The sequence below is a fragment of the Chromobacterium sp. Ag138 genome (genome assembly GCF_055181315.1).
The window spans coordinates 2,401,921-2,500,925 of sequence record NZ_JBUPWA010000001.1 but is presented as its reverse complement, the minus strand read 5'-3'; the positions used below and the strand labels follow the sequence as shown (position 1 = coordinate 2,500,925).

Genomic DNA, 99,005 nt, shown 5'->3' with positions numbered 1-99,005 from the left:
TTCGGCCAGCACCTTGACGTTGGCCTGGGTGACGGCGTCGGTGATCTGGTCGTTGACGGTGGTCGGGAAGGACATGCTTGGCTCCTTGAATGCGGTGTGTTTGACAGGGGCACCGTCGGACATGGCGACCGGCGCGGACGCCATGTCCGGGTGCTACTGCTTGGACGGCGCGGCATCGTCGCTGTGAACGCCGTTTTCCGCCGCGGCCGCCTCGGTGGAGCTTTGCGCGGCCTCCATCTGGGCGGCGGCCTCCTGGGCTTGCAGCTTCCGCACCACCTCCTGCAGTTGCGCGGATAGTGGACCGAAGTACTGGTTGAAGCACTTCTCCACTTCCTGGCGAGCCAGGTTGGACAGATGCTCTGCGATCTGGCCGAGCGCCAGCTGGCTGCCCGGCTGCAGGCTTGCCATCGCCGGCTGCAGCGCGGCTGGGCGCAGCTCGGCCAGGTCCTGCGTGCCTTCCAGCAGCTTGAGAATCGCCTGCTCTTCGGCCTCCTGAACCTGCAGCGCCTGGCTGGAACTGGCCTGGATGGAGGCCAGGATGTCCCGCACGCTGGCGCCGGCGCGGCTCTGGCCCTGGGCGATGGCCTGCTGTGTCTGCTGGCGGGCTTGCTGAATCGCGTTTTGCGGAGGTTGTGGGGTGTTTTGCAGCTTTTGCTGGAAGGTTGCCAGCGTCTGCTCTTCCTCAGGTTGCAGGGAACGGCCCAGGTATTGTTCCGCCACCTGGCGCAGGGCGGGATTCAGCGGCGTCTCAGCCATGACTGGCATCCTGCTGTTCGCCGCCCAGCAGCGGCGCCAGCGCATCGCGGGTGGCCAGCAGCGCTCGCAGCTTGGTAAGGCGGCGGCTGTCGTCCTGTCCCGCCGCGCCGTTCATCAGTTCGCCGGCCCAGTCGCTCAGGTGCTGGCTCAGCAGTTGGGAAACATGGGCGTGCAGATTGCTCAGTTCGTCTTGCATGGCGTATCTCCGGAGATTGAATGCGAAAACAGCCCGCGGCAGAGCCGGGGGGCTGTTGTCAGGACGGGGGGAGAGGCGGCTTGTGAAGCTCAGCAGGGGGCGGGCGTCAGAAACAGCGCCTGTTCGGCTTGGCGGCGGCGCAGCAGGCCCGCCACGACCTGGCCGCCGGCCCGATCCCAGCGCGGAAACTGCGCGGCGGTGCCCGCGTAGTCGCCCTTGTTCAGCAGGCGCAGCAGCGTGGAACTGCGCAGATTTCCCAGCCCCAGGTTGTAGCTGAAGCTGACCAGCGCGGAAAACTGGTTTTCGTTCAGCGGCACGGTCACGGCTTTGCCGACGCCGGTTTCGAATGTTTGCAGATCCGCGGCCAGCAACTGGTCTGCCTGTTGCTGGGTGATGGTCATGCCGGCTCTCACGTCCGGACCGGTGTGGCCGTAGCCTATGGTCCAGACTCCAACCATGTCCTGGTAGGCGATGAGGCGGACGCCCTCGAACTGTTTGATCAGGCTGATGCCGGCTGGGTTGGTTTTCATGGCGGTTTCTCCATTTCGGTTGAGGAATTCAGGCGGCGGGCGCGTCCTCGGGCGGCGCCAGCCATTGCTGCAGGTTTTGCGCCAGCGCCGGCGTCAGCTCGCTCAGCGTCTGCTGCAACATCTCCAGTTTTTCGTCCCAGTCCTTCCGTCCGCTCTGGACGGCGGCGTTGAGCGCCAGCAGCGCGTCGCCCTCGCCCCGCGTCTGCAGCAGAGAGCCCGCCAGCTCGCCTGCCTGGCGCCGCAGTCCAGCGCTCCACTCCAGCTGCCAGAGCAGGTTTTGCCGGACGAACTCGGTGCAGACTTCGTCGCATTGGCGGTAGAAGGCCAGCAACGAGTCCGCGCCCGCGCGCGCGCGCCAGTCTTCAGTCCATTGCCGCTGCGCTTCCTGCTGCCATTCCGACAACCTCTGGCCGCTGTCCAGCCAAGCCTTGAGCGCGCCTTTCCACTCCCGCTCATCGGGCAGGCCGGTTTGAGCCAGCCGCTGCCAGCCGTCGTTCACGTTCCGCATCCAGGCGGACAGGAATTGGGGATCCATGGCTTTCTCCTTCATTTGCGGGGGCTGTTCAGGCGGTCCACCATCGCGCGGACCGCGGACATCTGCGGCGCGCTCTTGGCGTAGTAGTCGGGGTTGCTTGGGTCCTTGCTGCTGTAGCCCCAGAAATCCCAGCAGCCCTGCGGGTTGCGTTTGGGATCGGTGAGGATCTGCGGGTACAGCACTACGATGCGGTTGCTGTCGGCGATCTCGTTGTAACCGGTGGTGGCGTAGAAGCGGTTGCCGATGCGGCTGTCTTCCTGGGTGCAGCCGTGGAAGGCCACGTGCACGCGGCAGCTGTCCTTGGCGCAGGCGGCCGGGATGTAGACGTGGCCGATGTCGGACAGCCCTGTATACCCTTTCTTGGAGAACTCGGTCTGGTCGAAATCCTTCAGTTGGCCGGACAGTTTGGCGGCGGGCGGCTTCAGCTTGCCGTACAGCTGGCGCAGGATGTCCTGCGACTGGACGAAGCCGCAGTTGTTGAGATTGGGCGCGGCGTTGGCCGGGCATTTCAGGTCTGTGGCGTTGGCGGTGATCAGCGCATGGCCGGCGTTGACGTTGTCCACGTAGCGCATCTGGGCGTCGGGCACGCCGGCGCTCTGGTAGAAGGCGCGTGTTTGGGCCACCACCTTGGGCAGCACGATGCTGTCCGACGTGCCGGTGAAGATGTACAGCCGCTGGCGCTTGATGTTGTCCACCGGGTCGATCAGGCCCTGGCCGGCGAATTTCTGCGCGGCCTGGCAGGCCGCCGCGCCGGACGGGGCGGCGCCCAGCGGGCGCATGCACTGGGTGGTGGCGGTGGTCAGGAAGCGTTCCGGCCCGTTCAGGACGCCGAGGCCGGCGCAGTAGAACGGCCCGCCGGCGACGATGCCGGCGCCGGCCACGCTGGCCGAGTGGGCCACGCTGAACTGAGCCGCCATGAAGGCGCCGGACGACAGGCCGGAGACGGTGTTCTGCTTGGCGTCCGCGCCCAGCGCGGGCAGCGGCGGGGCGGCGGCCGACGCTTGGCCGCAGACGGCGGCGAGGAGCAGGGCGGCCAAATGGCCGCGGGAGGTGAGGGTGACGCGCATCGCGGGTTCTCCTTCGGTGAGTGAACGGTTTATTTCTCCAGCTTCTGCAGCTCGTTGATGCCGGACCAGCCGATGAACAGCAGCCCCAGCTCGGTTGACCCGAACGAGTACGGCAGTCCGGCCAGAATCCCCATCGCCAGCCCCTTGGCCAGCGCCATGCCCGGATCGTCCTTGTCCACCCAGAGCTGGGTCATCGAGGCGCTGAGGGTGGTGAAGCCCAGCAGCAGCAGACCGGCGCACAGCAAGAAGCGGGTTTTTTCCTGCAGCGGCATCGTCTTCGCCATATCCAGCAGCATCACGTCCCACAGCTTGTCCGCGGCCAGCGTGACGATGGCCGACAGCAGGTGCACCGGGCTCTTGCTCAGTTCCGGGATGCTGCCGCGCAGCATGCCGCCGCGCGGCGCGGCGTCGTTGGCGTCTTGGTCGGGTGTGTCCATGAAGTGGGGCGTTTGGGTGGCGTGGGCACTGTCTTGCTGGGGACGGTGGTGTGGCGTGGTCGTGAAATCAGAAACTGGGTGTTTATGCTGTAATGAAGAGTTTGGGAGGGGGGCTTGAAAACGGCTCACAAAAACGGATGCATGCATTGCATGGAATCGCGGTGCGTGTGCTTTCCATCAGAGAAAGCGGAATTTTTTTGACTGGCTTGGCGGAACAGACTGGCCTTGTCGGGCCAGCCTGTTCTTGGAGATTTACTTATATTCCGTTTTGATCTGCCCATAGTTTGAGATCTTCCGAGCCGAGGATGGATAATCGGCGCTCTTCTTTTAGAAGCTCTTCAAATTGATGTTTTATGGTTGTGCAATAGTCTTCAATGGAAGCAGATATTTTAGGGTTGTTAATGTTTTCTTCATTGTACTCTAGCGTTAAGCTAATGGGATGGATGGGTTGTTTTGCTGCGTAGTATATTTTGTAATTCTCGGCTTTGAATAATTTCCCATTTTTTGATTCAGTGGCGATGATTTCTGATTGAATGATTTTCTTCTTTTTGATTGAGAATGATGAGTTCGACTTGGGGATGATTATTCTATTTCCGAATGATGAGCGGATTGAAATGGCTCGGAGAATGTGTTTGGGGATGAAGGTCAACGTTTCTCCGATCTCGTCCGTAGAATTGAGTCCAATTGCAAGTGCAATAGTCTCGTCTTTGGAGTTGTTAACTTCCCCAATGTGAAGGATGGCTTCGGCAGGAAGATTGCTTAAGCATCCTCCATCGGTGTAGATGATTGAACGGTCGTGGATGTTTGCTGAGATGGAGCAAGGCGAGAATAGCAGTGGATAGGATCCACTGGCCACTGCTGCGGAAAGCAGGCAGGTTGTTCTGTCTTGGTTGAATGCCGTGGTGCTTCTTAGCTTTGCAGATTCGCTTACTTTTGACGAAATGTAATTTAGCGAGCCAAAGTTGCTTTCTAATGATTGAATGTAGTCTTGATTTATCCGGTCGCCAAATAAACGGGTGCATGTGACGGTTAATTCCTTCCAACCGCTATTGATGCCCAGTGCGGTAAAGATGGCGAGAAGATATCTGTGTGTTGAGACCAGGTAGCACCCCGATATGTCGAGATCTTTCCATGCGGAAGCGAGCGCTAGATAGAGTTCTTTTAATTCCAGCTCCCCAAGGTCGCCTGGGATTTCATATGGTAGAAAAAGCCGGCTGTCGTAAGCTTCATAGCTCCACTCTTCACCTCGAATGAATGAATTTGTATTGGGCTTTGTGATGTTTTTCTTATTGAACTCAGTGTTGACCTTGGTCAGGGCATTCGCAAGCGCGGCACGAGTAATAATGTTCAGAATGGACGGTATGCTTGATCCATCAAGTTCGCTTTCGGTGTAGTTGTGGCCTAATGCGCCTCCAACTAATATCCTAAATAGGCTTGCACCTTCAGTCCCCTTCTTGGCAAAGGGTAAGGCTTCCGACATGGATGGGGATAGATATTTCAAGGCGGTCGTAGTGCCGCCCATGCACAGAATGTAGCCAGTGAGCGCGCCGGCGCTGGAGCCGATGATGTGTTTTATTTTATATAGGTCGATCAGCTTATTGCTTGGGTCGGAAAGTACTTCGATTGCCTGAGGGTAGACAATCCCTTTCGATCCTCCTCCCCCAAGAACTAAAGTATTAATTTCGCTCATGATGTCCTCCTGGTTTTGATGGCCTGTTCATCCGATAGGCCTTGGTGGTGAATGCGAAGAGTCTCAATGGGAGATCAGTGATGCTGCTGGTCGAGTAAGGCTTGGTACTTGGTCAAACTTTGATCAATCTTGTCCAAGGCGAAGTGCGCCGCCTCGCCCTCCATCGCGCCGGCGGCCGCCGCCACCGCCGCCGCGGTGCCGACCAGCAGGTCGGTGATCAGCACGCCCAACGCGTCCTCGGCGGCGCCCTTGAGGTCCTCCTTGGCGAATTTCTCGGTCATGTTCTTCAGCAGCACGCTCTTGCTGGCCAGCGCCAGCTTGCTCGCGCTGTCGAAGTAGTTGGCGCCCGCTTGCGCCACCAGGCCGCCGGCCTGGCTGATCATCATGTTGGGCGCGACGGCGATCTGGCTGCCGGCGTAGGCGGCGGTTTCGCTGTTGGAAAGCTGCACCGCCTGCACGATCTGGCTGTTGAGCGCGCTGGTGTCCGGGTTGCCGTCCGGCGCGGTTTTCAGCTGGCCGGTGAAGCCGCGCATCGGGCTGGGCGGCGGCGGCGCGGGCGGCGGTCCGGGGGGCTGGGCCGGGCCGCCCTTGGCGGCTGGCGCCGTCGACTGGTCCGGTTTGGGCTGGGCGCTGTCCTGCCCGGCGGGCGGTTTGGCGCCGAACAGGTTCTTGAAGTTGGGGAAGGGCATGGTCTAGCTCTCCGTGAAGGATGGCGGCTCAACTGCTTTTCTCGCCGATCGACAGGATCATCGACACCGCTTTGGAAATCACCGCGCTGGAAATCTGGTTCAGCGCTTGCTGGCTGTGGACCGAGTTCTGCAGCGCCAGGCCGGCGGAATGGCTGGCCAGCTGGTACAGCGAGGCCATCGCCTGGGCCGGCGCTTCCGCCACCACCTTGACGTTGGTTTGGGTGACGGCGTCGGTGATCTGTCCGTTGACTGCGGTGTTGTCTGCCATGATTTCTCCTGGGTCGCGAATGGGGATGAAGAGGACGCTGCTGCGCGCTTGCCCTATGGACGCGGCGGATGCCGGCGTGTGAACGGGGCTGGCGGTTTATCGAGGCTCAGCCGTCCAGGCTGTCGGCGCGGATGGCGCGCAGCGCCTTGCGGTACGGCTCCGGCGACACGCTGATGTCGCCGTAGAACGGGGTGTCGTAGATCAGGATGATGGCCAGCACGATGGAGATGGAGGCGGCCATCGCGCAGGTGAGGAAGAAGTGCACGCCCTTGCTCGGCACGTGCATCAGCCAGGCGAAGAAAATCAGCAGCACTTCGCCGATCAGGCTGACCGACCAGATGTCCCAGGGAATGGTCATCGCCTGGTCGGACAGCCGCGCGTGGCGGCTGGCGTAGAGGCCGTTCAGCTGGTTCTGCGCCAGGTTCAGATATTCAGCCTCCCGCCGGTCGGCCGGGCGGACGGCGGCCAGCGCGCGGCTCAGCCGGCCCAGTTCGGGCGAGCCGGCTGGCACTTCTTCCCCGCCTTGTTGGCGCGGCCACTCACGGGCGACGACGGCGTCCAGATAGGCCAGCAGATTGTCCTTCACCGGCTGGCGCGCCGAAGGCAGGCCCTGGGCGCTCATCCGGTAGAGAGAGCCGGCCAGCTCGGCTTCGCGCTCGACGATGTCGGCCGAGGCGTCGAAGTGGTTGATCGCCCGCACCAGCAGCGCGGCGATGATCAGGCCGTAGAAGATGCCGACCACGGCGATGATGACGCCCACCTCGTCGCTCTGTTTCTGGGTGACGTGGTCCGGCGCCAGCTTGCGCAGCAGCAGGTGGACGAGCGTGGCGCAGGCGCAGCCGGACGCCGCCCACAAGGCGATTTGCGCCGACGAGGGCAGGGAGATGAAATGGAGCAGCATGGGGTTCATCCTGTGACGGCCTCCGGAAGGGGCGCGGCGGCGAATCGTCTGCCGCCGCGCCGCGGGGTCAGCTCTTGGCGCCGGCCGGCGGCGGGACGGCCGGCGCGTCGGGCGGCGCCTGCGCCATGTCCATGTTTTTGCCGAAGGCCTGCAGCAGCAGCCTCAGGCCTTCCGGCACCGGTTGCTGCTCGGCCTTCACCTCCACGTGGTAGCGCGCGTCGTTGCTCTTGCTGACGCCCTGCTTGTCGTCGCGGGAGTGGGAGGAGTCGTAAGACACCGAACCCTTGAGCTCGACGCCGAAGGCGCCCCAGCCGGCGCGGGCATCCCAGGCGGCGCCGGCTTCCAGCTTGGACGCCGACTGCTCGTCGGTTTCCCGGGTGAAGCTGGACTTCACCTCCATGTCGAAGGCGATGTTCACCGAGCTGATGGCCAGCGACGGGATGTGCATCAGGGTGAGCACCGGCAGATTGAGCGTCAGCGCCGACGAGGCCTGGCCGGCGGGGCCGGGGCGGCTGGACGCCATCTCGATGGCGGCAGTCAGCGGCTTGTAGCCGGTCAGCTTGCCATTGCGGTCGGCGAGGCGGATGAAGCCGGTTTCCAGAATGGCCTGGGTCTGCGTCATCGCCAGGCTCTGCTGCGCCTGGGCGGCTGCCTGCAACGGCCCGCCGATCAGCGATTTCATCGGCAGGCCGGAAAACTGCTGGGCCATGCTCAACAGGTTGTTGTCCGAGGTATCGGCCATGGTGTTTCCTTTCTTTTAAGAGGGGGGCTGCGGCGCTTAGGTGGGCAGCTGCGCGTTCAACAGCTTCTCGTAGGCCGCCACCACGCGTTGATAGCCGGCTGGCGGTTCCAGACCCTGGATGACGATCTTGATTTCGGCGGTCTGTTCGTCCTGCCTGCGCATGGAAACCAGCACGTCGGCGGCCTCGTCATCCGCGTCCGGCTGGCCGTCGGGCGGCTCGGCCAGCGACAGGCTGAGCGTGGTCAGCACCTCCACTTTTTCAATGGCGAAGCTTTTCAGCGGCAGCAGCGTGATCAGCGGCACCTGAACCTCGTGGTGCTCCATCGTGACCACGCCGTTGCGGCTCACTTCGCGCGGCACGTTCATGCCTACCATGCGGGCGGTCCAGGCGCCCTCGGGGAAGCTTTGCGCCGGGTCCTGCTCCTGGTCCGGAACGAAGAATTGCTGCAATTCCTCGATGTGCTGGTGGCAGACGCTGCGTTGCGCCTCGATCACGGCGCGTTTCAGGCCGCTGATCAGGCTGCCCAGTTTGGCGGTCATGTCCGGCCCTCCTCGTCGGGAGAGGTCAGGGTGAGGCGGGACAGGCGGTCCAGCCGGCTTCGGCGTTCATCGCGCGCTGCAGGCGGCGGGGGCGTTGTCTCGGGCCGTCGAGGGAGGACATGCCGGAGGCGAAGCCACCGGCGCAGCCGGAGCGGCATGGCGTGGAGAAGGGATTTCATGCTGCTTTGTCCTTGTCGTCGGCGCCGGGGGCGCAGAGCGGGCCATTGGCGGCGGACTGCCGCTGGCGCTTCTGCTGATATGGACGGCTGCTATCGGAGAGCGTGAAACCCGCGTTCAGCTGCTTGCGCAACGCCTTGCGCAGCAGTTCCACCCGCTTGCGGGCCAGCGCTTCGTTGATGCCGAGCCGCGCGGCGATCTGGCAATAGGACAGGTCCTCTTCGAATTTCAGCTGGAACAGCTGCTGCTGGTCCGGGTTCAGCGCGGCGAATGCGCATTCCAGTTCGGCCAGCTGTTGCCGCAGGGACAATTGCTGCTCGGGGGTGGGGCCATGGCCGGTGCAGGACAGCGCCTGATCGCCGTCGGGATCGGAGTCGGGATCGATGACCTTGATTTCCCGGCGCTGGCGCCGCTTCAAGTCCAGAAAGGCGTGGTTGAGCGCCAGGAACATGAAACCGGCCAGGTTTTGCACCCGGGCGGAAGAGTGCTGCAGGTAGAGATGCACCTTGAACGCGGTGTCGGACAGCAACTCGTCGGCGCGGTGGATATCGCCCTTGCACAGATGCCGCGCGCGACGCTGCAGTTTGGCGTGGATTTCCCGCCATACCATGGAGAAGCTGGAGTCAGTGGATTCCGATGCTGCCTGGGGAAAGCTTTGCATGATGGCCATCCTTTATGACGGTTGGGATTGCAGGATGGCGGAACAGGCATAACGGAACTGTCTCTTGCGTGACAAATGAATGCTATTTTTGTTAAAAATATTCCTTTATCTTCATGGCTGAAGCTGGCGAGCGATGCGGGACAGCTTATCGGGATCGAGTATCCGCAGCGTTTGGCGGGAGAGCTGGATCAGGCCGTCGCGCTGCCATTGCTTGAGCTGGGCGTTCAGCCGCGGGCGGCTGGCGTTGAGCATGGCGGCCAGCGTGCCCTGGTTGGCCGGCATCGGCAGTGTCACGCCATCGTGGCCGGGGCGGCCGCTCTGCTCCATTTCCGCCAGCAGGTGGCGGGCCAGCCGGGCTTCCAGCCGGTACAGGCACACGGTTTCAACGAAGCTGCTGATGCGCTGCAGCCGCGCGCACAATTGCTGCTGCACTCGGTTCATCAGCTGCGAGCAGTCCTGCAACGGCGCGAAGTGCTGCTGATGCAGCAGCAGCAGCTGGCTGTTGCTGCCTAGCAGCGCGTTGCTGCTGCGGCGTCCGGATTGCAGCAAGGCGCTTTCGCCCACCATTTCCCCGGGCTGAGTGCGGTCCATGATCACCTCGTGCCCATCCGGCTCCTGCAGCGAGTGATAGACGCCGCCCCGCAGCACCAGGCCGATGAAATTCTCCGGGTCGCCGCGCAGGAACAGCAGTTTGCGCTGTTTGCCGTCAACCGGAGTGGCGTGCCGCGCCAGATGGGTGATCAGCGCCTCGGGCGCGTCCCGCAGCAGCGGCAGGGCGGCGAGGTCGGTATGGGCGCGGGAGGAGATCAGACTGCAAACCGGGCGATGGGTGGAGAGAGGCATCGTTTTTCCGTAAGCAGGTTGAGTGGTGGCGCGGGCGCGCCTGCAAGAGGAAAACGGCTGCGGGAAGGGCTTGTGAATCGGGATGGGGCGAGCAAAAAACGGCGCCGGCAAGGTTGACAGCCCGGGGGCGAGCCGATAAGATGCGCGGCTCTGGAGGGGTTACCCCAGCGGTCAACGGGTCCGGACTGTAAATCCGGCGGCTAAGCCTTCGAAGGTTCGAATCCTTCTCCCTCCACCAGACTCAAACAAAAAAGCCAGGCTCTCGAGCCTGGCTTTTTTGCGTCCTGGGTCGGCCTCAGGCCAGCAGGTGGCGGGCGTGGAAACGCAGGTGCTCGTCGACGAAGCTGGCGACGAAATAGTAGCTGTGGTCGTAGCCGGCGTGGCGGTGCAGCTCCAGCCGCGCGTCGCCGCGGCGCGCCGCCTGTTGCAGCGCGTCCGGCCGCAGCTGCTCGGCCAGGAAGGCGTCGGCCAGGCCGATGTCCACCCTGAGCGGCAGCGGGCAGCCGCGCTCGGCCAGCAGCAGGCTCGCGTCCCACTCGGCCCAGGCGGCCTCGTCGTCGCCCAGGTAGGCGGCGAAGGCCTTGCGGCCCCACGGCGCCTGGGTGGGCTGGCAGATCGGGCTGAAGGCGGATGCCGACACGTAGTCCTGCGGCCGCCGGATCGCGCAGACCAGCGCGCCGTGGCCGCCCATCGAATGGCCGGCGATGGCGCAGCGGCCGTTCAGCGGGAAATGGCGGCGCAGCAGCGCCGGCAGCTCCTGGCTGACGTAGTCGTACATCCGGTAGTGGCGGCTCCACGGCTCTTGGGTGGCGTTGAGGTAGAAGCCGGCGCCCTGGCCCAGGTCGTAGGCCGGATCATCGGCCACGCCTTCGCCGCGCGGGCTGGTGTCCGGCATCACCAGCGCGATGCCGAGCTCGGCCGCCAAGCGCTGCGCGCCGGCCTTATGGCTGAAGTTCTCGTCGCTGCAGGTGAGGCCGGACAGCCACAGCAGCCACGGCAGCTTGCCGTGCTCGGCCGCCGGCGGCAGGTACACGCTGAAGCGCATTCGGCAGGACAGCGTTTCCGAGTCGTGCAGCCATTGCTGCTGGCGGCCGCCGAAGGCCAGGTTGTCGGCTATCTTCTCCAGCCCGGTCATGCCGGCTCCGGCGCGTAATGGATCACCGAACGGATGCTCTTGCCCTCGTGCATCAGCTCGAAAGCCTCGTTGACGCGCTGCAGCGGCATGGTGTGGGTGATGAAGTCGTCCAGGCGGAATTCGCCCTTCAGATAGCGCTCCACGTATTCCGGCAGCTCGGTGCGGCCGCGCACGCCGCCGAAGGCGGAGCCGCGCCATACCCGGCCGGTAACCAGCTGGAACGGGCGGGTGGAGATTTCCTGGCCGGCGCCGGCCACGCCTATGATCACCGATTCGCCCCAACCCTTGTGGCAGCATTCCAGCGCCGCGCGCATCACCTTGACGTTGCCGATGCACTCGAAGGAGAAGTCGACGCCGCCGTCGGTCATTTCCACGACCACGTCCTGGATCGGCTTGTCGAAATGGCTGGGATTGACGCAGTCGGTGGCGCCCAGCTTCTTCGCCAGTTCGAATTTGCCTTCGTTGATGTCGATGCCGATGATGCGGCCGGCGCCGGCCATGCGCGCGCCGATGATGGCGGACAGGCCGATGCCGCCCAGGCCGAAGACGGCCACGCTGTCGCCGGCCTTGACCTTGGCGGTGTTGACCACCGCGCCCATGCCGGTGGTGACGCCGCAGCCCAGCAGGCACACTTCTTCCAGCGGCGCGGCCTTGTTCACCTTGGCCAGCGAGATTTCCGGCAGCACCGTGTATTCGCTGAAAGTGGAGGTGCCCATGTAGTGGTAGATGGGCTTGCCGTCCTTGGAGAAGCGGCTGGTGCCGTCCGGCATCAGGCCCTTGCCCTGGGTGGCGCGGATCTTCTGGCACAGATTGGTCTTGCCGGACAGACAGAACTTGCACTCGCGGCATTCCGGCGTGTACAGCGGGATCACGTGGTCGCCCACCGCCACGCTGGTCACGCCGGGGCCGATCGATTCGACGATGCCGCCGCCTTCGTGGCCGAGAATGCAGGGGAACACGCCTTCCGGATCTTCGCCGGACAGGGTGAAGGCGTCGGTGTGGCAAACGCCGGTGGCCACCATTTTCACGCGCACTTCGCCGGCCTTGGGCGGATGCACTTCAATCTCTTCGATGCTCAACGGCTGGCCGGCGGCCCAGGCCACGGCGGCCTTGCAGCGGATGATGTCCTGGCTCATCAGCGGTTCCTTTTCCACATTGACGGATTTCTGGGTAATCGACCATTGTATTTTTTTGCCGGTTGTCGATAATCGGCCCAATTGGTAAATGATTTTTTCCATGGAGAAAAAATGGCCAGTTGGGAAGGGATGCAGGAATTCGCCGCCGTGGCCGACAGCGGCAGCTTTACCCGGGCGGCCCGGCGGCTGGGCATTTCCATCGCCCAGGTCAGCCGCCAGGTGGGGCAGCTGGAGGAGAGGCTGGGCGCGCGGCTGCTGTACCGTACCACCCGCCAGCTCAGCCTGACCGAGGCCGGCGAGTTGTATTTGACGCACTGCCGCCAGCTGCTGGAGTCGCTGGCGGACGCCGAGCAGGCGGTGTCGCAGTTGCAGGCCGAGCCGCAAGGCCAGTTGAAGCTGACCGCGCCGCTGGCCTATGGCCACAGCCACATCGCGCCGCTGGTGCTGGAGTTCATGCAGCGCTATCCGCTGCTGGAGGTGAGCCTGGATCTGTCCAACCAGGTGCAAGACCTGGTGCACGACGGCTACGATCTGGCGATACGGATAGGCCGCCTGACCGATTCCTCGCTGATGGCGCGCAAGCTGGGGCAGCGGCGCCACCACGTCTGCGCGTCGCCGGACTACCTGGCCCGCCACGGCGCGCCGCGGCGGCCGCAGGAGCTGTTGCAGCACCAGTGCCTGCAGATCGGCAACGATGGCTGGCATTTGCAGGTGAACGGCCGCCGGCAGACCTTCCGGGTGCAGGGCCGGATGCGCTGCAGCACCGCCGCGCCGCTGGCCGAAGCCGCGGTGCGCGGCATGGGCCTGGCGCAGCTGCCCGATTACTACGTGGCGGCCTACCTGGAGAGCGGCGCGCTGCTGGAGGTGCTGGCCGACTACGCCGAGCCGGAGGAAGGCATCTGGGCGCTGTACCCGCATAATCGCCAGCTCAGCCCCAAGGTGAGGCTGCTAGTGGATTTTCTCGCCGACAGTCTGGCCGGCGGCGCTTGCCAAGCCGGCGGGGCGCGACAATAATCGCGCATTCTTTTGCGGGAGCGCGGCGATGGTGATAGCGGAATCTAGAGTGGAGTGCATGGTGGTGCACCGGGTGGGCAACCCGACGCGCGGCGAGCCGCTGCAGCTGTCCGAGCGCACCACGATGGTGGACGAGGCCGTTTCCGGCCTGCTGCTGGACGGCTATCTGAAGGGCATCGTCTCCGATCGCAAGAAGCACCAGTTCGTCCACGAGACCGATCTCAACCTGAACGAGATCTACCATTACACCCGCCAGTTCTTCCGCGGCGAGGTGGATTTCCTCGAGGTGTCGCAGCGCATCGCCAAGCACTTGTACGGCCGCTCGCAGCACCCCAACATCAGCGCCGGCGACCTGCTGGTGATCCAGTTCGCCGGGCTGTCCGACGGCGACCGCGACATGCGCGCGCTGGGCGTGTTCAAGTCCGAGATCCGCGACGACTTCCTCACCATCATCGACGGCGCCGGCGTGTTCGACATCAGCCACGCCTCCGGCATCAATCCGCGTTTGATCGACAAGGGCGCGCTGATCCTGGAGCACGGCCCGACGGTGTACGCGGTGGACCGCCTGAGCCGCGAGGCCAAGTTCTGGCTGGACGATTTCCTGAAGGCGCTGCGGGTGCCGGACAAGGCGTCCAGCAGCAAGATGCTGGCCAGCGTGGTGGAGCAGCTGTCGGGCGAGATTGAAGATCCTGTCGAGCAGGCGCGCTTCAAGGACGAGCTGCTGTCGCTGGTGGAAAGCCAGCCGGAAGAGGTGCAGGCCAAGGCGCTGACCGCCGCCGCCGAGCGCTTCGTGCCGCGCGAGCAGGTGGAAGTGGCGCTGGGCAGCGCGGCGGAGTCATACGGCTTCGAGCTGGACGACGAAGCCAGGCTGCCGGCCAAGGGCGTGGCCAAGCAGCTGGAGAAGACGCTGTCGCGCTACGGCGTCGGCCACGGGATCAGCGTGCTGCTGCCGTCCGGCATCACTTTGAAGAACATCCAGTCGCAGAACGACGGCGAGGGCGGGCTCAGCCTGACGCTGTTCCTGAACAAGCGCGAGCTGTAAGCCGGTTCCGGCGGCAACGCAAACGGCGGCGGTCGCGAGACCGTCGCCGTTTGCGTTGGTTCGGCTGCGCGCCTCAACGCATGGTGAACTCGACCGACCACTCCAGCGTGGCCATGTTGTAGTAGGTGATCTCGGCATTGCAGAACGCGCCGCCGTTGCCGGTGGCGGTCTTGTTCCACTGCGGCACTTTGGGAATCACGCCATTGTTCAACAGGCCGCCGGGCTTGGGCACGTTGACGAAGGTGGTGCGGAATTCGCACTGGCGCGCGCTGTCGGTGTAGCGAACGAAGGCGTAGTTGACGTCGGGGTTGAGCGGGCTGGCGATATAGTAAGTGTCGCTGCGGCCTGCCGGCACGACGGAGACGGGTTTCGGCGAGGCGTTCGCCTGGGTTTCGATTTCATTTTTGCCGATCACCTGGTATCGGACATCGGTTTTGCCCTGGTTTTTGAAGGTGACGGTAACGGTCGGGCCGGCAAGGGCGATGCTGGAGCTTAATCCAAGCAGTACAGCGGCAAGCGTGATCTTGTGCATATCGTCTGTTTGTCAGTGGCTTAGGTGGGGGTCTTGCCGTCGGCGGCGAGGGGGAATTTTTGGTACCAGTCGAAATTGTTGTCTTCGACTGCCGGCTCTTTCTGGATATGGGCCTGCAATTTCTGGCTGTAGCTTGCCGGATAGAGGGATTGTTCCAGCGGGGGCAAGGCCTGGTAATGATTCAATATTTCTTCGTAGAAATGACGACGGGATCCGGTGGCCTCGCGCTCAGCCTGGCCAGCGGCCATGACTTGCCGGCGCCAGGCCTGTTCCATGTCATAAGCCTCCAAATAAGCGGCGCGTCGTTCATTCACGGTGTAGCGGCCGCTATCGTCTGACGCCACCGCATCCAGCTCCTCGCGGTTGAGCCCGGCAAACGGGTTCAGCGCGTGTTGGCTGTTTTTTCCATCCGCCTCGAGAAATGCGTTGGCGTCGGCCGCCAGTTTTTGTCTGGCCGGATCGGGATCGGATGGTTTTTGCTGGTAATGGACCGACTTGAGCGCGTCGTAGCCCGGGCCGCAAATCGCATTCAGCGCGGAGTCGGCGATGCCGGCCATTTCGCCGCGGCTCAGCGCGCTTTCACGCTGTTTCATCAGGGACATGCTCTCGCCGAGCAAGCGGGCGAGCGGAGAGATCTGCGTCTCCACGCTGCTTGGACTTGAGGCGTTCGCCGGATTGGCGGCGGCGGGCTTGGCCGCTTCGCTGCGCGAGCTTGTCGTTATCGGGGAAGACGATGGGCTGATCGCATTAAGCATGTGCATGCTCCATCAAGAGTGGCAAGCTAAAAGAATATTTTATTTTTTAGAATTAACCCATGTAAATATTTGGATGGCCCGGAACCGCGATGGGTATGACATGGAAGTCCATGAATGTGGGAGCTGGCCAGCCTGGCTGGGGGGGAGAACGGGTTGGCGGGACATGGCCCGGTATCGGCAGCAGGAGAGCCAAGAAAGCGGCGAGGCCTGGAGCCGCTAGTCAAACCCGGAATTGGTGCAGCATCGCCATGGCGTGCTGAAGCTACAGCCTATGTCGGCGCGTATTGATCCTGATGTCTGTGAGATGACGTATTTCCGACTCCGCCATCGAGCGGCAGGCAAGCGTCGGGGATGATGGAGTTTATCGGATGGCGGCGGGCTTCAGCGCGCCGTCAGCCACAGCGCCAGCAGCGGCGCCAGGTTGAACACGAACACCAGGATCTTGTACAGGCCTATGCCGCCGTAGTTGAGCAGGTCGAACGCCGGCTCGGATAGGTTGAACCAGCGGCTGTGCAACCGGTACAGCCAGCCGCGGCGGAAGAAAAACAGGCAGAACCAGAGAGTCAACACGGCGTAGTGGAAGGCCAGACTGGCCAGCAGCAGCCGTTCGGCGTAGAGGATGTCCATGGCGGCTGTTCCGACAGGAGTAGGCTTTCAGCATAGCCCTTCCATGCAAAACGCCCCGCGCGGGCGGGGCGTTCGGGAAGGCGGCTCAGGCCTGCAGCGCCAGCGTGCCGCTGCGGCCGGGTATCTCCCCCATCACCACCCGGCCGGACGGCAGATTGGCGAGATCCTGGCTGTCGAACAGATCGACGCAGCTGACCAGCTGGTAGCCTTGTTGCTTCCAGCCTGCGAGCAGGCGCTCGAACACTTCCATCAGCCGCATGCCTTCCAGCTCTGCGTGCAGCGTGTAGACGTGGCCGGTGGCGGCCTCGGCCTCGGTCAGTTTCAGCAGATGCTCGTGGACGTTGTCGTTGCTCAGGCCATCCAGGCCGATCAACTCGTCCAGCGTCGGCAGCGTCGTTGGCAGCTGCGGCACGCCCAGCGGGCGGCCGGCGGCGTCCAGCGGCTGGAACGGGTGGCTGCCGCGGCCGTCGGACGCGTAACGCATGCCCAGCTCCTGCTGGTAGGCCAGCGCCGCGTCGTTGATCTGCCAGCCGGCGGCGCCGTGGGTGCGGGCCTCCTCGCCGAAGATCTCGCGGAAGCGCCGGGCGGCCTTGTGCATCTCGGCGCGGGTCCAGGCCGCGTCCTTGCCGGCGACGTAGTCCTGCCACTTGATGTGGTCCCAGCAATGGATGCCCACCTCGAAGCCGGCGTCGCGCACGCCGCGGAGCAGGGCCGCCTCGCGGCGGCCGATGTCCGGGCCCGGCAGCACGGTGCCGTACAGCAGGGTGCGGATGCCGTAGTGCTCGACGACGGAGGTGCGCGACACCTTGGACAGGAAGCCGGGGCGGAACACGCGCTTGATCGCGCGGCCGGTGTGGTCCGGGCCCAGGCTGAACAAAAAGGTGGCGCCGGCGTCGTGCCGCCGCAGCGCCTCCATCAGCCGCGGCACGCCTTCGCGGGTGCCGCGCCAGGTGTCGACGTCTATCTTCAGGGCGAGTTTTTTCATTGTTATGGCAGGTTCAAGTATTCGGAATCGCTGGCGAGTTTACCGCGCGGCGGGCTTGCCGTGCGGTTTTCCGGACGTCGTGGCCAACACGGAGGCGATAAAAGCGCTCTTCGCGCTGGTATAGGCGGCGCGGTCATCGCCGTGGTTTTGCGCCAGTTTCCGCTTCAAATCGGCATAGCGTTCGGCGAGATGGCTGTCGGCGCGCAGCGCGTCGCGGAAGGCCAGCTTGTCGCGCCAGAAGCCGCTGCCCAGCGCCACCGCGTGCAGATGGACTTCGCGCGGATGGGCGGCAGGTTTGGCGAAGTAATGCCGATTGGGCATGGCTGCCGCCGCTTGTTGCTGAAGATGGAAGCCTGCTGATTGAAGCGCTGGAAGGCATGGTTCCAGGTCGCTGAGTGCGGGCAGTCCCAGCATGATGTCGATGATGGGTTTGGCGGCGAGGCCGGGCACGGCGGTGCTGCCGATGTGCTCGATCGCGCAGGCGTCGGCCAACGGGCCGAGGGCGGACAGGATCGACTGACGCTCGGCTTGGAAGCGTTGCGGCCAGGTTGGGGTGTAGGGGACGATCTTGATGTGGCGGTGCATGAAGGAAAGATTCGGTTGGCGCGGAGAGAACGCTTTTCTTCAGGCGCGGTTCGATAGCGGAAAGAAATGGAGTCCGCTGCGCGGACGATGATTTCGATGGCGGTTCCGCCCGCCGGACGGGCAAGGGGCTGTCTCGCCAGCCCCTTAGCAATCCCAGGCGACCCCTGCGGCCCGAGAAACCCCGATGAAACAATCTTGAGCCAGGCGCCGCCGATCAAAAAAACGGCGGCTCCAAGGCCCCTGGCCCAAGAGTGTTTCACCGGCTCGGGCCAAAGGGGCTTAAGGCGGCTGCCGATCAACCATCCGCTATATATCGTTGATCGGCCTACCGGGTAGTGCTTTACTCCGACAGGTCGCGGCTGGCCGCCACCTGGTCGCGGTAGTAGTCGTAGATGCCGCGCAAGGCGTCGGCCATCGTCACCGTCGGCTTCCAGTCCAGATCGGCCATGGTGTTGGCGATCTTCGGCACGCGGTTCTGCACGTCCTGGTAGCCGTTGCCGTAGTACTGGCCGGAGGTGGTTTCCACCACTTGCACCTTGTCGGCGTTCAACTGGTATTCCGGATAAACGCGGGCCAGATCCAGCATCATTTGCGCCAGTTCGCGGATCGAGTAGTTGTTGACCGGGTTGCCGATGTTGTAGATCTGGCCGGAGGCCTTGCCGTCCTTGTTCTCGATGATCTTCATCAGCGCGCTGATGCCGTCGTCGACATAGGTGAACGCGCGCTTCTGGTGGCCGCCGTCGACCAGCTTGATGGTCTCGCCGCGGACGATGTGGCCCAGAAACTGGGTGATCACGCGGCTGGAGCCTTCCTTCGGCGTGTTGATGTTGTCCAGGCCGCCGCCGATCCAGTTGAACGGGCGGAACAGCGTGTAGTTCAGGCCTTCTTCCATCGCGTAGGCGTGGATCACGCGGTCCATCAGCTGCTTGGAGCAGGCGTAGATCCAGCGCGGCTTGTTGATCGGGCCGTAGATCAGCTGGGAGTTTTCCGGGTCGAACTCGGCGTCCTGGCTCATGCCGTAGACTTCCGAGGTGGACGGGAACACCAGATGCTTCTTGTACTGCACGCACTGGCGGACGATGGGCAGGTTGGCCTCGAAGTCCAGCTCGAACACGCGCAGCGGGTTGTTGACGTAGGTGGACGGGGTGGCGATGGCCACCAGCGGCAGCACCACGTCGCATTTCTTGACGTGGTACTCGATCCATTCCTTGTTGATGGTGATGTCGCCTTCGAAGAAGTGGAAGCGCGGGTGGTCCTTCCACTCGGCCACGCGGTCATCGTGCATGTCCATGCCGTAGATGTGCCAGTCGGTGGTCTCGATGATGCGCTTGGTCAGGTGGTGGCCGATGAAGCCGTTCACGCCCAGGATCAGTACTTTTTTCATTGGATGTCCTCAACCGCCCGCGGGCGGAAAATCGAATTCGGTAATCGGTTCACAACGCCAGCGCGTCGGCAGCGACGCGGGCGGCGAAGTTGTCGGCGGTCAGCGGCTGGCCGGCCAGCTCGGCCTCCAGCACCGCCAGGCGGCCGCCGTCGGCGCAATGCAGCCACAAGCGGCCGTCGGCGCAGCGCAGCTCGGCGCGTTCCGTCGGCGCCGCGCGGCCGGCGCGCAGCGTTTTCCACAATAGCAGGCGGCCGGCGGCAGTGTCGGCGAAGGCGCCGGGGAACGGCCGGGTCAGCGCGCGCACGAAGTTGTGCAGCTGCGCGGCCCCGGCCTGCGCGTCGATGCGGCCGTCTTCCGGCTTGCGCCCGCCAAAATACGCGCCCAGGCTTAAATCCTGCTGGATATGCGGCGCGTCGCCGGCGATCAGGCCGGGCAGGCTGCGCCACAGCACCATTTCGGCGGCGACGGTCACCTTGGCGAACACCTCGTCGGCGGAGTCGTCCGGCAGGATGGGCACCGCCATCTGGTCGACGACCGGGCCGTTGTCCGGCTTGACGTTCATCTGGTGCAGCGTGGCGCCGGTTTCGGTTTCTCCGTGGATGACGGCCCAGTTGATCGGCACTCGGCCGCGGTACTTGGGCAGCAGCGAGCCGTGCATATTGTACGCGCCGCGCCGGGCGGCTTCCAAGAGCGGCGCCTTCAGCATGTGGCGGTAGTAGAAGGAGAACAGGAAATCAGCCTGGCAGGATTGGACCTGCTCCACCACTTCCGGCGCGTTGGGATCATCCGGCGTGATGACCGGGATGCCGTAATCGCGGGCGGTCTGGGCCACGCTGTGGAACCAGATGTTCTCGTTCGGGTTATCCTGATGGGTGACCACCAGCGCGACCTCGACGCCGCGGCCGATCAGCGCCTTCAGGCAGCGCACGCCGACGTTGTGGTAGGCGAAGACGACGGCGCGGCTCATGCCTGGCCCTCTTTCCGCTCCAGCACCGCCTGGATCACATAGCGCGGGCGCGAGCGCACTTCCTGGTAGATGCGGCCGATGTATTCGCCCAACAGGCCGATGCCGAACAGCGCGAGGCCGATCAGGAAGAAGGCGATGGCGAACAGCGTGAACACGCCGCCCACTTCCGGCCCCAGGATCAGCCGGCGCAGCAGCAGGTAGACCACCAGCAGGCCGGAGCCGGCCGACACCGCCATGCCCATCAGCGAGAACCATTGCAGCGGGACGATGGAGAAGCCGGTCATCAGGTCGAAGTTCAGCCGGATCAGGCTGTACAGCGAGTACTTGGATTCGCCGGCGAAGCGCTCCTCATGGCCGACGACGACCTCGGTCGGATGCTGGGAGAACTGGTAGGCCAGCGCCGGAATGAAGGTGTGCAGCTCGTTGCACTGGTTGATGGTGTCGATGATGCGGCGGCTGTAGGCGCGCATCATGCAGCCCTGGTCGGTCATCTTGATGCGGGTCAGCTTCTCGCGCAGGCGGTTCATCGCCCGGCTGGCCAGGTGGCGCCACATGCTGTCGTTGCGCTGGCGGCGGATGGAGCCGACGTAGTCGTGGCCCTTGTCCATCTCGGCCAGCAGCAGCTGGATGTCTTCCGGCGGGTTCTGCAGATCGGCGTCCAGCGTCACCACGCGCTCGCCGCGGCTGTGTTCGAAGCCGGCGAGGATGGCGCGGTGCTGGCCGAAGTTGCCGTTGAACAGCACCACGCGGGTGACGTCGGGCCGCAGGCCGAACTGGTCGGCCAGCATCGCCGCGCTCTTGTCGCGGCTGCCGTCGTTGACGAATACGATCTCGTAGCGCAGGTTCAGCGCGTCCAGCGCCGGGTACAGGCGGTCGAACAGCGCCTGCAGCACGTCCTGTTCGTTGTAGACCGGGATGACGACGGAAAGGTTGATGGCGGTATTCATGTCTCTCAGTGTAAAACGGCGCGCAGCGCGGCGCTGAAGGTTTGGCAGACGCGGAGCACGTCTTCGTCTTTCATCGCCGGGAACAGCGGCAGGGTGACGGTTCGGGCGCCGATGTCTTCGGCTACCGGATATTGCCCTTCGGCGTAGCCTTGGCTGCGGAACAGCGCGAATAGGTGCATCGCCGGGTAGTGGACGCCGACGCCGATGTTCTCCGCCTTCATCCGCGCGATGAACTCGCCGCGGCCTATGCTCATCCGCTCCAGCGGCAGCAGCGGCTGGAACATGTGCCAGTTGCTGTTCGCAAAGTCTTCCGGCGGCAGTCCGCAGCCGAGCGAGCGGTCGAAATGCTGGAAATACAGGCGGGCCAGCTCGCGGCGGCGGGCGTTGAAGCGGTCCAGCTGTTTCAGCTGGCCGAGGCCGATCGCCGCGGCGATGTCGGTCATATTGGCCTTGCCGCCCAGCACGTCCACGTCCATGGTGCCGTCCGGCAGCCGGGTGACGCCCTGCAGCCGCAGCTTCTCGAACAGCCGCGCTTCTTCCGCGTTGTTCAGCACCAGGCAGCCGCCTTCGCCGCTGGTCATGTTCTTGTTGGCGTGGAAGCTGAACGATACCAGGTCGCCGCCGCGGCCGATGGCCTGGCCGTTCCAGCCGGCGCCCATGGATTGGGCGGCGTCTTCCACCACGCGCAGCTTGTGGCGGCCGGCGATGTCGTACAGCCGGTCGCGGTCCACCGGCAGGCCGGCCAGGTCCACCGGGATGATGGCGCGGGTGCGCGGCGTGATCGCGGCTTCGATCTTGGCCAGGTCGATGTTGCGGGTGGCCGGGTCGGCGTCGACGAACACCGGCGTCGCGCCCACTTTCAGGATGACGTTGGCGGTGGCGATCCAGCTCAACGGGCAAGTGATGACTTCATCGCCGGGGCCGATGCCGGCGATTTGCAGCGCCATCTCCAGCGCGGCGGTGGCCGATGCCGCCAGCCGCACCGGGCGGCCGCCGCAGAAGGCTGACAGCTCGGCCTCCAGTTGCTGGCAGCGCGGGCCGGTGGTGATCCAGCCGGAGCGCAGCACTTCGCCGACGGCGGCGATGGTGTCCTCGTCTATCGCGGGACGGGTGAAAGGCAGGAATTCCATGTCGGACCTTTGCGAAAATCAGCTGCGGGCGACCAGCACCACGCCGACGATGATGACGGCGATGCCGACGAGCTTCTGCGCGGCCAGCGCCTCGCCGAACATCCAGTAAGCCAGCAGCGCGTTGACCACGTAGCCGATGGACAGCATCGGGTAGGCGACGCTGACCTCGACCCGCGACAGCGCCATGATCCACACCACCACGCTGATCGCGTAGCAGGACAGGCCGCCGATGATGGGCAGGTTGGTGGCCAGCGACCAGGCCGTCGGCCAGGCGTTGGCCAACGAGAAGTCGAAGTGGCCGATCTGGCGCACGCCGGCTTTCAAACACAGCTGCGCGGCGGCGTTAAGCAGCACGCCGAACAGTATCAATCCGAATTCAATCAGTTTCATTCATTCCTATCCAAAGCTTGCTTCCCGGTCTCTGCCAGGGAGGGGTTACGGTTTCGCCACCACCATCCGCCGCGGGTCCTGGTAGATCACCTTCATCGGCAGGCCCTGCTTTTGCAATTCCCGGTAAGTATCGTCGCCCAGCATCGCCGCTGCCTTGGGCGCGGCGCGCCAGCGTTCGGCGAATTGTTCTAGGCGCGGCATCCAGCGCTGGGGCTCCTGCCCCTCGCCGAACTCGAACTCGTCGACGAAATCCACCAGCGTCACCGGCCGGCCGACATAGTAGGGGAAGGTCTGATCGTAGTAGCGGACCGAGTAGATTTCGCTGTCCGGCGTCAGGTAAGGCTGGATCTGCGCGACGATGTCCTTGCTGCCCTTCAGGCGGCCGTAGCTGTCGTGGCCGCTGGCGGCCAGCGTCACCGCGATCAGGCTGCCGAAGGACAGCGCGGCGACGGCGGCCAGCATCCGTTCCTTCCCCAGCGCGCGCCAGGAGAACACGGCCGCGGTCAGGAACGCGGCGGCGCCGGCGGCGATGAAATGGGCGAAGGGCCGGATCACCTCCGGCGGCGAGTCGACGCTGGCGAAGCGGCCGGCGAACGGCCAGGCGGCCAGCAGCGCCAGCCACAGCAGCGCGGGCAGCAGAATGTGTTTCTTCAGTTGGCCCGGCGCCATTTTGCCCAGGCTGTGCGCCAGCATCAGCGCCAGCGCCGGGAACATCGGCAGGATGTAGGACGGCAGCTTGGAGCTGGACTTGCTGAAGAAGGCGAAGATGAACACGCACCAGATCAGCAGCAGGCGGCCGACGCGCAGGCCGGCGGCGCGATCGGCCCAGGCATCCTTGACCACGCGTGGCAGCAGCGTGGTCCACGGCAGCAGGCCCAGGATCAGATAGGGCACGAAGTACCACGGCGCGCCGGTGCGCTTGTGCTCGGTAGTGAGGAAGCGCTCGAAGTGCTCGCGGATGAAGAAGAAGTGGGCGAAGTCCGGATTGCGTTCTGAAACCAGCGCGAACCACGGCGCGGTGAGCGCGAAGAACAGCGTGAGGCCGCTGAGCCAGTGCATCCGTTTCCAGAACGACCATTGCCAGTTGACCAGGCTGTACAGCACCAGCGTGGCGCCGGGGATCAGCAGGCCGATCAGGCCCTTGCTCAGCGTGGCGCCGGCCATCGCCGCCCAGGTCAACCACATCGCCCAGCGGGTTTCCTCGCGGCCGGCCTCTTCGCGTTGCGCCAGCAGGAAGCCGCACAGCGCCACGGTCAGGAAGAAGCTGACGCCCATGTCCAGCGACAGGAAATGGCTGTTGGCGACGATCCAGGCCATGCCGCCGGCGGCCAGCGCCGCGAGGCGCCCGGCGTCGATGCCCCACAGCCGCCGCGCGGTCAGCGACACAGCGGCCACGCTGAGGAAGCCGGTCAGTCCCGGCCAGAAGCGGGCGGCGAATTCATTGACGCCGAAGGCGGCGAAGCTCAGCGCGCCCATCCAGTATTGCAGGATGGGCTTTTCGAAATAGAGCAGGCCGTTGAGGCGGGGCGTGACCCAGTCGTCGCTGTGCAGCATGAACAGCGAGATCGTCGCGTAGCGGCCCTCGTCGGCATGGATCAGGCCGCGGTAGCCCAGGCTGCCGAACCAGATCAGCGCGAACAGCAGCCATAGCGCGATCTCCTGCGCGCGCGGCACGACGGTGGCCTTGGTGGTGTGCATCGGTATCCCGGAATCGTCGATCGAAATCGGTCAAAAAAGCGAACTGGCTAGGATAACCGATCCGCCAGCCGCTGTGCGTTGCCCGTTTGTAACCGGCGGCGGCTCATACCCAGTCGCGCGGCGGCAAAAAGTCGGTGTACAGCCGGGCTTCCGGGCTGCCCGGCTCCGGCTGGTAGCCGTATTCCCAGCGCACCAGCGGCGGCATCGACATCAGGATGGACTCGGTGCGGCCGCCCGACTGCAGGCCGAACAGCGTGCCGCGGTCCCAGACCAGGTTGAATTCGACGTAGCGGCCGCGGCGGTACAGCTGGAACTGGCGTTCGCGGTCGCCCCAGGCCTGCTCCTTGCGCCGCTCGACGATGGGCAGGTAGGCGTCCAGATAGCCGTCGCCGACCGCGCGGGTGAAGGCGAAGCTCTTGTCGAAGCCCCATTCGTTGAGGTCGTCGAAGAACAGGCCGCCGATGCCGCGCGCCTCGTTGCGGTGCTTCAGGTGGAAGTATTCGTCGCACCATTTCTTGTAGCGCGGGTAGACCTCGCCGCCGAACGGCGCGCACAGGTCGCGCGCCACCGTATGCCAGTGCACGGCGTCTTCTTGTTGCGGGTAATACGGGGTGAGGTCGAAGCCGCCGCCGAACCACCACACCGGGGCCTCGCCGTCCTTTTCCGCGATGAAGAAGCGCACGTTGGCGTGGCTGGTGGGCACGTGCGGATTGGACGGATGGATCACCAGCGACACGCCCATCGCCTCGAAGCGGCGGCCGGCCAGCTCGGGCCGGTGCGCGGTGGCGGAGGCCGGCAACGCGTCGCCGTGGACATGGGAAAAATTGACGCCGGCCTGCTCGAACACCTCGCCATCCTTCAGCACCCGGCTGCGCCCGCCGCCGCCGGCTTCGCGGCTCCAGGCGTCCTCGGCGAACTGGGCCCTGCCGTCGGCCAGCTCCAGCGCCGCGCAGATGCGGTCTTGCAGGTCCAGCAGGAAGGATTTGACGGCGTCGCTGTGCGGATGGCTCATGGTGGGATCTGTCTCGCAGGGAAATTGAGGCAGATTGTAGCAGAGGCGACCTCGCTGAGATGAGGCGGAGGGGCAATGAAAATTGCCCGCCGGGCGGCGGGCAATCGGCACGGCTTAGAACTGGTAGCTCAGGCCGGCTTTGAACAGATTGATGCCATTGGTTTTCAGGCCGGCGTTGCCAGCTGTCTGATAGCGGGCGGCGATGTATTCGTATTCGCCGCGCACGGACACGTTCTTGTTGAAGGCGTAGCTGGCGCCGAAGCCGATGCCGGCTTTGACGTTGCTTTTCTTTTCGGAAACCGACCCTTCGGAGTCCTGGAACTTGGCGTCGGCATGAACATTGTTCAGGCTGAGCTTGCCAAACACTTCCAGATTGTCCGCCACCGGCAGAATGCCGAGGACAGCCACGCGCTCGGCGCGCAGAGCCATCGACGCAGTGGTTTTGTCGCCGTTGCCGGAGATATCGCCTTGCATCTTGCCGAAATCGGCGTAGGACAGTTCAGTCGCCAGATAGGGGTTGATGCGGTAGCCGGCGCCGATTTCCCAACTGGCGCCGCCAGTTTTGTTGTTCTGCAACTGCATGCCTCTGGTATTGCCGAATGTTTTCATTTCGCTGGCGTTGTATCCCAGGTTGCCGAACACATAGGCGCCGTTGTCGGCGGCGTGGGCGGTCAGGGCGGACAGGCTCAATACGGATGCGATAACGATGTGTTTCATATAAATCATTAAGTTTTATTAATAGAGTAAACATTCTCCAACAAGCGCGCGGCGGATTTGTCTGGCTTGTGATGAAGGTGAGAGCAGGTTCTGTAACGAAATGTAAAACAGGACTTACATGAACGATTTGTCATGAAGAGGTTGGCCGGGACTTGTTTCTAGGGTCCGGGCGCAAACAAAACCGCCCGCGGGCGGCGGGCGGTTTGATTGACGGGGAGGGGAGGCCTCAGGCCGCCGCGAACGCGGTCCAGCCGCAGGCCTGCTCGACCGGTTGCGTCGGCTTGGGCTGGCTGTTGAAGAACTTCAGGCTGCGCTGCAGCACTTCGGCGCGCTCGTTGTCCACCATCACCATGTGATAGCTGTTGGACAGCGGCATGAAGTCCACCGGACCGCCCAGGTATTGCATCAGGTGGTGGGCGGAGCGCGGGCTGGTGATGTCGTCCTCGTCGGCGTGGACGATCAGCGTCGGACAGGTGATCTCGGCCAGGCGCGGCAGCAACTGGCGGCGCAGGCGGTCCACTTCGCGGATGCACATCAGCGGGATGTAGGCGTAGTGGAAGCGATCGCCGCGCTCGAAGCGCTGCTGGATCGCCTTGCGGATGCGGGCGTTCTTGATGCCGAACGGCGACACCTCCGGCACGCGCATTTTCTTGGCCAGCCCAGGGATGTGATACACCGCGTGGCGCAGCCAGGTCAGCTTGGGCAGGCTCCAGCCGTCCAGAAACACCGGCGGCGCGTACAGCGCCAGCTTGTCCTGATGCTTCTCGCGGCGGGCCACTTCCAGCGCCACCAGGCCGCCCAGGCAGACCCCGGCCAGATGCACCACCTTGTGCTTGGCCTTCAGCGCGCGGTATTCGGCGCGAATGCTTTCCACCCAATCCTCCCAGCCTACGCCGAGCAGGTCTTCCGGCGAGCCGCCGTGACCGGGCAGCACCGGGGAGTGGGTAACGATGTCGGCGTCTTCCAGGGTGCGGCCCAGCGCGCCCAGATCATAGGCCGTGCCGCCGAGTCCATGCACCAGCAACGCCGCCGGTCGTGAGGAAACCATTCTGAATATTCCTGATTTTCGATAATCTGAATTATCCGAAATCAGGCGCAAGCGGTCTGTGGGCTTCCTGTCGATGCTTTGTGACAATGAGTGACTTATTGCCCGCAAGGTGCCGGCTGCGCAATGATCATGCGAAAACGCGCGCCGCCCAGCTCGCTGGAGCCGGCGCTGGCGTGGCCGTGGTGGTGTTCGGCGATCAAGCGCACGAAGGACAGGCCCAGGCCGTGGCCGCCGGTGGCGCGGTCGCGGCTGCGGTCCAGCCGCAGGAAGGGCTCGAACACCTTGTCGCGGTCCTCCTCCGGGATGCCGCAACCGTCGTCGTCCACTTCCATGATCAACTGCGAGCCCTGGTGATAGACCCGCATTCTCACTTGCGAGTGGGCGTACTTGAACGCGTTCAGCAGCAGGTTGCGGGTGGCGATGTACATCAGCTTGCGGTCGAAGGCGCCGTCTTCGCGCGGACATTCCAGCGACAGCGACAAATGCGGCGGCTTCAGCGGCGTGACCAGGTCGATCAGGTCGTCGAACCAGTCGAACAGGTCCACGGTTTCCAGATGCAGCGGCACCTCGCTGCGGCGCAGCTTGGCGAATTCCATGCTGGTGCTGATCAGCTCTTCCAGCTCCAGCATGTCGCGCTCCATGCCGTCGCGGTAGCGCTTCCACTCGGTCGGGTCTTCTTCCTCTTCCAGCATGGTCAGGCCGAAGCGCAGCCGGGCGATGGGCGTGCGGATTTCATGGGCGATGGCGTGCGACAGCGCCTGGCGGGTTTCCAGCTGGCGCTCCAGCCGCGAGGCCATGCTGTTGAAGGCCAGCGGCAGCGGCGCGAACAGCCGGCTTTTGGCGGAGCGGGCGCGGGCGCTGAAATCGCCCTCGGCGAATACTTCTGCGGTGCGCCGCACCTCAAGCAAGTCGGTCCACAGCGGGCGCAGTATGAAGTACAGCAGGGTGCCCAGCGTGGCGCCGGACAGCAACATCCAGATCAGCAGCACTTCGATGTCTTCGCTGATCCAGTTGCTGTCGCTGGACTGCATGTCCAGCGGACCCAGCGCCAGCAGCCTGGAGCGGAACGGCGCCGAGGCGTACAGGATTTGACTGTCTGCGTCGAGGTAGGACTGACCGTGGCCCAGCACCGCCAGCGCCTTGTCGTCCAGCTCGGCGGGCGGCTGGTCCAGCAGCCGGACCGGATAGCTGAAGCGGCTGGCGATGGCGGCCAGCTCAGCGTTCCAGCGCTGCGGCGGCAGGTCCCGCAGCCTGTCCTGGATCAGCGCCACCGTGCCGCGCATGAACAGGGTCTTGCCGGCCTGGTCGCTTTTCTCGTACAGCTTGGTCACCAGGAAGCCGAAGCCGATGATGATCAACAGCTGTATCAGCATGGTGATCAGGAAGTAGCGGGCGAACAGCGTGCCCAGCGATGGGCGCAGCCAGCCGCGCAGGTTCTTGGACGGCATAGCCTATTCCCAGTCGCTGCGCGAGAACAAATAGCCCTTGCCGCGCACGGTCTTGATCCGCGCCGGCGCGTCCGGATTGTCGCCCAGCTTGCGGCGCAGCCGCGAGATGCGGGCGTCGATCGAGCGGTCCAGGCCGTCGAAGCCTATGCCGCGCAGCTCGCTCATGATGTCGTCGCGCGACAGCACCTGGCCGGCGTGGGTGGCCAGCAGCCACAACAGGTCGAACTCGGCGGTGGTCAGCTCGATCTGCTCGTCGCCCAGCAGCGCTTCGCGGGTGGCCTGGCTGATGCTGAACTGGCCGAAGGTGATGCCGTCGTTTTCGATGGCGACGCCGCCATTCTCCTGGCGGGCGCCGCCGCTGCGGCGCAGCAGCGCGCGGATGCGGGCCAGCAGCCGGCGCGGCTCCACTGGTTTGGCCAGATAGTCGTCGGCGCCCAGCTCCAGGCCCAGAATCTCGTCCACGTCCTCGTCGCGCGCGGTCATCATCAGGATGCGGCCGCCGTAGTGGGGGCGGACATCGCGGCAGACGTCGAAGCCTTCCTTGCCCGGCAGCATCACGTCCAGCACCACCAGGTCAGGACGGCTTTCCAGTATGAAGGCGGGCGCGGTGTCGCCGCGTCCGTGCAGGCTGACCTGATAGCCGTGCTTGGTCAGGTAGGCGGCGATCAGTTCGGCCAGTCTGGCGTCGTCTTCGACGATCAGAATGTGTTGTGGCATTGCGAGGTATCCCGATTTCCCAGCAAAAATAGTAACACGGGCCGTTCGGGCTGGCAGGCTTGTGTTTCGGCTGCTATGCCGACAGAATCAATGCAGCAGTACCCAAGCCGGATCGCGGCGGACAGATGGGCTGCCGCCGCAAGCGCCGGGAGAAAATAGAGAGAACAGGGACTTCCTTATGCAACAGGTCAAACAGTGCGTGGTCTGGCTGCTGGTGGCGCTGGCGGGGGCGACGGCCTTCGCCATGGTGGCGCTCAACCGCGGCGAGACGATCAACGCGGTGTGGCTGGTGGTGGCCGCCTTGTCGGTCTACGCGATCGCCTACCGCTTCTACGGCCGCTTCATCGCCGACAAGGTGCTGGAGCTCGACGCGCGCCGGCTGACGCCGGCCGAGAAATTCAACGACGGGCTCGATTACGTGCCCACCAACAAGTGGGTGGTGTTCGGCCACCACTTCGCCGCCATCGCCGGCGCCGGCCCATTGGTGGGCCCAGTGCTGGCCGCGCAGATGGGTTATCTGCCGGGCACCTTGTGGATACTGGTCGGGGTGATGCTGGCCGGGGCGGTGCAGGACTTCCTGACCCTGTTCCTGTCGATGCGGCGCGACGGCAAGTCGCTGGGCGAGATGATACGGCAGGAGATGGGCGACATCGCCGGCGTGATCGCCTCCATCGGCGTGCTGATGATCATGGTGATCCTGCTGGCGGTGCTGGCGCTGGTGGTGGTCAAGGCGCTGGCGGACAGCCCGTGGGGCACCTTCACCATCGCCTGCACCATACCGATCGCGCTGTTCATGGGCGTCTATACCCGCTTCATCCGTCCGGGCAAGATCGGCGAGGTGTCGGTGCTGGGCTTCATCCTGTTGATGCTGGCCATTGTCTACGGCGGCGACGTCGCCAAGAGCGCGACGCTGGCGCCGCTGTTCACGCTGAAGGGCACCACGCTGGCCTGGACGCTGATCGGCTACGGTTTCATCGCCTCGGTGCTGCCGGTATGGCTGCTGCTGGCGCCGCGCGACTACCTGTCCACCTTCCTCAAGATCGGCACCATCGTCGGCCTGGCCATCGGCATCCTGGTGGTGGCGCCGCCGCTGCACATGCCGTCGGTCACCCGCTTCATCGACGGCAGCGGCCCGGTGTTCGCCGGCAACCTGTTCCCCTTCCTGTTCATCACCATCGCCTGCGGCGCGGTGTCCGGCTTCCACTCGCTGGTGGCTTCCGGCACCACGCCCAAGCTGATCGAGAACGAATCCCACGCCCGCATGATCGGCTACGGCGCGATGCTGGTGGAAAGCTTCGTCGCCATCATGGCGCTGATCGCAGCCTGCGTGCTGGACCCGGGCGTCTATTTCGCGATGAACAGTCCGGCGGCGCTGATCGGCAAGACCGCCGCGGACGCCGCCCAGGTGATCTCCGGCTGGGGCTTCGTCATCACGCCGGACGCGCTGACTCAGCTGGCGGCCGACGTCGGCGAGCACACCGTGCTGTCGCGCGCCGGCGGCGCGCCGACGCTGGCGGTGGGCATGGCCCACATCCTGTCCGGCGTGATCGGCGGCAAGACCATGATGGCGTTCTGGTACCACTTCGCCATCCTGTTCGAAGCCTTGTTCATCCTCACCACCGTCGATGCCGGCACCCGCGTGCTGCGCTTCATGATCCAGGACCTGCTGGGCGTGTTCATCAAGCCGATGGCGAACACCGAGTCGTGGGCGGCCAACTTCGTCGCCACCGGCCTGGCGGTCGCCGCCTGGGGCTATTTCCTGTATCAGGGCGTGGTGGACCCGCTGGGCGGCATCAACACGCTGTGGCCGCTGTTCGGCATCGCCAACCAGATGCTGGCCGGCATCGCGCTGACGCTGGCGACCGTGGTGCTGGTGAAGATGCAGAAGACGCGCTACGTGTGGGTGACCGCGCTGCCCACCGTCTGGCTGCTGCTGGCCACGCTGACCGCCGGTTGGCAAAAACTGTTCCATTCCAGCCCCAAGATCAGCTTCCTGGCCCACGCCGACAAGTTCTCCGCCGCCGCGGCCAAGGGCGAGGTGCTGGCGCCGGCCAAGAACATGGCGCAAATGCAGCAGATCATCTTCAATGATTATGTGGACGCCACGCTGACTGCGCTGTTCATGGCGGTGGTGCTGGCGATGCTGGTGTTCGGCATCCAGATGATCCGCAAGTCGCTGGCGGTGAAGTGGGTGACGGCCAAGGAAGTGCCGGCGGTATACCGGCAGGAGGGCGCCAATGGCTGAGTTATGGCGGGCGGCGGTGGCCACCCCCCGGCTGATGGTGGGGCAGCGCGACTATGATCTGTACGTCAGCCGCCGCCGCCGTTTCGATCCCGAGGCACAGGTGATGAGCCGCGAGGAATTTTTCCGCTACTGCCAGGAGCAGCGCTACGGCGGCAAGAGCGTGAAAAAGTGCCCATGTTGAGCCCTGGCGGCTCGGCATAGAAAACGCCCGGCTTAGCCGGGCGTTTCTTATTGGCGGTCGGATCAGGCCAGAGGCTTGATTGTGGTTGATAGCAGGAGCGCCCCTAAGAGCCGCTGACAAAATTTCGCAGAGAACTTGAGTTAAGGCGCGCCGACGCAAGCCGCACAGGTCTTACGACAAGGAGGCGCTACGCAGGATCGGGGGGGTGGGTAGCGGGTCTAAACAGGGACGCGGAGTGGGACCAGGATTGACTAGTTGTACCGCTTCCGATCATCACGGCGAAATGCCCCATCTTGGATATCGCATGCCTGCGACAGGCATGATGCCGGTGCCTTGTGAGGGGAAATATCAGGATTTTCTGGTGAATAAGCTATGCTTTATGCTTTTAATCATCTTAAGCGTATTCATTATGAATTTAATCAGCAGGCGCCATGACTGACTCTACATTTTCAACTCCGATTCTTACCCGCCTGTTGGAGGGCGGGGTGATTGAGCAGGCTGTTTACGAAGCCGCGCGGAATAAACTGCGCGAACAGGGAAACGAGCCGTTTACCAGTTTGGGCGAGGGTTTGCACTGGCTGGTTGAGCAGGAAGTGCTGAGTTTGAGCGAGTTGGGGGCAATCGAGGATAAGGCGGATGCGGATGAAGGATTCGCCTCCAACCAAGTGCGTCGTCAAGCGCTGAACGAGTGCGGCGAGGTTCTAGCGCAGCGCATAGCCTTGCGTCGTCAGCAGGAGACGGTTTCGTTGAGCGATTTGCTGCCTGGACCATGGTGGAGCTGGGCTCTGGGCGGCGTTGCCATCATCGGGGCGGCGTGTTGGTACTTCCTGACACCGGCTGCTGTGCCAAAGTGCGATGCATCCGAGGTGACAAAAACCATACGCGCCAGCCTGTTCACACAACAGATCCGCCAACAGGCGAGCCAGCTTGGCGCGCGCGCGTCTGAGCAACCTAATATGTTTTTGTCCTCGCTGGAGCAGATCAAGGAGGTCGGCTATATCCAGTCGGAACGTGCCCGCGCATGCGTGGCGATGTTGACTGTGGACAAAGCGCAAGTGCCCATCGCATACGAGGTGAAAGCGAAAGACGATGACTTCTATGTGACCGGCGAAAATGAGCGTCTGTTGCGCGCCCGATATGCGCAAGTGGATCGCGAAGGCCGCTTGCCCGAGCTGGGCAAACCCTTGGGCAGAGAGGGGGTGAGGCTGGCGTTTCAGCAGGGTGCGGAAGAATATGGAAAGCAGGGTGGTCCGATCGCTGCCATTCTGGCCCAAATGCAGAATGGGAATCGCAAGCCGGCATCTCCCTTGGGCGATGTGCTGCCAATGAATGATTGTGCGCAAGTCGAGGGAGGCGTCTGGCGTTGCAAGTTGATGGCGGAATACCGCGATCCATTGATGGCGGCTTTGGGTAAGAGCGGAGGGGTGGTGTTAGAGGGCGAGTTTGGTTTTGTCCGGGAAGGGAAGAGCTGGCGTTCCGCGGACAACTTTAACGAACAATTCGCCAAGGTACTGGTGCAAAGCCGCCTAGCCAGTATCAAGGGACAGCAACCGGATTAAGCGGAGAAGGCATTCCAAATGCTGTTTTAGAAAGGAAAAACCAAGCCCAGACTAATGTCTGGGCTTGGTCATCGGCAGGGCATCAATGCAGCAGCGCCGCGACGCCGGCGTTGATCAGGCCGCCGCCGACGATCAGCCAGCCGAACAACGCGCTGGCCAACAGCAGCGGCTTGGCGCCGGCCTGGCGGATGGCCGAGATATGGGTGGTCAGGCCCAGCGCGCCCATCGCGGCCGCCAGCAGCAGGTTGTCCAGCGAGATGATCTGTTGCAGCAGCGCGCGCGGCAGCAGGTCGAAGGAGTTGAAGCCGGCCACTACGAGGAAGGCGACGGCGAACCAAGGGATGGAGATCGGCTGCTTCTGCGTTTTGCCGCCGCTGTGCTTGGCCGCCAGCCAGGCGGACAGGCCGATCAGGAACGGCGCCAGCATCATCACGCGGATCATCTTGGTGATCACCGCGGTGTTCATCGCCGCGTCGCTGACCGATTTGCCGGCGGCCACCGCCTGCGCCACTTCGTGGATGGTGGAGCCGGCGAACAGGCCGTAGCTGAATTCGGAGATGCCCAGATGGCGCACCGCGTCGTACATCAGCGGCCACAGGAACATCGCGGCGGTGCCGAACACCACCACGGTGGCCACCGCGACGGCCACTTTCTCCGCGTGGGCCTTGATCACCGGCTCGGTGGCCAGCACCGCGGCCGCGCCGCAGATCGAGCTGCCGGCGCCGATCAGGATCACGCTCTGCTCATCCAGGCCCAGTTTCTTGCGGCCCAGCCAGAAGGCCAGCAGGAAGGTGGAGGTCAGCACCAGCGCGTCGATCAGCACGCCGGAGAAGCCGACGGCGGCGATGTCCTGGAAAGTCAGCTTGAAGCCGAACAGGATGATGCCGGCGCGCAGCAGCTTCTGCTTGGAGAAGGTGACGCCGTGGTGGCTGGGCTCGGCGACGAAACGGTAGATAGTGTTGCCGACGATCATGCCGCCGACGATGGCGAGGGTGAGGGCGGACAGGCCCAGGCTTTTCATCGCCGGCAACTCCGCGGCCCAGATGGCCGCGGCGGCCAGGCCCAGCGACAACGCCAGGCCGGGAATCAGATTGCGATAATTGGTCATATGCTAATGCCTCTTTGGTATATGTCCAAGATACGCTACTGTTGATAAGTAAAAAAACGGATAAAATTAATAGATATCATTAATAAAACTGCTTAGGAGTCGGCATGAGCCTGCGCATCAGCCTGCGGGAGCTGGAGGTGTTCGTGGCGGTGGCGGAGCTGGACACGGTGACGCGCGCAGCGGAGCGGGTGGCGCTGACGCAGTCGGCCGCCAGCCAGGCGCTGGACAAGCTGGAGCAGGGGCTGGGCGCCAAGCTGTTCGACCGCGTCGGGCGGCGGCTGCTGATCAACGAGCACGGCCGCCTGCTGTTGCCGCGCGCCCGCGCCTTGCTGGATGCCGCCGGCGACGTTCAGGGCCTGTTCGACGGCGGCGGACTGGCCTTGCGCATCGGCGCCAGCACCACCATCGCCAATTACCTGCTGCCGCCGCTGCTGGCCGCTTTCCGCCGGGATTGGCCGCAGGCGCGGCTGGAGCTGGAGGTGGCCAATACCCGCGACATCGTCGAGGCGGTGGCGGCGTTCCGCGTCGATTTCGGCCTGATCGAGGGGCCGTGCCACCATCCGGAACTGCTGGCCAGCCCCTGGCGCCAGGACGAGTTGCTGGTGTTCGCCGCCGTGTCGCATCCGCTGGCCGGGCGCAAGGTGGCGGCGGCGGAGCTGGCCGAGGCGGAGTGGATATTGCGCGAGGCCGGCTCCGGCACCCGGGAGGAAGTGGAGCGAGTGCTGCTGCCGCACCTGATGCGGCTATCGATCAGCATGGAGCTGGGCCACTCGGAGGCGATCAAGCACGCGGTGGCGGCGGGGCTGGGCGTCAGCTGTCTGTCGCGGCACGTGGTGGCCGATCTGCTGGCCGTCGGCAGCGTGGCGGAGGTGGATGCCGACCTGCCCTTGCTGACCCGGACGCTGTACCGCGTTCAGCATCGCGACAAGGCGATCGGCCGCGGGATGGCGGCCTTCGACCGCCACCTGAAATGAAAACGGGCAAGACCTCATGGTCTTGCCCGTTCTCATCGGCGCCTGGGGCTGGATAGGCCAAGAAAGCCACGCGGCATAGAGGCTTCTCTTGGCCTGTCCTAGTGCGCGCCGCTGTCGCCGCCGGAGGCGGTGAATGGCGGCTTGGCGAACCAGACCAGCGCGATCAGCAGCACGAACAGGATGCCGGAAACCCAGAAGATCTCGTTGGCGGCCATGATGTAGCCCTGCTTGGTGATCTGCAGCTGGGTCAGCGCGTGCTGCTGGCTGGGGCCCAGGCCCATCTTGCCCATGGTGTCGAACCACGACACCGAGGCCGGATCGTACTGCGTCACGTGCTCGGTCAGCTTGGAGTGGTGCTGCGCCTCGCGGCGATCCCACATCGTCGTCGTGATCGAGGTGCCGATGCTGCCGGCCAGGATGCGCAGGAAGTTCGACAGGCTGGACGCGCTGGCGATCCGCGACGGGTGCAGGCCGGACAGCGTGATCGTCGTCAGCGGCATGAAGAAGCACGCCACGCCTATGCCCTGCACCACCTGCGGCCACACCACGTAGGAGAAGTCCATGTCGGTGTTGAAGGTGCTGCGCCAGAAGAAGCAGATGGCGTAGACGCTGAAGCTGACGGTGACGATCCAGCGCATGTCCCAGCGGTGCGCGTTCTTGCCGATGATGGGCGACAGCACCACCGGGATCAGGCCGATCGGGGCGGCGGCGAGGCCGGCCCAGGTGGCGGTGTAGCCCAGCTGGGTCTGCAGCATCAAGGGCAGCAGCACCACGGCGCCGAAGTACAGCATGAAGCCCAGGCTGATGGCGACGGTGCCGACGGTGAAGTTGCGCTGGCTGAACAGCGACAGGTCGACGATGGGGTGTTCCTCGCCCAGCTCCCAGATCACCAGATAGGTCAGCGCCAGGAAGGCGATCACCGCCAGGGTGACGACCTCGGCGGAGTTGAACCAGTCCAGCTCCTTGCCGCGGTCCAGCACCATCTGCAGCGAGCCGACGCCGATCACCAGCAAGGCCAGGCCGAGCTTGTCGATGGGCAGCTCGAAGGTATCGGTCTCGCGGCTCTTCAGGATGCGCCAGGAGATGAAGGCGGCCGCGAGGCCCACCGGCACGTTGATGAAGAAGATCCAGCCCCAGTGCCAGTTGTCGCTGATCACGCCGCCCAGGATGGGCCCGAATACCGGCGCGACGATCACCGTCATCGCCCATAGCGCCAGCGCCATGCTCTTCTTGGCCGGCGGGTAGCACGACAGCAGCAGGCTTTGCGACAGCGGAATCATCGGACCGGCCACCGCGCCCTGCAGCACGCGGAAGAAGATCAGCATTTCCAGGCTGCCCGACATGCCGCACAGCCAGGAGGTCAGCACGAACAGCAGCGTGGACGCGGTGAACAGCTTCACTTCGCCGAAGCGCTTGGCCAGCCAGCCGGTCAGCGGCACGGCGATGGCGTTGGCGACGCCGAACGAGGTGATCACCCAGGTGCCTTGGCTGGTGGCGGCGCCGAGGTTGCCCGAAATGGTGGGCAGCGCCACGTTGGCGATGGTGGTGTCCAGCACTTGCATGAACACCGACATCGACAACGCCAGCGTGATCCAGACCAGTTTCGAGCCGCTCAGTGGCGGATGGTTCATGGGTGGGCGTCCTTACTTGCCGGCGTTGGCGGCCAGGATTTCGGCGACCAGCTTGTCGGCCTGCTTCAGGTCGGGCAGGGTGCCGTTGTGTTCGCTGACCACGGTCGCCGGAGCGGCTTCGGCCAGCGATTTGCCGTCCTGGTTGCTGGTGTCCACCACCGCGTCGATCGACAGACCGACGCGCAGCGGGTGTTCCTGCAGATCCTTGGGGTCGAGCGCGATGCGAACCGGCACGCGCTGCACCACCTTGATCCAGTTACCGGTGGCGTTCTGCGCCGGCAGCAGCGAGAAGGCGCTGCCTGTGCCGGCAGACAGGCCCTGCACCTTGCCGTGGTAGACCACCTTGCCGCCGTACAGATCGGACTTCAGCTCCACCGGCTGGCCGATGCGGATCTTGGCCAGCTGGCCTTCCTTGAAGTTGGCGTCTACCCACAGGTGCTCCAGCGGCACCACAGCCATCAGCGGCGTGCCGGCGGCGACGCGCTGGCCGACCTGCACGTTGCGGCGGGCGACGGTGCCGTTGACCGGCGACTTGATCTCGGTGCGCTGCAGCGCGAGCCAGGCTTCCTTCAGGCGGCTGGCGGCGGCCTTCACCGCCGGCTGGTGCGCGAGCTCGTCCTTGCCCACCAGCGCCAGGCCGGCCTTGGCCTGTTCCTGCGCGGCGGCCAGCGCGGCCTGGGCGGCGGCGACGGCGTCGCTCGCGTGGCCCAGCTCCTCGGCGGACATCGCCTCGCTGCCGGCCAGCTGCTTGCGGCGCTTAAGGTCGGATTCGGCGCGGGACAGCTCGGCCTGGCGCAGCGCCACCTGGGCGTCCAGCTGCTGGCTGTTGGCCATCAACTGGCGGGTCTGGCGCACGGTCTGGGCGAATTCATTGCGGGCGCGCTCGAAGGCCAGCTGGGCGTCGCTGTTGTCGTAGCTGACCAGCACCTGGCCGGCCTTCACCGCCACGGTGTCGTCGACCAGTATCTTGGCGACGGTGCCGCCCACTTCCGGGGTGACTTGCACCAGGTGGCCGCCGACATAGGCGTCGTCGGTGTCTTCCTGGTGGCTCAGCACCAGCGACCAGTAGGCGCCGTAGCCGATGGCGATGGCGGCGAACAGGCTGGTGGCCACCAGCAGGTTGCGTTTGCGGCTCTTCGCGGTTTCCAGTTTCTGATCCATTTGATGAGTGTCCTTAGCGGGTGGCGGTCTGGTTGTCGAAACCGCCGCCCAATGCGGTGTTCAGGGTGGCCCAGGCCAGGCGGTTGGCGGCCTTGGCGTCGATGTTGGACGATTGCTGGCTCAGCAGCGCGTCCTGGGAGTCCAGCAGCGACAGTTTGTTGATCAGGCCGGCGCGCAGGCGGGCGGCCATCGCGTCATTGGCTTTGCGGCTGCTTTGCAGCGCGCGTTCGGTCTGCAGCAGCTGGCGCCGGCTGTTCTGCCAGCCGGACACCGCGTCGGCGGCGTCGCGCAGCGCGTCGAACACCGCCTGGTTGTACTGCTGCACCGCCATGTCGTAGCCGGCCTGCTGCTTGGACAGGTTGGACTGCAGCTGGCCGGAGTGGAAGATCGGCAGGCTGATGGCCGGCATGAAGCCCCACAGCGACGATTCGCTCTTCCACAGCTGGTCCATTTTCAGCGAGCTCTGGCCTGCGAATACGGTCAGCTTGACGTTGGGATAGAATTCGGCGCGCGCCTCCTTGACCGAGGCGGACATCGATTCGACGCGGGCGCGCTGGGCGGCGATGTCGGGACGGCGGCCCAGCAGATTGGCGTCCAGCTTGTCCAGCGCCGGCTCCGGCGCGGCGTCCAGCAGGCCTGGGCTCAGGCCATCCTGCTGCTGGGGCGCCTGGCCGGTCAGCGCGGCCAGCGCGTGGCGGCTGCGGGCGATGTCGTTGTCCAGCGCGCTTTGCTGTTGTTGCAGCCGTTCGATCGACACTTCGTTGCCGCGCTGGTTGTCGCCCGGCAGCAGGCCGGCGTTGATGCGGGCTTGGGTCAGCTTCTGGCGGCTCTGGGCGATGGCCAGGCGCTGGGACAGCAGCTTGGACTGGGCCAGGCCGCGCTGCAGCTGGGTGTACTGGGCGACCACGGCCTGGGTCAGCAGCAGGCGGGTCTGCTGGCCTTCGTAGGCGATCGCCTGCTGCTGGCCGAGCGCGGCGCTGACGGCGGCGTGGTTCTTGCCCCAGAAGTCGAATTCCCAGCTGCCCATCAGCGCCGCGGTGTAGGCGTTGATGTAGTCCTTGTCGTTGTGCGGGATGGCTTTGAGCGGGTCGGCGTGGATCTGCACGGCGTTGGCCAGCGCGTCCAGCTGCGGGCCGTCCTTGCTTTCCACGATGCCGACGGCGGCGCGCGCCTGGCGCAGGCGGGCGTCGGCCAGCTTCAGCGACGGCGAGTCTTTCAGCGTCGCTTCCACCAGGCGGTCGAGCTCGGGGTCGTTCAATTGGCGCCACCAGTCGGCGCGGATGTTCTGCTGGCCGGCGACGGCCAGCTTGAGCTGGTCGGCGCCCGCCATCTGGTCGGGGGCGGCGTCTGGGCCGAAGCTGGCGCAGCCGCTCAGCACGGCGCTGATCAGCAACACCCCGGCGGCTTGTGGCCAGGATTTTTTGTTCACCTTGTCGGTCTCCATCAATGATGCGTGTCGGCCTGGGATGATTAATCCAGTAGATAATCACACAGGCTATTATTTGAGCGAAAAAGCGCGGGCTCAGCCGCCGAGCTTGCTCAGCAGCTTGCGCATCAGCCGTTCCAGTTCGGCTTTTTCATCGGCGTCGAAGTCCGTCCACAGCGAGCGATGGATTTCGCGCGTATAGGGCAGCAAGTTTTCCACCAGCGCCACGCCGGCGGGGGTCAGTTCCAGCACGATCTTGCGCCTGTCCTCGGCGCTGGCCGAGCGGGCGGCCCAGCCGTTTTTCACCAACTCGTCCGCGATGCGGGTGGCATTGGTGCGCGAAGAATCCAGCGTTTCGCTGATATCCGATGGATTCAGCATCTGGTTCGGACAGGCGTACAAGGCCAGCAGCGCCATCCACACCGTCTCGTTCAGGCCATGTTGCTTCAGGCACTCGCACAGATGGGAGGTCAGCCGCGGCACGATGTGGAAGATCAGGCGGGTCAGGATCACTTCCTGGCGGGGCACGCCGGGAAAGCGGGCCTCGACGCGGCTGATCGCTTGCTCCAACTGGGAAAAGGACTTGTTTGGACTCATGCCGCTATTTTAGTAACGCACGGTATTATTTTTCAAGTAATAATAATCCTGCTAATGAAGTGCGCGGAGGAAGTGTGGCGAAATGACAATCGATTTGATGGAAATGCGGGGGCGGGGGGCTCGGAGACAGGGCGCGCGGCGGCCATCAGAAACGCCGCCGCGGCTGGGACTGCGGATTTATTCGCTTAGCAGCTTGAGGACTTGTTCTGGCGGGCGGCCGATCACGGCGCGGCTGCCGGCGATGGCGATAGGGCGTTCGATCAGGCTGGGGTTGTCCACCATCGCGGCGATCAGGTGCTTGCGCTCCAGCGTGATGTCGTCCAGGTAGAGGTCGGCGTATTCTTCCTCTTTCTGGCGCATCAGCTCGCGAGGCTCCAGGCCCAGCATGCCCAGCAACTGGTCCAATTCTTCATAGCTGGGGGGGTGCTTCAGGTATTCGATGACTTCGACTTCGGCGCCGGCTTCCTCCAGCAGGCTGAGGGCGGCGCGGGATTTCGAGCACTTGGGATTGTGATAGAGACGGATCATGTGGCTTCTCCCTTGTCGTTGATCCGGGCTGCTGCGGCATGATGGGCAGCATAACCCGCGGCTTGTGGGTTGGGAAGGGGCGCGCATCGTTGCATGAAAGCGCCGGGCTGCCAAGTTTTCCGGCCGGGTTTGGCAAGCGCGGCATCAACCGTTAACATTCGAACATTATCCGAGATTCTTACGTCATGTCCCGTACTTCCCGCACACACTTCGGCTTGGCCGCGCTGCTGGCCGGCTTGTCCACCCTGGGGCCGTTTTCCATCGACACCTTTTTGCCGGCGATGCGGGCCATCGGTTCCACGCTGTCCGCGTCGCCGCTGGAAATGCAGCAGGCGCTGACGGTCTATCTGTTCTGCTACGCGTTGATGATGCTGTGGCATGGCTCGATTTCCGACGCGGTGGGCCGCCGACCGGTGATATTGGCGACCACGCTGCTGTTCGGCCTGGCTTCGGTCGGCTGCGCGCTGTCCAATACCCTGGGTCAGCTATTGTTGTTCCGCGCGTTGCAGGGGCTGTGCGGCGGCGCCGGCCTGGTGGTCGGACGGGCCATCATCCGCGATCGGCTGGAAGGAGCGGCGGCGCAGCGACTGATGTCGCAGGTGACCATGCTATTTTCGCTGTCTCCGGCGATCGCGCCGGTGGTGGGCGGCTGGCTGTTCGGCGCTTTCGGCTGGCATTCCATCTTCGCGTTCATGGCGCTGATCGGCTTCGCGCTGTTCGCGCTGTGCTGGTTCAGCCTGCCGGAAACTCATCCCAAGGCGGCGCGGCAGCCTTTGCATCCTCGTCCTCTGTTGGCCAGCTATTGGAGGGTGGGGCGCACCGTCAATTTCCAGTTGCTGACCGCGGCGGTGTCGTTCAATTTCGCCGGCTTTTTTCTGTATGTGCCGTCTGCGCCGGTGTTCCTGATGCAGCATTTGCATCTGGGGCCGACCGAGTTCCTGTGGCTGTTCGGCCCGGCGGTATCGGGCATCATGTTCGGCGCTTACCTGTCGGGGCGCATGGCCGGGCATTTCTCGCCGCGGGATGTGGTGTCGCGCGCTTATTGGCTGATGTTCGCTGCCGCGCTGGCCAACCTCGCCTACAACCTGCTGGCCGCCGAGCAGGCGTTGCCTTGGGCGGTGTTGCCGCTGGCGCTCTACACCACGGGCATGTCGTTGGCGGCGCCGTCTATCACCTTGAACCTGATGGACCAGTTTCCGGAGTTGCGCGGGACCGCGTCGTCGCTGCAGGGCTTCTGCCAGACCATGGTGTCCAGCCTGGTGGCCGGCGTGGTCGCTCCCCTGGCCTGGGCCAGCCCCTTGAGGCTGGCCCTGGTGATGAATCTGCTGCTGGTATTGGGTTTCATCTGCCGGATGGGATACCGGCGGCGGATTCAGGCGGCGGAGAGAGTGTGAGCCGACGGGGATGGTCGGCCGCGTTTTTCAATGCTCGTTGCGCAGCGCGAGGGCGGGGGCTGGCTCCAGTTGTTTGGCGATTTGCCTGCTGCCGAACAACTTGGCGTGTACCAAAGACCCCAGGGCACCGAACAGAAAACCCAGCACCAGCCCTGATACTATGATCTGGCTGCGGCGAGGCTTGCTTTTCAGTTCTGGAGGCACCGCGTTGTCCAGTACCTGGATCAGCGACGAGTCCTTGGCTTCGTCTATCTTGGCTAGCTCGTATTGCTTGGCCAGCAGCTCGAAAATGGTTTCTTGATATTTGACCTCTCTCAGGCGGCGCAGGTACTCCAGGCCGCTTTGCGCGACTTTGCCTGTGGGGACCAGAAGGTCGCCGCGGCCTTCTTTTCCGGTTTCCATTTTCCCCAGTTGTTCGCGTAGCCCAATCAGCTCCTGCTCCGTGCGGATATAGAGCGGATTCTGCTGCGTGGCGTAGCTGCGCATCGCCTCCAGTTGGACTTCCTTGGCGGCGATGCTGGCGCGCAGCTGGGTCACTGAGCTGACAATGGCGGGCAACTGGCCTTCCGGTTGGATCAGGCCTGTTTTTTCCTGAGTTTGGCGCAGGGCGGTTTCCGCGTTGGTCAATTGCTCTTTGGCCTGTTTCAGCTGCTGTTCGAAGAATAGTCGCCGTTTAGCGGCGTCCGTCATGGCGAGCACCTGATTCAACTGTTTCAGCTCATCGACATAGGCGTTGGCCAGTTGCGCCGCGAATCGCGGATCCGTGTCGTCGACACTGATGTTGATCAATCCATCTTTGCCATTGACGATGACCGTTTGGGTTTTCAGCGCTTGACGGGCCCCGTCCAGCGTTTTCTGCTGATAACGCTCCTTCAGCCGGAGGCGTTTGATCAGGTTGTCGGCAACGGTGCGGCTTTGCAACATGCCGATATAGAGATCATTGGGGTTTTTCAAGCCGCTGATCCCTCCCGCCATGCCCGCCAGCCCCCCCAGTTGCCCCAACAGGGCGTTCATGCCACTGTTTTGCTGAAGGGGAGGCATGATGGAACTGGTGGCGGTGAAGACGGGTTTGGTCAGCAGGCAGTAAGCTAATGCCGCGCTGCTGAATAGCAAGGTGCTGATGGTGATCCAGAGTTTGTATTTCTGCAGCGTGGACAGCAGTGCCAGCAGATCAAGTTCGTCGCTGACCGGCGTGTTTGTCGGATTCGTCATTTTCCTCCCCTCATGCTGGATATGGAAACTTATTTCAATACCTTCAGGCCGGCAGCACCGAGACCGAACTGGTACAGAATGCTGGTCCACTCCTTCAGGGATTGGGTCCAACTGCCACTATTGAGCTCTTCCGGAACCACGATTGTGTCGCCCGGATTGATCCGCTTGCCGCTGACGCCGGAGAACCAGTTTCCACTGTCGTTGCTGAAGACAGTGCCGTCGGCGCGCAATACATAGGTGGACGACTTGTCGCCGGAGCTGGTCACGCCTCCTGCTAGCGAGAGATAATCGCCGACCGAACGCTGGGGGCGGTAGATGAAGGCATTGTTCTGGTAGACGGCGCCTAGAACATAGACAGTGCCCGGGCGGCGGGGAATCTCGATTTGGTCGCCATCCTGCAGCTCCAGATCTGGCAAGTCCTTGGCTTGAGCGTCCGCGTCTTTCAGTTCCAGCACCACGCGTCCTTCCGATTTGACCGCGCGCATTTTCTTCGCGATCTGGCGTTGCCCCTCGACTTCTGCATTGACGGCGGCGATGGTGTCCTTGTCCGTGAGTTTCGCCAGTCTTAAGGCCGCGGTTTGCTCCAATTCCTTTTCAAAACGATTGGCTACCTCATCCAGTTTTTGCTGTTGCATCTGGCGTATGCTTTCCCGTTTGAGCGTGGTTGCGAAGGCATAGCCGTCTTCGTCCAGGCCGCCGAGGCGCATGATCAGCTGACGCAATGTTTCGCCGCGGCGAATCTGGAAGGTGCCGGTCTGCTTGACCTCTCCTCCTACGGTGACGAACTCATCTCCCCGCTGCACGCTGACTGCCTGCGCGCCTGGGACATGCAGGCGGAAGATGTCACCCGCGTTCAGCGCGACCGCGCTCAGGCCCTGGGTAGAGCTCTGGTTGCGAATGAGGTTGACGAAGCGGTTGTCCACGCTTTTTTCCAGCAGCAACGCTTTGCCTTCGGCGGCGGATTCCAGGCCGCCGGCCCAGTGCAGCAGGTCGCTGGCGGTTTCTCCGGGGCGGAATTCGTAGATAGCCGGCGTCTTGACGTCGCCCAGCAGGGCGACGCGCGGGCCGGCTGCGGGAATCTGGACCACGTCGCCGTCGCGCAAGGTCTGATCGGCGGATTTGTCGCCGTTAACCAAAATACCGTACAAGTCGACCTTGGAGATGGCGCGGCCATCCCGCATCAGGGTCACGTTGCGCAGGCTGCCGCTGTCATCCGGCCCCCCAGCCTTCAGCACGGCGTTGAACAGCGTGCTCATCGCGTTCAGCGTATAGCTGCCGGGTTGGCGCGCGTGGCCTACGACATAGATCTGGACCGCCCGGCTTTGCAGCAGGCTGACGCTGAGATCGAAATTGTTGAAGACGCGGCTGACGCTCTTCTTAAGCGTCGCCTGAAGATCCCGGTAGCGCACGCCCGCCACGGCGACGCTGCCTACCCGCGGCAAGTAAATCGCGCCGTTGCGATCGACTGTCAGCGTCAGGTCGATATCCACCATGCCCCAGCCCTTGACCTGCAATTGGTCGCCGCTGCCGATCACATAGTCCGGATTGACTTGCACGCCGTCCGGCGCCTCGAAGGCATTGCCCGGATTGCGGAACAGGCGGCTGTCGAACAGCGGCAGCGTCTGTTCCGTGGCTTTGCGCACGTAGTCGGTGAACGGGGGGAGTTTGGGTTTGCCATCAAGCGGATTGATCGCATAACCGTTGTCATCCAACAGGTAGCCTGATTGTTGTGGATATCCAGTCAAGGGATAGCCCGACATGTATGACGACCGGCTGTCGCCGGGTTTCTTGTCCTGCACTTGGGCGGATGCGGGCATGCTGTTTATCGATGGCAGGCCGTTGAGGCTGTCGGTCTCGTAGCTGGGCATGCTGGGGTTCGGATAATTGACGATTCCAGATCCCGCCGCATGCAGATGGATGCTGCTGCCCAGAAGGCAGAGCGCCAGAAGGGATTTTCCAGTCGATTTCAGGATACGCGCAGTCATGGTCAGGGTTCCTATTGTTCAGACTTATCGGAGAGGGACTTCTATTTGCATGCCTAGCTGTTTCGGCGTGGCGATCAGGCTGCTGTGGTACCGGCTGTCATTGCGCTGGGCTTGCCACAGCCAATTGCCCATTGCGTAGCCGAGCAGGCCGCCCGCCGCGACGTCGGACAGCCAGTGGTCGCGGCTGGCCGCGCGTCCCGCCGCTCCTAGCGCGGCGACGCCGTATAGCCAAGGTTGATCGTATTCCTTGGCGAAAGGTGTGACGGATGCGAACAGCACGGCGGAGTGATTGGAGGTGAAGCTGCTTTGCAGCCGCGACTCTCCAGGCCCCTGAGAGCGCCATGTGCTGTCGCCGGTGCTGGGGCGAGCGCGATTGACGGCCAGTTTCAGTACTGAGTTGCCGGCAACGGCGGCGACACTGGATTCCAGCGCGATCAGCCCGGTATTGCTCAGCCTGTCGTCGCCCAGCGCGAACGCGGCGCCGGACAGGGCGACCGTAGCGAGAGGAAGGCTCTTGCCCAGCTTGCCCCAATCCCGAATTAGGCGGTTGTCCTGACGCTTGCTGAAGAACCGGTCTACCGGACGATCCAGGCCCGCCGCGGCGAAAGTGGCGACGCTTGCTGCGGCAAGCGCTGCGCCTTTGTCGTCCAACTCCAGCCAGCGATTGCCGCTGTCTTCCAGGCGCAGTCGTATCGCAGGCCAGGGATGGTAGCTGGGCAGAGGGGGGGTGACTTGCGGCAGGTTTTGCTCGTCGGGTCGCTCGGCGAAGTTGCCAAGACCGTCGTAGCTGTCAATGTCTCGTTTGGGATCGCTTAGGATTTCGTAGAGATCTCCCGGCGTCATGACCATTTGACCGACATCGCGAGTCCATGGGGATAGCGAAAAATCCCCTACGGTTCGGGCATCGAAGGTCAGCAAGCTATTGAGCGGGATTGACAGGAACATGCCTTTGTCGTTGTAAGGCTTAGTCGGCGATCCGGGGTTGGTGATGTCATTGCCGTTGGTTTTTGTGTACCAGAATCCGGCTTCAATGCCCGAGCGGAAGCGGCGTTTGAGTTCCAAGCGCACGCCGTTGTCCTTGGCCAGGAAGCGACCGGCGCGCATGGTGGCGGTAACGCCCATCGGCAATTTGTAATGCAATGATGCCAGCGCCGTAACGGTTTGATAGTCGCGTCTGCCGAACCAGCCGTTCACATCGCGTTGTTGTAGTCCATCAATCGATAGATCCACTGCCCAGTTTTTGTTGAAGCCTGGGTAGTACAGGATCTGGCCGCCGGCACCGCGGAACATCTCCTCGTACAAGCCGGCCGACAGCCGAGCATAAGTGCTAGGCGAAAGCGTTATGTATTGGTTCAGTAGCAGACGGTTGAGCTTGGGAGTTTTGATGCGCTTGTAATCGGCAATGTCGGACCGGACATGGGGCAGCAGACTGTTGGAAGGCTGCTTCACCGCGGTAATGGTGTTATAAAGATCGGCGCTCAAGGCGCTGTCCAGATACAAGCCTTTGGCTAGGCGGCGCTTGTAGGTAGCCTCTGCCATGATGTCGTAATGGAATGCGCCGCTGGGGTCGTTGAAATAGACCCCCATCTTGGGGGCGAGATGGAAGCGGTTGTCTTCAGTGTCGTCGCTGGTGACCTGTATCAAATCGCCTTCCTGGTTGGTCAGCAGGTTGACGTCTATGCCTTCACGCAACGTCAGCGCCAGCGTCCTGCTATCCAGCGGCATGACCTCCTCGTCGCGCCCCGATTTGATGTTTACCGTCTGCAGGAAGCGATCGCGCCCTACCTTGCCTAGCAGGTAGTCGTTCAGCGTCGGCAGGTCGTAGAAGCTGTAGGTGGCAACCGGCTGTTCTAACTCGGTGTAGACTACCTTGATTTCCCGCGTTTCCAGCGGAGCGAAATACAGCGCGGTGCGCATCGCGCGGCCAACGGCCCTGCCGACATTGGAAATGCGGCTGTTGCCCAGCTCCATGACCAGGCTGTCGCGCTGCATCGCGATCCGGATGTTCTTGAAGTCCTGTTTGCCGAGTGAGGTGGCCAGCGCCTTGGCCCTGTCGGGGTTGCTTTGCCATTGAGCGAGGGTTGGCCGGGGCGGCAGGTCCGGCGCGCCGGTGTAATAGGCTGGCTCCTGTATCTTGGGAACGAACTCTTTCAGATTGAGCGGAATATCGATTTTGGCATTGATGCTGGAATGCGTTTTCTGGCGCGCGACCTGCAAACCTAGCCAGCCCCATTGATATTCCAATCCGACGGCAGGCCCTTTGTTCCGCTCCGCTGCGAATGTTTGGTTGAAGAAGGGATCGGAACGGTAGTCGTTGGCATCGTATTCCGCGACCAGCGACCAGTTTGGCAGGAAACTGGGCGTGAAGCGCATGCCGCCGAAAACGCCATTGATGCGTTGCTGGCCGTAGCCTAGCGAAACTTCCAGATTGGGCCACAGATTCTTGCTGGCGACCAGATAATTGCCTTTCCAGAGCCGGTTGCCCTGGATGTCAGTGGTGCCGAAGGCTATGGCAGGCATCCATGCGGACTCATCCCATAGCTTGAGCTTCAAATCTATGGCTTTGTCCTTGTAACGGCCATAGCCGCCCCCGTATTGCTGATCGCTAAAGCCGGGAACGCCTGAAATGGATGTATAACGCCCGGATACTTCCAGCCATGGGAATACCGTGGTGGACGTCCACAATATGCCATATGGCTTGTCGTAGCCATAGCCAAAGCTGAAGGTGCCGTCTTCCCCCACTCGGGCCGACGGCATGTTGATATAGCCTATTTGCCCAGTCAGTGATGGCTGGGCAAACGCGTTGCAGGCGAGGAATAACGGCAGTCCTCTCCACAAAGCCCCCGTGACCAGATAAGACCTGGATTTATTATGCATGTACCGCGGTCCGAGCTTTAGATGTAGCTGGTGCTACTTATACGCGCGCCGATAGGCGGCCCCTAATGCAATAAAGCTAACTACCAAGGTTTTAGGCTTTTATTATAATGACTAACTTTATTTTTATGACAAAGTCATTTATTTTTCGTAAAGAAGACTCTAACTTGAGAAAGCTATGGGAAAAACTAAGCCAAGCGATTCGACTTTCTCAAGTCGGCTCGCCTGGCCTGCGCTGGCGTGAAGCCAATCAGTGGTGGGTCGCCGCGGAGTGGCTCGATGAAGAGTTGCTATTGCTAGAGACAGCAACAGCGGCGGCGACGGCTGCGCCGATGGCGGCGATGGTGCCTACGCTGAGACCGGCGATGCCGGCGGTAGTGCCGGCGACACCAGCGGTGCCGGCAGTTGCGGTGCCAGCCGTGCCGGCGGAGCCGGCTGTACCGGCAGCACCAGCTTCTTCAGCGGCAAAAGCCGAGGTGGCAAGCATGGAGGCTAAGGCGAGGATGACGATTTTTTTCAGCAGCATGGCGAATCCTTTGCTCAAAAGTTGACCCACAGAAATTCAGTTATCAGGCTACTACTCGTCTTTGATGATATGTGAATCTTCACATTTTTCAAGGCAGATCTGATGACGTTATCGTGAACCCCATGCTCGCCCCGCGCAACACTGCGTTTGGACAGTGTCACGCCAGCCAGAAATCCTGCCGCTGGCGGTGAGCCAGCAGCAAGCGTTGAAATACCGCCGGATCTTTGGTGTAGGTGAGTTCCCCGCTTGCCGGCTGGTACAGGTCCTGCAGCCGCGATACCCAGAAGCGAAGCGCGGCGGCCCTTAGCATGACAGGCCAGCAGGCGCGTTCGGCGGCCTCCAGCGTCCGTTCGGACTGGTAGCCTTCCAGGAAGGATTTCGCCAGCTCATCGTCCAGTTCGCCGTCGTCGCGCCGGGCCCAGTCGTTGACGGCGATGGCCACGTCGTACAGCAGGATGTCGTTGCAGGCGTAATAAAAGTCGATGAAGCCGCTGATGTGGTTTCCATCCAACAAAACATTGTCGCGGAACAGGTCGGCGTGGATCACGCCGCTGGGCAGATGGTCAAAGCGGTGGCCGTCTTGAAACTGGATTTCCTCGCCCAGCAACGCGGCCTGGTCGGCTGGCAGCTGCGGGTACAGCTGGCGGCCGGTCCGGCTCCACCAGCGGGGACCGCGCGGATTTTCCATCCGCAGCGGGAAGGTGGCGCCGGCCTTGTGCATCTGGGCCAGCATCTCGCCGACCGCGCGGCATTGATCGGAGTTGGGGTGGCTGACGTCTCTTCCCGACAGGCAACTGACCAGGCAAGCAGGCTTGCCGGCCAGCATCGAGGCGAAGTTGTCGGCGTGGTCTGCGATTGGCGCCGGACAGGCGACGCCGTGTCTGGCCAGGTGGCTCATCAGCGTCAGATAGTAGGGCAGTTCGTCGAGCCGCAGCGTTTCGAACAGCGTCAGCACGTAGCGGCCGTGCGTGGTGGTGACGAAGTAATTGGTGTTGGTGATGCCGGCAGCGATGCCTTGCAGCTCCTGCAATTGCCCCAGCGCGTAGCCTTGAAGCCAGTGTTGCAGCGATTCCCGGCTGACCGTGGTGTAAACCGACATGCCGCCTCCGTCAGAATCGCACCAGGACCCAGCGCGGGATCACGATGCGGGTGGCGGGGTCGATCTGTCGCATGTTGCCGGAACCGTTGTCGTCTATCAGGTAATAGGGCACGCCGTGGGCCGGCGTGACCTTGACCATGTACAACTGGCCGTTCAGGCGGTACTCCTCGATCTTTTCATCGCCCTTCTGGATCAGGCGCACTTCCGGTTCCGCCTCGGCGGCATTGGAGGGGCTGATCGTCGGCGGCGGAGGCACCACGGCCTTGGGCGGAGTGGTGGGCGCTTCGGCGGCCAGGGCGGGGGCCAATGGCAGGAGAAGAAGCAGGGCGGTGAGGCGGCGCATGGTTTGTCCTTTTCGTATGCGATTCTTGTCGTCTGTTTACGGTTTTGTTGCCAGCACGCAGCCCAGCCGCCTGGTTTGGATGGCTGGGCTGTCATTTGAGGCGGTTGTCCGCCGGCGCATGGTTGCGTCAGGCGCCCATGATACTGCGGACGGGCGCTCTCGCGCCCCGTGTCTGGCGGAAAACGGCTGCCGCCGGAAAAAGACCGCAAGCAGACAGTTACAGGTTGAGCAGCTGTTCGCGCTCTTCGGGCAGCGCGTCGAAGCCGCGGGTTTCGTAGTGTTTGAAAATGGTGTCGACGATTTGCTGCGGGTCGTCGATCAGTTGGATCAGGTTGAGATCGTTCGGGTTGATCATGCCTTCGCTGACCAGGCGCTCTTTCACCCAGTCCAGCAGGCCGCTCCAGAACTCGCTGCAGCACAGGATGATGGGAATCTTGCGGCTCTTGCCGGTCTGGATCAGCGTCAGCGCCTCGAACATCTCGTCCAGCGTGCCGAAGCCGCCGGGCATCACCACATAGGCGATGGCGTGCTTGACGAACATCACCTTGCGGCTGAAGAAGTGGTTGAACTTGACCGACAGATCCTGGTAATCGTTGGGTTTTTGTTCGTGCGGCAGCACGATGTTGAGCGCCACCGACGGACTTCTGCCGTAAAATGCCCCCTTGTTGGCGGCTTCCATGATGCCGGGGCCGCCGCCGGATATCACCGAGAAACCGGAGTCGGACAGGCGGCGCGCCACGTCTTCGGTCAATTTGTAGTATTTATGATCGCGCGGCGTGCGCGCGCTGCCGAATATGCTCACCGCCGGGGTAATGCCTTGCAGTTCCTCGGCCGACTCGACAAACTCCGACAATATCTTCATCACGTGCCAAGCCTCGCGGGAACGGAAGCGCTGCATCATGGCGTGACGGTCACTGGTTTGCGGCAACTTATCGGACAAGCTCATACTTCTGCCTCTTTATGAAAACATTGTTATTGATCGACGGCTCTTCTTACTTGTACCGCGCCTTTCACGCGATGCCCGATTTGCGTTCCCCGGATGGCCGCCCGGTGGGGGCTGTCTATGGCATGGTGAACATGCTCAGGCGGCTGGAGAAAGAGGTTGACTTCGATTATAGCGCCTGCGTCTTCGACGCGAAGGGCAAGACCTTCCGCGACGACCTGTACCCCGAATACAAGGCCAATCGCCCGTCCATGCCCGAGGAGCTTGCTTCCCAGATTACGGCGGTCCATGACGTGGTGCAAGCCTCCGGCTGGCCGATGCTGGTGGTGCCGGGCGTGGAGGCGGACGACGTGATCGGCACGCTGGCGCGGCTGGGCGCGGCGGCCGGCATGAAGGTAATCGTCTCCACCGGCGACAAGGACATGGCGCAGCTGGTGACGCCGGACGTCACCCTGGTCAACACCATGACCAACGAGCTGCTGGACGCGACCGGGGTGAAGGAGAAGTTCGGCGTGCCGCCGAACCGGATCATCGACTACCTGACCCTGATCGGCGACAAGGTGGACAACGTGCCCGGCGTCGACAAATGCGGTCCGAAGACCGCGGTGAAGTGGCTGGAGGAATACGGCAGCCTGGACGCCATCGTCGCCCAGGCGGGCAGCGTCGGCGGCAAGGTGGGCGAGAACCTGCGCGCGGCGCTGGACTGGCTGCCGATGGGCAGGCGGCTGATCACCATCGATTGCGCGGTCGATCTGACTGCTGACCTGCCGCACGGCCTGCCGGGCCTGCAGCATGGCCAGAAGGACAAGCCGCGGTTGGCCGAGCTGTTCCAGGACCTGGGCTTCCGCACCTTTTACCGCGAGGTGACCGAGGGGGCGGAGATGCCGGCTGTCGCCCAACGCGGCGAGGACGCGCCTGCCGCGCCGCGCGGCGATCAGGCCCAGGGCGACATGTTCGCCGAACCGGCCGCGCATGCGGCACCGGAAGCCCCGTCCGCAGGCGCGCTGGCGCGCCATTACGAAACCATCCTCACCGAAGCTCAGCTGGACGCCTGGCTGGCCAAGCTGGCGGCTGCCAAGGTGGTGTCGTTCGATACCGAGACCACCAGCCTCGATCCGATGCAGGCTCGCATCGTCGGCGTCAGCTTCTCGGTGGAGGCCGGCCATGCCGCCTATCTGCCGCTGGAACACCATTACGCTGGCGCGCCGGAGCAATTGCCGCTGGACGCGACCCTGGCCAAGCTCAAGCCGTGGCTGGAGGACGCCGGCCGGAAGAAGTGCGGCCAGAACCTGAAGTACGACTGCCACGTGCTGGCCAACCACGGCATCGCGCTGCGCGGCATCGCCGATGATTCGATGCTGGCCTCCTACGTGCTGGAAAGCCACCAGCGCCACAATATGGACGACCTGGCGCGCCGGCACCTGGGCGAGAACACCGTCAGCTACGAGGACATCTGCGGCAAGGGCGCCAAGCAGATCGGCTTCGGCGAGGTGGATGTCGACATCGCCGCCAACTACTCGGCCGAGGACGCCGACATCACGCTCAGGCTCAACCAGCATTTCGCCGGCGAGCTGTCCGGAGATCTGGAAAAGGTCTACCGCGACATCGAGCTGCCGGTGGCGGAAGTGCTGTTCAAGATGGAGCGCCATGGCGTGCTGATCGACCGCGACAAGCTGGTCGCGCAGAGCCACCAGCTGGGCAGCCAGATGCTGGAACTGGAGCAGCGGGCTTACGAACTGGCCGGCCAGCCGTTCAACCTGAACTCTCCGAAGCAGTTGCAGGAGATTCTGTTCGGCAAGCTGGCGATCCCGACCAAGGGCGTCAAGAAAACGCCGAGCGGCGGCTATTCCACCGACGAGTCGGTGCTGGAGCAGCTGGCGCTGGACCACCCGCTGCCGAAGTGCATCCTGGAGTACCGCGGGCTGGCCAAGCTGAAGTCCACGTATACCGATAAGTTGCCGACGCTGATTTATCCACAGACCGGCCGCGTGCACACGACTTATGCACAGGCGGTGGCGATCACCGGCCGCCTGGCCAGCAACGACCCGAACCTGCAGAACATTCCGGTGCGCACCGCCGAGGGCCGCCGCGTGCGCGAAGCCTTCATCGCGCCGGCCGGCTGGCAGATCGTGTCGGCCGACTATTCGCAGATCGAGCTGCGCATCATGGCCCACCTGTCCGACGACGAGGGCATGCTGAAGGCCTTCGCCAGCGGCGAGGACATCCACCGCGCCACCGCGGCCGAGGTATTCGGCGTGGATCTGGTCGCGGTGACGTCCGACCAGCGCCGCGCCGCCAAGGCGATCAACTTCGGCCTGATCTACGGCATGAGCGCGTTTGGCCTCGCCGCCCAGCTGGACATCGAGCGCAGCGCCGCCCAGCAATACATCGACCGCTACTTCATGCGCTATCCGGGCGTGGCCGAGTACATGCAGACCACGCGCGAGAAGGCGCGCGAGCAGGGGTATGTGGAAACCGTGTTCGGCCGCCGGCTGTACCTGCCGGACATCAAGCTGTCCAACCCGGGCCGGCGCGCCGGCGCCGAGCGAGCGGCGATCAACGCGCCGATGCAGGGCACGGCGGCGGATCTGATCAAGCTGGCGATGATCGCGGTGCAGGGCTGGCTGGAGCGCGACGGCTTGCAGAGCAAGCTGATCATGCAGGTGCACGACGAACTGGTGCTGGAAGTGCCGCAGGCCGAACTGGAGCTGGTCAAGCGCCGTCTGCCGGAAATCATGGCCGGCGCGGCGGAGTTGAAGGTGCCGCTGCTGGCCGAGGTCGGCACCGGCGACAGCTGGGAAGCCGCGCACTGACGCATCCATCGCATCCGTCCGGAACGGCGCCATTCGGCGCCGTTTTGTTTTTGCGTCAGCGCCGACCTGCACTTTCGGATATGGGCGCCGCGCGGCGGCTCCGGCTTTGGTACAGGGAGCGCCGAGCGCCGGCGTCGGCGCTTTCAGACTGGCGGCTCCCCATACCCGAATGGAGCATGCGATGGACAAGCCGCGCCAGTCTGGCCTGAGCCTGCTGGAGATGATGGCCGCGCTGGCGATCGCCGCCATCGGCGCCTGCCTGGCGCTGCCCGCGCTGGGGCAGGCGGTGGAGCGGCAACGGCTGCGCGGCCAGGCGATGGCGCTGATGGGCTGCCTGGAGCACGCGCGCGCCGAGGCCTTGCGGCTCAACCGGCCGGTGTACCTGTGCGCGGCCAATCTGAAAGTGAACCGCGAGTTGCAGGGCTGCCTGCCGCAGCAAGGCGGCGGCGGGCAATCCTGGCCCGAGGGCGCGCTGGTGTATGCCGATCAGGGCGCGGCCAATGGCTATTACGACAGCGGCGAGCGCTTGCGGCTGGCGATGTTCGACGGCGAGCGGGTGGCGGTGCGCGCGGACGCCAGGCAACTGGCGCTGACGGCCGAGGGACGGCTGCAGGCATCGAAGGCGATGCATTTCTATCTGAACGGCCGCAGCCAATGCCTGACGCTGACCGTGGCGGCCAATGGCCGCGCCCGGCTGGGGGAGGTGGGCGATGCCTGCGCCTGAGCGGGGATTCAGCCTGGTCGAGGCGCTGGCCGCATTGTTGATCTGGATGGTGGCGGTGCTGGCATTGAGCGGCGTCCAGGCGCGCGCCTTGCTGCATGCGCGGGAAACCGAGCTGGGCAGCCGCATCGGCGACGCGGCCGCCAATCTCTCCAGCGCCATCCTGGCCAGTCCGGAAAACCTGTGGCCGCTCTATCTGGAGCAGGGTTACGACGACCATCGCGCCGGCGGCGCGTGCGTCGCTGGCTGCTCGGCGCAGCAGCTGGCCGACGCCAATCTTGTCCGCTTCAAGCGCGAACTGCGCCTGGCGGGCCGGAGCGAGCAGGCGCGCGGCGTCGTGTGCCGCGGCGACAGCCGGGTGCGGCCGACGCTGGACAAGCCGGGCTGCGACGGCAAAGGAGAACTGGCGATACGGGTGGCATGGCGCACCCGGCTGGACGGCGGCTGGCGGGAGCATGCGGGTGTCTGGCCGCTGCGGCCCTGAGCGGCAGCGCGGCGCCCTGCTGCTGAGCGTGTTGCTGGCGGCGGCGCTGACGTCGCTGGTGCTGGTGTTGTCGCTGACCGCGCTGGCCGCGGTGCAGCGCGGGGTGAACGTGGCCGAGCAAAGGCTGGGCCGTAGCCAGGACGCGCGTTGGGCATTGCGGCAACTGGCGCGCGATCTCGCCGGCCATGGGCGCTCGGGCTGCCGCTCGCTGCCATGGCGGGCCGGCGATTTCGCCACCGGAGAATGGCGGCTGCAATTGCCGGGGCGAGAGCTGGAGATCGTCGGCGTTAGCCGGTCCGGAGACGATCTGGCCGGCGTGAGGCTGGCGCCGCAGTCGCCAGAGGGCTGGCGGCCGTGGTCCAGCGTCTGGCTGGGCAGCTGCGGCGGCGGTTATGCGCTGCAGGGGAGCCGCGCCCACTGGAAGGGCGGTGCCGGCGCGCCGGAGCTGGCGCTGACGCCGCCGTTGCCGGTGTCGCCGCGGGCGGAGGGCGTGCATCTGTCCTCGCTGCAGCTGTGGCTGCCGCGCGAGCGGCGCTACCGTCTGGAGGCGGCCGCGCGCGGCCATCGGCTGCTGGCGCGGGATGTCGAGGGCGGATTGGCCGACGGCGAGGAGAGGGTGCTGTTGGACGGGGTGCAGCGCCTGGATTTGCAGCTGTTGGCGCGGAACGGTTGCGGCGAGTCCGCCCGCTGGAGCTGGCGGGAGGCGTCGCAGTGGCCTTCCGGGCTATCGCCGCAGGCTGCCCGCGTGAGTTTGGCATGGTATCCCGACGACAAGGAGGGCGAGGTGAGTCTGTTGAGTCTGGATCTGGCGCTGGAGCCGGTGCCGCCCTGCGGGGTGTCGCCGTGAACGCGCGGCGCCTGGGGGGCGGCGCGCTGCCGCTGGTGATGTCGCTGCTGGCGGTGCTGGGCTTGCTGGTGCTGACCTCGTCGCGCCAGTTGACCGGCGCGGGCCGGCTGGCGGCCAACGCCCAGGACAGGCAGCGGGCCGAGATGCAGGCCCGCCAGGCCCTGTCGGGCGCCGAGCAGTGGGTGTGGCGGATGGACCGCCGCCTGGGGCTGGACGCCGCGGATCCGTCGCGGCTGTATGGGGAGGGGCGGTTGTTCCCGCCCAGCTGCGAGGGGCCAGAAGGCAAGGGCCTGTGCGAACCGATGGCTCCGCCTCACCGGCGCTGGGTTGGCGGCCAGCCGCTGCTGCATCCCTGCGGCAACAGCCGCGAGTACGCGCTGGAGCCGGGATTGCCGCAGACCGGCTGCCCGCAGCGGGTGCGCGGCGGCGGGCTCAGCTGGGCCAATCCGCGCTACGTGGTGGAGCTGGTCGACCCGCGCTTCGGCGACGCGGCCAAGGACAGGCTGTACCGGATCACGGTGCGCGCCTGGGGCCATCATCCGCTCAGCGTGGTGACGCTGCAAAGCTGGTACCGGGTGGGCGAGGACGCGGACGAAGGGCGGCGGCTGGATTGGCGCGAGGTAGCGGAATGAAGCGGGGTCTGGGGCAGGGGTTCAGCCTGATGGAGCTGGCCGGCTGCATGGCCGTTCTGGCCATCCTGCTGGCGCTGGCGGTGCCGAGCTACCGGCAGTATCTGCAGCGGGCGCGGATGGAGGAGGCCAGGGCGGCCTTGATGGAAAACGGCCACTTCATGCAGCGCTGGTACCAATTGCGCGGCGTGTACCACCAGGAAGGGCCGCTGTCCTGGCCGCCGCTGCCGGTGCTGGAAACCGGCGCCTTCGTGATCGGCTTCAGCAGCGCCGGGCCGTCGTCGGACAATATCGATCAGGCCAGCTTCATCATCGAGGCCAGGGCCAAAACCGGGTCGGGCCTGGAGGAGTGGCTGCTGAAGCTGGACCAGGACGGCAACATCCGCCAATGCCGGCAGGAGGATGGCGTCGAGAACTGCCGGCTATAGCCCCGCGCCTCAGGCTTTTCCCGGCGCGGGGTCGTCGCCCCACGGCGCCACCCGCACCAGCAGCATCATTCCGGGCAGCGCCAGCGCCGTGCACAGGAAGAAGAACGAGGTCCAGCCCACCGAGTCGACGATGTAGCCGGTGGCGGCGTTGGCCAGCGTGCGCGGCACCGCCGCCAGGCTGGTGAACAGCGCGAACTGGGTGGCGGTGTAGGCCGGATGGGTGCTGCGGGCGATGAAGGCGACGAAGGCCGCGGTGCCGAGGCCGACGCCAAGCGCTTCAAAAGCGATCACCACCGCCAGCATGGACAGTTCCGTCGCGCCGACGCTGCCGAAGCGGCCGTAGCTGGACAGCCAGGCGAAGCCCAGAATCGACACCACCTGCACCACGCCGAAGGCCCACAGCGCGCGGTTGATGCCCAGCTTGATCATCCACAGGCCGCCCAGCAGGCCGCCTATCACCGCCGGCCACAGCGCGGCGTGCTTGGCCACCAGGCCGATCTGCGACTTGGCGTAACCCATGTCGAGGTAAAACGGCGTCGCCAGCGAGGTGGCCATGCTGTCGCCCAGCTTGTACAGGAAGATGAAGCCCAGTATCCACAGCGCGCCCTGCCAGCCCTGGCGGGTGAGGAATTCGTGGAAGGGCTCCACCACCGCTTCGCGCAGCGTTTTCGGGCTGCCGGGCGCTTGGGCGGGCTCTTTCACCATCAGCGTCATCAGCGCGCCGGGCAGCATGAACAGCGCGGTGACCACGAACACGCTGCCCCAGTCCAGGTGGTCGGCCAGGATCAGCGACAGCGAGCCCGGCACCAGGCCGGCCAGCCGGTAGGCGTTGATGTGCACGGTGTTGCCCAGGCCCAGCTGGACGTCGCTGAGGATCTCGCGGCGGAAGGCGTCCAGCACGATGTCCTGGCTGGCGGAGAAGAAAGCCACCGCCAGCGCCAGGCCGGCGATGCTCCAGATGTCCTGCCGCGGATCGAACAGGCCCAGCAGCGCGAGGCTGCCCAGCAGCGCCAGCTGGGTGGCCAGCATCCAGCCGCGGCGGCGGCCCAAGAGCGGCAGCGCGTAGCGGTCCAGCAGCGGCGACCACAGGAATTTCCAGGTGTAGGGCAGGCCGATCAGCGCGAACAGGCCGATGGATTTGAGATCGACGCCCTCGCTGCGCAGCCAGGCCGGCAGCAGGTTGATCAGGGTGTACAGCGGCAGGCCGGAGGCGAAGCCGGTGAACACGCAGACGAGCATGGTGCGCGAGAACACGTCGCGCCGCCAGTTGATGGTGGCCAGGGTCATGTGCTTGTTGTCGTGGTGGTGGACGGGCCGCCCGCGCTTGCGGGCGGGCGGAGGTCGGCGGAGGCGGGCGCGGAGCCCGTCGGGGGCGGTTTCAGCGCCGCAGCGCCTGCTCTATCTTCTGGTCGGTCTTGTACTGGCTGAGCGCGTACACCGACCACAGCGCGGCCGGCAGCCAGCCGATCAGTGTCAGTTGCAGGATCAGGCAGATCACGCCGGCGAACGGCCGGCCTATGGTGAAAAACTGCAGCCAGGGCAGGAAAATGGCCAGCAACAGGCGCATGCGTCTCTCCTTGTGCGAGGCGGAATCAGTCGCGGGCCACCCGGTAAAACGCCAGGCTGCCGCGCAGGTTAGGCAGCAAGGATACCCGCTTGCCCTTGTCCATGACCACCCTCTGCACCACTCGGATGCCGTTCTTGGCGCAGAGTTCCTCGAAGTCGCCCAGCATGCACCAGTGGATGTTGGGGGTGTCGTACCACTGGTAGGGAATGGTGTCGGACACCGGCATGTGGCCCTTCAGGATCTGCAGCCGGTTCTGCCAGTAGCCGAAATTGGGGAAGGTGACGATGGCCTCGCGGCCGACGCGCAGCATCTCGTTGAGGATGGCCTCGGTGTGGCGCATCGCCTGTATCGTCTGCGACAGCACCACGTGGTCGAAGCGCTGGTCGCCGAATTCGCACAGGCCGGTTTCCAGGTCGCCCTGCACCGCGTTGACGCCGGCGGCGACGCAGCGCACCACGTTGGCGACGTCGAAATCGACGCCGTAGCCCAGCACCTGCTTGTCCCGCTGCAGCGCGGCCAGCAGCCGGCCGTCGCCGCAGCCCAGATCCAGCACCCGGCTGTGCGGGGCGATCCAGCCGGCGATCAGCCGAAGGTCGGGGCGGAGAGTCTGGATGGCGCTCATGCGTTCACCTCCTTGGCCACGCGGTCCAGGTAGGCGCGCATCAGGTCCACATAGGGTTGGTCGGTCATCAGGAAGGCGTCGTGGCCGTGCGCCGATTCGATCTCGGCGTAGCTGACGCGCTTGCCGGCGGCGATCAGCGCCTTCACCGTCTCGCGCGAGCGCTCCGGCGAGAAGCGCCAGTCGCTGGTGAAACTGGCCACCAGAAATTGCGCCTGGGCCGGCTTCAATGCCGCGGCCAGGTCGCCGCCGCAGTCCTTGGCCGGGTCGAAGTAGTCGAGCGCCTTGGTCATCAGCAGATAGGTGTTGGCGTCGAAGTAGTCGGAGAACTTGTCGCCCTGGTAGCGCAGATAGCTCTCGATTTCGAATTCCACGTCGTAGCCGAAGCGGTATTCGCCCGAGCGCAGCATGCGGCCGAATTTCTCACCCATGCCGTCGTCGGACAGATAGGTGATGTGGCCCAGCATCCGCGCCAGCCTGAGGCCGCTGCGGGGGATGGCGCTTTGCCGGTAGAAGTCGCCGCCGTGGAATTCCGGATCGGTGAGGATGGCCTGGCGCGCCACGTCGTTGAAGGCGATGTTCTGGGCCGACAGCTTGGGGGCGGAGGCGATCACCAGCGCGTGGGCGACGCGTTCCGGGTAGGCGATGCTCCAGTGCAGCGCCTGCATGCCGCCCAGCGAGCCGCCGATCACCGCGGCCCAGCGGTCTATGCCCAGGCGGTCGGCCAGCCGCGCCTGCGACGTCACCCAGTCCGGCACCGTCACCACCGGGAAGGCCGAGCCCCACGGCTGGCCGGTGGCCGGATTGACGCTGGAGGGGCCGGTGCTGCCGTGGCAGCCGCCCAGATTGTTGACGCCGACGACGAAGAAGCGGCGGGTGTCGATCGGCTTGCCGGGGCCGATCATATTGTCCCACCAGCCTGTGGCCTTGTCGTCGTCGCGGTAGCGGCCGGCGACGTGGTGGTGGCCGGACAGCGCGTGGCAGATCAGGACGGCGTTGCTCTTGTCGGCGTTGAGTTCGCCATAGGTCTCGAAGCGCAGCTGATAGCCGGGCAGCGCGGCGCCGCTGGCGAGCGGCAGGGGGGAATCGAATGCGGCATCCTGGGCCGCGACGATGCCTACCGAACAGTTGGTGTCGGTCATGAGGGCCTCTTCTATTTGTCCGCGTCCGCCGCCCTCTGCCGGGGCTGGTCTGGATGCGGTCTCCTGCGGCTACCGCTCGATTATATCCATAACATAAGCTTGCGCGGGAGTATGGCGCGCCGGGATAATCGGCCGGGTTTCCGCCACGGTCCCCATCATGTTCGGACGTCTGTTCAAATTCTTCGCGCTGTGCCTGCTGGCCTGGGCGGTCGCCCGCTGGTTTCTCAAGCCCAGCCAGCGGCGCAACTTGCATGAGCTGATTTCCGCGCTGGCCATCGCGCTGTTGGTCAGCGCCGGCCTGTTCTGCGTGCTGTACTGGCTGGGCTGGCACGATATCTGAATCGCCCCGTCCTTGATCGCGCGCATTCAGCCGCCGGCGGTCCGGCGCTAGACTGCGGCCTTTTGTCGGCAGCGCGATGGACCTCACCCGCCATATCCACACTTTCGGCCATTATCTGAAACGCCGCTTCGGCGAGACTGTGCACAAGCTGTCGCTGGCCGGCGATTTCACCTGTCCCAACCGCGACGGCACGCTGGGGCGCGGCGGCTGCGCGTTCTGCAATGTGCGCAGCTTCGGCCGCGAGGCCGCCAGCCTGTCCATCGCCGCGCAGATCGAGCGGGAGAAGGGCAAGACCGGCCGCGCCCGGCGTTATCTCGCCTATTTCCAGGCCTATACCAGCACCTATGCCGAGGTGGAGGCGCTACGCGCCTTGTACGACGAGGCGATGGCGGCGGCCGATGTGGCGGGCCTGTGCGTCGGCACCCGGCCCGATTGCGTGCCGGACGCCGCGCTAGACTTGCTGGCCTCGTACCAGGATGGCGGGGCCGAAGTGTGGCTGGAGCTGGGCCTGCAGACCGCGCACGACCGCACCCAGGCCTTGATCCGCCGCGGCCACGGGCTGGCCGACTACCGCGACGCCGTCGCCCGCGCCCACGCAAGAGGCCTGAAGGTGTGTGCGCACCTGATCGCCGGCTTGCCCGGCGAGAGCGCCGATGATGCGCATGAGACCCTGCGGACGGTGCTGGATATCGGCGTGGAGGGGCTGAAGCTGCATCCGCTGATGATAGTCCGCGGCAGCCGGATGGCGGCGCAATACCGGCGCGGCGAGATCGCGCCGATGGATCTGGACGCCTACGCCGACCTCGCGGCCGATCTGATCCGCCATACGCCGCCGGAGGTTGTCTATCACCGGATTTCGGCCACCGCCCAGGCGCCGACGTTGATCGCGCCCGATTGGTGCGGCCCGCGTTGGGCGGCCTTGCAGGCGATAGGCGGGCGATTGGCGCGGAACGGCGGGCAGGGCAGCGCGCTCGGCCGCGAGTGGCGGCCTTAGCATCGCGCGCGGCTGGGGCCGGCGGGCCATTTTGTGAGCTTTTGTTAGCGGCGCTTGGCCGGACAAAACTGTTTGCATGCGCTACTGTCAGAATCCGGAGGATGATCCGACCAAATGGAAACGACAGGAGAGCCGTCATGTTGATCAGGAAACCCGCCGACCATTCGCCGTCGGAAATCACCAGCGAGTCGGTGTATTTCAACCGCCGCCAATTCATGGCCGGCGCCGCCGGCCTGCTGCTGTCGGCCGAGACGCTGGCCGGGCTGGCCGCCAAGAAGAGCCCGCTGTCGCAGCTTGCCGCCAACGACAAGCTCAACAGCCTGAAAGACATCACCAGCTACAACAATTTCTACGAGTTCGGCACCGACAAGTCCGACCCGGCGGAGAACGGGCACACGCTGCGCACCCGGCCGTGGAGCGTGCTGGTGGACGGCGAGGTGGCCAAGCCGCGCCGCTTCGCTATCGAAGACTTGTTGAAGTTTCCACTGGAGGAGCGCGTCTACCGGCTGCGCTGCGTCGAAGGCTGGAGCATGGTGATCCCCTGGGTGGGTTTTCCGCTCGCCAGCCTGATCAAGCAGATGAATCCCACCTCGCGCGCCAAGTACGTGTCGTTCGAGACGCTGCAGCGGCCGAGCGAAATGCCGGGCCAGCGCCAGGCGGTGCTGGACTGGCCGTACCGCGAGGGCCTGCGCATCGACGAGGCGATGCATCCGCTGGCCATTCTCGCCGTCGGCCTGTACGGCAACGCGCTGCCCAACCAGAACGGCGCGCCGATCCGGCTGGTGGTGCCGTGGAAATACGGCTTCAAGAGCATCAAGTCCATCGTGCGCATCCGGCTGCAGGAAACGATGCCGGCCACCAGCTGGAATCTGGCCAACGCGCATGAGTACGGCTTCTACTCGAATGTGAACCCGGATGTCGACCACCCGCGCTGGAGCCAGGCGTCGGAGCGCCGCATCGGCGAGTTCTTCAAGCGCAAGACGCTGCCGTTCAACGGCTACGCCGAGCAGGTGGCCGGCCTGTACCGCGGCATGGACCTGAGGAAGAACTTTTGATGACGACGCTGCGCATGAAACTGCCCGCCTCCGCGGCCGACCGCCGCCTTGCCATCGGCAAGGCGCTGCTGTTCATCGTCTGCCTGCTGCCGCTTTCTCGCGCGGCGTGGATCGTGCTGTCGGGCGAGGCGGTGAACCCGGTGGAATTCATCACCCGTTCCACCGGCACCTGGACGCTGGTGTGGCTGCTGGCCACGCTGTCGATGACGCCGCTGCGCCGCCTCACCGGCCAGGCCTGGCCGCTGAAGTGCCGGCGCATGCTGGGCCTGTTCGCCTTTTTCTACGCCAGCCTGCATTTCACCACTTATATCTGGCTGGACCAGTTCTTCGACTGGCACCACATTCTCAAGGACATCGCCAAACGGCCGTTCATCACCGTCGGCTTCGCCGCCATCGTGCTGATGTCGCCGCTGGCGCTGACCTCCACCCAGGGCTGGATGCGGCGCCTGAAGCGCAACTGGGGCAAGCTGCACCGGCTGGTCTACCCGGTGGCCATTCTGGCGGTCACTCACTACTGGTGGCTGGTGAAGAAAGACATCACCCAGCCGCTGATTTACGCCGCCGCGCTGGCCGCGCTGTTGGGGCTGCGGTTGTGGTGGCGCGCGCGCAAGGCTTGATCGCGCCGCTTGGCAAGGGGGCGGCCGGGTTTTAAAGTGTGGCGTTTCGCATCGGAAAGCAAGTCATGTCCAGCAAGGCCCCCGTCACCCAGGCCGTTCGCGTGCTGCGCGAGCACAAGGTCGATTACACCGAACACCTGTACAAGTACGAGGACAAGGGTGGCACCACGGTGTCGGCGCGCGAACTGGGCGTCGACGAGCATTGCGTGGTGAAGACGCTGATCATGGAAGACGAGAACAAGCGTCCGCTGATCGTGCTGATGCACGGCGACCGCGAGGTGGGCACCGGCATGCTGGCCAAGCAGATCGGGGCCAAGAAGATCCATCCCTGCGATCCCAAGACCGCCGACAAGCACAGCGGCTACCAGGTGGGCGGCACCAGCCCCTTCGGCACCCGCCACCCGATGCCGGTGTACATGGAGGCGGGCATCGCCGAACTCGACACCATCTACATCAATGGCGGCAAGCGCGGCTTCCTGATCGGCGTCAGCCCGCGCGACGTGATCCGCGTGCTGAACCCCACGCTGGTCAACGCGGCGGCGTAGCCTCGGGGAAATGGCGCTGGTAGATCGCCTTCAGGCTGCCGTCCTTTTCCATCTGCGCCAGCGCACGGCCGAAGTCCTCGCGTATGCGCTCCGCTTGCGGATAGCTGCGCGAGAACATCAGTCCCAGCGGCGTATCCTTGTCCATCGGCGTCGGGATGTAGCCGAATTCCTTTTCGTGTTCCGGCATGACGTTGTGGATCAGGTATAGCCCGCGCTCCAGCACCATCGGCACCAGGTCCAAATGCCCCAGCTGCAGTTGCCGCAGCGCGTTGACTTCGTCCGGGGTCAGCAGCGTGTTGAGCCGGTGTTGCTGGAACAGCGGGATATACCAGTAGCCCAGCTGGATGGCGATGCGGTAGCCGCGCAACTCGTCCAGCGACTGGAACTGTTGCGGGGGATGGGGCAGGTGGGGTTTGTGATAGAACAGGTAGCTGTTGGCCCGCATCAGCGGCGCGGAGAAGTCGAAATCCTTTTCCCGCTCAGGCGTCGGGCGGTAGGGGAAGGCCGCGGCGGCCTTGCCGGTCTTGGTCAGCCATTCGGTCTGCGGCCAGCTCTGGAAAGACAGTTGCACCCGGTAGCCGGCGCGGCGGAAGGCTTCGCGGACGATCTCGGTGAACGCGCCCTGGGCGGGAAGCTGCTGCGACACGTAAGGCGGCCATTCTCCGGTGGCCAGGTCCACCGTCGGCTCGGCCGCCGGCGCGCGGAGCGCCAGCAGGAGGGCAAAAGCGGACAACAGCAGACGCCGCATGGCGATTCCTCGAAGAGGCCGGGATACTGTGTTATCGCACAGCCTCCCGCCTCAACCAAGCGCTCACCACCACCAGAACATGAAGCCCCAGGCGCAGTCCACCAACGCCAGCGCGCCGCAGAACAGCGGCAGCGCGGCCCAGCGGCGCAGGCCGCTATTCCAGCGCGACAGAATGCCGAACGCCAGCCGCAGCGACCACAGATTGGCGCCTGCCAGCAGCGCCAGGCGCGCGTCGTTGACCCAGTGCATGCCGAAGCCTTCGGCCTTCAGCAGCGTCACTGTCAGCGCCGACAGGCCGAGGAACACGCCGCAGCCGGCCAGCGGGATCAGCGCCTGCGCCAGGTGATGCAGCCGTTGGGTTCGCCAGCCGCCGGACGCGAGCACCGCCAGCGCCAGCGAGGCCAGGATGCCGGTGCCCAGCGCCAGCGCGGTGGCGGCGACGTAGGCGATCAGCGACGCGCCGTCCAGCCAGGAGAACACGTCGTTGTGCTGCGGGTAATGGGTGAGCAGCCACCACGGCGCCTCGGTGTCCAGCGGCCACATCACGTCATGATCGACCAGCCATTCGGCTGCGGTCTGCTTCAGCGACACGAACCAGGGGCTGACCGTCCAGTGGAAGGCGCCCATCGCCACGCCCAGGAGGCCGTAGGCGATCAGCGCGGTCTGCCAGCCGTCGGCTTCCTTCTCCGCCACCCGCACCACCTCGTCGCTGGACGAGCGCAGGCTGAGCTCGATCGCGCCGCGGTGGTCGCTGCAGCGGCCGCACATGTGGCAGCCGCTGCCGCCCTGCATGTGGCGCAAGGGTTGCAGCGGCGCGCAGTCCACCGCCGGCGTCCGCTCATGCGAGGCTTTCCAGGCGGCTTCGTCGACGCGGTAGTACAGCGGCGCCAGCTTGGACAACAGGCCGAACACGCCGTTGACCGGGCACAGGTGGCGGCACCAGGCGCGCTTGCCGCGGGTGTAGACGAAGCCCACGGCGACGGCGGCGACGGTGGAGCCGCCCAGCACCAAGAGCGCGGCTTTCGGGTATTGGTAGACGCTGACCAGCTGGCCGTAGACCGTGGTGAGGACGAAGGCGACGAAAGGCCAGCCGCCCCAGCGCATCCAGCGCGGAATCGGCCGTCCCATGCCCTTGCGCGCCGCCCATTCCGACAGCGCGCCCTCCGGGCACAGCACGCCGCACCACAGCCGGCCGAACAGCACCATCGACAGCAGCACGAACGGCCACCAGATGCCCCAGAACACGAACTGGGCGAAGATGGTCAGGTTGTCCCACATCCGCGCCGTGTCTTCCGGCAGCGCCAGGCAGGCGGGGACGATCAGCAAGAAAGCGTAGACCAGCACCACCGCCCATTGCAGCTTGCGCAGCAGGGCGGCGTGGTCGCGCAGCCAGACGCCCGCGAGCGCCAGCAGGCCGCGCGGCTGCCGCTCAGGGCTACAGGAGCCGCCGCCCGACGGGGCGGCGACGATGGGAATCACCCGTTGCGGCGGGCGCTGGGCGCGGCCGGATTTCATGCGGCGACGGCCTGGCGGCGGTTGCGCCACTGGAACAGCGACCAGATCGCGGCCCAGAACAGCGCGTAGGCGATCAGGCTGGTCAGCGCCGGGTGCGAGCGGTAGCCGGTCAGCGCGGCCACCACGCCGCCGAAGGGGCTCATGTCGTCAAGCAGCGCCGAGCTGTCCCACAGCGGATCCACCAGCGCCGGCAGCACGTCCATCGAGATCAGCTTCTCCACGCCGGACAGGAACAGCGACGCGCCCAACAGCAGCAGCATGATCTCGGTGACGCGGAAGAACAGCCGCCAGGACAGCACCTTGCCGCCCAGCTGCAGCAGGTAGAAGGTGAGGAAGGCCAGCAACAGGCCGATCAGGCCGGCCGCGCCCATCTTGGCGAGCTCCATGCCCTGGGCCTCGGCCAGCATGCCGTACAGGAAGACCACGGCTTCGCTGCCTTCGCGGGCGATGGCCAGCGCGGCCAGCACGGTCACGCCCCACCAGTTGTTGCTGGCGGCTTTTTCAGACAAGCCGCTTTCCAGCTCTTTCTTCAGCGTGCGGCCGTGCTCGCGCATCCACAGCACCATCTGCACGATCAGCGCGGCGGCGATGAACACCATGCCGGCCTGGAAGTAGTCCTGCGCGCCGGCCATCAGGCTGCCGGCGGTGAACAGCGCCACGGCCAACGCCACGGCCATCGCCAGGCCCAGCGCCACGCCGCCCCACAGATAGGGCTTGCCGGCGCGGCCGGCCGGATTGTGGTTCATCCAGGCATTGAGGATGCCGACCACCAGCAGCGCCTCGACGCTTTCGCGCCAGACGATGAAGAGTACCTGTCCCATTCGCGTTTACCTTCTTGTGTTACTTGGCGACGATCACGCCCTGGCCGGTTTTCATGTGGAATTCGTCGAAGAACTTGTATTCGCCCGGCGCCAGCGGCTGGAACACCAGGAAGGATTCCGCGCCGGGGCCCAGCACCTTTTCCTTGCGCAGCGGGGTGCTTTCGAATTCGGCCGGGGTCTTGCCGATGTTCATCACCTCGATCTTGAATTTCTTGTTGGCCGGCACCACCAGGCGGGCCGGGATCAACTGGCCGTCCTTCATTTGCAGCTTGAATACCGGCATGTCTTCGGCGAACGCCGGGGAAGAGAGCAGGCCGGCCAGCAGGGCGGCGGCCGTCAGGCGCAGAACAGTCATCGTTTCGGAGTCCTGGAATGAGAAACAGCGCGGCAGGCCCGCGCCGTCTCCAATTGTATCGCAGTCAAGAATGCTTTGCGTTCACATTCTCACTATGCGGATCAGTAGCCGCCCTTCTTGCCGATGCCGGCGAAGGTGAATTCGTAGTTGACGTCGAAGGGCTTGAACCAGGCGGCGACGCCGGTTTCCTTGTCGACGTGGCGGCCGAAGTGGGCGTGCTCGTTGGCGGTCGGCGGCATGATGGTGTACTTCAGCTTGTACTTGCCCGGGCCTTGCAGCTTGATGTTGTCGCCGTAGTGCGGGCCGTCGTTGGCCACCATCGGCATCAGTTCGCCCTTCTGGGTCTTGCCGCCGACCTTGGTCAGCTCGTACTTCACCACCAGGTAGGGCATCCAGGCGCCTTCTTCGAAGCCGTTCGGGTTGTTCTTGGTGGCGTGGATATCGGCTTCCAGGTGCACGTCGGACGCTTCCGGCTTCAGCATCATGCCTTCCGGCTCCATCTTGGTCGGCTGCAGGTAGACGGCGCCGATTTCCATGCCGTTTTTCAGGGCGGGCTTGCCGATCGGGTATTCCTTGGCCATGGCGGCGAAAGAGGCGGACAGGGCGATGCTGGCGACAGCCAGCTGGCAGACAAAGCGACGCATCATGTTTTCCTTATAAAGTAGGGCGGCAGTACCGGCCGCTGAAATGCATGATAATGCTAGTAATTATCGTTTGCAAACCTTGGCCGGCTGGAAATGGCTTGTAAAATCATGAATCTATATGTCTTTGTCAATTTATTTCATGATGGACATCGCCAATGTCCTGTCGGCTTCGGCGACGACCGGATGCGGCCGCCGCCGGGGAGAGGGCCGATGATCAGCGCAGGGTTTGGCGCAGCAGGCGCAGCTGGGCCAGGCTCTCGTCCAGGATCAGCAGCTGCAGCATCTGCTCGGCCAGATGGCCGGCGCCGCCGCGATAGGCTTGGGCGAAGGCGTCCACCGCCGCGGCGTCCAGCTGTCCCTCGGTGGCGGCGGCCAGGCGCGCGCCCAGGCCGTCGAAGCGCGGCGCCAGGCTGGTTTGCAGCCAGCCTGACAAGGGCGGGTTGAAGCCGCGCTTCTTGCGCTGGAAGAAGTCGGCCGGCAGTGCCGGGTGGATCGCGCGGCGGAAGATCAGCTTGGCCGGCTTGGTGTAGCGTTCGGCGGCCGAGGCGGCCAGCAGGCGCTGGTAGAAGCCGTGGTCCAGCAGCGGCGCGCGGCCTTCCAGCCCATGCGCCATCGTGCACAGGTCGGACTTTTGCAGGATGTAGTCGGGCAGGTAGTTGGCGAAGTCCAGCTCCAGCAGCTGGTGCAGGCCGGGCGCGCCGTCCTTGGGCTCCGGTCCGATGTCGTCGGGCGCGCGCCAGTGGCACAGCTTTTCCAGCTTGCGGCCGCCTTGCAGGAAGCTGCGTTGTCCCGGCGTGAAGCCGGAGAAGCGCAGCGAATAGGCGCTCTTCCAGTCCATCGCCAGCTCGGTGGCCAGCTTGCCGCGCTTGCTGTCCAGCTGCGGCTTGATCGGCAGCGGCAGGCGGATGTTTTGCCGCCAGCGGGTGCGCAGATGCTTGCCCATGCGCTTGTAGCCGGCCAGCATTTCATCGCCGCCGTCGCCCACCAGAACCACCTTGACATGCTTGGTGACTTCGCGCGCCAGATACCAGGTGGGGAAGCTGGACGGATCGGCGAACGGCTGGTCCAGGTCGGCGACGATGCGTTCGAAATCGGCGGCCAGGTTTTCCGGCATCTCCACTCGCACGTTGGGCAGGCCCATGCGCCGGGCGGAGTCGGCGGCGTCGCCGGATTCGTCCAGGCTGGAGCCGGGAAAGGCGGCGGTGAAGCTGGAGAACTGGGTCAGTTGCTGGGTGGCGAGCCGGCTGGCGATCACGGTGGAGTCGATGCCGCCGGACAGCAGCACGCCCAGCGGGCGGTCGGCCACGGTGCGCATCGCCACCGCGCGGTCCAGCTCCGGCAGCCAGTCGCCGCTCTCCGCCTTAGGCTGCCAGTAGCGCTGCTTGATCAACTGGCGGGTGTTCAGGTCGAACTCCAGCCGATAGCCGTTTTCCAGCCGCTGGATGTGGCTGAAGACGGTGGCCGGAGAGGGGATGTAGCGGTGGGCGAGGTAGGCGTCTATCGCCGCCGGATTGAAATCGCGCTGGTCGGCCGGCAGGAAGGGCAACACCGCGCGCACCAGCGAGCCGAAGGCGAAATTGCCATCCCGCAGCGAGTACAGCAGCGGCTTCTCGCCCATGCGGTCGCGGGCCAGGTGGACCTTGCCGCTGCGCTTGTCCAGGATGGCGAAGGCGAACATGCCGCGCAGCCGCGCCAGCAGGCCTTCCATGCCCCAGGCCAGGTAGCCGCGCAGGATGAACTCGGTGTCGGCGTGGGTGCGGAAGACGGCGCCGTCGGCCTCCAGCTCGGCCTTGCCGGCTTCCCAGTCGTAGACCTCGCCGTTGTAGCAGATCCAGACCTGGCCGTCGTCGCTGGCCATCGGCTGGTTGGCGACCGGGCGCGGGTCGATGATGGCCAGGCGGGCGTGCAGCATCGCGTTGTGGATGGCGTCGTCGCCGGCCGGGTTCAGCGCTGCGTCCAGCAGCAGCCGGCTGGCGTCATCCGGGCCGCGGCGGCGCAGCTCGTCCAGCATCGTCTGCGGAACGGCGGGATTGACGGGGCGGCGCGAGAAAAATCCAGCGATTCCACACATGATGACGGCGCTTCCGAACGCGCGGGGCGGCCAGGCGCCCCGCTTGGGTTTTCAATGCCGCGCAGTATCCGGCGCGCCGCCGGACGGTGTCAAACCCTGGCCTTGCGATGCAGGTCCGGCAGCGCCACCGCCGCGATGCCCAGCAAGGGCAGGAAGGCGCACAGCTGGTAGACGAACTCGATGCCCCTGAGGTCGGCCAATTCGCCCAGCACCGCGGCGCCGATGCCGCCGATGCCGAAGGCGAAGCCGAAGAACATGCCCGACACCATGCCCACCTTGCCCGGCAGCAGCTCCTGCGCGTAGATCAGGATGGCCGGGAAGGCCGAGGCCAGGATGAAGCCGATGGGCAGCGACAGCGCGGCGGTCCAGAACAGGTTGGCGTGCGGCAGCGCCAGCGCCAGCGGCGCCACGCCCAGGATGGAGAAGCCGATCACCCGCTTGCGGCCGATGGCGTCGCCGATCGGGCCGCCCAGCACCGTGCCGGCGGCCACCGCGAACAGGAACAGGAACAGATACAGCTGCGCCGACTGCATGCCCACCTGGAAGTGGTGGATCAAATAGAAGGTGTAGTAGCTGGTGATGCTGGCCAGATAGAAGTGTTTGGAGAACACCAGCAGCAGCAACAGCAGCAACGTCAGCTTGACGCGGGCGGAAGACAGCTCGGGCGGCGCGATGGCGCTGGCCTTCTTCGCCTGTCGCTGCTGGTGCGCGTACCACTGGCCGACGCGGTACAGCACGTACATCGCCAGCAGCGCGGCCAGGCCGAACCAGGCCACGCTGCGCTGGCCCAGCGGGATCACGATCAGCGCCGCCAGCAAGGGGCCGGTGGCGCTGCCGGCGTTGCCGCCCACCTGGAAGATGGATTGGGCGAGGCCGGGGCGGCCGCCCGACGCCATCCGCGCCACCCGCGACGATTCCGGATGGAAGATGGACGAGCCGGTGCCCACCAGCGCGGCGGCCAGCAGCAGCAGCGGGAAGCTGGAGGCGCTGGACAGCAGCAACAGGCCGATCAGCGTCGAGCCCATGCCGAATACCAGCGAGTAGGGCTGCGGACGCTTGTCGGTATAAATGCCCACCAGCGGCTGCAGCAGCGAGGCGGTGCACTGGTAGGTGAAGGTCATCAGGCCGATCTCGGCGAAGCTGAGGTGGTAGTTGCCCTTCAGCAGCGGGTACAGCGCCACCAGCAGCGACTGCAGCATGTCGTTGAGAAAATGGGAAAAACTGATCGCGCCGAGCACGCGGAAGCGGGTGTCCTGCGCGGCGGCGAGTGTGGGACTGCTCGTGGTCATCGTGCGATACTCATTCTGGGTGGTAGGACCATGCTAGCAAGCGCGTTCCCGCCAGTCTTGCGAAAATGAGGCAACCATCTTATCGAAAGAGGCAGAGTGGACAGCCTGGAACCCCGAGACGAATTCGACCTGGGAGAGGTGCCGGTGGTGGGCAAGCCGCGCGACTACCCGGCCGGCAAGGAAACCGAGCGCCACCGCCATCCCACCGCCCAGCTCTTGTACGCGGTGGAGGGCCTGATGCTGGTCGGCACCGAGCGCGGGCAGTGGGTGGTGCCGCCGACGCGCGCCATCTGGCTGCCGATCGGCACCTGGCACCAGGTGAGCATGGTCAGTCCGGTGCGGATGCGCAGCATCTATGTGCGGCATGATCGGCTGGACGGGCTGCCGGCCGGCTGCTGCGTGCTGGAGGTGTCGCCGCTGCTGCGCGAGCTGATCGTCGCCGCGGTGGCGGTGGGGCGCGTCTGCCAGCCCGGCTCGCGCGACGAGAAGGTGATGGACCTGCTGCTGGCGGAAATCGGCCGCGCGCCGGTGCTGCCGCTGTCGCTGCCGCAACCGGCGTCGGCCGCGCTGCGCCAGCTGTGCGACGTCTGGCTCGCGCATCCGGACGACGCGCGCGGCGCGGCGGAATGGGCGCGCGAGCTGGCGCTGGACCCGCGCACGCTGCAGCGCCGCTTCCGCCGCGAAACCGGCCTCAGCTTCGGCCAGTGGCGGCGCCAGGCGCGGCTGATGCTGGCGCTGCAGCGGCTGGCTTGCGGCGACAGCGTATTGAAGGTGGCGCTGGACCTGGGCTACGCCAGCCCCAGCGCCTTCGCCACCATGTTCAAGCGCGAGTTGGGCGCGCCGCCGAGCAGCTTCTTTTCCTAGGTGGTCTGATGTTATTAATCTTAAATATGATAAATGCGCAATTAAGTGCCAATTAAATTGCAATTATCATTAATTTTATTCTTTTTGGTTTTCTCCGCTAAACAATCACGAAAATCCTGGGATACGACTGTCATGTAGACAGGGATGGAACGGGAGCGCGATATGGTTGCGGTGATTGCTGGTGCAGGCCTGGGACGGCAGAACGGTTCGTCAGCGGCATTGGGTGGACGCGGTCAGCTGGGTACGCCGGAGCAGGGGCGGGGCGGCGAGCAGGTTATAGTCAATGCCAGCAACGGCAACCTGATATTGCAACACCGGGATGAATACCTGGCGGCGGCCGGTTTGCCAGTGGGTTTTCTGCGAACCTACAACAGTCAGGGAGGTGGCGATGGCGCGGGCAACTGGCGGTTGGGCTACAGCCGCCAGATAGCCGGGTTGAGCGGCGTGGCGGGCTCCGCGGGTAGCACGGTGCATAGGATCGCCGAGGACGGCAGCGACACGCTTTACGCATATGACGCCGCCCGCGGGAGCTATGTATCGCAATACAGCAGCAGCGCCGACGATACGCTGCGCTGGGATGGACAAGGCTGGACCTGGATCGATGGCCAGAGCCAGGCGAGCGAGCGTTACGATGCGCAAGGGCGGTTGCAACAGGTGTTGAGCGCGGATGGGGCAGGCATCGCGCTTGCTTATGATGGCGCGGGCCGCATCGTCAGTCTGGAGGACGCCAGCGGCGAATCGATGTTTGTCGATTACGATGCCGCCGGCAATTTCACCCAAGTGCGCACCGTTGTCCAGAACGGCGGGCAAACGCAAACGCTGACGCGGGTGCGTTACGGCTATGATGCGGCCAGCCGGCTCGTCAGCGTGACGACGGACCTTTCTCCAGAGGACAACAGTGTCGCCGATGGGCGGATCTATACCGTCCGTTATGCCTATGACGGGACCAGCACCCGGATCAGCAGCCTGCAGCAGGATGACGGCAGCCGTCTGGATTTCAGCTATGCGCTGACAGGAGGCGCTTACCGCATTCAAACCGTCGTCGATGTGGGAGCGGACGGCGCATCGCGCGCCACGCGGTTTGATTATGATGATGCGAAGCGCCGGACCACGGTGACCGACGCCGCGAGGCTGACGTCGGCGCTGGACTACGATGGCTTGGGCCAGCTCAAGCAAGTCAGCGCCGGCGGCATCTCGCAAAGCTTTAATTACGACAGCCATGGCCGGGTCAGCGATGTGATTGATGGCCGCGGCCAGAAGACGCATTTCGAATATGACGCCGCAGGCAACCGCATTTTGAGCCGAGACGCGATGGGGCATGCGGTGGCCCGGCGCTACAATGCTCAGAACCAGCTGCTCAGCGAAACGGTCGACGGGGCTGGAACCGCCCGCAACGTCTACGATGCCAGCGGCCGCCATCTGCGTTTCGCCATCAGCGCGGAAGGCCGGGTGCTCGAACGCCGATATGACGCCCAGGGCCGGGAAACGGCCCGCATCGCCTATCAGGGCGGCGTGGTTCCCGGCAACGCCGCGACCGAGGCGGATCTCCAGGCCTGGGCGGCCAAACAGGACATGAGTCTGATCGAGCGCAGCGACACCGCTTACGATCCGCGCGGGCTGGTGGCTTCGACAACCCGCTATCTGGCGGTCGACGCCCAAGGCAATGGCGTTGCCGATGGCAAACAGATCATCGTCCGTTATGCATACGATCAGGCCGGCAACCTGCTGCAGAAGATAGACGGCGACGGCAATCTCACCAGCTATCGCTACGATGGCTTGAACCGGGTGGTGGCTAGTATCGACGCGCTGGGCAATGTCGCCGCTACGGTCTATTCCGACGCGGCCCGCCAAAACAGTGTCACGTTGTCCAACGGCCTGACCACGATCACCAGCTATGACCAGTCGGGCCAGGCGATTTCGGTCGCGCGGCAGGATGCCAGCGGCCCGCTGGGCTCCACCCGCTACCAGTACGGCGCGGCCGGCCGCTTGCTGCGGGCGACGGATCCTGTCGGCCGGACAAGCACATTCCTGTATGACGATCTGGGACGCAAGTCGGGCGAGCTGGATGTCCGCGGCGCGTTGACCGAATACGTCTACAACGGCAGCGACCAAACGGTAAGGACCATCCGCTACGCCACGCCGGTGGATATGGCGAAGTTGTCGGCCGATCCCGAGCTGTGGCGACTGGATGTTTTGAGGCCGGCGGCCGACCCGGCCAATGACAGGCAGGAAATCAGCCTGTATGACGCCGATGGCCGCTTGGCGCGGAGCATAGATGCGCTTGGCTATGTGACGGCCATGCGTTACGACGCGGCGGGCAGGCTGACCGATACCATCCGCTACGCCAACGCCTTGAGCGCGGCCCAACTGGCGAAGCTGCTGACCGGGGGAAGAGAGCCAGCGGCGGACGATCCCAGCGCCGTTCCGGCGATAGATGCCGCCAACGACAGGGTCAGCCGGCGGTTCTACGATCAGGATGGCCTGCTGCTGGGAAGTTTGGATGGCGAAGGTTATCTGACGGAAATCGGCTATGACGGCGCAGGCCACGCGGTGCGTTCCACCCGCTATGCGACGCAGAGCGATAGCCGCCAGTGGGCATCCGGCGCGTTGGCCGCGCTGCGCCCGGCGGCCAACGTCAACGACCAGCAGATCGTTACGCTGTATGACGAGGCGGGCCGCGTAGCCGGGGTGATTGATGCCGAAGGTTATCTGAGCGAAACCCGATACGATGCCGCAGGCAATGCGACGCAGTCCATCCGTTACGCGACGAAGGCCAATGCGGCGCGGACTTTGATCGGCGCCAGGCCGCAAGCCTCCGCTCAGGATCGGACGACGCTGTCGACGTACGACGCGCTGAACCGGCTGGCGCGCCAGGAAAGCCAGCCGGATGGCCTGGTTGTCAGCTATCGCTATGACAGCGAAGGGCGCTTGCTCGAAAGCGTGCGCGATGGAGGAGGCGACAGCCGCGGCCAGCTCAAACGTTACGACAGCCAGGGGCGCCTGACGGCGGAGCTGAGTGGCGAGGGAGCGCAGGCGCTGGCGGCGCTGGGCGGCTCGGTCGATCAGGCACGGGTCGACGCGGTTTGGGCGCGCTGGGGGGCGCGGCACCGCTACGACGCCGCCGGCCGAGTGATCGAAACCGTAGAACCCGACGGAATGGGCGGAGCCAACCGCACCCTGTTCTATTACGATGAAGCGGGCCGCCTCGCGTACCGCATCGATCCGGCGGGGGCGGTCACAGAGTACCGCTACAACGCTTTCGGCGAACAGACGCAGGTGATCCGCTACGCAAGCGCGCTGGCATCCGCCGCCTTGCCAGGATTGCAAGGCGGCCAGGCGGGCGCATTGGGCGACCAAGTCGCCCGCCTGGCTGCGGCGGGGCAGGACAGCGCGACTTCCGCCGGCTATTCGCGCCGCGGCGAGATCGTGGCCGACACCGACGCGCTTGGCAATGTCAACACGCGGTCGTACAACGCCTTCGGCGAGGTAGCGGCGCGCAGCGATCGGCTGGATGCGGCCAAAACGCAGGACACGCGCTACCAGTACGACCGCAGGGGCCTCTCCACGCAGCGTTCGGACGGCACCGGCGCCAAGGTGCTGAGCCGCTCGGTGTTCGATGCCTTCGGCCGTCCGGTGCAGCAATTCGACGCGATGGGCAATATGCTGACCCGCCAGTACGACAGGCTGGGCCGCGAAGTGGTGACTGTGGATCCGGCGAATGTCCGTCGCAGCACCGCCTATGATGCGCTTGACCGCGTTTTGTCGGTGACCGACGGTTTCGGCAACGTCACTCGCAGCAGCTACGATGACGCGACGGGCAGCCTGACGCTGACCACGCCGGAGGGCGTGCAGACCGTGACTACCCGCAATCGCTTCGGTGATGTGGTGCAGGTCAAGGATGGCAGGGGCAATGTCACCCGTTACCGTTACGACCATGACGGCAAACTGTTGGAAACGGCGCGGCCGGACGGCAGCCTCAGCGCCAGCCGATACGACGATGCCGGACATGTGCAGGAAACCGTCGACGCCCGCGGCATCCGCACCGCATACCGCTATGACGCCGCAGGACGGGTGCTGACCCGGACGCTCGATCCGGCAGGATTGAGCCTGACGACTCGCTACCAGTACGACGCCTTGGGCCGGACGATGCGGCTGACCGATCCGAGCGGCAGCGTCACGCAGACCCAGTATGATGCGAAGGGGCAGGCGACGCAGGTGATCGTCGACGCCGACGGCCTGCGCTTGACCACGACCTACAGCTACGATGCAGCGGGCCATGTGCTCAATGTCACCCGCGCGGCAGGCAGCGCGGCGGCCCAAACCTCACGTTATGACTACGACAACCAGGGCCGGCGCGTAACGGAAACGGTGGATCCGGACGGCTTGAAGCTGGTCACCCGTTACGAATACGACGCCAACGGCAATATGGTGAAGCGCACCGATCCTGCCGGCAATGCGACGCTGACGGTTTACGATGGCGACAACCGGGCCGTTTTCCAGATCGACGGCGCCGGATCCGCCGTGCGGACGGAGTACGATGCGGCTGGCCGGGCCTTCCGCACCACCGTGTTCGCCACGCCGGTGGCGATGATCGGCATGCCGGCCGTGCCACGCCCTGCGGATATCCAGAACCGGTTGGGCTACAACCCGGCGGATCAGGTGTTGACCACGTATTACGACAAGGACGGCCGGGCTCGCTACCGGATGGACGGGCAAGGTTACGCGACGCAGTACAGCTACGATGCCGCCGGCAACGTGACGCAGACCACGCGTTACGCCAACTTGGCGTCCCTGCCGCCTACAGCGGGAGCGATGCCGACGGTCTCGGCGTCTGCCGGGGACCAGACCGAATCCGCCGTTTACGACGCGGCAAACCGCGCAGTGTGCACAGTCGATGCCGAAGGCTATGTGACCCGGCATGTTTACGACACGGCCGGCAACCAGACCCGCTTCATCCGTTTTGCCAAGCCATTGGCGGCGGGTGCGGACCCGGCTGCCATCGCCGGGGATCCCGCGAGCGATCAGATGGGCAGCACGGTCTACGACGCGGCAGGGCGGCCGATCTTCACCATCGACGCGGAAGGTTACGTTACCGGGACAAGCTACGATGCCGCCGGGGATCCGTTGCAGACGATCAGATACGCCAATCGGCTGGCTGCGCAGCCCGAGCCCGGCGCGATGCCGGCGGTTGCCGACAGTCCGCTGGACGTGAAAGCGGTCAGCCGTTACGACAGCGCTGGCAGGCTGGTGGATAGCGTGGACGCAGAAGGCAACGTCGTCCACAGCGAGTATGACGCGGCCGGCTTGCTATCGGCGCAGACGCGGGGTTATGGCAGCGCCGCGGCTAGCCGCACCCGCTACGACTACGACACGGCGGGACGCCGGGTGGCGGAGACCCGCGGCGACGGCACGCCTCTGGCCGCCACTATCCGTTATCAGCTGGACGGCGCCGGCAACCGGGTCGTCGAGACCGATCCGGCCGGCCATGTCACGCGCCGCACGTTCGATGGCGCCGGCCATCGGCTTTCCGAGACCGATGCGCTGGGCAATGTCATCCGCAGCGAGTACGACGCTTTCGGCAATGTGGTCAGGCTGACCGATGCGCGCGGCAACAGCGGCGTGTTCTATTTTGACCGCAACAATAAGCAGGTGCTGCAGGTCGACCCATTGGGTTATGCGACTGCCACCGTTTACAACGCATTCGGCAAGGCGACGCGGATCACCCGCTATTCGCGGATGTTGAACGGTTCCGGCAAACCTTCGCAGATGCCCGCATTGCAGGCGGACCCTACTCGCGACAAGGTGACCGTCGCCGAGTACGACCGCCGCAATCTGCAATTGAAGGCCGCCGGCGGCGACGGCATCGCCGAGAGCTACGGCTATGATGCCTTCGGCAACCGTATCCGCTACGTCAACAAGGCCGGCGGGCAGTTCACCTATGAGTACGACCGCACCGGCCGGCTGATCAGTGAAACTTCGCCGGTTCAGGCGCGAAACGCCGCGGGCCAGATGGCGCCGGTGGTGAAGCGATACGAATACGATGCGCGCGGCAACCGCACCCGGCAGGTCGAAGCTGCGGGCCTGCCTGAGCAGCGCATTACCGTTTATCAGTATGACGCGCTGGACCGGTTGGTGGCCCAAGTCGGGGATAGCGTGCCTGTATTGGTGGACGGCGTCGCCGGTTCGGCTTCTCCGACTCAGCGCCGCCAGTATGACGCGGCGGGCAATCTGATCGTCGCCATCGATGCGGGCGGAAACGCCACTCGTACTTGGTTTGACGCGCAAGGGCGCAAGTGCGCCGAGCGCAACCCCGCCGGGACGTTGACGCTATGGGATTACGATGCGGCCGGCAATATGGTCAGGCAGCGGGTGTATGCCGATCCGGTGGCGATATCCGCCGATAGCGCGCAGCCGGCGCCGGTCGATGCGGCCCGCGTTCGGGAGACCCGCTATGGTTACGATGCCGACAACCGGTTGATCGAAACTCGGATCCCCAATCAATGGGTAGGCGTCCGCAACGCCACCACCGGCAATTACGAACTGTCCCGCGGCGATCTGGTGACGCGCAAACTCTATGACGCCAACGGCAATGTCGTGCAAGAAACCGACGCGCGCGGCAACTCCATCTATCGCTATTTCGACGCCGCGGGACGCAAAACACTGGAGGTGGATGCAGAGAACTACGCTACCAGTTGGGATTACGACAGCAACGGCAACGTGCAGGTCGAAACGCGGTACGCCAATCGGCTGCAAACTCCTACCTCCGCTGGCAGCACATGGGGCAGCGTGTATGCGGCGCTCAAGCGCGATCAGGCCAATGACCGCCAACGCGTATTCACTTACGACGTGATGGGGCGGGTGACGGATGAGGTCCAGGTCAATGTCCTGGTTGCCGCCGTCAACGGCAACGGCAGCGTCAGGGAGGCCAGCAATTCGGCGGCGACCCACTACGCGTACAACGCGCTGGGCAAGGTGGTGCAAAAAATCGATGCCAACGGCGGCATCAGCAATTGGACCTATGATGCGTTGGGACGTGAGCTGGAGCATCAGGACGTTGCCTTTGCCGATTATCGCGGCGTGCAGGTGCGCCCGACCACGGACAGCGAATACAACGGTCTGGACCAGGTGGTGCGGCTGATCCGGAAGGGCGATGGCGTCGCGGCGGACCAGGCCACCTCGTCCAGCTACGGCATCGGAGGGAGGCTGCTTAGCCAGACGGACCCATCCGGCGTGGCGATCGAATACCAATACGACTTGACCGGCAATGTGACGGCCACCCGCCGCGCCAGACTCAACGCGGACGGTCAACGGACGGATGACGAAACACGCTATCGCTATGATTCGGCGGGGCGCCAGATCGACAAGTTCGATGTCGCGTCCGGCATGCATTTCGAGACGCGCTACAACGCTTATGGCCAAATCGACGGCAAGCGCACCAGCGCCGACCTGTCAGGCCCATGGCAAGAGTTTTCCGAGTACGACGGCGCCGGCAGGGCAATCAAGACCAATAGCGGCAATGGCGCGACCAAGGTCTATTTCTACGATGCCAACGGCAATGCGACGCTGTCGCTCGAGTCAGCTTCTGTGGATCTGAGGGCGCTGAGCCAGGACCAGCTGCAAGGCATGCTGAGCGATGCGAGCCTCAGTCCGACGATCAACGAATACGACAAGCGCAATCAGTCCATCGGCACTTACCAGCCTAAGATGGCGAACGCGCGCGACCAGGTTTCGGTGCGGCGCTGGCAGGATATCTCGCCGGTCGGCGGCGGCGTGGTCAGCGTCGGCTCGGACAGCCAGGGCGCCAATCCTGGCGGGCCGATCGCCAGCGGCGACGTGGTGCCCAGCCATGGCGGACGGGGAACGATGGACTTCAGCTTCGGCCAGGGTACGGTCAACCGCTGGGTGAGCAATGGCAATCAGGTGACCGATACCACCATCCATGGTTTGGATTTCATCGTGCGCGCGCCGGCAGCGATGGAGTTGGGCAATGGCAAGTACAAGGTGTCGATCAAGGTAGACAAGGTCGCCACCACCCAGGCCAACTACGCGCCGAACAACGAAGCTCTCAGCCAGCATTTCCAGCTTGACCGCGTATTCGAGCAATGGGACGGCAACGGTTTCCGCATTCATCTGCCCGACGATATGCTGACTAACCGCATCACGCTGGAGTCGCCTTTATTCGCGTTCACATCCAAGCTGAACATCTCCGTCGTGGTAACCAAGCAAGTGGGGCTGCTGGATATCCCGGTGGCGTCCTATCCGATGAAGGACGTCATATTCAACGCCACCGGCGTCCAGTCCGTCCACACCTGCGACATGATCCATTTCGAGGGACAGCCTAACAACACCAATCGCATGGTGATGATGACCCGTCCCGCGGGCGCCAATGTAGGCTGGACCTTCCAAGATGTCCCTTCGCTGTTTTGGGCCTATGCCGTACCCAACTCGCCGGCGCAAATAGCCAACCTTGCCTCCACACCGGGCTGGTTCGCCTTTGATTACAGCAAGATGACGCAAGGCCGTTACGAAATGCGCTATCTGGCGCTGGACAGCAAGAATAATGTTGTCAATAGCCAGCAGGGCATCTTGACGCTGGGAAGCGGCGGCTCTTCCTTCCAGGCGGGCAAGCTGGATGCGGGCAGCGGCGGGCAGGCCTTGATGGCGAGCTCTGGCTATCTTGAGATACTGGGTCAGGGCGGGGACGCCACGCAGGCGACGATAGCGTTCCGCTCGCCGGGCGGCGCCTGGTCCGCGCCGAAGCAGCTTGGCATCAACAACATGCTGGGGCAAAGCAGCGGCTGGTTTGAAGTCATGCCCTATTACGCGTCGCTGGCGCAGGGCCAGCCGTACGAGTATTTGCTGGAGTCCAAGGACAAGAACGGCAACTCCATGCGCAAAGTGACCGGTCGCTTCACCGTCGGCGATGCCAACAGCGTGACGCAGCCGGTCGATTATTCGGCCTTGCCGCAAAACGTCCATGTGCAGAGGTTGTTGTCGGGAGCGGTCAGCGGCGTGATGCGTTTCCGCTCTGCGGGCAGTACCGGCGCGTTTACCGAGGCGCCGATGGTGGGGAGCCCGGGCGAGCTCTATTGGGACGGCTCCGCGCAGGCGCCGGCTACCGGCAGCCAGGATTACGAGTTCCAGTTCGTGTTGCGCGATTCTGCCGGCCAGATGGTGGATGGCGGCCAGGGAGTGTTCCGGCTGGGCGCGGATCGCCGGGTGCTCAGTTTCACCAAGAACCAGATGGTGACTTTCTCGGCGGTGCCGGCCAACTCTGCCAAGCTGGTCCTGCAGTATCGGCCGGCGGGAAGCGCCGGCGGCTATCAGCAAGCCACCGTTCAGAAAGGCAGCGACGGCAGCTTCCACTTCGATGCCACGGCATTGACGCAAGGCGGCGGAGTGCAGCAATACGAGTATTTCTACAATCTGCAGGATGATCGGGGCGTGGTACTGAAAACCCCGGCCGAAAACCCGATCACGGTTTCGGGCATCCTGAGCCTGGGCGCCGATGTGCCGGATGGCCAGCTCAAATGGGTGATCACCGGCATTGCCGACTCCAGTCGAACCATCCACCGCCAGCAGTCGTACAACGCCTTCGGCGAAGTGGTGCAGGAGGTGGATGGCCGCGGCAACGCCACCGACTTCAGTTACTCCGTGCAGGGCAAGCTGCTGAACAAGCTAGACGCGGCAACCAGCGCCACCGCGGAGAATGGCTATCAGTATGGGGTACGCGCCAATACCCATTACTACTACGACGCGATGGGCAATCAGGTGGGCGTACAGGATGGCAATTTCGCCACGAATACGCAGCAGATCTTGGCTGGCAGTGTGGGAAACAATGCCAAGACCTCGGTGGAATTCCATGTCGATAGCGGCCGCAAGCGCACTGGCTATGATGTTTTCGGCAATGCCCGCTACGTGGTGGATGAGGTCGGCCGTCGCACCGATTACAGCTATGACGCGATGAACCGGCTGGTCCGCATCGATCGGCCGCAGCGTGTGGACGGCGCCCGCGGCTGGGATGCCTATGAGTATGACTCGGCGGGACAGCGTGTTGCCCATAGCGCCACGGACGGCAAAACTATCTGGCGCGACCGGACCTATTACGACAGCCTGGGGAGGGTAATCTCGGTGGTCTCCGCCGCGGGGCGCAATACCCGTACCAGCTATGCCTGGGATGCCGGCATTCTGGGCGCGGGCGGCGCAGTTGTGGGCGGGTGGCGGACTACCGTGACGGACGCCAATGGCCGCAGCCAGATCGACGATGCCGATCTGTATGGGCACAAGGTGCGCCACGTGGATCTGGGCAACCATACCTTCCATTACCGGTACAGCTATACCGGCCAGATCACTGCGCAGAACAGCGGCGACACCGGGCAGGACATCGTTTACGAATACTATGGCAATGGCTATCTGAAGAGCATTTCCGACCGCGCGCTGGACAGCTATTCGCTGTATGAGTATGACGCGGACGGCAACAAGACCTTCGAGGGCTATACGACGCTGTCGGCCACGCATCGGACCTATTACCAATACGCAGACATCACTTACGACGGACGGAACCGGATGACGAGCATCATCGATCCCAAGTTCCAAACCACGTACGAATACGATGCGGTGGGCAACAAGCGCAGGGTGGTTGCCTATTATCACGACGGCGCCAACGGTCAGATGAGCGGTCAGGACAACTGGTATCGTTATGACTCGATGAACCGCTTCGTCGTGACCATGGGCGTTCTGGTAGGGGAGCGCGGCAAGGGAACGATCAAGGCGGTCAATAACAAGGGCGCGGCCGAGCTGACTTACAACGTAGCCGGCGAGCGCGTGACGGCAACCTATTTCCGCGACGGCCACAGGGAACAGTACAGCTATACCGCGGACGGCTATCTGGAGGATACGACGATCAACGGCGCGCTGGCCGCGCATCGGGTGAACGACATGCTTGGCCGCGCCACGGGCTATGTCGAGTACAAGTCCGACGGCAAGACCGAAAGCCTGCGCAATGCCTCCACCTACGACGCCGACGGCAAACTGTTGGACCAGGTTTCCGGCAGCAAGCACATCACCAACAGTTTGATGGCCGACGGCACCGTGGACCACAGCACGGAAGTGGACGGCGGCACCATCGTCAACACCTATTACAGCTATGAATGGTGGGACGAGGCCAAGCAGTCTACGTTGACCGCGCAGCCGTACAACAAGAACGCGCCGGGCTGGAAGCAAGGCACCTCGCACTATGTGTACGACGTCAACGGCCACCTGAATGAGGCCCGCGACGAAGAAGGCAAGCGAGGCTTCCACTATGTCAGCAACGCGCAGGGGCTGATCCTGCTGCGCGACGAGGTGTCGGCCAGCACCGGGCGGGCGCCGCTGATCAACAAGCAGCACATGTATTACTACCTGGACGGCAAGCGGGTGGGCGATGTCGGCAATGACGGCAGCGATAACGAAAGCAATGTCGACTACGCGATGGCGCTCGCGTTGCGCAGCACCGCCAGCCGCAAGGACCAGTACCGCGACTGGAAGCCGATTTCGTCCGCCGACTTCGACCAGAACTACCAGCCCATCGGCCCCAATTATCCGGGCACGGTGCCGAGCCGCTACACGGTTCGCAGCGGCGACACGCTCAGGAGCATCGCCAGCGAGCTGTGGGGCGATGGCGCGATGTGGTACCTGTTGGCCGACGCCAACGGCTTGTCCGGCGCCGAAGCGCTCAAGCCTGGCCAGCAACTGACGGTGCCCAACAAGGTCACCAACATCCACAACAACAGCAGCACCTTCCGGGTCTACAACCCGGGCGAGGCGATGGGCGACACCTCGCCAACCTTGCCCGACGCGCCCCCGCCGCCGCCGCCTCCGGCTTCGCATGGCGGAGGCGGCCGCTGCGGCGGCCTGGGCATGGTGCTGGTGATCGTGGTGGCCGTGATCGCGGTGGTGGTGACGGCAGGCGCGATGGCGGTGGCGATGGGGGCCAGCGGCACCATCTTCTCTGCGGGCGCCGCCGTGCTGAGCGGCACCTCGACCATAGGCGTAGCCGGCACCATGCTGGCGGCGGCGGTGGGCGGCGCGGCCGGCTCCGTCGCCGGGCAAGGCGCGGCGATGGCCATGGGCATGCAGGATCAATTCTCCTGGAGCCAGGTGGGCGCTTCCGCGCTGAGTTCCGGCCTAAGCGCCGGCGTTGGCACGGTGGTGCAGAGCGGCGCGATGGCCGGCGCCTTGTCCAATACCTTCGGCTCGGCGGCGCCGTATGTCCAGGTAGCGGTCAACAACGCCGCGATGCAGGGCGTGGCGATGGTTACGGGCCAGCAAAAGTCGTTCAGTTGGAGCGCCATCGCCGCCAGTGAGATGGCGGTGGCGTTCGGCAGATCGGGCTGGGGCGACGACCTGCGCCAGAACATGCAGAGCATGACCGACGGCATGGGAGTATCCAAAGACCTGTCCCAGACGCTGGCTGGCATGCCGGGCAACTTCCTGCAATCGGCTGCGGCGGACTTCGCCGGCGGCGAGCGCGGCCGCGCGGCCTGGGGCCACGCCTTCCTGCAAAGCGGCGCGCGCGCGGTGGGCGACTACGGCAGCCAGCAGTCGGAAGACAGCTGGGGAGAGGGCGGCTACAAGCGCATGCTGGCCCATATGGCGGTAGGCGCGGTCGGCGCCGAATGGCAAGGCCGCGACGCGCTGGCCGCGGCGACTGGCGCCGGCGTCGCCTCGATGGCCGCGCCGTGGCTGGACGAGTCGCTGGGCATGGACGACGGCGCGCGGCAGCGGATTCTGCCGCAGTTGAGCCGGTTGGCCGGCGCGGCGGCGGCGCAAGCTTTTGGCGGAGATGTCTTCGCCGCGGGCGATGCGGGGCAGAACGCCACCGAGAACAATTACCTGACCCACCGGCAGGTGGACCAAGTAATCGCGGCGCTGAAACGCGCTTCCAGCGCGCAGGAGCGTCAACAAATACTGGCCAGAGCCAGAGAGTTGGACAAAAAGCAATCCTGGCTCAAATTGGTGGGGGATGCAGAGGGACTGGCTGATGCAGAAGCAGGCGCTGCCAAGCTGAGGGAATTTGGATTCAGCATGGGATTTGGCCGAGGAGGGAGTCAAACTAGCCGCTTGGCCGATGATCTGATGGCCGAGATCGCCCAAATTAAGGCAACTCCGGTGATGAGAGATGGCAATTGGCGGGAGCAAGCCATACTGGAACGTCACCGGGCGAATGCGGAAGTGGCGTCTCCCGCCCTGATGTTTGCTACGGGCGGGGTTGGTGCCGTTTATCGTGGTGCCAGCATGTTGGCGGCGGCAAGGCAAACCGGTTATGGCTTGGCGCAAGCGGCAGATGGCGAGTGGTTGGAAGGTGGTAGTAATATTGTCTTTGGCGCGTTGGGGTTTGAGGGGGCGAGAGGGATACGCGGCGTCGCCAATCCGTGGGATGATGCGCGCGTGGCTGGGCGTGAGGTTCCAAGCAACATACGCTTCAACTCGCAAGCAGATCCGTTATTCGACACATTAGGTCATGCCAAGCTAACGCATCCAGAAGAGTACCAATCCATCATGGCAGACCTTCAGAGAAATCAGGTCAATGTTAAGTATGGAGAAAAGGCAATTTCCTTCTCGCCAAATTCAGGTGGTGGCAATGTTGGAAATGAAATACTTCTCCCTGAAGATTTCTCTATATCTGCGTTAAGGCATGAGTATGGTCATTTTTTGGATCATCAGGCGCTTGGCTACCCACGATACATTGAATACTTCAAGAGTCCTGAGTTGATTGTGGCAACTGAGCGAAGTCAGTATCTTAGCGAGATTCGTTTCGCTAGAGAGCTGGGTGATACAAGTGCTCGTCGAACACTGACCGAAAATTATCTGCGAGAACGGAACTACATCGTAGATACATACTATCAGCGCCCATATGGCGGCAAGTACAATCCCAATCCATTTGGGAGGGAGTGAGAATGTTTCTTCCGGTCGATCCAAGTAAATTAAATTCGCTTTGGGATTCGCTCAAAGTGAGCCTCTGCGAAGTAGAGCACTCAGAGATTGTCTCTGGTGGGCATTTCAATCCTATTGCTGCACAGCGTTTATCTAGGCAAGACGCAGAGTCCGTTGTTGCACGCATGAAAGAGCTAAATTACGTCAGGATTGGAACGGGGAGGATGAGTCCCGTTCCGCCACACTTTGGGGCTCATCTAGATTGTGAGAAAAGCAAAGCCAGCCTCATGGAGTATTTAGGAGTGGACTCTTCGCATGATAGAATCGTTCGTGATATATCCTTGTTGGTTGATTTTGTTTTCTTTGAAATAAAATCCCTTGTTGAATTGACGATTCCCTTTAGATGCGAAGAGGTTGAAGTCCAAGGCTTTGCTGCGCGGTACAATTCCGACCAGGATTGCACAATAATTTGCCGGATGTAATATTTACGATAAGCCAGGCGCAGGGGGGCTGATAGGAAGCCATGCTTGGGTTTTGAGTGGGCGGCCTCGGCCTGGTCGTGGTCGTAGCTTGGTATCGAGAATTGGCGCATTCCAATTAGGAATGCGCCTCTTATCGTTCCAAGCAGTGCTGTAAATCAGGGAGTATTTGGCGCGCGTGGGCCATACAGCGGTCGCCCATTTGAACCTAATGAAGCTGGCGGCCCGTAAGTTGGGCTAAGCTTGCGCAGCCCAATGCTTACCGTGAATCATAAGTTGTATCTGCTTTGCAGGGACGGTTTTCACAGCGGAGCTGTCTGCCGGGCAGGCAAGCGGCTGGCCGCGCAGCCCCTTGTCCGTTTATCGAGTGGCGCTGACGCTCAAGTATGAAGAGCGTGACTGCCTTTCTCTTGACGCCGACGTCACCCCGCGGCCAACTTCACCGCCAACTCAGCCAACCGCTTCCCCTGCGCCAAGGCCAGCGCCTTCTCATGCTCGCTGATCGGCCGGTCGCTCTGCGGGCCGGCCAGATGGCTGACGCCGTATGGCGTGCCGCCGGTCTGGGTGGCGAGCAGCGCGGCTTCGGAATAGGGCAGGCCGGCGATCACCATGCCGTGGTGCAGCAGCGGGATCATCATGGTCAGCAGCGTGGCTTCCTGGCCGCCGTGCAGCGATGAGGTGCTGGTGAACACGCAGGCCGGCTTGCCGGACAGCGCGCCCTGCATCCATTCGCCGCTGGTGCCGTCCAGGAAGTATTTCATCGCCGACGCCATATTGCCGAAGCGGGTGGGGCTGCCCAGCGCCAGGCCGGCGCAATCGATCAAGTCCTGCCGCTCGACATAGGGCGCGCCGCCGTCGGGGATGGCCGGCTCTACCGCCTCGCATACCGAGGAGACCTTGGGAACGGTGCGCAGCCGCGCCTGGCAGCCGGGGACGCCGTCCACGCCGCGGGCGATCAGGCGGGCCAGTTCGCGGGTGGCGCCGTGCTGGCTGTAATACAGCACCAGGATATCTAGCATGATGACCTCCATCTCTTGTTCAATCGCCGCATGATAGGGCAAAGCGGCGCGCCTTGCCTCCCTTGCCTCGCGGCGGCTTTGGCATTACCTTTGCCGCCATGCAAGTCCAACGCCTAGAACCCTATTTCGGTTTCGCCCGCTTCCTCGCCCGCCGCATGAGCTGCCTGCGCGTGCTGCAGATCTCGGGCAGCCTGACCTTCACCACGCTGCTGGCGCTGGTGCCGCTGTTCACCATCGCGCTGACGGTGCTGTCGGCGTTTCCGGTGTTTTCCGACTACAGCGCGCGCTTCAAGATCATGCTGCTGTCGACGCTGGTGCCGGAGTTCGCCGGCAAGGTGATCACCGTCTACATGCGCCAGTTCGCCGACAACGCGGAAAAGCTCACCGCCGCCGGCATCGTGATGCTGGGCGTCACCGCGCTGATGCTGATGTCCACCATCGAGCGCACCTTCAACGCGATCTGGAGCGTGCGCCGCGGCCGGCCGTGGCTGCAGCAGAGCATGGTGTACTGGACGGTGTTGACGCTGGGCCCGCTGGTGCTGGGCGGCAGCCTGCTGTCCTGGCGCTGGCTGTTCAAGGCCACCCGGCTGGAGAAGAATCTGCCGCTGCTGGCCAGCCTGCTGGAGGCCGGCGGCACCATCGTGCTGACCGCGTTGGTGCTGGCGCTGTTGTACCGCATCGTGCCCAATCGCTTCGTGCCCTTCCGCCACGCGGTGTGGGGCGCGCTGGTCACCGCGGTGCTGCTGGAGCTGACCAAGATGGGCTTCGGCTTCTACATCGGCCAGGTAGCCAGCTATCAGCTGGTGTACGGCGCCTTCGCCAGCGTGCCGATCTTCCTGCTGTGGGTGTACTGCCTGTGGCTGGTGGTGCTGGCCGGCGCGGTGTTCACCTCGGCGTTGTCCTACTGGGAAGGCGGCGCCTGGCGCCGCCGCAACGAGCCTCACCGCCGTTTTCAGGACGCGCTGGAGCTGCTGCTGCTGCTGGACGCCGCCCACGAGCGCGGCGAGGCGATGACGCCGCGCCAGCTGCGGGAGCAGGTGAAGGTGGGATACGACGAGCTGGGCCTGGTGCTGGACCGGCTGGCGCTGCGCGGCTATGTGCAGAAAGGCCACGGCGACGCCTGGGTGCTGATGCGGCGCGCGTCGGCCATCAATCTGTCGGATCTGTTCCAGCTCTTCGTCTACCGACGCGACGCCAGTGGCGGCGACGCGCTGGACCAGACCCTGGCCGAGCTGCTGGGGCCGCTGACCGACCAGCTTCAGGCGGTGACGGTCGCCGATTTGGCGCGGCGGGTCGGCCGGAAGTAATCGACATTGTCGTAGAAGGCCGGGTCTTCATTGTCCGGCCACCAGCCCGGGATGCCCAAGAGCGGCAGCGGACACAGCGCGCGCGGGCTGGCGAGGAAGGCGTCGTCGTCCAGCCTCGCCGCCAGTTCCGCGTCCAGCCGGGCGGCCTGCCCGTCGCTGTCCAGTTTGAAGAAATCCTCCTCCACTTCCACGATCAGCGCCTTGCCGCACCAGCCCAGATGCGGCGCCAGCCCCGTCTCCATCAGCGCATGGCCCAGCGTGTGGGCGGCGATGCGCCGCCCCCAGTCGTCGCGGCGTTCGATAAACAGCTCGCGCCAGCGCATGTCGTCCAGCAATTGTCCCAGCCGCGGATCGGCGACGGCCACGATGACGCCGCATTCGTCGAACAGGGTGGCGGCGTCGCGCAGCGGGCCGCGCTTCACCTCGCCGCGCGCGATCGCGCGGACATGGCGGCGGTTCAGCGCCGTCTTGGCGCGCGGCCAGGCCAACCAGGCCAGCGCGTTGAACCAGTCGTGCCAGCTTTGCGCGCGGGTGGGGACTTCGCCGGTGGCGCCGATGTGCGTCTCGTAATAGCCGTCCGGCTCCAGTCCGCAGACGAAGCGCAGGCCGGCCGGCAGCGGCGAGCCGGCGGCGCGGGCGTGGTCCAGCAGCGCGTCGTAGCCGGCCTGGTCCGGCCAGTCGGCGAGCGGGGGGACGACGCGCCGCGCCGGGCGGTACAGCGGATGGGGCAGGTAGTCGGTATGCCAGCGGTTCACGGTCAAGCGGGGATGAGCGGTTGAAGCCGGCATTCTAGCCCGAATGGGCGGGCGCCGCGCCGCTGACGCGGTTGCGGCCGTCGCGTTTGGCCTGGTACAGCTGCTTGTCGGCGCGGCCCAGCACCTCGTCGATGTCGGTCTCGTCGGCGCGGCGCTCGGCGATGCCGATGCTGACGGTGTAGCCCAGCGGGCCGGTGACGGTGGCCAGCCTGGCGGAGGAGGCGAGGCTGCGCAGGCGCTCCGCGACCTGGCGCGCGTCGTCGAGGCTGGTGTCCGGCAGCACCGCGGCGAATTCCTCGCCGCCCAGGCGGCCGCACAGGTCGCTGGCGCGCAGCACTTCGCGGCAGACCTGGGAGAAATGGCGTATCACTTCGTCGCCGATGGCGTGGCCGTAGTGATCGTTGATGTCCTTGAAGCGGTCCAGGTCCATCATCAGCACGCTCATCCGGCCGCCGTGGCGGCGGCTGCGCTCGATCTCGCGGTCGGCCAGCTCGATGAACTGGCGGCGGTTGTTCAGCTCGGTCAATCCGTCCTGGGTGGCCAGCCGGTACAGCTGCTTTTCGTGGCCGTCGCGCTGCAGCGCGATGGCGATGATGCGGGTGATGCGCTGGGCCAGCGCCAGCTCTTCCTGAGACGGGCTGCGCGGCTCGCGATAGTAGGTGGCCAGCGTGCCCAGCAGCTGGCGGTCGCTGGAGAAAATGGGCATGGACCAGCAGGCGCGCAGGCCGAACGGCTGCACCTTGTGCAGCGCGTGCGCCCACAGCGGGCTGTTCAGGATGTCGTCGACGACAATGGCGCGCTTCCAGTGGGCAGCGGTGCCGCAGGAGCCGACGCTGGGGCCGACTGTCACGCGCTCCGACAGCTTGCGGTAGGCCGGCGGCAGGCTCAGGCCGGCGGCGAAGCGCAGCGACTGGCCATCCTCCTCCAGCAGCAGCACGCTGCACATCGCGCCCGGCTGCTGCGTCTCCATCATCTGGCAGATCTGCTCCAGCGTCTGCGGCAGCGGATGGTTGCCGGCTATCATTTCCAGCACCTCGTTCTCTTCGGCCAGCAACCGTTCCCCTTGGCGGGTGGCGGTGACGTCGCGGTCCACCGACAGGATGGACCTGAGCATGCCGGCCTTGTCGAACTCGGGGAACAGGCGGATTTCGAAGATGTGGCTCTGCTGGCCGTGCTGCAGCTCCAGCTCGAAGCGGCGCGCTTCCCAGTTGTTGATCAGCAGCTGGCATTCCTGTTCGAAGCGGGCGCTGGCCTCGTCCGACCAGCCCTTCTGCCGCGGCGTCTTGCCCAGGTGCTCCTCCAGCGGCAGCTCGGAGAAGCGGCTGACGCTGCGGTTGATGAACAGGCAGCGCAGCTCCAGGTCGTAGCGGGCGATGATGTCCTCGGCGTTTTCCACCAGGGTGCGGAACTGCTGCTCGCGCTGCAGCATCGCGGCTTCGTCGTGCTTGCGCGCGGTGATCACGCGGCAGATCGCCGTCAGCTGCTGCACCTTGCCGTTGCGCCAGCTGGGCTGCAGGTTCATCTCCAGCCATTCCCAATGGCCGCTGTGGTGGCGGATGCGCATCTCGTAGCCGTTTTCCGGCGTGCCCGGCGGGTGCTGGAGCAGGTTGGAGAACAGCTGGCGGTCTTCGGGATGCAGCAGCATCAGCCAGCGGGCGCAGTTCATGCCGCGGGTGTGGGCGGGCAGTCCCAGCAGCCGTTGCAGGGTGTGGACGCTGCCGCGCACGTATTGCTGCGCCAGATCGAACTCCAGCAATCCCAGGCAGGCATCCTGCAGGGTGGCGCGCGCCTTGAGCCGCTGATGCCGGCCGTACAGCCACATCGCGCCGCAGCACAGCGCGGCCAGCCAGCCGGTCTGGCCCAGCAGCAGCGCGCGCTGGTCCGCCGCCAGCGCGGACAGCGGCACGGACAGCAGCAGCGGCAGGCAGAGCAGGGCGGAAATGGCCGACTGGCGGATAAAGGAACGGGGAATCAAGCTGCGCTCCACGGCGACGGCGGGGAATCGAATGGGGAATTTTGACATCAGCGAACCTTCTGCCCCCGCATGAGACGGCATCGCCGCGGTTTAGCGTCGTATTTATGCAACAAATACAGTATGCTTGGACGATATTGGCGCGCCTAGCGCGCGGCGCGCGGACAAGGCGGCAATCGGCCCCTGGCATGGAGTGTGGCATGGAGTTTTTCCCGATATTTCTGAAGCTGCGGCATCAGCGCTGCCTGGTGGTGGGCGGCGGCGAGGTGGCTTTGCGCAAGACCCGGCTGCTGCTGGCGGCCGGCGCTTCGTTGCGGGTGGTCGCGCCGGAATTGGCGCCGGAGCTGGCCGGCCTGGCCGAAAGCGGCGAGCTGGAACATGTGCCCGGGCGCTACTCGCCCGCGCTGCTGGATGGCCTGCGGCTGGTGGTGGCAGCCACCGACGACGACGAGGTCAATCGCGCGGTGGCGGCGGACGCCGAGGCGCGCGGCATCCTGGTGAATGTGGTGGACGACGCCGAAGCGTCGCGTTACATCAGCCCGGCGATCATCGACCGCTCGCCGCTGATGGTGGCGGTGGCCAGCGGCGGCAGCGTGCCGGTGCTGGCGCGTTCGATCCGCGCGCGGCTGGAAAGCCTGATTCCGGCGGGTTACGGCCGGCTGGCGCGTTTCGGCTCCTCGTTCCGCGACGCGGTCAAGGCGCGCTTCCCCGACGTCGACGCCCGCCGCCGCTTCTGGGAAACGGTGCTGGAAGGGCCGTTGGCCGACGCGGTGATGAACGGCGACGAGGCGGCGGCGCGGGCCGAAATGGAAGCGCGCATCGCCGCCGGCGGCGCGGATCGCGCCGGCGCGGTGTATCTGGTGGGCGCCGGCCCCGGCAATCCCGACCTGCTGACCTTCCGCGCGCTGCGGCTGATGCAGCAGGCAGACGTAGTGCTGTACGACAAGCTGGTGGCGCCGGAGCTGCTGGAGCTGGTGCGGCGCGATGCGGAACGGATCTATGTCGGCAAGGCGCGCGCCAACCACGCCTTGCCGCAGGACGACATCAACCAGTTGCTGGTCGATCTGGCCAAACAAGGCAAACGGGTGCTCAGGCTCAAGGGCGGCGATCCGTTCACCTTCGGCCGCGGAGGAGAGGAGATCGCCACGCTGGCCGAGCACGGCATCGCTTTCGAGGTGGTGCCCGGCATAACCTCCGCCAGCGGCGCGGCCGCTTATGCCGGCATCCCGCTGACCCACCGCGATTACGCGCAGTCGGTGACCTTCGTCACCGGCCACAAGCAGGACGGCAGCATTGATCTCGACTGGCAGGCGCTGACCCGCCCGCGACAGACGGTGGTGGTGTACATGGGCGTGTCCACCGCGGCCGAGCTGTGCCGGGCCTTCGTCGACAATGGCCGCGCGGCGGCCACGCCGGCGGCGGTTGTGGAGTGGGCGACCACCGAGCGCCAGCGCGCGGTGTGCGGCACTTTGGCCACGCTGCCTGGTCTGATGGCCTCGCACGGCATCGCGTCGCCGGCGCTGATCATCGTCGGAGAAGTGGTGGAATTGGCTGACAAGCTGGCCTGGTACCGCCGCAGCGAGAATTCAGCTGTTACAATTCAGGAAGATTGATTTCGCGGATGCGCGGCGCGCCGGTTTGTCCGGCGTCGCCGCGCGGTTCAAATCAAACGGCCGGACGCGTTCCGGCCCACCAAATCGAAGACTCGGGCATGGTAGGTGTTCTGATAATTGCACATGGGGACCTGGGACGTAGCCTGGCCGACTGCGCCAAGCACATTCTGGGCCGAGAGCCGGACAATCTGGCGGTAATGGCGGTGGACAAGACCGAAGACCCGGAGCGCAAGCTGGCCGAGGCGCAAGGCCTGGTGGACAGGCTGGACGGCGGCGATGGCGTGGTGGTGCTGACCGACATGTACGGCGGCACCCCGTCCAATATCGCCAGTCGGCTGATCCGGCCGGGCCGCGTCGAGGCGGTGGCCGGCGCCAGCCTGCCGATGCTGGTGCGAGCGCTGTGCTACAGCAGCCAGCCGCTGGAAATCGTCGTCAGCAAGGCGATCACCGGCGGCCTGGAGGGCGTGCTTTATATAATCCCGGGGGAAGGTAATGCTGCGATCTGAAGTCGAAATCATCAACAAGCTTGGCCTGCACGCGCGCGCCTCGAGCAAGTTCACCCAGCTGGCCAGCCGTTACAAAAGCGATATTTTCATTTCCCGCAACAACCGCCGCGTCAACGGCAAGAGCATCATGGGCGTGATGATGCTGGCGGCGGCCAAGGGGGCCACGATCGAGCTGGAAATCAGCGGCGATGACGAACAACAGGCGCTGGAGGCGCTGACCGCGCTGATCAACAACCGCTTCGACGAAGCGGAGTGAGGCGCGAAGGGATGGGAGGCCGGATTTCCCCGGCTTTCAGGGAGCCCGCTTGAGGCCGCCGACGCGCGGGCCGTCCGGGACGTGGACGGCAGACGTCAGTCGCGCAGGCCTCCGGGCGGAGACAGCGGCAGGCACAGCACAATAACACCCGCCTGCCAGGGAGGGGGAAATGAGCATCATCCTGCACGGGGTGGCCATTGGCGGCGGCATCGCCATCGGCCGGGCCCATCTGATTTCGCGCAGCATGGACGATGTCGCGCACTATCTGCTGGAAGACGACGAGATTCCCGCGGAAAAGACGCGTTTCGACGAAGCGGTGAAGGCGACGCGCAAGGAGCTGGAGATGCTGTGGGGCAGCATCCCGGAGAACGCGCCCGCGGAGCTGGGCGCTTTCCTGTCGCTGCACATCATGCTGCTGGGCGACGTGACCATTTCGCGCGAGCCGCGCGAGATCATCGAGAAGCAGCGCTGCAACGCCGAATGGGCGCTGAAGCTGCAATGCGACCATCTGGTCGAGCAGTTCGACGCGATCGAGGAGGACTACCTGCGCGAGCGCAAGAACGACGTGCTGCAGGTGGTCGAGCGCATCTTCAAAAATCTGGACGGCGACGCGCCGCAACTGCCGGCGCCGGAAGACCTGGTCGACGACCACATCCTGGTCGCGCACGACCTGTCGCCGGCCGACATGGTCTATTTCAAGGATTCCAATTTCGCCGCCTTCGTCACCGACGTCGGCGGCGCCACCTCGCATACCGCCATCCTGGGCCGCAGTCTTGATTTGCCGTCGGTGATCGCGCTGCATCACGCGCGGGAGCTGATCCGCGAGGACGAGATGATCATCGTCGACGGCGAGCAGGGCGTGGTGATCATCAATCCTGACGCGCTGGTGCTGACCGAATACCGCCGCCGCCAGCGCGTCTGGCGCGGCGCGCGGCGCAAGCTGTCTTCCATCCGCAAATCCAACGCGGTGACCCGCGACGGCGCGGTGATCGAGCTCCTGGCCAATATCGAGCGGCCGCAGGATGTGGAGGAGGTGCGCGAGTCCGGCGTGGTGGGAATCGGCCTGTTCCGCAGCGAATTCCTGTTTCTGGGGCGCGACACGCTGCCCACCGAGGACGAGCAGTTCGAGGCTTACCGCCACGTGGCGACCGCGATGAAGGGCATGCCGGTCACCATCCGCACCATGGACCTGGGCGCAGACAAGAGTCCGAAGTGGCTGAACCACTGCCAGGCGGAGAACCCGGCGCTGGGGCTGACCGGCATCCGGCTGTGCCTGGCCGAGCCCTTGATGTTCCGCGCCCAGTTGCGCGCGCTGCTGCGCGCCTCGGTTCACGGCAAGATCCGCGTGCTGTTCCCGATGCTGAACTCGCTGCCGGAGCTGAAGCAGGCGCTGGTCCAGTTCGAGTACGCCAAAGAGGAACTGCGCGACGAGGGCATCGCCTACGCCGACGACGTCGAGGTGGGCGCGATGATAGAGATCCCGTCGGCGGCGCTGGTGGCCGGCAGCCTGGCCAAACACGTCGATTTCCTCTCCATCGGCACCAACGACCTGATCCAGTACACGCTGGCGATCGACCGCAACGACGACACCGTCAGCCATCTGTACGATCCCATCCATCCGGCGGTGCTGAAGCTGATCCTGCATACCATCAAGACCGGCATCAAGGCCAACCTGCCGGTGTCGGTGTGCGGCGAGATGGCGGGCGACGCGCGGCTGACAAGGCTGCTGCTGGGCATGGGCCTGCGCAAGTTCTCGATGCACCCGGCCAATCTGTTGTCGGTCAAGCAGCGGGTGCTGACCAGCCATCTGGACGAGATCGCGCCGATCGCGACGCGCATGCTTAGATCAGAAGACCCTGATAAAATAGCCGATCTGCTGCAAATGCTGAATGCAGAGCCGGGTGCCTAACCCGGCTTTTTAGTTTCCGGATTTCGAGAGGTTTTCCCCGCATGACACGGTTGGCCATCGTCCGTCAGAAATACAACCCCGCTGGCGGCGCCGAGCGCTTTGTGAGCCGCGCGCTGGCCGCTTTGCGCAATCAGGGCGCGCTGGAAGTATCGTTGATCGCGCGTCGTTGGGAGCCGGTCGAGGGGGTCAAGGCTTACCAGGTTGGCGGCTCCTATCTGGGCAATGTCTGGCGCGATTGGAGTTTTGCCCGGCAAGCCAGGCGGATATGGTCGAGGGAGGGCTTCGATCTTGTCCAGTCGCATGAGCGCATACCGGGTTGCGACATTTATCGGGCGGGAGACGGCGTCCACCGGCGATGGCTGCAATTGCGGCGGCAGGGCATGTCGGCATGGGGCCGGTTTGTATTGTGGTGCAACCCTTACCATCATTATATCCAGCGGGCTGAGTCCGAGATGTTCCATCACCCCCGCTTGAAGCGGGTGATCTGCAATTCCCAGATGGTCAAGCGGGAGATACAGCAATATTTCGGTTTGTCCGATCAGCAGATCGTCGTCATTTACAACGGCGTGGACCTGCAGTCCTTCCATCCCCGCCTCCGCTCCGAGCATAGGCAGGCGATGCGCGGCCGGTGGGGCGTGCCTGACGATGCGCCGTTGCTGCTGTATGTCGGTTCGGGTTTCGAGCGTAAAGGCGTGGCGCGCGCCTTGAAGGCGTTGCGGGCGAATCAAGACGTATGGCTGATGGTGGTCGGGGGCGATAAACGGCTGGCTCGCTACCGGCAGCTGGCGGAAACGCTGGGGGTGAGCGCCAGGGTGGTTTTCGCTGGCGCGCAAGGCGAGGTCAAGCCGTTTTATGGCATGGCGGATGCCTTCATTCTGCCTACATTGTATGACCCTTTTCCCAATGTGTGCGTCGAGGCGTTTGCTTGCGGACTGCCTGTTTTGACGACGCGCCAGTGCGGCGCGGCGGAGTTTGTCCGGCAGGGAGAGAACGGTTGGGCATGCGATGCTTTCGACGAGGAAGCGCTGGCCGGAAACGTGGCGGAATGGGCGTCTGCCCATCAGCGCTGGCCGGCTCTGGCGGCAGCGGCCCGATCTAGCGTGGAGGGGCTGAGCCTGGAAGCGATGGCGGAGCGAATGCTGAACTGTTACCGGGATTTATTGTCGGTTAGCGATGTAGCTTGAAGAAAGGTTTATGAGTTGATATTGCTAAGTATCATCATGCCGGCGCATAACGCTGCAGCGTATCTGGGGCGGACCTTGGGGATATTGGCGCGGCAAATGGCCGAGTTGGAGCAGGTGGAGGTGATCGCGATCAATGACGCGTCTACCGATGAAACGGCCAAGATACTTGAGGCGTTCGCGCGGTCCCATCCCTGGTTGAAAACGATTTCGGTCGATTTCGCCAATGTCGGTCTGGCGCGCCAGGCCGGAGTGGGGCTGGCGGATGGACGATATGTGACCTTTCTCGACAGTGACGATGCTTTCTTATCGGGCGGTCTGGCCTGGATGGTGGATATGCTGCGGCGGCACGAGCCTGATTTGCTGATGACGCCGCTGCGGGAAACCGGCCAACCCCTGGATGGGAGCGAGGCGGCAGAATTGTTTCGCGACGTGGTCCCATTGTCGGTTCAGCAAGCTTGCGACCTGTTTTGCGAGCACCAGAGTCTGCAAGGGCACTTCCCAGGCAAATGCGTGGCTCGCCAGATCTTGCTGCGGCATGATCTTGCCGCCATGAAGTGCTACGAAGACATGATGACGACGCCCCATTGGATCACTGAAGCGAAATCCATCGTATGGGGCGCGGCGCCGGTCTATGCCTATTACAAGCGTCCCGGCAGCCTGTCCGATCGCGGTCAGACATGGCGTTATGGCGAGGAGTACATCAGGGCATTGCAGAGCATCGAGACCGCTTTCGCCGGGCGTATCGCCGCTTGGCAGACCGCGCATCTCTGGATCGGTTTTGCCAAAGACTTGTTGAAAACGCCTTCTGGGCGTCAATTTCTGAATGCGCAGCCAGCCGTTGCTGAAAAACTTCAGTCCATTTCGGTATGGAAGTATCTTGTGGCGACGCAGGTTTCCTGCAAATGGAAGCTGCGCTTTCTACGTGTGCGATTGAAACTGTGACGGCTTGGTTTCGGCTGGCGTGAACGTATAAGTGATGGTCCGCTGAGTGGACATAAGGTATTCAATGATGAAGATTCTGGTGACCGGCGCTGCCGGTTTTATTGGCCGGGCCGTATGTGAAAAGCTGTTGGGGCGGCGGGATGTTGAGGTTGTCGGGATTGACAATCTGAATGATTACTATGCGGTCGAGCTCAAGCATGCCCGGTTGGCGACTTTGCAGGGGCGGTCTGGTTTCAGCTTTTTCCAGCAAGACATCGCGGATTGGCCGGCGATGGAACGCTTGTTCGCGGCTGAGAAGTTCGATTATGTCATTCATCTGGCCGCCCAGGCCGGGGTGCGCTATTCGCTGAAAAACCCTCATGCCTATGCGGAAAGCAATTTGCTGGGCTTCACCAATGTGCTGGAGGCCTGTCGCCACTATCCGGTGAAACACTTGGTATTTGCCGGATCGTCCAGCGTCTATGGCAGTGGTTCGGCCGTGCCGTTTTCAGAAGATCAGCGCGCCGATCATCCCGTCAGCTTCTACGCGGCGACCAAGCGCGCGAATGAGTTGATGGCGGCCAGCTACTCCCATTTGTACCAGCTGCCTACGACCAGCTTGCGCTTCTTTACCGGTTACGGTCCGTGGGGGCGTCCGGACATGGCCCCTTGGTTGTTCACCGATGCCATTCTGAATGGCAGGCCGATCAAAGTGTTCAATCATGGCAAGATGCAACGTGACTTTACCTATATCGATGACATCGTCGAGGGAGTGGTAAGAGTGATGGAACATGTTCCATCCGGCGAGTTGCCGCATACCATTTTCAATATCGGCAATCATCAGCCGGTGGAGTTGATGACCTTCATCCAGCTGACTGAGAAATACTGCGGCAAGGAGGCGGTCAAGGAGTATCTGCCGATGCAGGATGGCGATGTGCCGATTACCTATGCCGAGACGTCCCGTCTGAGAGACGC

Annotated in this window: 88 protein-coding genes and 1 tRNA gene (1 of these 89 running past the window's edge); 31 read left to right on the top strand and 58 right to left on the bottom strand. The window is 64.4% G+C overall.

Translation table 11 applies throughout. The features are described 5' to 3' along the window. Positions 1 to 153: 153 nt before the first annotated feature. The 14 genes from ACY3GB_RS11465 to ACY3GB_RS11400 all read right to left on the bottom strand — a co-directional run bounded on the left by ACY3GB_RS11465 (position 154) and on the right by ACY3GB_RS11400 (position 10,032). On the bottom strand, positions 154 to 756 hold the full coding sequence (locus tag ACY3GB_RS11465; RefSeq protein ID WP_463088854.1) for a hypothetical protein: 603 nt from the start codon (positions 754 to 756) through the stop codon (positions 154 to 156). Then, positions 749 to 952 carry a hypothetical protein gene (locus ACY3GB_RS11460; RefSeq protein WP_463088853.1) on the bottom strand — a complete coding sequence of 68 codons (204 nt, stop codon included), beginning with the start codon at positions 950 to 952 and terminating at the stop codon, positions 749 to 751. The genes ACY3GB_RS11465 and ACY3GB_RS11460 overlap by 8 nt, the downstream gene beginning before the upstream one ends. Before the next feature lie 89 nt (positions 953 to 1,041). Beyond that, positions 1,042 to 1,482 (bottom strand): lysozyme, encoded by a 441-nt coding sequence (locus ACY3GB_RS11455; protein ID WP_463088852.1) that lies wholly within the window; start codon positions 1,480 to 1,482, stop codon positions 1,042 to 1,044. A gap of 28 nt (positions 1,483 to 1,510) precedes the next feature. Further along, on the bottom strand, positions 1,511 to 2,017 hold the full coding sequence (locus ACY3GB_RS11450) for a hypothetical protein (RefSeq protein ID WP_463088851.1): 507 nt from the start codon (positions 2,015 to 2,017) through the stop codon (positions 1,511 to 1,513). An 11-nt stretch (positions 2,018 to 2,028) separates the two neighbouring features. Beyond that, positions 2,029 to 3,084 carry an extracellular catalytic domain type 2 short-chain-length polyhydroxyalkanoate depolymerase gene (locus ACY3GB_RS11445; protein WP_463088850.1) on the bottom strand — a complete coding sequence of 352 codons (1,056 nt, stop codon included), beginning with the start codon at positions 3,082 to 3,084 and terminating at the stop codon, positions 2,029 to 2,031. 29 nt (positions 3,085 to 3,113) lie between these two features. Then, positions 3,114 to 3,521, bottom strand: a complete 408-nt coding sequence (locus tag ACY3GB_RS11440; RefSeq protein ID WP_463088849.1) for a hypothetical protein — start codon at positions 3,519 to 3,521, stop codon at positions 3,114 to 3,116. Positions 3,522 to 3,777: 256 nt separating this feature from the next. Next, complete coding sequence (locus tag ACY3GB_RS11435; protein WP_463088848.1) at positions 3,778 to 5,211, bottom strand: patatin-like phospholipase family protein; 1,434 nt, start codon at positions 5,209 to 5,211, stop codon at positions 3,778 to 3,780. Positions 5,212 to 5,285: 74 nt separating this feature from the next. Further along, complete coding sequence (locus ACY3GB_RS11430) at positions 5,286 to 5,900, bottom strand: hypothetical protein (protein ID WP_463088847.1); 615 nt, start codon at positions 5,898 to 5,900, stop codon at positions 5,286 to 5,288. Between the two features lie 28 nt (positions 5,901 to 5,928). Next, positions 5,929 to 6,168 carry a RebB family R body protein gene (locus tag ACY3GB_RS11425; protein WP_011134288.1) on the bottom strand — a complete coding sequence of 80 codons (240 nt, stop codon included), beginning with the start codon at positions 6,166 to 6,168 and terminating at the stop codon, positions 5,929 to 5,931. 106 nt (positions 6,169 to 6,274) lie between these two features. Further along, positions 6,275 to 7,069, bottom strand: coding sequence for a bestrophin-like domain (locus ACY3GB_RS11420; RefSeq protein ID WP_463088846.1), 795 nt, complete (start codon positions 7,067 to 7,069; stop codon positions 6,275 to 6,277). 67 nt (positions 7,070 to 7,136) lie between these two features. Continuing rightward, positions 7,137 to 7,811 (bottom strand): DUF2589 domain-containing protein, encoded by a 675-nt coding sequence (locus ACY3GB_RS11415; protein ID WP_463088845.1) that lies wholly within the window; start codon positions 7,809 to 7,811, stop codon positions 7,137 to 7,139. Positions 7,812 to 7,847: 36 nt separating this feature from the next. Next, positions 7,848 to 8,351: a DUF2589 domain-containing protein gene (locus ACY3GB_RS11410; RefSeq protein ID WP_463088844.1), complete on the bottom strand. Its 504-nt coding sequence runs from the start codon at positions 8,349 to 8,351 to the stop codon at positions 7,848 to 7,850. Between the two features lie 175 nt (positions 8,352 to 8,526). Continuing rightward, the gene (locus ACY3GB_RS11405; protein ID WP_463088843.1) at positions 8,527 to 9,189 is read right to left on the bottom strand and encodes an RNA polymerase sigma factor; all 663 of its coding nucleotides are present in this window, start codon (positions 9,187 to 9,189) and stop codon (positions 8,527 to 8,529) included. Between the two features lie 111 nt (positions 9,190 to 9,300). After that, a complete protein-coding gene (locus ACY3GB_RS11400) occupies positions 9,301 to 10,032 on the bottom strand; it encodes a Crp/Fnr family transcriptional regulator (protein WP_463088842.1) in 732 nt (243 codons plus the stop codon). 152 nt (positions 10,033 to 10,184) lie between these two features. On the opposite strand from ACY3GB_RS11400, the gene ACY3GB_RS11395 reads away from it, so the two are divergent. Beyond that, positions 10,185 to 10,270: transfer RNA gene (locus ACY3GB_RS11395), tRNA-Tyr, on the top strand. A gap of 57 nt (positions 10,271 to 10,327) precedes the next feature. Here the strand turns inward: ACY3GB_RS11395 and fghA are convergent. Together fghA and ACY3GB_RS11385 are read right to left on the bottom strand one after the other, a co-directional pair. Next, complete coding sequence (gene fghA / locus ACY3GB_RS11390; protein ID WP_463090935.1) at positions 10,328 to 11,158, bottom strand: S-formylglutathione hydrolase; 831 nt, start codon at positions 11,156 to 11,158, stop codon at positions 10,328 to 10,330. A 5-nt stretch (positions 11,159 to 11,163) separates the two neighbouring features. After that, on the bottom strand, positions 11,164 to 12,303 hold the full coding sequence (locus ACY3GB_RS11385) for an S-(hydroxymethyl)glutathione dehydrogenase/class III alcohol dehydrogenase (protein WP_463088841.1): 1,140 nt from the start codon (positions 12,301 to 12,303) through the stop codon (positions 11,164 to 11,166). 111 nt (positions 12,304 to 12,414) lie between these two features. On the opposite strand from ACY3GB_RS11385, the gene ACY3GB_RS11380 reads away from it, so the two are divergent. Further along, on the top strand, positions 12,415 to 13,317 hold the full coding sequence (locus tag ACY3GB_RS11380; protein ID WP_463088840.1) for a LysR substrate-binding domain-containing protein: 903 nt from the start codon (positions 12,415 to 12,417) through the stop codon (positions 13,315 to 13,317). 28 nt (positions 13,318 to 13,345) lie between these two features. Next, positions 13,346 to 14,359 carry a nucleoid-associated protein gene (locus tag ACY3GB_RS11375; RefSeq protein ID WP_463088839.1) on the top strand — a complete coding sequence of 338 codons (1,014 nt, stop codon included), beginning with the start codon at positions 13,346 to 13,348 and terminating at the stop codon, positions 14,357 to 14,359. 73 nt (positions 14,360 to 14,432) lie between these two features. On the opposite strand, the gene ACY3GB_RS11370 is transcribed toward ACY3GB_RS11375, so the two are convergent. From ACY3GB_RS11370 to ACY3GB_RS11295, 16 genes are all read right to left on the bottom strand, one after another. Beyond that, complete coding sequence (locus ACY3GB_RS11370; RefSeq protein WP_463088838.1) at positions 14,433 to 14,891, bottom strand: hypothetical protein; 459 nt, start codon at positions 14,889 to 14,891, stop codon at positions 14,433 to 14,435. 20 nt (positions 14,892 to 14,911) lie between these two features. Continuing rightward, a complete protein-coding gene (locus ACY3GB_RS11365) occupies positions 14,912 to 15,646 on the bottom strand; it encodes a hypothetical protein (RefSeq protein WP_463088837.1) in 735 nt (244 codons plus the stop codon). A 381-nt stretch (positions 15,647 to 16,027) separates the two neighbouring features. Next, a complete protein-coding gene (locus tag ACY3GB_RS11360; RefSeq protein ID WP_463088836.1) occupies positions 16,028 to 16,273 on the bottom strand; it encodes a DUF6868 family protein in 246 nt (81 codons plus the stop codon). Between the two features lie 85 nt (positions 16,274 to 16,358). After that, on the bottom strand, positions 16,359 to 17,258 hold the full coding sequence (locus ACY3GB_RS11355) for a 4-deoxy-4-formamido-L-arabinose-phosphoundecaprenol deformylase (RefSeq protein WP_463088835.1): 900 nt from the start codon (positions 17,256 to 17,258) through the stop codon (positions 16,359 to 16,361). A gap of 39 nt (positions 17,259 to 17,297) precedes the next feature. Further along, positions 17,298 to 17,843 (bottom strand): GrpB family protein, encoded by a 546-nt coding sequence (locus tag ACY3GB_RS11350; RefSeq protein ID WP_463088834.1) that lies wholly within the window; start codon positions 17,841 to 17,843, stop codon positions 17,298 to 17,300. A 340-nt stretch (positions 17,844 to 18,183) separates the two neighbouring features. Next, entirely contained in the window at positions 18,184 to 19,227 is a 1,044-nt protein-coding gene (locus ACY3GB_RS11345; RefSeq protein ID WP_231150022.1) for a bifunctional UDP-4-keto-pentose/UDP-xylose synthase, read from the bottom strand. Between the two features lie 49 nt (positions 19,228 to 19,276). Continuing rightward, a complete protein-coding gene (locus ACY3GB_RS11340) occupies positions 19,277 to 20,194 on the bottom strand; it encodes a formyltransferase (protein ID WP_463088833.1) in 918 nt (305 codons plus the stop codon). Continuing rightward, the gene (locus ACY3GB_RS11335; protein WP_463088832.1) at positions 20,191 to 21,141 is read right to left on the bottom strand and encodes a glycosyltransferase; all 951 of its coding nucleotides are present in this window, start codon (positions 21,139 to 21,141) and stop codon (positions 20,191 to 20,193) included. The genes ACY3GB_RS11340 and ACY3GB_RS11335 overlap by 4 nt, the downstream gene beginning before the upstream one ends. Before the next feature lie 5 nt (positions 21,142 to 21,146). Then, positions 21,147 to 22,271, bottom strand: a complete 1,125-nt coding sequence (locus ACY3GB_RS11330) for a DegT/DnrJ/EryC1/StrS family aminotransferase (protein WP_463088831.1) — start codon at positions 22,269 to 22,271, stop codon at positions 21,147 to 21,149. Positions 22,272 to 22,289: 18 nt separating this feature from the next. Then, complete coding sequence (locus ACY3GB_RS11325; protein ID WP_021476900.1) at positions 22,290 to 22,661, bottom strand: SMR family transporter; 372 nt, start codon at positions 22,659 to 22,661, stop codon at positions 22,290 to 22,292. 45 nt (positions 22,662 to 22,706) lie between these two features. Continuing rightward, positions 22,707 to 24,359 (bottom strand): phospholipid carrier-dependent glycosyltransferase, encoded by a 1,653-nt coding sequence (locus ACY3GB_RS11320; RefSeq protein WP_463088830.1) that lies wholly within the window; start codon positions 24,357 to 24,359, stop codon positions 22,707 to 22,709. Positions 24,360 to 24,462: 103 nt separating this feature from the next. Next, positions 24,463 to 25,371, bottom strand: coding sequence for an oxygen-dependent coproporphyrinogen oxidase (hemF, locus tag ACY3GB_RS11315; protein WP_463088829.1), 909 nt, complete (start codon positions 25,369 to 25,371; stop codon positions 24,463 to 24,465). A 114-nt stretch (positions 25,372 to 25,485) separates the two neighbouring features. Next, on the bottom strand, positions 25,486 to 26,088 hold the full coding sequence (locus ACY3GB_RS11310) for an outer membrane beta-barrel protein (RefSeq protein ID WP_463088828.1): 603 nt from the start codon (positions 26,086 to 26,088) through the stop codon (positions 25,486 to 25,488). A gap of 226 nt (positions 26,089 to 26,314) precedes the next feature. Beyond that, positions 26,315 to 27,136 carry an alpha/beta hydrolase gene (locus tag ACY3GB_RS11305; protein WP_463088827.1) on the bottom strand — a complete coding sequence of 274 codons (822 nt, stop codon included), beginning with the start codon at positions 27,134 to 27,136 and terminating at the stop codon, positions 26,315 to 26,317. Between the two features lie 95 nt (positions 27,137 to 27,231). Next, positions 27,232 to 28,584, bottom strand: a complete 1,353-nt coding sequence (locus ACY3GB_RS11300; RefSeq protein WP_463088826.1) for an ATP-binding protein — start codon at positions 28,582 to 28,584, stop codon at positions 27,232 to 27,234. A gap of 3 nt (positions 28,585 to 28,587) precedes the next feature. After that, positions 28,588 to 29,301, bottom strand: a complete 714-nt coding sequence (locus ACY3GB_RS11295; protein ID WP_463088825.1) for a winged helix-turn-helix domain-containing protein — start codon at positions 29,299 to 29,301, stop codon at positions 28,588 to 28,590. A 178-nt stretch (positions 29,302 to 29,479) separates the two neighbouring features. On the opposite strand from ACY3GB_RS11295, the gene ACY3GB_RS11290 reads away from it, so the two are divergent. The 3 genes from ACY3GB_RS11290 (at position 29,480) to ACY3GB_RS11280 (ending at position 33,286) form a co-directional block, all read left to right on the top strand. Continuing rightward, complete coding sequence (locus ACY3GB_RS11290; protein ID WP_463088824.1) at positions 29,480 to 31,546, top strand: carbon starvation CstA family protein; 2,067 nt, start codon at positions 29,480 to 29,482, stop codon at positions 31,544 to 31,546. After that, positions 31,539 to 31,727 carry a YbdD/YjiX family protein gene (locus ACY3GB_RS11285; protein WP_463088823.1) on the top strand — a complete coding sequence of 63 codons (189 nt, stop codon included), beginning with the start codon at positions 31,539 to 31,541 and terminating at the stop codon, positions 31,725 to 31,727. Before ACY3GB_RS11290 ends, ACY3GB_RS11285 begins: the two co-directional genes overlap by 8 nt. A 431-nt stretch (positions 31,728 to 32,158) precedes the next feature. Next, positions 32,159 to 33,286, top strand: coding sequence for a hypothetical protein (locus ACY3GB_RS11280; protein WP_463088822.1), 1,128 nt, complete (start codon positions 32,159 to 32,161; stop codon positions 33,284 to 33,286). Between the two features lie 82 nt (positions 33,287 to 33,368). On the opposite strand, the gene ACY3GB_RS11275 is transcribed toward ACY3GB_RS11280, so the two are convergent. Further along, complete coding sequence (locus ACY3GB_RS11275) at positions 33,369 to 34,394, bottom strand: YeiH family protein (RefSeq protein WP_463088821.1); 1,026 nt, start codon at positions 34,392 to 34,394, stop codon at positions 33,369 to 33,371. A gap of 104 nt (positions 34,395 to 34,498) precedes the next feature. Here ACY3GB_RS11275 and ACY3GB_RS11270 point away from each other — a divergent pair, with 104 nt between their 5' ends. Further along, complete coding sequence (locus ACY3GB_RS11270) at positions 34,499 to 35,368, top strand: LysR family transcriptional regulator (RefSeq protein ID WP_463088820.1); 870 nt, start codon at positions 34,499 to 34,501, stop codon at positions 35,366 to 35,368. A gap of 98 nt (positions 35,369 to 35,466) precedes the next feature. On the opposite strand, the gene ACY3GB_RS11265 is transcribed toward ACY3GB_RS11270, so the two are convergent. From ACY3GB_RS11265 to arsC, 5 genes are all read right to left on the bottom strand, one after another. After that, positions 35,467 to 36,999: a DHA2 family efflux MFS transporter permease subunit gene (locus ACY3GB_RS11265; RefSeq protein ID WP_463088819.1), complete on the bottom strand. Its 1,533-nt coding sequence runs from the start codon at positions 36,997 to 36,999 to the stop codon at positions 35,467 to 35,469. A gap of 12 nt (positions 37,000 to 37,011) precedes the next feature. Then, positions 37,012 to 38,160 carry an EmrA/EmrK family multidrug efflux transporter periplasmic adaptor subunit gene (locus tag ACY3GB_RS11260; RefSeq protein WP_463088818.1) on the bottom strand — a complete coding sequence of 383 codons (1,149 nt, stop codon included), beginning with the start codon at positions 38,158 to 38,160 and terminating at the stop codon, positions 37,012 to 37,014. Between the two features lie 13 nt (positions 38,161 to 38,173). After that, on the bottom strand, positions 38,174 to 39,589 hold the full coding sequence (locus ACY3GB_RS11255; protein WP_463088817.1) for an efflux transporter outer membrane subunit: 1,416 nt from the start codon (positions 39,587 to 39,589) through the stop codon (positions 38,174 to 38,176). Between the two features lie 93 nt (positions 39,590 to 39,682). Then, positions 39,683 to 40,183, bottom strand: coding sequence for a MarR family transcriptional regulator (locus ACY3GB_RS11250; RefSeq protein ID WP_463088816.1), 501 nt, complete (start codon positions 40,181 to 40,183; stop codon positions 39,683 to 39,685). Positions 40,184 to 40,360: 177 nt separating this feature from the next. After that, on the bottom strand, positions 40,361 to 40,711 hold the full coding sequence (gene arsC / locus ACY3GB_RS11245) for an arsenate reductase (glutaredoxin) (protein ID WP_463088815.1): 351 nt from the start codon (positions 40,709 to 40,711) through the stop codon (positions 40,361 to 40,363). A 185-nt stretch (positions 40,712 to 40,896) separates the two neighbouring features. Here arsC and ACY3GB_RS11240 point away from each other — a divergent pair, with 185 nt between their 5' ends. Beyond that, positions 40,897 to 42,105, top strand: coding sequence for a multidrug effflux MFS transporter (locus ACY3GB_RS11240; protein WP_463088814.1), 1,209 nt, complete (start codon positions 40,897 to 40,899; stop codon positions 42,103 to 42,105). A 27-nt stretch (positions 42,106 to 42,132) separates the two neighbouring features. Here the strand turns inward: ACY3GB_RS11240 and ACY3GB_RS11235 are convergent, their stop codons facing one another. From ACY3GB_RS11235 to ACY3GB_RS11225, 3 genes are read right to left on the bottom strand one after another with little or no spacing between them, the layout of a single operon-like run. Continuing rightward, the gene (locus ACY3GB_RS11235; RefSeq protein WP_463088813.1) at positions 42,133 to 43,317 is read right to left on the bottom strand and encodes a GumC family protein; all 1,185 of its coding nucleotides are present in this window, start codon (positions 43,315 to 43,317) and stop codon (positions 42,133 to 42,135) included. Between the two features lie 29 nt (positions 43,318 to 43,346). Beyond that, complete coding sequence (locus ACY3GB_RS11230; protein ID WP_463088812.1) at positions 43,347 to 45,302, bottom strand: SLBB domain-containing protein; 1,956 nt, start codon at positions 45,300 to 45,302, stop codon at positions 43,347 to 43,349. Between the two features lie 24 nt (positions 45,303 to 45,326). Next, on the bottom strand, positions 45,327 to 48,179 hold the full coding sequence (locus tag ACY3GB_RS11225) for a YjbH domain-containing protein (RefSeq protein WP_463088811.1): 2,853 nt from the start codon (positions 48,177 to 48,179) through the stop codon (positions 45,327 to 45,329). Between the two features lie 107 nt (positions 48,180 to 48,286). Between ACY3GB_RS11225 and ACY3GB_RS11220 the strand changes: the two genes are divergently transcribed. After that, entirely contained in the window at positions 48,287 to 48,727 is a 441-nt protein-coding gene (locus ACY3GB_RS11220) for a hypothetical protein (RefSeq protein ID WP_463088810.1), read from the top strand. A 132-nt stretch (positions 48,728 to 48,859) separates the two neighbouring features. Here ACY3GB_RS11220 and ACY3GB_RS11215 read toward each other — a convergent pair whose 3' ends face one another. From ACY3GB_RS11215 to ACY3GB_RS11205, 3 genes are all read right to left on the bottom strand, one after another. After that, positions 48,860 to 49,801 carry a homoserine kinase gene (locus ACY3GB_RS11215; protein ID WP_463088809.1) on the bottom strand — a complete coding sequence of 314 codons (942 nt, stop codon included), beginning with the start codon at positions 49,799 to 49,801 and terminating at the stop codon, positions 48,860 to 48,862. A gap of 10 nt (positions 49,802 to 49,811) precedes the next feature. Further along, complete coding sequence (locus tag ACY3GB_RS11210; RefSeq protein WP_463088808.1) at positions 49,812 to 50,144, bottom strand: DUF2782 domain-containing protein; 333 nt, start codon at positions 50,142 to 50,144, stop codon at positions 49,812 to 49,814. A 217-nt stretch (positions 50,145 to 50,361) separates the two neighbouring features. After that, complete coding sequence (locus ACY3GB_RS11205) at positions 50,362 to 51,090, bottom strand: LOG family protein (RefSeq protein ID WP_463088807.1); 729 nt, start codon at positions 51,088 to 51,090, stop codon at positions 50,362 to 50,364. 14 nt (positions 51,091 to 51,104) lie between these two features. Here ACY3GB_RS11205 and polA point away from each other — a divergent pair, with 14 nt between their 5' ends. From polA to ACY3GB_RS11175, 6 genes are all read left to right on the top strand, one after another. After that, the gene (gene polA / locus ACY3GB_RS11200) at positions 51,105 to 53,900 is read left to right on the top strand and encodes a DNA polymerase I (RefSeq protein ID WP_463088806.1); all 2,796 of its coding nucleotides are present in this window, start codon (positions 51,105 to 51,107) and stop codon (positions 53,898 to 53,900) included. A 181-nt stretch (positions 53,901 to 54,081) separates the two neighbouring features. After that, positions 54,082 to 54,624: a GspH/FimT family pseudopilin gene (locus ACY3GB_RS11195; protein WP_463088805.1), complete on the top strand. Its 543-nt coding sequence runs from the start codon at positions 54,082 to 54,084 to the stop codon at positions 54,622 to 54,624. Continuing rightward, positions 54,611 to 55,105, top strand: a complete 495-nt coding sequence (locus ACY3GB_RS11190; RefSeq protein WP_463088804.1) for a hypothetical protein — start codon at positions 54,611 to 54,613, stop codon at positions 55,103 to 55,105. Before ACY3GB_RS11195 ends, ACY3GB_RS11190 begins: the two co-directional genes overlap by 14 nt. Then, positions 55,077 to 55,952, top strand: a complete 876-nt coding sequence (locus tag ACY3GB_RS11185; RefSeq protein ID WP_463088803.1) for a hypothetical protein — start codon at positions 55,077 to 55,079, stop codon at positions 55,950 to 55,952. Before ACY3GB_RS11190 ends, ACY3GB_RS11185 begins: the two co-directional genes overlap by 29 nt. After that, positions 55,949 to 56,584, top strand: coding sequence for a pilus assembly PilX family protein (locus tag ACY3GB_RS11180; protein WP_463088802.1), 636 nt, complete (start codon positions 55,949 to 55,951; stop codon positions 56,582 to 56,584). The genes ACY3GB_RS11185 and ACY3GB_RS11180 overlap by 4 nt, the downstream gene beginning before the upstream one ends. Then, entirely contained in the window at positions 56,581 to 57,009 is a 429-nt protein-coding gene (locus ACY3GB_RS11175; RefSeq protein ID WP_463088801.1) for a type IV pilin protein, read from the top strand. Before ACY3GB_RS11180 ends, ACY3GB_RS11175 begins: the two co-directional genes overlap by 4 nt. A gap of 9 nt (positions 57,010 to 57,018) precedes the next feature. Here the strand turns inward: ACY3GB_RS11175 and ACY3GB_RS11170 are convergent, their stop codons facing one another. The 4 genes from ACY3GB_RS11170 to metX all read right to left on the bottom strand — a co-directional run bounded on the left by ACY3GB_RS11170 (position 57,019) and on the right by metX (position 60,337). Continuing rightward, on the bottom strand, positions 57,019 to 58,296 hold the full coding sequence (locus ACY3GB_RS11170; RefSeq protein ID WP_463088800.1) for an AmpG family muropeptide MFS transporter: 1,278 nt from the start codon (positions 58,294 to 58,296) through the stop codon (positions 57,019 to 57,021). 91 nt (positions 58,297 to 58,387) lie between these two features. Next, positions 58,388 to 58,576: a YqaE/Pmp3 family membrane protein gene (locus ACY3GB_RS11165; protein WP_046156161.1), complete on the bottom strand. Its 189-nt coding sequence runs from the start codon at positions 58,574 to 58,576 to the stop codon at positions 58,388 to 58,390. Between the two features lie 25 nt (positions 58,577 to 58,601). Next, positions 58,602 to 59,198, bottom strand: coding sequence for a methionine biosynthesis protein MetW (metW, locus tag ACY3GB_RS11160; protein WP_463088799.1), 597 nt, complete (start codon positions 59,196 to 59,198; stop codon positions 58,602 to 58,604). Further along, a complete protein-coding gene (gene metX / locus ACY3GB_RS11155) occupies positions 59,195 to 60,337 on the bottom strand; it encodes a homoserine O-succinyltransferase MetX (RefSeq protein WP_463088798.1) in 1,143 nt (380 codons plus the stop codon). Before metX ends, metW begins: the two co-directional genes overlap by 4 nt. 157 nt (positions 60,338 to 60,494) lie before the next feature. Between metX and ACY3GB_RS11150 the strand changes: the two genes are divergently transcribed. The 5 genes from ACY3GB_RS11150 to ybaK all read left to right on the top strand — a co-directional run bounded on the left by ACY3GB_RS11150 (position 60,495) and on the right by ybaK (position 63,888). Further along, entirely contained in the window at positions 60,495 to 60,677 is a 183-nt protein-coding gene (locus ACY3GB_RS11150) for a protein MIGRI (protein WP_463088797.1), read from the top strand. Between the two features lie 76 nt (positions 60,678 to 60,753). Further along, positions 60,754 to 61,671 carry a tRNA modification radical SAM protein MnmL/YtqA gene (gene mnmL, locus ACY3GB_RS11145; protein WP_463088796.1) on the top strand — a complete coding sequence of 306 codons (918 nt, stop codon included), beginning with the start codon at positions 60,754 to 60,756 and terminating at the stop codon, positions 61,669 to 61,671. A 137-nt stretch (positions 61,672 to 61,808) separates the two neighbouring features. Beyond that, entirely contained in the window at positions 61,809 to 62,726 is a 918-nt protein-coding gene (gene msrP / locus ACY3GB_RS11140) for a protein-methionine-sulfoxide reductase catalytic subunit MsrP (protein WP_463088795.1), read from the top strand. Then, the gene (locus ACY3GB_RS11135) at positions 62,726 to 63,343 is read left to right on the top strand and encodes a protein-methionine-sulfoxide reductase heme-binding subunit MsrQ (protein ID WP_463088794.1); all 618 of its coding nucleotides are present in this window, start codon (positions 62,726 to 62,728) and stop codon (positions 63,341 to 63,343) included. The genes msrP and ACY3GB_RS11135 overlap by 1 nt, the downstream gene beginning before the upstream one ends. A 65-nt stretch (positions 63,344 to 63,408) precedes the next feature. Next, positions 63,409 to 63,888: a Cys-tRNA(Pro) deacylase gene (gene ybaK / locus ACY3GB_RS11130; RefSeq protein ID WP_070979876.1), complete on the top strand. Its 480-nt coding sequence runs from the start codon at positions 63,409 to 63,411 to the stop codon at positions 63,886 to 63,888. Here the strand turns inward: ybaK and ACY3GB_RS11125 are convergent. The 7 genes from ACY3GB_RS11125 to ACY3GB_RS11095 all read right to left on the bottom strand — a co-directional run bounded on the left by ACY3GB_RS11125 (position 63,872) and on the right by ACY3GB_RS11095 (position 71,331). Then, positions 63,872 to 64,636, bottom strand: a complete 765-nt coding sequence (locus tag ACY3GB_RS11125) for a substrate-binding periplasmic protein (protein ID WP_463088793.1) — start codon at positions 64,634 to 64,636, stop codon at positions 63,872 to 63,874. The two genes, ybaK and ACY3GB_RS11125, sit on opposite strands and share 17 nt — an antisense overlap. A gap of 63 nt (positions 64,637 to 64,699) precedes the next feature. Continuing rightward, positions 64,700 to 66,151, bottom strand: coding sequence for a 4Fe-4S binding protein (locus ACY3GB_RS11120; RefSeq protein WP_463088792.1), 1,452 nt, complete (start codon positions 66,149 to 66,151; stop codon positions 64,700 to 64,702). Further along, positions 66,148 to 66,972 (bottom strand): FTR1 family iron permease, encoded by an 825-nt coding sequence (locus tag ACY3GB_RS11115; protein WP_463088791.1) that lies wholly within the window; start codon positions 66,970 to 66,972, stop codon positions 66,148 to 66,150. The genes ACY3GB_RS11120 and ACY3GB_RS11115 overlap by 4 nt, the downstream gene beginning before the upstream one ends. 19 nt (positions 66,973 to 66,991) lie before the next feature. Next, the gene (locus ACY3GB_RS11110) at positions 66,992 to 67,327 is read right to left on the bottom strand and encodes a cupredoxin domain-containing protein (RefSeq protein ID WP_463088790.1); all 336 of its coding nucleotides are present in this window, start codon (positions 67,325 to 67,327) and stop codon (positions 66,992 to 66,994) included. 101 nt (positions 67,328 to 67,428) lie between these two features. After that, positions 67,429 to 67,974: an iron transporter gene (locus ACY3GB_RS11105; protein ID WP_021476858.1), complete on the bottom strand. Its 546-nt coding sequence runs from the start codon at positions 67,972 to 67,974 to the stop codon at positions 67,429 to 67,431. A 211-nt stretch (positions 67,975 to 68,185) separates the two neighbouring features. After that, a complete protein-coding gene (asnB, locus tag ACY3GB_RS11100) occupies positions 68,186 to 70,042 on the bottom strand; it encodes an asparagine synthase (glutamine-hydrolyzing) (protein ID WP_463088789.1) in 1,857 nt (618 codons plus the stop codon). Between the two features lie 89 nt (positions 70,043 to 70,131). Next, positions 70,132 to 71,331, bottom strand: coding sequence for an MFS transporter (locus tag ACY3GB_RS11095; RefSeq protein WP_463088788.1), 1,200 nt, complete (start codon positions 71,329 to 71,331; stop codon positions 70,132 to 70,134). A gap of 96 nt (positions 71,332 to 71,427) precedes the next feature. Here ACY3GB_RS11095 and ACY3GB_RS11090 point away from each other — a divergent pair, with 96 nt between their 5' ends. The 3 genes from ACY3GB_RS11090 (at position 71,428) to ACY3GB_RS11080 (ending at position 86,591) form a co-directional block, all read left to right on the top strand. Then, the gene (locus ACY3GB_RS11090) at positions 71,428 to 72,195 is read left to right on the top strand and encodes an AraC family transcriptional regulator (protein WP_463088787.1); all 768 of its coding nucleotides are present in this window, start codon (positions 71,428 to 71,430) and stop codon (positions 72,193 to 72,195) included. A gap of 162 nt (positions 72,196 to 72,357) precedes the next feature. Next, entirely contained in the window at positions 72,358 to 86,130 is a 13,773-nt protein-coding gene (locus ACY3GB_RS11085; protein WP_463088786.1) for a LysM peptidoglycan-binding domain-containing protein, read from the top strand. Positions 86,131 to 86,132: 2 nt separating this feature from the next. Continuing rightward, positions 86,133 to 86,591 carry a hypothetical protein gene (locus ACY3GB_RS11080; protein WP_343480199.1) on the top strand — a complete coding sequence of 153 codons (459 nt, stop codon included), beginning with the start codon at positions 86,133 to 86,135 and terminating at the stop codon, positions 86,589 to 86,591. A gap of 419 nt (positions 86,592 to 87,010) precedes the next feature. Here the strand turns inward: ACY3GB_RS11080 and wrbA are convergent, their stop codons facing one another. Continuing rightward, a complete protein-coding gene (gene wrbA / locus ACY3GB_RS11075; RefSeq protein ID WP_231150092.1) occupies positions 87,011 to 87,607 on the bottom strand; it encodes an NAD(P)H:quinone oxidoreductase in 597 nt (198 codons plus the stop codon). 98 nt (positions 87,608 to 87,705) lie between these two features. On the opposite strand from wrbA, the gene ACY3GB_RS11070 reads away from it, so the two are divergent. After that, entirely contained in the window at positions 87,706 to 88,914 is a 1,209-nt protein-coding gene (locus ACY3GB_RS11070) for a YihY family inner membrane protein (RefSeq protein ID WP_463088785.1), read from the top strand. Here the strand turns inward: ACY3GB_RS11070 and ACY3GB_RS11065 are convergent. Next, on the bottom strand, positions 88,866 to 89,669 hold the full coding sequence (locus ACY3GB_RS11065; protein WP_463088784.1) for a DUF3025 domain-containing protein: 804 nt from the start codon (positions 89,667 to 89,669) through the stop codon (positions 88,866 to 88,868). The two genes, ACY3GB_RS11070 and ACY3GB_RS11065, sit on opposite strands and share 49 nt — an antisense overlap. Positions 89,670 to 89,703: 34 nt before the next feature. Further along, complete coding sequence (locus ACY3GB_RS11060; RefSeq protein WP_463088783.1) at positions 89,704 to 91,692, bottom strand: sensor domain-containing diguanylate cyclase; 1,989 nt, start codon at positions 91,690 to 91,692, stop codon at positions 89,704 to 89,706. Between the two features lie 149 nt (positions 91,693 to 91,841). Between ACY3GB_RS11060 and cysG the strand changes: the two genes are divergently transcribed. The 7 genes from cysG to ACY3GB_RS11025 all read left to right on the top strand — a co-directional run. Continuing rightward, positions 91,842 to 93,254, top strand: coding sequence for a siroheme synthase CysG (cysG, locus tag ACY3GB_RS11055; protein ID WP_463088782.1), 1,413 nt, complete (start codon positions 91,842 to 91,844; stop codon positions 93,252 to 93,254). A gap of 98 nt (positions 93,255 to 93,352) precedes the next feature. Then, on the top strand, positions 93,353 to 93,760 hold the full coding sequence (locus tag ACY3GB_RS11050; protein ID WP_011134369.1) for a PTS sugar transporter subunit IIA: 408 nt from the start codon (positions 93,353 to 93,355) through the stop codon (positions 93,758 to 93,760). Beyond that, positions 93,747 to 94,016, top strand: coding sequence for an HPr family phosphocarrier protein (locus ACY3GB_RS11045; RefSeq protein ID WP_021478263.1), 270 nt, complete (start codon positions 93,747 to 93,749; stop codon positions 94,014 to 94,016). The genes ACY3GB_RS11050 and ACY3GB_RS11045 overlap by 14 nt, the downstream gene beginning before the upstream one ends. Before the next feature lie 169 nt (positions 94,017 to 94,185). After that, entirely contained in the window at positions 94,186 to 95,925 is a 1,740-nt protein-coding gene (gene ptsP, locus ACY3GB_RS11040) for a phosphoenolpyruvate--protein phosphotransferase (RefSeq protein ID WP_463088781.1), read from the top strand. A gap of 41 nt (positions 95,926 to 95,966) precedes the next feature. Further along, positions 95,967 to 97,109, top strand: coding sequence for a glycosyltransferase family 4 protein (locus ACY3GB_RS11035; protein WP_463088780.1), 1,143 nt, complete (start codon positions 95,967 to 95,969; stop codon positions 97,107 to 97,109). A gap of 36 nt (positions 97,110 to 97,145) precedes the next feature. Beyond that, on the top strand, positions 97,146 to 98,051 hold the full coding sequence (locus ACY3GB_RS11030) for a glycosyltransferase family 2 protein (RefSeq protein WP_463088779.1): 906 nt from the start codon (positions 97,146 to 97,148) through the stop codon (positions 98,049 to 98,051). A 64-nt stretch (positions 98,052 to 98,115) separates the two neighbouring features. Continuing rightward, positions 98,116 to 99,005, top strand: partial view of an NAD-dependent epimerase/dehydratase family protein gene (locus tag ACY3GB_RS11025; protein WP_463088778.1) — the 5' portion only. The gene runs 82 nt beyond the window's last position; the window shows 890 of its 972 coding nt (coding positions 1-890); its start codon is at positions 98,116 to 98,118; the stop codon falls past the right edge of the window.

Coding starts and splice junctions, on each gene's coding strand:
- ACY3GB_RS11465 (WP_463088854.1), bottom strand. CDS start 756: ATGGCTGAGACGCCGCTGAATCCCGCCCTGCGCCAGGTGGCGGAACAA.
- ACY3GB_RS11460 (WP_463088853.1), bottom strand. CDS start 952: ATGCAAGACGAACTGAGCAATCTGCACGCCCATGTTTCCCAACTGCTG.
- ACY3GB_RS11455 (WP_463088852.1), bottom strand. CDS start 1,482: ATGAAAACCAACCCAGCCGGCATCAGCCTGATCAAACAGTTCGAGGGC.
- ACY3GB_RS11450 (WP_463088851.1), bottom strand. CDS start 2,017: ATGGATCCCCAATTCCTGTCCGCCTGGATGCGGAACGTGAACGACGGC.
- ACY3GB_RS11445 (WP_463088850.1), bottom strand. CDS start 3,084: ATGCGCGTCACCCTCACCTCCCGCGGCCATTTGGCCGCCCTGCTCCTC.
- ACY3GB_RS11440 (WP_463088849.1), bottom strand. CDS start 3,521: ATGGACACACCCGACCAAGACGCCAACGACGCCGCGCCGCGCGGCGGC.
- ACY3GB_RS11435 (WP_463088848.1), bottom strand. CDS start 5,211: ATGAGCGAAATTAATACTTTAGTTCTTGGGGGAGGAGGATCGAAAGGG.
- ACY3GB_RS11430 (WP_463088847.1), bottom strand. CDS start 5,900: ATGCCCTTCCCCAACTTCAAGAACCTGTTCGGCGCCAAACCGCCCGCC.
- ACY3GB_RS11425 (WP_011134288.1), bottom strand. CDS start 6,168: ATGGCAGACAACACCGCAGTCAACGGACAGATCACCGACGCCGTCACC.
- ACY3GB_RS11420 (WP_463088846.1), bottom strand. CDS start 7,069: ATGCTGCTCCATTTCATCTCCCTGCCCTCGTCGGCGCAAATCGCCTTG.
- ACY3GB_RS11415 (WP_463088845.1), bottom strand. CDS start 7,811: ATGGCCGATACCTCGGACAACAACCTGTTGAGCATGGCCCAGCAGTTT.
- ACY3GB_RS11410 (WP_463088844.1), bottom strand. CDS start 8,351: ATGACCGCCAAACTGGGCAGCCTGATCAGCGGCCTGAAACGCGCCGTG.
- ACY3GB_RS11405 (WP_463088843.1), bottom strand. CDS start 9,189: ATGCAAAGCTTTCCCCAGGCAGCATCGGAATCCACTGACTCCAGCTTC.
- ACY3GB_RS11400 (WP_463088842.1), bottom strand. CDS start 10,032: ATGCCTCTCTCCACCCATCGCCCGGTTTGCAGTCTGATCTCCTCCCGC.
- ACY3GB_RS11385 (WP_463088841.1), bottom strand. CDS start 12,303: ATGAGCCAGGACATCATCCGCTGCAAGGCCGCCGTGGCCTGGGCCGCC.
- ACY3GB_RS11380 (WP_463088840.1), top strand. CDS start 12,415: ATGGCCAGTTGGGAAGGGATGCAGGAATTCGCCGCCGTGGCCGACAGC.
- ACY3GB_RS11375 (WP_463088839.1), top strand. CDS start 13,346: ATGGTGATAGCGGAATCTAGAGTGGAGTGCATGGTGGTGCACCGGGTG.
- ACY3GB_RS11370 (WP_463088838.1), bottom strand. CDS start 14,891: ATGCACAAGATCACGCTTGCCGCTGTACTGCTTGGATTAAGCTCCAGC.
- ACY3GB_RS11365 (WP_463088837.1), bottom strand. CDS start 15,646: ATGCTTAATGCGATCAGCCCATCGTCTTCCCCGATAACGACAAGCTCG.
- ACY3GB_RS11360 (WP_463088836.1), bottom strand. CDS start 16,273: ATGGACATCCTCTACGCCGAACGGCTGCTGCTGGCCAGTCTGGCCTTC.
- ACY3GB_RS11355 (WP_463088835.1), bottom strand. CDS start 17,258: ATGAAAAAACTCGCCCTGAAGATAGACGTCGACACCTGGCGCGGCACC.
- ACY3GB_RS11350 (WP_463088834.1), bottom strand. CDS start 17,843: ATGCACCGCCACATCAAGATCGTCCCCTACACCCCAACCTGGCCGCAA.
- ACY3GB_RS11345 (WP_231150022.1), bottom strand. CDS start 19,227: ATGAAAAAAGTACTGATCCTGGGCGTGAACGGCTTCATCGGCCACCAC.
- ACY3GB_RS11340 (WP_463088833.1), bottom strand. CDS start 20,194: ATGAGCCGCGCCGTCGTCTTCGCCTACCACAACGTCGGCGTGCGCTGC.
- ACY3GB_RS11335 (WP_463088832.1), bottom strand. CDS start 21,141: ATGAATACCGCCATCAACCTTTCCGTCGTCATCCCGGTCTACAACGAA.
- ACY3GB_RS11330 (WP_463088831.1), bottom strand. CDS start 22,271: ATGGAATTCCTGCCTTTCACCCGTCCCGCGATAGACGAGGACACCATC.
- ACY3GB_RS11325 (WP_021476900.1), bottom strand. CDS start 22,661: ATGAAACTGATTGAATTCGGATTGATACTGTTCGGCGTGCTGCTTAAC.
- ACY3GB_RS11320 (WP_463088830.1), bottom strand. CDS start 24,359: ATGCACACCACCAAGGCCACCGTCGTGCCGCGCGCGCAGGAGATCGCG.
- hemF (WP_463088829.1), bottom strand. CDS start 25,371: ATGAGCCATCCGCACAGCGACGCCGTCAAATCCTTCCTGCTGGACCTG.
- ACY3GB_RS11310 (WP_463088828.1), bottom strand. CDS start 26,088: ATGAAACACATCGTTATCGCATCCGTATTGAGCCTGTCCGCCCTGACC.
- ACY3GB_RS11305 (WP_463088827.1), bottom strand. CDS start 27,136: ATGGTTTCCTCACGACCGGCGGCGTTGCTGGTGCATGGACTCGGCGGC.
- ACY3GB_RS11300 (WP_463088826.1), bottom strand. CDS start 28,584: ATGCCGTCCAAGAACCTGCGCGGCTGGCTGCGCCCATCGCTGGGCACG.
- ACY3GB_RS11295 (WP_463088825.1), bottom strand. CDS start 29,301: ATGCCACAACACATTCTGATCGTCGAAGACGACGCCAGACTGGCCGAA.
- ACY3GB_RS11290 (WP_463088824.1), top strand. CDS start 29,480: ATGCAACAGGTCAAACAGTGCGTGGTCTGGCTGCTGGTGGCGCTGGCG.
- ACY3GB_RS11285 (WP_463088823.1), top strand. CDS start 31,539: ATGGCTGAGTTATGGCGGGCGGCGGTGGCCACCCCCCGGCTGATGGTG.
- ACY3GB_RS11280 (WP_463088822.1), top strand. CDS start 32,159: ATGACTGACTCTACATTTTCAACTCCGATTCTTACCCGCCTGTTGGAG.
- ACY3GB_RS11275 (WP_463088821.1), bottom strand. CDS start 34,394: ATGACCAATTATCGCAATCTGATTCCCGGCCTGGCGTTGTCGCTGGGC.
- ACY3GB_RS11270 (WP_463088820.1), top strand. CDS start 34,499: ATGAGCCTGCGCATCAGCCTGCGGGAGCTGGAGGTGTTCGTGGCGGTG.
- ACY3GB_RS11265 (WP_463088819.1), bottom strand. CDS start 36,999: ATGAACCATCCGCCACTGAGCGGCTCGAAACTGGTCTGGATCACGCTG.
- ACY3GB_RS11260 (WP_463088818.1), bottom strand. CDS start 38,160: ATGGATCAGAAACTGGAAACCGCGAAGAGCCGCAAACGCAACCTGCTG.
- ACY3GB_RS11250 (WP_463088816.1), bottom strand. CDS start 40,183: ATGAGTCCAAACAAGTCCTTTTCCCAGTTGGAGCAAGCGATCAGCCGC.
- arsC (WP_463088815.1), bottom strand. CDS start 40,711: ATGATCCGTCTCTATCACAATCCCAAGTGCTCGAAATCCCGCGCCGCC.
- ACY3GB_RS11240 (WP_463088814.1), top strand. CDS start 40,897: ATGTCCCGTACTTCCCGCACACACTTCGGCTTGGCCGCGCTGCTGGCC.
- ACY3GB_RS11235 (WP_463088813.1), bottom strand. CDS start 43,317: ATGACGAATCCGACAAACACGCCGGTCAGCGACGAACTTGATCTGCTG.
- ACY3GB_RS11230 (WP_463088812.1), bottom strand. CDS start 45,302: ATGACTGCGCGTATCCTGAAATCGACTGGAAAATCCCTTCTGGCGCTC.
- ACY3GB_RS11225 (WP_463088811.1), bottom strand. CDS start 48,179: ATGCATAATAAATCCAGGTCTTATCTGGTCACGGGGGCTTTGTGGAGA.
- ACY3GB_RS11220 (WP_463088810.1), top strand. CDS start 48,287: ATGACTAACTTTATTTTTATGACAAAGTCATTTATTTTTCGTAAAGAA.
- ACY3GB_RS11215 (WP_463088809.1), bottom strand. CDS start 49,801: ATGTCGGTTTACACCACGGTCAGCCGGGAATCGCTGCAACACTGGCTT.
- ACY3GB_RS11210 (WP_463088808.1), bottom strand. CDS start 50,144: ATGCGCCGCCTCACCGCCCTGCTTCTTCTCCTGCCATTGGCCCCCGCC.
- ACY3GB_RS11205 (WP_463088807.1), bottom strand. CDS start 51,090: ATGAGCTTGTCCGATAAGTTGCCGCAAACCAGTGACCGTCACGCCATG.
- polA (WP_463088806.1), top strand. CDS start 51,105: ATGAAAACATTGTTATTGATCGACGGCTCTTCTTACTTGTACCGCGCC.
- ACY3GB_RS11195 (WP_463088805.1), top strand. CDS start 54,082: ATGGACAAGCCGCGCCAGTCTGGCCTGAGCCTGCTGGAGATGATGGCC.
- ACY3GB_RS11190 (WP_463088804.1), top strand. CDS start 54,611: ATGCCTGCGCCTGAGCGGGGATTCAGCCTGGTCGAGGCGCTGGCCGCA.
- ACY3GB_RS11185 (WP_463088803.1), top strand. CDS start 55,077: ATGCGGGTGTCTGGCCGCTGCGGCCCTGAGCGGCAGCGCGGCGCCCTG.
- ACY3GB_RS11175 (WP_463088801.1), top strand. CDS start 56,581: ATGAAGCGGGGTCTGGGGCAGGGGTTCAGCCTGATGGAGCTGGCCGGC.
- ACY3GB_RS11170 (WP_463088800.1), bottom strand. CDS start 58,296: ATGACCCTGGCCACCATCAACTGGCGGCGCGACGTGTTCTCGCGCACC.
- ACY3GB_RS11165 (WP_046156161.1), bottom strand. CDS start 58,576: ATGCGCCTGTTGCTGGCCATTTTCCTGCCCTGGCTGCAGTTTTTCACC.
- metW (WP_463088799.1), bottom strand. CDS start 59,198: ATGAGCGCCATCCAGACTCTCCGCCCCGACCTTCGGCTGATCGCCGGC.
- metX (WP_463088798.1), bottom strand. CDS start 60,337: ATGACCGACACCAACTGTTCGGTAGGCATCGTCGCGGCCCAGGATGCC.
- ACY3GB_RS11150 (WP_463088797.1), top strand. CDS start 60,495: ATGTTCGGACGTCTGTTCAAATTCTTCGCGCTGTGCCTGCTGGCCTGG.
- mnmL (WP_463088796.1), top strand. CDS start 60,754: ATGGACCTCACCCGCCATATCCACACTTTCGGCCATTATCTGAAACGC.
- msrP (WP_463088795.1), top strand. CDS start 61,809: ATGTTGATCAGGAAACCCGCCGACCATTCGCCGTCGGAAATCACCAGC.
- ACY3GB_RS11135 (WP_463088794.1), top strand. CDS start 62,726: ATGACGACGCTGCGCATGAAACTGCCCGCCTCCGCGGCCGACCGCCGC.
- ybaK (WP_070979876.1), top strand. CDS start 63,409: ATGTCCAGCAAGGCCCCCGTCACCCAGGCCGTTCGCGTGCTGCGCGAG.
- ACY3GB_RS11125 (WP_463088793.1), bottom strand. CDS start 64,636: ATGCGGCGTCTGCTGTTGTCCGCTTTTGCCCTCCTGCTGGCGCTCCGC.
- ACY3GB_RS11120 (WP_463088792.1), bottom strand. CDS start 66,151: ATGAAATCCGGCCGCGCCCAGCGCCCGCCGCAACGGGTGATTCCCATC.
- ACY3GB_RS11115 (WP_463088791.1), bottom strand. CDS start 66,972: ATGGGACAGGTACTCTTCATCGTCTGGCGCGAAAGCGTCGAGGCGCTG.
- ACY3GB_RS11110 (WP_463088790.1), bottom strand. CDS start 67,327: ATGACTGTTCTGCGCCTGACGGCCGCCGCCCTGCTGGCCGGCCTGCTC.
- ACY3GB_RS11105 (WP_021476858.1), bottom strand. CDS start 67,974: ATGATGCGTCGCTTTGTCTGCCAGCTGGCTGTCGCCAGCATCGCCCTG.
- asnB (WP_463088789.1), bottom strand. CDS start 70,042: ATGTGTGGAATCGCTGGATTTTTCTCGCGCCGCCCCGTCAATCCCGCC.
- ACY3GB_RS11095 (WP_463088788.1), bottom strand. CDS start 71,331: ATGACCACGAGCAGTCCCACACTCGCCGCCGCGCAGGACACCCGCTTC.
- ACY3GB_RS11085 (WP_463088786.1), top strand. CDS start 72,358: ATGGTTGCGGTGATTGCTGGTGCAGGCCTGGGACGGCAGAACGGTTCG.
- ACY3GB_RS11080 (WP_343480199.1), top strand. CDS start 86,133: ATGTTTCTTCCGGTCGATCCAAGTAAATTAAATTCGCTTTGGGATTCG.
- wrbA (WP_231150092.1), bottom strand. CDS start 87,607: ATGCTAGATATCCTGGTGCTGTATTACAGCCAGCACGGCGCCACCCGC.
- ACY3GB_RS11070 (WP_463088785.1), top strand. CDS start 87,706: ATGCAAGTCCAACGCCTAGAACCCTATTTCGGTTTCGCCCGCTTCCTC.
- ACY3GB_RS11060 (WP_463088783.1), bottom strand. CDS start 91,692: ATGTCAAAATTCCCCATTCGATTCCCCGCCGTCGCCGTGGAGCGCAGC.
- cysG (WP_463088782.1), top strand. CDS start 91,842: ATGGAGTTTTTCCCGATATTTCTGAAGCTGCGGCATCAGCGCTGCCTG.
- ACY3GB_RS11050 (WP_011134369.1), top strand. CDS start 93,353: ATGGTAGGTGTTCTGATAATTGCACATGGGGACCTGGGACGTAGCCTG.
- ACY3GB_RS11045 (WP_021478263.1), top strand. CDS start 93,747: ATGCTGCGATCTGAAGTCGAAATCATCAACAAGCTTGGCCTGCACGCG.
- ptsP (WP_463088781.1), top strand. CDS start 94,186: ATGAGCATCATCCTGCACGGGGTGGCCATTGGCGGCGGCATCGCCATC.
- ACY3GB_RS11035 (WP_463088780.1), top strand. CDS start 95,967: ATGACACGGTTGGCCATCGTCCGTCAGAAATACAACCCCGCTGGCGGC.
- ACY3GB_RS11030 (WP_463088779.1), top strand. CDS start 97,146: ATGCCGGCGCATAACGCTGCAGCGTATCTGGGGCGGACCTTGGGGATA.